105 protein-coding genes, 1 tRNA gene and 1 pseudogene (1 of these 107 only partly in view) are annotated in these 114,688 nt (G+C 61.0%); 61 read left to right on the top strand and 46 right to left on the bottom strand.

From position 1 onward, the window contains the following. The first annotated feature begins 80 nt into the window (after nt 1-80). Nucleotides 81-692 (top strand): peptidoglycan-binding protein, encoded by a 612-nt coding sequence (locus K3728_09730; protein UWQ94026.1) that lies wholly within the window; start codon nt 81-83, stop codon nt 690-692. Beyond that, complete coding sequence (locus tag K3728_09725) at nt 683-1,237, top strand: holin family protein (protein ID UWQ94025.1); 555 nt, start codon at nt 683-685, stop codon at nt 1,235-1,237. Before K3728_09730 ends, K3728_09725 begins: the two co-directional genes overlap by 10 nt. Here K3728_09725 and K3728_09720 read toward each other — a convergent pair. Beyond that, complete coding sequence (locus K3728_09720) at nt 1,234-2,613, bottom strand: M20/M25/M40 family metallo-hydrolase (GenBank protein ID UWQ94024.1); 1,380 nt, start codon at nt 2,611-2,613, stop codon at nt 1,234-1,236. The genes K3728_09725 and K3728_09720 overlap by 4 nt on opposite strands. Before the next feature lie 74 nt (nt 2,614-2,687). Then, nucleotides 2,688-3,590 carry a LysR family transcriptional regulator gene (locus K3728_09715; GenBank protein ID UWQ94023.1) on the bottom strand — a complete coding sequence of 301 codons (903 nt, stop codon included), beginning with the start codon at nt 3,588-3,590 and terminating at the stop codon, nt 2,688-2,690. A gap of 98 nt (nt 3,591-3,688) precedes the next feature. Here K3728_09715 and K3728_09710 point away from each other — a divergent pair, with 98 nt between their 5' ends. Next, a complete protein-coding gene (locus K3728_09710) occupies nt 3,689-4,714 on the top strand; it encodes an NAD(P)-dependent alcohol dehydrogenase (protein UWQ94022.1) in 1,026 nt (341 codons plus the stop codon). On the opposite strand, the gene K3728_09705 is transcribed toward K3728_09710, so the two are convergent. Continuing rightward, nucleotides 4,650-5,240 carry a hypothetical protein gene (locus tag K3728_09705; protein UWQ94021.1) on the bottom strand — a complete coding sequence of 197 codons (591 nt, stop codon included), beginning with the start codon at nt 5,238-5,240 and terminating at the stop codon, nt 4,650-4,652. The two genes, K3728_09710 and K3728_09705, sit on opposite strands and share 65 nt — an antisense overlap. Before the next feature lie 51 nt (nt 5,241-5,291). On the opposite strand from K3728_09705, the gene K3728_09700 reads away from it, so the two are divergent. After that, complete coding sequence (locus K3728_09700) at nt 5,292-5,864, top strand: Crp/Fnr family transcriptional regulator (protein ID UWQ94020.1); 573 nt, start codon at nt 5,292-5,294, stop codon at nt 5,862-5,864. Between the two features lie 3 nt (nt 5,865-5,867). Here K3728_09700 and K3728_09695 read toward each other — a convergent pair whose 3' ends face one another. Further along, on the bottom strand, nt 5,868-6,620 hold the full coding sequence (locus K3728_09695) for an SH3 domain-containing protein (GenBank protein ID UWQ94019.1): 753 nt from the start codon (nt 6,618-6,620) through the stop codon (nt 5,868-5,870). Between the two features lie 147 nt (nt 6,621-6,767). Next, nucleotides 6,768-6,857 (bottom strand) — tRNA-Ser (locus K3728_09690). Between the two features lie 212 nt (nt 6,858-7,069). Between K3728_09690 and K3728_09685 the strand changes: the two genes are divergently transcribed. The 15 genes from K3728_09685 to phoB all read left to right on the top strand — a co-directional run bounded on the left by K3728_09685 (nt 7,070) and on the right by phoB (nt 22,041). Then, nucleotides 7,070-7,948, top strand: coding sequence for a hypothetical protein (locus tag K3728_09685; GenBank protein ID UWQ94018.1), 879 nt, complete (start codon nt 7,070-7,072; stop codon nt 7,946-7,948). 189 nt (nt 7,949-8,137) lie between these two features. Beyond that, nucleotides 8,138-8,860 carry a 50S ribosomal protein L21 gene (locus tag K3728_09680; GenBank protein UWQ97508.1) on the top strand — a complete coding sequence of 241 codons (723 nt, stop codon included), beginning with the start codon at nt 8,138-8,140 and terminating at the stop codon, nt 8,858-8,860. Nucleotides 8,861-8,867: 7 nt separating this feature from the next. Further along, the gene (rpmA, locus tag K3728_09675; GenBank protein ID UWQ94017.1) at nt 8,868-9,137 is read left to right on the top strand and encodes a 50S ribosomal protein L27; all 270 of its coding nucleotides are present in this window, start codon (nt 8,868-8,870) and stop codon (nt 9,135-9,137) included. 153 nt (nt 9,138-9,290) lie between these two features. Beyond that, the gene (locus K3728_09670; GenBank protein ID UWQ94016.1) at nt 9,291-9,830 is read left to right on the top strand and encodes a GNAT family N-acetyltransferase; all 540 of its coding nucleotides are present in this window, start codon (nt 9,291-9,293) and stop codon (nt 9,828-9,830) included. 111 nt (nt 9,831-9,941) lie between these two features. Continuing rightward, entirely contained in the window at nt 9,942-10,976 is a 1,035-nt protein-coding gene (gene obgE / locus K3728_09665) for a GTPase ObgE (protein UWQ94015.1), read from the top strand. After that, nucleotides 10,964-12,070 carry a glutamate 5-kinase gene (proB, locus tag K3728_09660; GenBank protein UWQ94014.1) on the top strand — a complete coding sequence of 369 codons (1,107 nt, stop codon included), beginning with the start codon at nt 10,964-10,966 and terminating at the stop codon, nt 12,068-12,070. Before obgE ends, proB begins: the two co-directional genes overlap by 13 nt. 64 nt (nt 12,071-12,134) lie before the next feature. After that, the gene (locus tag K3728_09655) at nt 12,135-13,418 is read left to right on the top strand and encodes a glutamate-5-semialdehyde dehydrogenase (GenBank protein ID UWQ94013.1); all 1,284 of its coding nucleotides are present in this window, start codon (nt 12,135-12,137) and stop codon (nt 13,416-13,418) included. A gap of 85 nt (nt 13,419-13,503) precedes the next feature. Continuing rightward, a complete protein-coding gene (locus K3728_09650) occupies nt 13,504-14,694 on the top strand; it encodes an aminotransferase class I/II-fold pyridoxal phosphate-dependent enzyme (protein ID UWQ94012.1) in 1,191 nt (396 codons plus the stop codon). 108 nt (nt 14,695-14,802) lie between these two features. Then, nucleotides 14,803-15,867 (top strand): PAS domain-containing protein, encoded by a 1,065-nt coding sequence (locus tag K3728_09645; GenBank protein UWQ94011.1) that lies wholly within the window; start codon nt 14,803-14,805, stop codon nt 15,865-15,867. A gap of 108 nt (nt 15,868-15,975) precedes the next feature. Beyond that, the gene (locus tag K3728_09640; GenBank protein UWQ94010.1) at nt 15,976-17,019 is read left to right on the top strand and encodes a substrate-binding domain-containing protein; all 1,044 of its coding nucleotides are present in this window, start codon (nt 15,976-15,978) and stop codon (nt 17,017-17,019) included. Nucleotides 17,020-17,088: 69 nt separating this feature from the next. After that, a complete protein-coding gene (gene pstC / locus K3728_09635) occupies nt 17,089-18,465 on the top strand; it encodes a phosphate ABC transporter permease subunit PstC (GenBank protein ID UWQ94009.1) in 1,377 nt (458 codons plus the stop codon). 12 nt (nt 18,466-18,477) lie between these two features. Next, nucleotides 18,478-19,770: a phosphate ABC transporter permease PstA gene (gene pstA / locus K3728_09630; protein UWQ94008.1), complete on the top strand. Its 1,293-nt coding sequence runs from the start codon at nt 18,478-18,480 to the stop codon at nt 19,768-19,770. Between the two features lie 71 nt (nt 19,771-19,841). Next, nucleotides 19,842-20,636: a phosphate ABC transporter ATP-binding protein PstB gene (pstB, locus tag K3728_09625; protein ID UWQ97507.1), complete on the top strand. Its 795-nt coding sequence runs from the start codon at nt 19,842-19,844 to the stop codon at nt 20,634-20,636. Nucleotides 20,637-20,640: 4 nt separating this feature from the next. Then, nucleotides 20,641-21,351 carry a phosphate signaling complex protein PhoU gene (gene phoU / locus K3728_09620; protein ID UWQ94007.1) on the top strand — a complete coding sequence of 237 codons (711 nt, stop codon included), beginning with the start codon at nt 20,641-20,643 and terminating at the stop codon, nt 21,349-21,351. A gap of 3 nt (nt 21,352-21,354) precedes the next feature. Beyond that, nucleotides 21,355-22,041 carry a phosphate regulon transcriptional regulator PhoB gene (phoB, locus tag K3728_09615; protein ID UWQ94006.1) on the top strand — a complete coding sequence of 229 codons (687 nt, stop codon included), beginning with the start codon at nt 21,355-21,357 and terminating at the stop codon, nt 22,039-22,041. A gap of 301 nt (nt 22,042-22,342) precedes the next feature. Here phoB and K3728_09610 read toward each other — a convergent pair whose 3' ends face one another. Beyond that, nucleotides 22,343-22,684 carry a RidA family protein gene (locus K3728_09610; GenBank protein UWQ94005.1) on the bottom strand — a complete coding sequence of 114 codons (342 nt, stop codon included), beginning with the start codon at nt 22,682-22,684 and terminating at the stop codon, nt 22,343-22,345. Further along, nucleotides 22,681-24,582, bottom strand: a complete 1,902-nt coding sequence (locus K3728_09605) for a propionyl-CoA synthetase (protein UWQ94004.1) — start codon at nt 24,580-24,582, stop codon at nt 22,681-22,683. The genes K3728_09610 and K3728_09605 overlap by 4 nt, the downstream gene beginning before the upstream one ends. 125 nt (nt 24,583-24,707) lie before the next feature. Between K3728_09605 and K3728_09600 the strand changes: the two genes are divergently transcribed. From K3728_09600 to K3728_09580, 5 genes are all read left to right on the top strand, one after another. Next, entirely contained in the window at nt 24,708-25,106 is a 399-nt protein-coding gene (locus tag K3728_09600; GenBank protein UWQ94003.1) for a rhodanese-like domain-containing protein, read from the top strand. Nucleotides 25,107-25,193: 87 nt separating this feature from the next. Beyond that, nucleotides 25,194-25,631: a type II 3-dehydroquinate dehydratase gene (aroQ, locus tag K3728_09595; GenBank protein UWQ94002.1), complete on the top strand. Its 438-nt coding sequence runs from the start codon at nt 25,194-25,196 to the stop codon at nt 25,629-25,631. 6 nt (nt 25,632-25,637) lie between these two features. After that, nucleotides 25,638-26,441 (top strand): LuxR family transcriptional regulator, encoded by an 804-nt coding sequence (locus tag K3728_09590; GenBank protein ID UWQ94001.1) that lies wholly within the window; start codon nt 25,638-25,640, stop codon nt 26,439-26,441. A gap of 464 nt (nt 26,442-26,905) precedes the next feature. Further along, nucleotides 26,906-27,718: a class D beta-lactamase gene (blaOXA, locus tag K3728_09585; GenBank protein ID UWQ94000.1), complete on the top strand. Its 813-nt coding sequence runs from the start codon at nt 26,906-26,908 to the stop codon at nt 27,716-27,718. Further along, complete coding sequence (locus K3728_09580) at nt 27,715-28,053, top strand: hypothetical protein (GenBank protein UWQ93999.1); 339 nt, start codon at nt 27,715-27,717, stop codon at nt 28,051-28,053. Before blaOXA ends, K3728_09580 begins: the two co-directional genes overlap by 4 nt. A 91-nt stretch (nt 28,054-28,144) precedes the next feature. Here K3728_09580 and tsf read toward each other — a convergent pair whose 3' ends face one another. Both tsf and rpsB read right to left on the bottom strand, forming a co-directional pair. After that, a complete protein-coding gene (gene tsf, locus K3728_09575; GenBank protein ID UWQ93998.1) occupies nt 28,145-29,020 on the bottom strand; it encodes a translation elongation factor Ts in 876 nt (291 codons plus the stop codon). A gap of 78 nt (nt 29,021-29,098) precedes the next feature. Beyond that, nucleotides 29,099-29,890 (bottom strand): 30S ribosomal protein S2, encoded by a 792-nt coding sequence (gene rpsB / locus K3728_09570; protein UWQ93997.1) that lies wholly within the window; start codon nt 29,888-29,890, stop codon nt 29,099-29,101. Between the two features lie 252 nt (nt 29,891-30,142). On the opposite strand from rpsB, the gene K3728_09565 reads away from it, so the two are divergent. The 3 genes from K3728_09565 (at nt 30,143) to K3728_09555 (ending at nt 32,711) form a co-directional block, all read left to right on the top strand. Continuing rightward, nucleotides 30,143-31,033 carry a bifunctional hydroxymethylpyrimidine kinase/phosphomethylpyrimidine kinase gene (locus K3728_09565; GenBank protein ID UWQ93996.1) on the top strand — a complete coding sequence of 297 codons (891 nt, stop codon included), beginning with the start codon at nt 30,143-30,145 and terminating at the stop codon, nt 31,031-31,033. Beyond that, nucleotides 31,030-31,947: a pseudouridine-5'-phosphate glycosidase gene (locus tag K3728_09560; protein ID UWQ93995.1), complete on the top strand. Its 918-nt coding sequence runs from the start codon at nt 31,030-31,032 to the stop codon at nt 31,945-31,947. The genes K3728_09565 and K3728_09560 overlap by 4 nt, the downstream gene beginning before the upstream one ends. A gap of 68 nt (nt 31,948-32,015) precedes the next feature. Next, nucleotides 32,016-32,711 (top strand): DUF502 domain-containing protein, encoded by a 696-nt coding sequence (locus tag K3728_09555; GenBank protein ID UWQ93994.1) that lies wholly within the window; start codon nt 32,016-32,018, stop codon nt 32,709-32,711. Nucleotides 32,712-32,920: 209 nt separating this feature from the next. On the opposite strand, the gene K3728_09550 is transcribed toward K3728_09555, so the two are convergent. Next, nucleotides 32,921-34,729, bottom strand: coding sequence for an extracellular solute-binding protein (locus tag K3728_09550; protein ID UWQ93993.1), 1,809 nt, complete (start codon nt 34,727-34,729; stop codon nt 32,921-32,923). Nucleotides 34,730-35,072: 343 nt separating this feature from the next. On the opposite strand from K3728_09550, the gene K3728_09545 reads away from it, so the two are divergent. Together K3728_09545 and K3728_09540 are read left to right on the top strand one after the other, a co-directional pair. Continuing rightward, the gene (locus tag K3728_09545; GenBank protein ID UWQ93992.1) at nt 35,073-35,858 is read left to right on the top strand and encodes a 3-hydroxybutyrate dehydrogenase; all 786 of its coding nucleotides are present in this window, start codon (nt 35,073-35,075) and stop codon (nt 35,856-35,858) included. Between the two features lie 69 nt (nt 35,859-35,927). Next, entirely contained in the window at nt 35,928-36,275 is a 348-nt protein-coding gene (locus tag K3728_09540) for a pentapeptide repeat-containing protein (GenBank protein ID UWQ93991.1), read from the top strand. A 56-nt stretch (nt 36,276-36,331) separates the two neighbouring features. On the opposite strand, the gene K3728_09535 is transcribed toward K3728_09540, so the two are convergent. After that, nucleotides 36,332-36,616: a hypothetical protein gene (locus tag K3728_09535; GenBank protein ID UWQ93990.1), complete on the bottom strand. Its 285-nt coding sequence runs from the start codon at nt 36,614-36,616 to the stop codon at nt 36,332-36,334. Between the two features lie 200 nt (nt 36,617-36,816). On the opposite strand from K3728_09535, the gene K3728_09530 reads away from it, so the two are divergent. Then, nucleotides 36,817-37,845 (top strand): patatin-like phospholipase family protein, encoded by a 1,029-nt coding sequence (locus K3728_09530; GenBank protein UWQ93989.1) that lies wholly within the window; start codon nt 36,817-36,819, stop codon nt 37,843-37,845. A 13-nt stretch (nt 37,846-37,858) separates the two neighbouring features. On the opposite strand, the gene K3728_09525 is transcribed toward K3728_09530, so the two are convergent. After that, entirely contained in the window at nt 37,859-38,485 is a 627-nt protein-coding gene (locus tag K3728_09525; protein ID UWQ93988.1) for an XRE family transcriptional regulator, read from the bottom strand. A gap of 67 nt (nt 38,486-38,552) precedes the next feature. On the opposite strand from K3728_09525, the gene K3728_09520 reads away from it, so the two are divergent. The 3 genes from K3728_09520 (at nt 38,553) to K3728_09510 (ending at nt 41,954) form a co-directional block, all read left to right on the top strand. Continuing rightward, nucleotides 38,553-39,998: an acyl--CoA ligase gene (locus tag K3728_09520; GenBank protein ID UWQ93987.1), complete on the top strand. Its 1,446-nt coding sequence runs from the start codon at nt 38,553-38,555 to the stop codon at nt 39,996-39,998. After that, nucleotides 39,995-40,657, top strand: coding sequence for a DsbA family oxidoreductase (locus K3728_09515; GenBank protein UWQ93986.1), 663 nt, complete (start codon nt 39,995-39,997; stop codon nt 40,655-40,657). Before K3728_09520 ends, K3728_09515 begins: the two co-directional genes overlap by 4 nt. Nucleotides 40,658-40,790: 133 nt before the next feature. After that, nucleotides 40,791-41,954, top strand: a complete 1,164-nt coding sequence (locus tag K3728_09510; protein UWQ97506.1) for a multidrug effflux MFS transporter — start codon at nt 40,791-40,793, stop codon at nt 41,952-41,954. Between the two features lie 28 nt (nt 41,955-41,982). Here K3728_09510 and K3728_09505 read toward each other — a convergent pair whose 3' ends face one another. From K3728_09505 to K3728_09495, 3 genes are all read right to left on the bottom strand, one after another. Continuing rightward, nucleotides 41,983-42,708 (bottom strand): DUF2306 domain-containing protein, encoded by a 726-nt coding sequence (locus K3728_09505; GenBank protein ID UWQ93985.1) that lies wholly within the window; start codon nt 42,706-42,708, stop codon nt 41,983-41,985. 76 nt (nt 42,709-42,784) lie between these two features. Beyond that, nucleotides 42,785-46,252, bottom strand: a complete 3,468-nt coding sequence (mfd, locus tag K3728_09500; GenBank protein ID UWQ93984.1) for a transcription-repair coupling factor — start codon at nt 46,250-46,252, stop codon at nt 42,785-42,787. Nucleotides 46,253-46,294: 42 nt separating this feature from the next. Then, nucleotides 46,295-46,825, bottom strand: a complete 531-nt coding sequence (locus K3728_09495; GenBank protein UWQ93983.1) for a component of SufBCD complex — start codon at nt 46,823-46,825, stop codon at nt 46,295-46,297. 139 nt (nt 46,826-46,964) lie between these two features. Here K3728_09495 and hemB point away from each other — a divergent pair, with 139 nt between their 5' ends. The 4 genes from hemB (at nt 46,965) to K3728_09475 (ending at nt 51,798) form a co-directional block, all read left to right on the top strand. Next, nucleotides 46,965-47,963, top strand: a complete 999-nt coding sequence (hemB, locus tag K3728_09490) for a porphobilinogen synthase (GenBank protein ID UWQ93982.1) — start codon at nt 46,965-46,967, stop codon at nt 47,961-47,963. A 146-nt stretch (nt 47,964-48,109) separates the two neighbouring features. Beyond that, the gene (locus tag K3728_09485) at nt 48,110-48,685 is read left to right on the top strand and encodes a twin-arginine translocation pathway signal (protein ID UWQ93981.1); all 576 of its coding nucleotides are present in this window, start codon (nt 48,110-48,112) and stop codon (nt 48,683-48,685) included. Nucleotides 48,686-48,777: 92 nt separating this feature from the next. Next, nucleotides 48,778-49,266: a DUF302 domain-containing protein gene (locus K3728_09480; protein UWQ93980.1), complete on the top strand. Its 489-nt coding sequence runs from the start codon at nt 48,778-48,780 to the stop codon at nt 49,264-49,266. A 51-nt stretch (nt 49,267-49,317) separates the two neighbouring features. Continuing rightward, nucleotides 49,318-51,798 (top strand): penicillin acylase family protein, encoded by a 2,481-nt coding sequence (locus K3728_09475; GenBank protein ID UWQ93979.1) that lies wholly within the window; start codon nt 49,318-49,320, stop codon nt 51,796-51,798. 6 nt (nt 51,799-51,804) lie between these two features. On the opposite strand, the gene hflX is transcribed toward K3728_09475, so the two are convergent. From hflX to dusB, 9 genes are all read right to left on the bottom strand, one after another. Then, a complete protein-coding gene (gene hflX, locus K3728_09470; GenBank protein ID UWQ93978.1) occupies nt 51,805-53,055 on the bottom strand; it encodes a GTPase HflX in 1,251 nt (416 codons plus the stop codon). A 53-nt stretch (nt 53,056-53,108) separates the two neighbouring features. Continuing rightward, nucleotides 53,109-53,342 (bottom strand): RNA chaperone Hfq, encoded by a 234-nt coding sequence (gene hfq, locus K3728_09465; protein ID UWQ93977.1) that lies wholly within the window; start codon nt 53,340-53,342, stop codon nt 53,109-53,111. 115 nt (nt 53,343-53,457) lie between these two features. After that, on the bottom strand, nt 53,458-54,975 hold the full coding sequence (locus K3728_09460; GenBank protein ID UWQ93976.1) for a TrkH family potassium uptake protein: 1,518 nt from the start codon (nt 54,973-54,975) through the stop codon (nt 53,458-53,460). Nucleotides 54,976-54,987: 12 nt separating this feature from the next. Further along, entirely contained in the window at nt 54,988-56,364 is a 1,377-nt protein-coding gene (trkA, locus tag K3728_09455; GenBank protein ID UWQ93975.1) for a Trk system potassium transporter TrkA, read from the bottom strand. 284 nt (nt 56,365-56,648) lie between these two features. Beyond that, nucleotides 56,649-58,046 (bottom strand): sigma-54 dependent transcriptional regulator, encoded by a 1,398-nt coding sequence (locus tag K3728_09450; GenBank protein UWQ93974.1) that lies wholly within the window; start codon nt 58,044-58,046, stop codon nt 56,649-56,651. 2 nt (nt 58,047-58,048) lie between these two features. After that, the gene (locus K3728_09445) at nt 58,049-60,262 is read right to left on the bottom strand and encodes a PAS domain-containing sensor histidine kinase (protein UWQ93973.1); all 2,214 of its coding nucleotides are present in this window, start codon (nt 60,260-60,262) and stop codon (nt 58,049-58,051) included. Between the two features lie 135 nt (nt 60,263-60,397). After that, complete coding sequence (locus tag K3728_09440; protein UWQ93972.1) at nt 60,398-61,777, bottom strand: sigma-54 dependent transcriptional regulator; 1,380 nt, start codon at nt 61,775-61,777, stop codon at nt 60,398-60,400. 80 nt (nt 61,778-61,857) lie between these two features. Continuing rightward, nucleotides 61,858-62,925, bottom strand: a complete 1,068-nt coding sequence (locus K3728_09435; protein ID UWQ93971.1) for a PAS domain-containing sensor histidine kinase — start codon at nt 62,923-62,925, stop codon at nt 61,858-61,860. Then, complete coding sequence (dusB, locus tag K3728_09430) at nt 62,922-63,920, bottom strand: tRNA dihydrouridine synthase DusB (GenBank protein UWQ93970.1); 999 nt, start codon at nt 63,918-63,920, stop codon at nt 62,922-62,924. The genes K3728_09435 and dusB overlap by 4 nt, the downstream gene beginning before the upstream one ends. Nucleotides 63,921-64,088: 168 nt before the next feature. On the opposite strand from dusB, the gene K3728_09425 reads away from it, so the two are divergent. The 4 genes from K3728_09425 to K3728_09410 all read left to right on the top strand — a co-directional run bounded on the left by K3728_09425 (nt 64,089) and on the right by K3728_09410 (nt 67,536). After that, nucleotides 64,089-65,255, top strand: coding sequence for a bifunctional 2-C-methyl-D-erythritol 4-phosphate cytidylyltransferase/2-C-methyl-D-erythritol 2,4-cyclodiphosphate synthase (locus K3728_09425; GenBank protein UWQ93969.1), 1,167 nt, complete (start codon nt 64,089-64,091; stop codon nt 65,253-65,255). Further along, the gene (locus K3728_09420; protein UWQ93968.1) at nt 65,252-65,737 is read left to right on the top strand and encodes a phosphatidylglycerophosphatase A; all 486 of its coding nucleotides are present in this window, start codon (nt 65,252-65,254) and stop codon (nt 65,735-65,737) included. Before K3728_09425 ends, K3728_09420 begins: the two co-directional genes overlap by 4 nt. Further along, on the top strand, nt 65,734-66,216 hold the full coding sequence (locus K3728_09415; protein ID UWQ93967.1) for a CinA family protein: 483 nt from the start codon (nt 65,734-65,736) through the stop codon (nt 66,214-66,216). Before K3728_09420 ends, K3728_09415 begins: the two co-directional genes overlap by 4 nt. A gap of 135 nt (nt 66,217-66,351) precedes the next feature. Further along, nucleotides 66,352-67,536, top strand: a complete 1,185-nt coding sequence (locus tag K3728_09410) for an ammonium transporter (GenBank protein UWQ93966.1) — start codon at nt 66,352-66,354, stop codon at nt 67,534-67,536. A gap of 131 nt (nt 67,537-67,667) precedes the next feature. On the opposite strand, the gene K3728_09405 is transcribed toward K3728_09410, so the two are convergent. After that, the gene (locus tag K3728_09405; GenBank protein ID UWQ97505.1) at nt 67,668-68,111 is read right to left on the bottom strand and encodes a type II toxin-antitoxin system RatA family toxin; all 444 of its coding nucleotides are present in this window, start codon (nt 68,109-68,111) and stop codon (nt 67,668-67,670) included. Between the two features lie 85 nt (nt 68,112-68,196). Here K3728_09405 and hpt point away from each other — a divergent pair, with 85 nt between their 5' ends. From hpt to K3728_09385, 4 genes are all read left to right on the top strand, one after another. Continuing rightward, nucleotides 68,197-68,736, top strand: a complete 540-nt coding sequence (gene hpt, locus K3728_09400; GenBank protein ID UWQ93965.1) for a hypoxanthine phosphoribosyltransferase — start codon at nt 68,197-68,199, stop codon at nt 68,734-68,736. Nucleotides 68,737-68,879: 143 nt separating this feature from the next. Further along, nucleotides 68,880-69,359 carry a cytochrome c gene (locus K3728_09395; GenBank protein ID UWQ93964.1) on the top strand — a complete coding sequence of 160 codons (480 nt, stop codon included), beginning with the start codon at nt 68,880-68,882 and terminating at the stop codon, nt 69,357-69,359. A gap of 10 nt (nt 69,360-69,369) precedes the next feature. Continuing rightward, the gene (locus K3728_09390) at nt 69,370-70,275 is read left to right on the top strand and encodes a cytochrome c (GenBank protein ID UWQ93963.1); all 906 of its coding nucleotides are present in this window, start codon (nt 69,370-69,372) and stop codon (nt 70,273-70,275) included. Between the two features lie 54 nt (nt 70,276-70,329). Continuing rightward, entirely contained in the window at nt 70,330-71,763 is a 1,434-nt protein-coding gene (locus K3728_09385; protein UWQ93962.1) for a methyl-accepting chemotaxis protein, read from the top strand. 98 nt (nt 71,764-71,861) lie between these two features. Here K3728_09385 and lipA read toward each other — a convergent pair whose 3' ends face one another. The 4 genes from lipA to K3728_09365 form a co-directional block, all read right to left on the bottom strand. Further along, on the bottom strand, nt 71,862-72,809 hold the full coding sequence (lipA, locus tag K3728_09380; protein UWQ93961.1) for a lipoyl synthase: 948 nt from the start codon (nt 72,807-72,809) through the stop codon (nt 71,862-71,864). A gap of 117 nt (nt 72,810-72,926) precedes the next feature. Beyond that, nucleotides 72,927-73,187: a hypothetical protein gene (locus K3728_09375; GenBank protein ID UWQ93960.1), complete on the bottom strand. Its 261-nt coding sequence runs from the start codon at nt 73,185-73,187 to the stop codon at nt 72,927-72,929. Nucleotides 73,188-73,541: 354 nt separating this feature from the next. Beyond that, entirely contained in the window at nt 73,542-74,351 is an 810-nt protein-coding gene (locus K3728_09370; GenBank protein ID UWQ93959.1) for a hypothetical protein, read from the bottom strand. A 251-nt stretch (nt 74,352-74,602) separates the two neighbouring features. Next, the gene (locus K3728_09365; GenBank protein ID UWQ93958.1) at nt 74,603-75,742 is read right to left on the bottom strand and encodes a helix-turn-helix domain-containing protein; all 1,140 of its coding nucleotides are present in this window, start codon (nt 75,740-75,742) and stop codon (nt 74,603-74,605) included. 210 nt (nt 75,743-75,952) lie between these two features. Here K3728_09365 and K3728_09360 point away from each other — a divergent pair, with 210 nt between their 5' ends. After that, nucleotides 75,953-76,195, top strand: coding sequence for a hypothetical protein (locus tag K3728_09360; GenBank protein ID UWQ93957.1), 243 nt, complete (start codon nt 75,953-75,955; stop codon nt 76,193-76,195). Between the two features lie 131 nt (nt 76,196-76,326). Here K3728_09360 and K3728_09355 read toward each other — a convergent pair whose 3' ends face one another. Further along, nucleotides 76,327-77,880 (bottom strand): trimethylamine methyltransferase family protein, encoded by a 1,554-nt coding sequence (locus K3728_09355; protein UWQ97504.1) that lies wholly within the window; start codon nt 77,878-77,880, stop codon nt 76,327-76,329. Between the two features lie 139 nt (nt 77,881-78,019). On the opposite strand from K3728_09355, the gene guaA reads away from it, so the two are divergent. Both guaA and K3728_09345 read left to right on the top strand, forming a co-directional pair. Then, entirely contained in the window at nt 78,020-79,612 is a 1,593-nt protein-coding gene (guaA, locus tag K3728_09350; GenBank protein ID UWQ93956.1) for a glutamine-hydrolyzing GMP synthase, read from the top strand. 135 nt (nt 79,613-79,747) lie between these two features. Further along, entirely contained in the window at nt 79,748-80,497 is a 750-nt protein-coding gene (locus K3728_09345; GenBank protein ID UWQ93955.1) for a hypothetical protein, read from the top strand. Here K3728_09345 and K3728_09340 read toward each other — a convergent pair. Continuing rightward, nucleotides 80,494-81,837 (bottom strand): PQQ-like beta-propeller repeat protein, encoded by a 1,344-nt coding sequence (locus K3728_09340; GenBank protein ID UWQ93954.1) that lies wholly within the window; start codon nt 81,835-81,837, stop codon nt 80,494-80,496. The genes K3728_09345 and K3728_09340 overlap by 4 nt on opposite strands. Nucleotides 81,838-82,128: 291 nt before the next feature. Further along, nucleotides 82,129-82,755, bottom strand: a pseudogene (locus tag K3728_09335) (hypothetical protein). Nucleotides 82,756-83,050: 295 nt separating this feature from the next. On the opposite strand from K3728_09335, the gene K3728_09330 reads away from it, so the two are divergent. Continuing rightward, nucleotides 83,051-84,403 (top strand): efflux RND transporter periplasmic adaptor subunit, encoded by a 1,353-nt coding sequence (locus K3728_09330; protein UWQ93953.1) that lies wholly within the window; start codon nt 83,051-83,053, stop codon nt 84,401-84,403. After that, entirely contained in the window at nt 84,400-88,284 is a 3,885-nt protein-coding gene (locus K3728_09325) for an efflux RND transporter permease subunit (protein UWQ97392.1), read from the top strand. Before K3728_09330 ends, K3728_09325 begins: the two co-directional genes overlap by 4 nt. Before the next feature lie 225 nt (nt 88,285-88,509). Here the strand turns inward: K3728_09325 and K3728_09320 are convergent, their stop codons facing one another. Together K3728_09320 and K3728_09315 are read right to left on the bottom strand one after the other, a co-directional pair. Further along, a complete protein-coding gene (locus K3728_09320) occupies nt 88,510-90,387 on the bottom strand; it encodes an ABC transporter ATP-binding protein/permease (GenBank protein UWQ97391.1) in 1,878 nt (625 codons plus the stop codon). Between the two features lie 68 nt (nt 90,388-90,455). Further along, nucleotides 90,456-91,892, bottom strand: a complete 1,437-nt coding sequence (locus tag K3728_09315; protein UWQ97390.1) for a LysM peptidoglycan-binding domain-containing protein — start codon at nt 91,890-91,892, stop codon at nt 90,456-90,458. Nucleotides 91,893-92,026: 134 nt separating this feature from the next. Here K3728_09315 and K3728_09310 point away from each other — a divergent pair, with 134 nt between their 5' ends. The 3 genes from K3728_09310 (at nt 92,027) to K3728_09300 (ending at nt 93,832) form a co-directional block, all read left to right on the top strand. After that, nucleotides 92,027-92,575 carry a TIGR00730 family Rossman fold protein gene (locus K3728_09310; protein UWQ97389.1) on the top strand — a complete coding sequence of 183 codons (549 nt, stop codon included), beginning with the start codon at nt 92,027-92,029 and terminating at the stop codon, nt 92,573-92,575. Further along, the gene (locus K3728_09305; GenBank protein UWQ97388.1) at nt 92,572-93,465 is read left to right on the top strand and encodes an endonuclease; all 894 of its coding nucleotides are present in this window, start codon (nt 92,572-92,574) and stop codon (nt 93,463-93,465) included. Before K3728_09310 ends, K3728_09305 begins: the two co-directional genes overlap by 4 nt. A gap of 85 nt (nt 93,466-93,550) precedes the next feature. Continuing rightward, entirely contained in the window at nt 93,551-93,832 is a 282-nt protein-coding gene (locus tag K3728_09300) for a hypothetical protein (protein UWQ97387.1), read from the top strand. A 51-nt stretch (nt 93,833-93,883) separates the two neighbouring features. Here K3728_09300 and K3728_09295 read toward each other — a convergent pair whose 3' ends face one another. The 8 genes from K3728_09295 to K3728_09260 form a co-directional block, all read right to left on the bottom strand. After that, nucleotides 93,884-94,393, bottom strand: a complete 510-nt coding sequence (locus K3728_09295; GenBank protein ID UWQ97386.1) for a host attachment family protein — start codon at nt 94,391-94,393, stop codon at nt 93,884-93,886. Nucleotide 94,394: 1 nt separating this feature from the next. Beyond that, on the bottom strand, nt 94,395-94,625 hold the full coding sequence (locus tag K3728_09290) for a hypothetical protein (GenBank protein UWQ97385.1): 231 nt from the start codon (nt 94,623-94,625) through the stop codon (nt 94,395-94,397). Nucleotides 94,626-94,756: 131 nt separating this feature from the next. Next, the gene (locus K3728_09285) at nt 94,757-95,356 is read right to left on the bottom strand and encodes a superoxide dismutase (GenBank protein ID UWQ97384.1); all 600 of its coding nucleotides are present in this window, start codon (nt 95,354-95,356) and stop codon (nt 94,757-94,759) included. Nucleotides 95,357-95,559: 203 nt separating this feature from the next. Next, complete coding sequence (locus tag K3728_09280; GenBank protein UWQ97383.1) at nt 95,560-96,123, bottom strand: sarcosine oxidase subunit gamma; 564 nt, start codon at nt 96,121-96,123, stop codon at nt 95,560-95,562. After that, nucleotides 96,116-99,130, bottom strand: coding sequence for a sarcosine oxidase subunit alpha family protein (locus tag K3728_09275; protein ID UWQ97382.1), 3,015 nt, complete (start codon nt 99,128-99,130; stop codon nt 96,116-96,118). Before K3728_09275 ends, K3728_09280 begins: the two co-directional genes overlap by 8 nt. Further along, the gene (locus K3728_09270; protein UWQ97381.1) at nt 99,127-99,450 is read right to left on the bottom strand and encodes a sarcosine oxidase subunit delta; all 324 of its coding nucleotides are present in this window, start codon (nt 99,448-99,450) and stop codon (nt 99,127-99,129) included. Before K3728_09270 ends, K3728_09275 begins: the two co-directional genes overlap by 4 nt. A gap of 3 nt (nt 99,451-99,453) precedes the next feature. Continuing rightward, nucleotides 99,454-100,188 (bottom strand): hypothetical protein, encoded by a 735-nt coding sequence (locus tag K3728_09265; GenBank protein ID UWQ97380.1) that lies wholly within the window; start codon nt 100,186-100,188, stop codon nt 99,454-99,456. A gap of 43 nt (nt 100,189-100,231) precedes the next feature. Then, complete coding sequence (locus tag K3728_09260) at nt 100,232-101,476, bottom strand: sarcosine oxidase subunit beta family protein (protein ID UWQ97379.1); 1,245 nt, start codon at nt 101,474-101,476, stop codon at nt 100,232-100,234. Between the two features lie 219 nt (nt 101,477-101,695). Between K3728_09260 and ccmI the strand changes: the two genes are divergently transcribed. Genes ccmI through K3728_09245 form a run of 3 tightly spaced genes read left to right on the top strand, consistent with a single transcriptional unit; the run spans nt 101,696 to nt 103,658 of the window. Then, complete coding sequence (ccmI, locus tag K3728_09255; GenBank protein UWQ97378.1) at nt 101,696-102,934, top strand: c-type cytochrome biogenesis protein CcmI; 1,239 nt, start codon at nt 101,696-101,698, stop codon at nt 102,932-102,934. Continuing rightward, on the top strand, nt 102,931-103,416 hold the full coding sequence (gene ruvX, locus K3728_09250; GenBank protein UWQ97377.1) for a Holliday junction resolvase RuvX: 486 nt from the start codon (nt 102,931-102,933) through the stop codon (nt 103,414-103,416). Before ccmI ends, ruvX begins: the two co-directional genes overlap by 4 nt. Continuing rightward, complete coding sequence (locus K3728_09245; protein UWQ97376.1) at nt 103,413-103,658, top strand: DUF1289 domain-containing protein; 246 nt, start codon at nt 103,413-103,415, stop codon at nt 103,656-103,658. Before ruvX ends, K3728_09245 begins: the two co-directional genes overlap by 4 nt. Here K3728_09245 and K3728_09240 read toward each other — a convergent pair. Both K3728_09240 and K3728_09235 read right to left on the bottom strand, forming a co-directional pair. Continuing rightward, nucleotides 103,655-104,479 carry a sulfite exporter TauE/SafE family protein gene (locus K3728_09240; protein UWQ97375.1) on the bottom strand — a complete coding sequence of 275 codons (825 nt, stop codon included), beginning with the start codon at nt 104,477-104,479 and terminating at the stop codon, nt 103,655-103,657. The two genes, K3728_09245 and K3728_09240, sit on opposite strands and share 4 nt — an antisense overlap. 176 nt (nt 104,480-104,655) lie before the next feature. Continuing rightward, nucleotides 104,656-108,057: an indolepyruvate ferredoxin oxidoreductase family protein gene (locus K3728_09235; GenBank protein ID UWQ97374.1), complete on the bottom strand. Its 3,402-nt coding sequence runs from the start codon at nt 108,055-108,057 to the stop codon at nt 104,656-104,658. Between the two features lie 195 nt (nt 108,058-108,252). Between K3728_09235 and K3728_09230 the strand changes: the two genes are divergently transcribed. The 5 genes from K3728_09230 (at nt 108,253) to grxD (ending at nt 112,955) form a co-directional block, all read left to right on the top strand. Next, a complete protein-coding gene (locus K3728_09230; protein ID UWQ97373.1) occupies nt 108,253-109,167 on the top strand; it encodes a LysR family transcriptional regulator in 915 nt (304 codons plus the stop codon). A 233-nt stretch (nt 109,168-109,400) separates the two neighbouring features. Further along, on the top strand, nt 109,401-109,877 hold the full coding sequence (locus K3728_09225; protein ID UWQ97372.1) for a GNAT family N-acetyltransferase: 477 nt from the start codon (nt 109,401-109,403) through the stop codon (nt 109,875-109,877). Nucleotides 109,878-110,014: 137 nt separating this feature from the next. Further along, a complete protein-coding gene (gene purL / locus K3728_09220; protein UWQ97371.1) occupies nt 110,015-112,174 on the top strand; it encodes a phosphoribosylformylglycinamidine synthase subunit PurL in 2,160 nt (719 codons plus the stop codon). Nucleotides 112,175-112,234: 60 nt separating this feature from the next. After that, nucleotides 112,235-112,471 (top strand): BolA/IbaG family iron-sulfur metabolism protein, encoded by a 237-nt coding sequence (locus K3728_09215; GenBank protein UWQ97370.1) that lies wholly within the window; start codon nt 112,235-112,237, stop codon nt 112,469-112,471. Between the two features lie 124 nt (nt 112,472-112,595). Then, on the top strand, nt 112,596-112,955 hold the full coding sequence (gene grxD / locus K3728_09210; GenBank protein ID UWQ97369.1) for a Grx4 family monothiol glutaredoxin: 360 nt from the start codon (nt 112,596-112,598) through the stop codon (nt 112,953-112,955). Nucleotides 112,956-113,151: 196 nt separating this feature from the next. On the opposite strand, the gene der is transcribed toward grxD, so the two are convergent. Continuing rightward, a complete protein-coding gene (gene der / locus K3728_09205) occupies nt 113,152-114,594 on the bottom strand; it encodes a ribosome biogenesis GTPase Der (protein UWQ97368.1) in 1,443 nt (480 codons plus the stop codon). Nucleotides 114,595-114,675: 81 nt separating this feature from the next. After that, a protein-coding gene (locus K3728_09200) for a YaiI/YqxD family protein (GenBank protein UWQ97367.1) crosses the window boundary here: on the bottom strand, nt 114,676-114,688 show its 3' end. The gene runs 428 nt beyond the window's last position; 13 of the gene's 441 nt are visible here — the last part of the coding sequence; its start codon lies off the right edge, out of view; it ends in the stop codon at nt 114,676-114,678.

The raw sequence follows: 114,688 nt of genomic DNA, 5'->3' as shown, positions 1-114,688 counted from the left end.
TCTTTGACGACGTTAGGGTTTTGTTAACCCCGCCATGGTGGATTCAAGCCTCCAGAAACCAAGAGCATGGAGGGCGAGCCATGCAAACGGTTCGGTCTATCGCAGAACAGATTGTGGCCCGTGAAGGCGGGTTCGTGAACGACCCCGATGATCCGGGCGGCGCGACGAAACATGGTGTGACGATCCACACGATGCGGGCGTTGGGGCTGGATCTGGACGGGGACGGCAATGTCGACGAGAGCGACGTGCGCCGCGTCACGCCGGAATTGGCCACGGACCTGTTTCTAGAGCATTATTTCACCCGTCCCAACATCCATATGCTGCCCGAACCGCTGCAAGCCAGCGTCTTTGATATGCAGGTGAACGCGGGCTCCAACGCGGTGCGTATCCTGCAACGTCTGCTGCGGGATATGGGGTTGGATATTGCTGTGGATGGGGCCATTGGCCCTCAGACCGCGCGGGCGGCCCATGCGGCGATTGGCACCGCGCCCGATCATCTGGTGGACGCCTACGGAATCGCGCGACGGAACTACTATTATCGATTGGCCGACCGTCGGCCCGCCTCGCGCAAATACGCGCGGCGCCGCGATGGCGGCAAAGGCGGCTGGATCATCCGCGCCGAGGAATTCATTTCGCCGCGCTACCACCTGACAGCGACGCAACATCGGGATCGGACAGCATCATGGGATTAATTGATCGGGCCCTGGATGGCCTTGGAGCAGGCAGCACCGTGGAAGGCATCGGCGAGGCGGCAGAAGGATTGTCAGAGGTTTTCGTGCCAAACGCCACAAGGGCGATGGAATTGGCCGCCGAAATTCATCAAGCCACGCTGGAAACCGCCGCGTCAGAGTTTCAACACGCAGGCACCGGCTGGTTTGACCGAATGATTAACGGCCTTAACCGTTTGCCGCGCCCGTTTCTGGCCTTGGGAACCCTCGGCCTGTTTGTCTACGCGATGGCAGAGCCCGCAGGCTTCGCCACCCGCATGGTTGGCTTGCAAGAGGTGCCCGAACCGCTTTGGTGGCTGTTGGGCGCGATCGTTAGCTTCTACTTCGGTGCGCGGGAATTTCACTATACCCGCGACCCCTCCGCCACCCGTGAAGGGGCGCGACGGCGGAGCCTTCGCGAACGCCTTGGGGGTATTTTTCGCCGCCGCGCCCCCGCGCCTGATCCCGCCGTGCAGGCGCGTGAGCAGGCCACCGACAACCCCGCCCTAGAGGCGTGGAGGGACCGCTAAGCGGTTGAATAACGCAAGTTTTCGGGGGTCGTACCCGCCAATGCCCCCAACACAACGCTCATCACGCCTGTTGCATCTTGCAGCAGGCGTTTTGGCAGATGCTCATCAGGGGCGTGTTGCGAACAGCCGGGGAAGGAATGCGGCACCCAGACCGTCGGCAGGCCCAATCCATCGCAGAAAATGTCGTTCGGCAAGGAGCCGCCAAGCGAGGGAAGAACCACCGGCGCCGTGCCGGTCCCCACGGTGATCGCTTGGGTCACGAATTGCACCGCCGGGTGGTCCACCGGGGTTTGGCTTGCGGCGAAGAACGGGCCTTCTTGGGTGATCTTGATGTCTGTAAATCCGTGGGTATCCAGATGCTTCCGCAAGGCCTCTGCCAATCCGTCCGCCTTGGTACCCGGGGCAAAACGGAGCTGCACCCAAGCCGAGGCACGGGGCGGAATGGCATTGACCGGGGCAGGCGGGTCGCCCGCGTGCATCGCCAGAACCTCGGCCGAGGACCAGGCGTGGATACGCTCGGCCGGGGTCAGCCCTTCGGCGCCCCAATCCGCATCAATAGCGCCGCCCGCAGGGGTTAAGCCCGTTAACGCTTTGCGTGTCGCATCAGAGATCGTGCCGGGGGTCCATTCCGCAATTTGTAACGCGCCGTTGCGATCGGTGATGCTGGCCAGCGCGTGGGCCATTTCCAAGGCCGGGTTTCGCAGCGCCCCACCGAAGTTGCCAGAATGCCGCCCGGCGGCGCGGTGTTCCAGATCCAGCCTGAAGGTGGCCCCGCCTCGGGCGCCCAGAAAGACCGTCGGTCGGTCTGCATCCATGCGCGGCCCGTCCGAGGCCAACAACAGATCGGCCTTCAGCAACGCTTTGTTGCCGCTGCAAAATTCCGCCAATCCGGGGGAGCCTACTTCCTCCCCCATCTCAATCAACCACGTGACATTGGCCCCCAAGCTGCCGCGTTGCGCCAGCACGGTTTCAAGGGCGGTCAGGTTCACCAGAAACTGCCCCTTGTTGTCGGCAATCCCGCGCCCGAACCAATCATCCCCCACTTCGGTCAGCGCCCAGGGGTCGAGCCCGTCGCGCCATCGTCCCGCCATCCCCGGCACCACATCGCCGTGGGAATAGCTGAGGATTGTGGGAAGCCCGGCCCCCTCATGGCGCTTGGCGACCAGAAAGGAATGTCCCTCGTATTCATGCACATCGCTGGTAAACCCTAACGCCGTTAACCATCCCGTCACATGAGACAGGAACGCCGCAAGCTGCGGGGCAGACGAGGGATCAGTGGCGTCGGTTTGAAAAGCGATAAGCTCTTTCAAACGTTGACGAAACAGGGGAGAGCGGGCGGCATCGGCACCGGCGGAATAGAGGCTGGATCTGGTCATGGAACGTAGACTATGCGCCAACCCCATGAAGTGCACGGAGGAACTTTCAGAAGCGCGAAAAAGGCATCGACCGCCTATTTGCGCGACATTTCCTGCACCAGAAAATCATAGACCCGACGAATACGCCGTGAGGTCGTGACTTCGCGGTGGGTCACGAGCCAGATCGGAAAACTAAGAGGCTCCAAATCCGGCAGAACCCGCACTACTGCGGGATCGGCATCGCCAATAGCCGCGTCCAGTATGCCGATGGCGGCACCCTGCTTCACCAACTCCCACATCACCAGATAGCTCTCTGTGAACAGGGGGAAATTCGCCTCGGTCAACCCAAGCCCCAAAGAGTTAAGGCCCTTAATCATTCCGCCCCCGCGATCCATATTCACGAAGTTGGCGTGTCGCAGATCATAGGGCGTGGCAGGGTGGCCTAGCTCCTCCAGATAGCTCGGCGCGGCGTAAAGAACCGCGTCGGCCATGCCAATTTTGCGGGCAATCAAATCCGGCTCAGTCGGGCGAAAGTTCCGGATCGCGATATCGGCCTCCCGGCGCAGAAGATCGCTGGCGTGGTTGGCCACCACGACTTCCACCTGAATGCCCGGCTCGAGCCGGCGCAGCTTGGCGACGATGGCGGGCAGCAGAACCGTTGCATAGGTCTCACTCGCGGAGATGCTGATGCTGCCTTCAAGGGCCTGCGATTGCCCAAGGGCGGCCAGTGAAACGCGCCCCGCCGCGTCCCCCATGGCCCGGACATGTTCCAGCAATTCCATCCCGCTTGGGGTCAACGTCAGCCCGCGTCCGACCCTCTCGAACAGCACGATCCCCAGCTCTTGCTCCAGCCCATCGACCTGCCGACCCAACGTCGGTTGCGCCATGCCTAAGGCCCGCGCTGCCGCGGAAAGGGAGCCCTCCTCAGCCGTCACCAAAAACGCGCGCGCTTTGTTCCAATCAAATTTTACGGCCCGCCAATCCATACGGATATGCATACCAAACTTAGAACTTTGGTCAATTCGCATGACACCATGGGGCCGGTAAACAAGCCTCACAGCGCCCGCAAGGCCGCCCCCTCAATTGGATCAAAACGATGTTTGCTTATACCTACTCGCGCTACGGCGCCCCCGAAGTTCTTGAACTGACCCATGTACCCAAGCCGACCCCAAAACCGAAAGAGGTGCTGGTAAAGATTCACGCCACCACCGTCAGCGCTGGCGATTGGCGGGCGCGGAGTTTGACGATGCCCAAGGGCATGGCGCTTATGGGGCGGATGTTCTTCGGGGTAACCGGACCGCGAAAACCCATCCTTGGTACCGAGTTCTCGGGTGTGATTGAGGCTGTCGGAGCAGAGGTCACCGCCTATGCGCCCGGCGACGCAGTGATCGGATTTCCTGGCGCGAACTTTGGGGCCCATGCGGAATATATCGTGATGCCCGAGGCCGGGAAGTTGGTGCCTATGCCTGACAATCTTTCCTTCGCCGAGGCGGCATCCTTGCCGTTTGGCGGCACCACGGCCTTTGATTTTCTGGTTAACAAGGCCGGGATCAAAGCCGGGGAGGCGGTGCTAATTAACGGCGCGTCTGGGGCGGTCGGGTCCGCCTGTGTGCAGATTGCCAAGCACTTGGGCGCCCATGTCACGGCGGTATGCTCTGGCAAGAACGCCGGTCTGGTGCGCTCCCTTGGGGCAGATGAGGTCATCGATTATACGCAGCGGGATTTCATGGCCGAAGCCACGTTGTTTGACGCCGTCGTGGACACCGTCGCCACCGCACCGTTCAACCGAGTGCGGCATGTTCTGCGCCCTAAGGGGCGGTTGGTGATGGTCGCGGGCAGCAGCACGGACCTGCTGTTTGGCGCCGTGAAGGCCTTGTTCTATCGACGGAAAATCATCGGCGGGGTGGCAAGCGAGGCCCGAGAGATCTTGCAAGCCGTGGTGGACTTGGCAGCAGAGGGGCAGTTTCAGCCCGTGATCGACCGTTGCTATAGCTTCGACGCGATGCAAGCCGCCCACGCCCATATGGATACCGGGCGCAAGAAGGGCGCGGTTGTGGTCAGCCTTCTGCCCGAAGCCCTCGAAAACGGGCCCAAAGGCATCCTCCAGCAAGGAGCAGCGTAGCCGTTACTGCTCCCGTCGTCAGCAGTGCCTTGGCGACGGAGGCAGCGCTTGATGCGGCCACCAATGGGGCGGGCAGGTGAGGGGCGTGAAAGATCATCGCCACGATGCCTGCGTTCTCGCCATAGTCACAAAGTGCAGCCGCGATCGCGAGGGGGGAGGCAAGCCTTTGCCACCCAACCGGGCGGCCCGCTGTAAGGGATCGGTTGAGGCTGACCAAGGTCGCCGCCAGAAGGGCCGGGTAGGCGGTATCGAGGGGGATTTGGCGGGTAAGATAGTAGTGCCGCCCACTGGCCCCGAGCGCGTCCAAGAGTGTCGCCGCCTCGGCTCCGCTGTAGCCCATTGGGCGCATGTCAAAGGGCATCAACCCCGAAAGCGCCTGAAGGTGGGCGAGGGTTCCGGTGACCATCGTTATGTAGATCACCGCAGCGACACCGCCGTAGGCAAGGGCGGCGCGTGCATGTTGTTGGGGCAGAAAACGTGTCATCATCGGAAGACCTTTTGGGATGTCATGGGGTAGTTGGCTCATTTGCCCTGATCATGCCGTCCGCGCATTATCATTTGTTAAGGGATTTAACCTTTGGACCTGCTGAGTTTCCTGCGCCAATCGCCGGCGCTGAAAGACCCCGTCCAAGCCAAGCATTTCGCGACGCTCTGGGCCACGCGCAGGGTGCCGAAGGGCGCTCGGATCGCGACACAAGGCACGCCGGACAAGGCAGAGATCATCGTGCTCGACGGGGCGGCGGCCAGCTTGATCAGCGACGCCGAAGGGCGCACGGCCTGCGTCGGCTTGTATTACGGGCCGTGCATCGTGACTCCAAACATCGCCCGCACCCGCGACGGCGTATCCCTCGTCACGATCGAGGCGCAGACCGACACGCTGGTCGCTACCATGGACGCAGACGCCCTGAGCCGAGAGATGCTCTCTGCCCCCCATGTGCGCGATTGGGCCAATGGTGTCCTACGGGCCGCCTTGGCACAGAAAGCCGACAGGGAATGGTGTCTTGCAGCCCTAGGCGGCGCTCAGCGTTTGGCGTGGTTCCGAGAGAATTTTCCAACCCTGGAAGAGGTATTCCCTCACACGCTGATCGCCTCCCATCTGGGGATCACCCCGGTGACGCTTAGCCGGTTGCGCCAGGCTGCGAAGTCATAGGCATCACTGAAAAACATCACCCGTTTGCGCGTTTAAATACAGACGGTTCGCGACCGTCGCGCCGCCACAATAGGTGAAGTAGATCGGTTGATCCCGGTGGCTAGAGGACGCCACCCATCCCCCCATGTCGCGAAAATCCTGCGCGGTGCATCGGCCTTGCCCGATCAACGACTGTGCGGCCGCCGAAAAAACCGCGCGGTGGCGGGCAAAGTCATCGGACCCGGCGATCAGTTCCTCAACACCCGTGGCGTCCTGCGCCGGGTCATCGGGACGCGTCTGGGACAGATACGCCAAGGAAACCCATTCGGCGAAAGCCCCGTCAGTGATCCCGTTCGCGATCTCACACGCCCCATTGCCGCTATCCACATAGGAGCTTTGGCCGCCGACGCAGGCCGCATCATAGGGCTGCGTGATCCGCGCCCACCCCTCGTTTTGCTCCAGCACAACCACCCCTTCGCGAAAAAACAATTGCCCCACGACGCCACAATTTTGGGATGCGCAGGTCCGGCGGTTCAATCGGTCAGAGATGACCCAATACCGGCCCTCATCCTCGCCCTCAGCCACGGCCCATGGGCGCGCATTCTCATCGGGCAACGGGGGTTCCGGTCCCTCAGGAACGGGGTCGATCGTGCCGAGCGTAAAGAAGCAAACGAGAAAACTAACCAAGGCCACCCAACGCCTTTGGAAGGGCCGAAACGGGTAAATCACCCCCGCAAGCGACACGAGCGCCGCAAGCACCAAGAGAATTGTGGTCACAACAGGCCCCCTAAAGCTCTCATTTGTTAAGATAGTGGTTAAAAATCTCTTAATTTGATGATGCAGACTATCTGAGCCCGTTCAATCATGTCCGCATCAAGAAATGCCGTAGGGCACAACAACTCAAAGGAACGGTAAGGGGGTAAGTGGCGGAGAGACAGGGATTCGAACCCTGGGTAGGCTTGCACCCACAACGGTTTTCGAGACCGCCCCGTTCGACCACTCCGGCACCTCTCCGCGGTCTCGGCCAATTGGCCGTGGCGGGTCGATAACGGCAAGCGGCGGGGCACGCAAGGGGCTGTTGTGGGGATGAGGTTGGGTTTTTTGTGCTCGCATCCCCCAAGAGCTGCCCTAAATGCAGGCAAAGTTCGTTTTTTAGGGCAAGAGCACCATGGCCAAAGGGTTTAAACCGCGCCATGTTGCCCGCTGAGTGTGTGAAGGAGCTTTCTATGATCCGTGTCGTCTTGACGTCGTTGTCTATTGCCTGTGGGGCTTGGGTTTGCGCAACCGACGGGCTGCGGGCGCAAGAGGTTCAGGCCGTCGCCTCGCCGCATTTAGCCGCAGAGGCGCCAGAGTTGCACGCAATCCTTGATGGGTTGGGGATGTATGAAATTATTGCGCTGATGGGCACCGAGAACACCCAGGGCGGCATTGATGTGGAAGCACAGCTCTTTCCCGGCGAGGGCGGGCAGGCGTGGCAAGCGACTGTGATGCGCCTTCATGCGGGCAATCGTATGGCGGTGCTATTTGAAGATGCCTTGAGCCAAGACGCGCTGTCGCCCGAGCAGATGCAGGAGGTACAGGCCTTTATCGCGACCGAGGCCGGTCAACGTATGATTGCCGGTGAGATTGCCGCGCGGCGCCTGTTCCTTGACCCCGAAGCCGTGGCCACCGCAACCGAAGCATTTTTCACAGCGGTTCAGGAGGACGACCCTCGCATCGACCTGCTGCGCCAGTTCAATGACGTGAACGGGCTGGTGGAGCGCAACGTTATCGGAGCGCTCAACCTTCGGGTGGCCTTCTATCGCGGCCTGATCGACGGCGGCGCTTTTGATAATGACGTGCCCGAAGGCATGATGCTGTCCGAGGTCTGGTCCCACGAATCTGAGGTCCGCGAGATGACGATTGAATGGCTCTATGCCTATCAATTGGTGGCCTATGCCGACGCCAGCAACGACGATCTGGAAGCCTATATGGCGCTGGCTGCCTCGGACGCGGGCAGGGCGCTGAACTCGGCCTTGTTCAACGCCTTTGATTCCATGCTGACGACCTTGAGCTACGAGTTGGGAACATCAGCGGCGGCTTTCATCGCCGGGGAAGACACCTGAGGCGCAGAGCCTGTTGACAAAACCCGGCGCATGGCCGATACGGCGGCTTCCCATGCGCCTTGGCGTGTCGGAATTGGTATGTATGACGCCCGAAAAGGGCGCGCAGCCCGAGGTGGGGAAACCCAGAACATGGACGGCACCGCAAGGAACCGTTCGGACCACAGGGCGCGGGAAATGAAGGAAGATACTATGTTCGCTGTCATGAAGACAGGCGGCAAGCAATACAAAGTCCAAGCCGGCGACAAGCTGCGCGTGGAACTGCTTGCAGCAGAGGCCGGTGAAGCGGTCCAGTTCAACGAGATTTTGATGCTTGGTGGTGACAAGGTCACCGTAGGCGCGCCTTTGGTTGAAGGTGCCGCGGTTCAGGCCAACGTGATTGACATGGTGAAGGGCGAAAAGCTCATCCACTTCGTCAAGCGTCGCCGGAAGCACTCTTCCAAGCGCACCAAAGGCCACCGTCAGAAGCTGACCCTGATCGAGATCACCGAGATCCTCGCATCGGGTGGCGACAAGACAGGCGTGAAAGCGGCAATGGGCTCTGGCTCTGTCTCCGCAAGTGCAGCTGTAGCAGCCGCCGCAGCGCCTAAGGCCGAGAAGAAGAAAGCCGCGCCCAAGAAGGCAAAAGCTGCCGAAGCGCCTGCCGCTGACGCCGCCGCAGATGAGGGCACGCGCCCCGCAAACCTGCTGACCGAGGCCCGCAACGGACAAGCCGACGATCTGAAAAAGATCTCGGGCGTTGGTCCCAAGCTGGAAGGCCTACTGCACGAAAACGGCGTGTTCCACTTTGACCAGATCAAAGACTGGGGCCCCGCAGAGATTGCTTATATGGATGACAAGCTGTCGTTCAAAGGCCGCATTGAGCGTGACAACTGGATTGAGCAAGCGACCACGTTTGCCGCAGAACAGGAGTAATTGAGCTATGGCACATAAAAAAGCTGGTGGTTCCTCCCGCAACGGCCGCGACTCAGCTGGTCGCCGTCTTGGCATCAAGAAGTATGGCGGCGAGTCCGTTATCTCTGGCAACATCATCGCACGTCAACGTGGCAACAAGTGGTGGCCGGGTGAAGGTGTGGGCGAAGGCAAGGATCACACGATCTACGCCGTGACTGACGGTCATGTTTCGTTCCGTAAGGGCTTCAAGGGCCGTACCTTCATTTCCGTCCTTCCGGCAGCCGAGGCTGCAGAGTAAGCGCCACTTCCCGTGGGTATGACATTTCAGGGGGCCGGCGACATCGCCGGCCCTTTTCGCATTTCTACCGATGTTCTTGCGCGTGGAGGCTGCCATTCCCATTTAAACGGGACGGGAGAGCAAAAGAATAACGGGGTCGGAGGAGGCCCAAACATGAAACAGGAAACCATCTTGGCACAGGCCGTGATCGAGACGCCCCGGATGTTTTTACGTCCCATGCGCCCGTCCGACGCAGGATTGTTGGCGATGTATCACGCCGACAAACGCGTGGCGGAGATGACGACCTCGATCCCCCATCCGTTGCCCCCCGGCGCGGCTGAGAGCTTTATTGCCAACTATATCAAGCCTGACCGGGCGTCTTTCGCTTGGGTTATGGACGCGACAGAGTTCGGCGGGTCAGAGGTGATGGGCGTGATCTCTCTCGATCAGATGGACCGGGATCAGTCGGAGATCGGCTACTGGGTCGCGCCTGCCATGTGGAACACGGGCTTTGCTTCGGAAGCGGTGCAGGCGATGGTGGATGCCAACCCGTTGCGCAACAAGACTGTGTTTGGATCGGTGTTTCAGGACAACCCGGGATCAGCACGGGTGTTAACGAATGCGGGGTTTGACTACCTTGGCGATGCGGAAGCGTTTTCCGTGGCGAGGAATGCCAAGGTTGCGACGTGGACTTACCTCAAGCGTTTGGCGTAAGAGGCGGGGAAGCGGAAGGGGGCCAGCCCCCTTTGCGCATCTAAAGATGCGCTGACCCCCGCGATATTTTTGAAAAGATGAAGGGCGGACGCGAGAGTGTCCGGCAATGGTATGAAGTTTCTCGATCTGGCCAAAGTTTACATCCGCTCGGGCGGCGGCGGCGGCGGGTCGGTCTCGTTCCGGCGCGAGAAGTACATCGAGTATGGCGGCCCCGATGGGGGCGACGGCGGCTCGGGCGGGAATGTGTTTATCGAGGTGGTCGACGGGCTGAACACTTTGATTGATTTCCGCTACCAGCAGCATTTCTTTGCCAAGAACGGGCAACCCGGCATGGGGAAACAGCGCACGGGTCGCGATGGAGCGGATATCGTGTTACGCGTCCCCGCAGGGACGGAAGTTTTGGAAGAGGATCAGGAAACACTGATCGCTGACCTTGACGAAGTGGGCCAGCGCATCTGCATCGCCAAAGGCGGCAATGGCGGCTTCGGGAACCTGCACTTCAAGAGCGCCACAAACCAGGCGCCCCGTCGCGCAAACCCTGGACAAGAGGGCGTGGAGCGCACGATTTGGTTGCGCCTGAAGCTGATTGCCGATGTGGGCTTGTTGGGGTTGCCGAACGCCGGGAAATCGACGTTTCTGGCCGCGACGTCTAACGCAAGGCCAAAGATTGCGGATTATCCATTTACCACGCTAGTACCAAACCTCGGCGTTGTCGGCGTGGATGGTGCGGAATTCGTCGTCGCCGATATCCCCGGCCTCATTGAAGGCGCTAGCGAGGGCAGGGGGCTTGGAGATACGTTCCTCGGCCATGTGGAGCGCTGCGCGGCCCTGCTGCATCTGGTAGATGGTACTGCTGAGGATGTAGTTGTCGATTACCACACGATCATCACCGAGTTAGAGAATTACGGCGGAGAACTGGCGTTGAAGCCGCGGATTACCGTGCTCAACAAGGTGGACGCGATTGAGCCTGAAGAATTGGCCGAGAAGCGCGCAGCCCTTGGCGCGGTGGCTGGAAACCTGATGGAGATGTCCGGCGTAGCAGGCACCGGCGTGACCGAGGTGCTGCGCGTGTTGCGTGCGCGCGTTGATGCGAACCAAAAGGCCGCGAGAGAGGCGCTTGAGGAGCCCGAGCAATGGCGTCCCTAAGAGAGGCCAAGCGGGTCGTCGTCAAGATCGGCTCGGCCTTGTTGGTGGATCGCGGCACCGGTGATCTGCGCAGCGATTGGTTGCGTTCCCTAGCGCGAGATGTGGCCTCGTTGAAAAGAAATGGGACCGACGTGATCCTTGTGTCTTCCGGGGCCATCGCATTGGGGCGCGGCGCGTTGGACCTCGGCCACGGGGCATTGTCTCTGGACGAGGCTCAGGCCGCCGCAGCTGTCGGTCAAATCCGCCTCGCGCGCGCCTACGAGGAGGCCCTGGCCCCCCACGGCCTGACCTCGGCACAAATCCTTCTGACGCTGGACGACAGCGCCGATCGCCGGCGCTACCTGAACACGCGCGCAACCCTGGCGGCGCTTCTATCACGCGGCGCGGTGCCGATCGTGAATGAGAACGATACCATCGCGACGGACGAAATCCGCTATGGCGACAATGACCGCCTCGCCGCCAATGTGGCTGTCATGGCGGGCGCGGATGCCTGTGTCTTGCTGAGCGATGTGGACGGCCTCTACACCGCCAACCCCAACGACGATCCAGAAGCGCGCCACCTTCCGATGATCGACACAATCACCCCTGAGATTGAGGCGATGGCCGGAGATGCGGGATCGGGCCTGTCGAAGGGCGGGATGAAAACCAAAGTGATGGCGGCGCGCACAGCGACGGCGGCGGGCTGTGCCATGGCGATCACCCAAGGGGCGGTCTTCCACCCCCTTGATGCCCTGCAAAGCGGGGCCAAAGCCACTTGGTTCACCGCCACCCTTTCGCCACAACAGGCCCGCAAAGCATGGATCGGCGCGATGAAACCCAAAGGGGCGCTACGCCTTGATCCCGGCGCAGTCAAAGCCCTTGCCCATGGAAAGTCACTCCTCCCCGCTGGGGTCAGCGCCGTAGAGGGCGATTTCCAACGCGGCGATCCCGTGCGCTTGGAAGCCGCAAACGGCGACGCAATCGGCATCGGCCTCAGCCGCTACGCCGCCGACGAGGCGCGCGCGATCCAAGGCCACCATTCCGATGAGATCGAAGAAATCCTCGGCTATCCGGGCCGTGCGGCCTTGGTGCACCGCGATGATATGGTACTCTGACCCCACAATTTCACCTTTTTATAAATATCGATATTCTGCCGTTCCCCCCGCGATGAGGTTTCCAATGAAAGACCTACCTAAATCAAACCTGGAAAATGACGTTCCCGCCTTGATGGCCGAGATCGGCAGGCGGGCCAAAGCGGCCAGCGCAGAGCTGGCATTCGCATCGCCGGAAGCAAAGACCCAGGCGTTGAACGCCGCCGCCGATGCCGTTTGGAACAAGCGCGGGGCGATCATCGCGGCCAATGAAGAGGACATGGCGTTTGGGCGTGAAAAAGGCCTGTCGGATGCCATGTTGGATCGCTTGATGCTGGACGAGGCAAGGGTAGAGGGCATTGTTCAAGGTCTGCATGCTGTTGCCGCGCAAGACGACCCCGTTGGGCAAGTGATGACGGAATGGGACCAACCCTCGGGCCTGCATATCAAACGGGTGCGCACGCCTCTTGGGGTGATCGGGGTGATCTATGAAAGCCGCCCCAACGTGACGGCCGATGCGGGGGCTTTGTGCCTGAAATCCGGCAATGCCGTGATCCTGCGTGGCGGCTCGGAGAGCTTTCACTCCTCGGGCGCGCTGGCCGATTGCCTACAAGAGGGGCTACGTGCCGCCGGGTTGCCTACGGACGCTGTACAACGTGTGCCAACACGAGACCGCGCCGCAGTGTCTGAGATGTTGACGATGACCGACACGATCGACGTGATCGTGCCTCGGGGCGGCAAGGGCTTGGTGGGGCTGGTGCAGCGCGAAGCGCGGGTGCCGGTGTTTGCGCATCTGGAGGGGATTTGCCACATCTACCTTGATGCCTCCAGTGACCCAGAGAAGGCGTTGCGCGTAGTGTTGAACGCAAAGACCCGGCGCACGGGGATTTGTGGCTCGGCGGAATGCCTGCTGATCCACCGCGATGTGGTGGATACGATCGGGCAGGGCGTTGTGCGCGCCTTGCTGGATGCCGGCGTTGAAGTGCGCGGTGACGCGGGTTTGCAGAAAATCGACGGCGTGGTTGCGGCGCAAGAGAGCGATTGGGGGCAAGAGTTTCTAGACATGATTATCGCTGCGAAGGTGGTGGATGATATTGATGCGGCACTGACCCATATTCGGACTTTTGGCTCAAATCACACCGACGCGATTGTTGCCGAGGATGACGCCGCGGTGGCGCGCTTCTTTCAGCGGTTGGATTCGGCGATTTTGATGCACAATGCCTCGACCCAATTCGCCGATGGTGGCGAATTTGGGATGGGTGCAGAGATCGGGATTGCGACGGGCAAGATGCATGCACGTGGACCGGTCGGGGCGGAGCAATTGACCTCGTTCAAGTATCTCGTTACGGGCGATGGCACGATCCGGGGATAAGGTTACGCTTTTTCGGAGCGGTTAAGCGGGGGACCAGTCCCCCGCGCCCCCTGCGATATTTTTGAAAAGATGAAGGAGAGCCGTGATGGCGAATGGTCGGAATGAGAAACCCGGAACATTGGTGCGCCGCGCCGCTTTGCGAGAAGGTGTGAGCCGAGCCGTTGTGACGCCGATCCAGCCTTCTGTTGTATACGCTTCGCCGTCGATTTCTACCTTGCACGATCAATACGAGGGGCGGGCGCACGGCTATACCTACGCGCGGGAGGGGCACCCGAATGCGGAGCTTTTGGCGCGCAAGATCGACATGTTGGAAGAGGCAGAAGGCGGATTGGTTCTTGGCTCGGGCATGGCGGCGGTGTCGGCCACGATCATGGGTCTATTGGGGCAGGGCGACCATATCGTCGGGGGCAACCAGCTTTACGGGCGCTCTTTGCGGTTGATGCATCAGGACTTGGCACGGTTTGGGATTGCGACAACGGTTGCCGATCCGACGGACGTGGCGGCGATGCGGGCGGCGATCCGGCCGGAGACGAAGATGATCTTGGTTGAGGTCGTCTCCAACCCAACGTTGCGGGTCGCGGATATGGCGGGGATTGTGGCGCTTGCGAAGGAGGCGGGCGTGATCCTGGCGGTGGACAACACCTTTACCACGCCGATTGGGTACAAGCCGTTGACCGAGGGCGCGGATATCACGATCCAATCCGTGACCAAGTTGCTGGCCGGGCATTCGGACGTGACCCTTGGCTATGTGGCCGCCCGCAACCCAGAGCTGATGCGTAACATCTATGACTTTGCCGTCACCGTCGGCATGACCCCCGCCCCGAACGAATGCTGGTTGGCGGAACGCGGTCTCTACACCTTTCCGCTGCGTTTTGAGAAGGCGCAGGCCAATGCCGCGGCCCTGGCCGATTGGTTGGCCGATCACCCCAAGGTGGGCCGGGTCCTGTACCCCGGTCGCGCCGATCACCCCGACCACGAGGTTGCGGCCTCCATCGTGGGCCAAGCCTTTGGCAACATGGTGAGTTTCGAGCTGAAAGATAAGACCGAGGCCGCCGCGGACCGGATGGTACAAGCCGCCCCTGATCTGCCGTTCGCGCCGACTTTGGGTGATGTTGGCACCACGTTGAGCCACCCTGCTTCATCCAGCCACCGGGGTCTTGGGGCTGAGGGGCGGGCGGCGCTGGGGATCTCTGATGGGTTCTTTCGGGTTTCGGTCGGGATCGAGGAGATCGAGCTGTTGATCGCGGACTTCGAGGGCGGGCTGCGCGCGGTCTAATCCGGGCATTCCACGGCGCGGCCCTTTACCGAGGGGCCGCAAGCCCGTTGCAAGGCGGCGCAGAATCGCGCCACACCTCCGGGGCGTACTGGCAGGGGGACGCCGCCGATGACCCGAAATCTGATTAACACCGTCATGTTCACGGTGCCGGACCCGATGTTGTTTATCGACAGCAGTGGCGCCATTGAGGATGCAAACCCCGCGGCTGCAACGCTTTTTGGCGATTGGATCATCGGGCGCAACCATGCGGCCATCCTGCGCCAGCCAGCGTTGTTGAACCAAATTGACACGGTTCTTGCGGGGGCCGCCACGGCTGAGGCGCGCATTGAACGCTCGGACCAGACCGGGGTGTCACAGTACCGCGTGCGCATTTCGGCGGTCGAAACGCCGGAGGGCCGCGCCCTTTTGCTACATTTCAACGACATCACCCATCTTGGGGAGGCGCAGGAAATGCGGCGCGACTTCGTGGCCAATGTCTCCCATGAGCTCCGCACGCCGCTGACCTCGATGATCGGCTTTATCGAGACGTTGAAGGGCCCGGCCCGAAACGATCCCATCGCCCAAGACCGGTTTCTGTCGATCATGGAGGAAGAGGCCCTGCGCATGAACCGCCTGATCTCGGACCTGCTGTCGCTCAGCCGGGTGGAATCTGCCAAACGCCTGCGCCCCAATGATACGGTTGATCTGGCCGGTGTCTTGGCCAACGTCATCGCCACCCTGACGCCGAGGGCGCAGGACAACGGCAACGTGCTGCGCTTGGTCCATGACGGGACGCCCGCGATGATCCAGGGGGACCGAGATCAATTGATCCAGGTTTTTCTGAACCTGGCAGAGAACGCACTGAAGTACGGCGGGGCGGAAAAGCCTGTGACCATCACCATTTCGCGCGGGCAGGGGAGCGGGGCTACGAAGGGGGAAATCCTTGTCGTGGATGTCACTGACGAGGGAGAGGGAATCGCTTCGTTACATCTACCGCGTCTGACCGAGCGATTTTACCGGGTCGATTCGCACAGATCGCGGGAAATGGGCGGCACCGGGCTAGGGCTGGCGATTGTGAAGCATATCGTCAATCGGCACCTAGGGCGGCTAAAAATACATTCGAAACAAGGGCATGGAAGCACATTCTCGGTGCAGTTTCCGGCAATCTCCGAGACATCTGGGGCAGTGTCATAAAACTGATACGTACCTGTCACAAAAGCATAGCGATGCTGCCGTAGCAGGGGGCCAAGCGCGCAAAGAACAAGCGCGTGATGTCTGAAAACCAAATGGAGAGAGTCTTAAATGTCTTTCGCAAAAATCAGTGTTTCGGTTGTCGCACTTGCCGCCGTTTCTGCCACTTCCGCTCTGGCCCAGGGCCGGGAAGAAATCCGCGTTGTCGGGTCCTCCACCGTGTTCCCATACTCGCAAGCGGTTGCTGAGCAATTCGCAAACCTGACCGGCGCGCCTTCGCCCATCGTTGAATCCACCGGCACCGGTGGCGGCATGCAGATCTTCTGTGGCGGTATCGGCGAAGCCCACGCAGACGTCACCGGCGCGTCGCGCGCCATGCGTGCTTCCGAGTTTGAGCTTTGCCAAGAAAACGGCGTGACCGACATCACCGAAATCTACTTCGGCTCTGACGGTCTTTCCCTTGCAGTTTCCCGTGACAGCGAATTCGCTTGGGACCTGACACTGACACAAGTTTACCTTGCCCTGGGCGCACAGGTTCCAGTTGACGGCGAATGGGCCGACAACCCCTACACCCTGTGGAGCGAAATCGACGCTTCTCTGCCAGCCGTCGAAATCCTCGCCTACGGCCCTCCGCCCACATCCGGCACACGCGACGCCTTTGTTGAACTGGCCATGCACGCTGGTTGTGAAGAACTGGCCTATGTCCACGACGGCGGTTTTGACGGCGACTGGGTAGAAGAAAACTGCTCGCGCATGCGCACAGACGGACCTTTCGTCGAAGCTGGCGAGAACGACAACCTGATCGTTCAGCGCCTGCAAGCCGATGCGAACGCGCTGGGTATCTTCGGCTACTCCTTCCTCTACGAAAACCTCGACACCTTGCAGGCTGTGAACATCAACGGTGTTGCACCTGACGCGGCCACGATTGCTTCCGGCGATTACCCGATCTCGCGTCCTCTCTTTGTTTACGTGAAAAACGCCCACCGCGGTGTGATCGCGAACCTTGAAGAGTTCATCGAAGAGTTCGTTTCCGAAGAGGCCATGGGCCCCGGCGGCTACCTGTCCGAGCGTGGCCTTGTGCCGCTGGAAGACGACGTTCGCGCCGCCACCAACGAGGCGGCCATCACAGCCGTGACATACACAGGCGCCGAATAAGCGGCCCCTGAACTACTCTGGCTGCCCGGCGATTTGTCGGGCAGCTTCCTTCCCTTGCAGAGTTTTCCCATGACCCTGACCGCCTTTCTCATCCTGATTGCCTTCGCCATCGCGGGCTACATGTTGAACCGCCAAACGGCTGCGGCGATCCGGTCCGATGGGACACGGCTGCATTCGTTAATGCATTTCCACGGCCTCTACGCGATGCTGATGATCCTGGTCCCGGTCTTCGTGATCTTGGTCCTGTTCCTGATCCTAGAGACGCCGGTAATCGACACCATCGTCATGAGCGGCGTGCCTCAGTCCGAGCTAGAGGGGCTTGATAGCGGCGCCGTGCAGCTTATCCTCGCGGAAATCCGCTCCATCGCGAACGGGCAGGTGTTTGGCACCCCCGCCGATTGGAAGCTGGAGGCCGCCGAGCGCCTAAGCACCCTTTACCGCAACGCCGACATTCTGCTGATCGTACTGGTCCTGCTGCTGAGCGTCGGTATCTTGTTCTACACCCGCAACCGCGTTTCGGCCGAGTTCCGGGCCCGCCAAGCGGTGGAGGCCATTGTCAGCGGTCTGATGATCGCCTGTTCGCTTGTGGCGATTTTCACCACCGTGGGCATCGTCTTCGCGCTGGTCTTCGAGACCTGGAAATTCTTCCAGATGGTGCCGCTGCAAGACTTCCTCTTTGGTGTGAACTGGGAGCCTCAAATCCCGATCCGCGAAGACCAGATTGCGGCAGAAGGTGCCTTTGGCTGGCTTCCAGTGATCTTGGGTACGGTCGTGATCTCGGCGGTGGCCATGTTTATTGCCACGCCTGTGGGGTTGATGTCAGCCATCTACCTGAACGAATTTGCGCCGCGCCGGATGCGGGCAGTGGTGAAGCCGCTTCTGGAAATCCTTGCTGGTGTTCCCACGGTTGTTTACGGCTTCTTCGCGATCCTTGTGGTGGCGCCCGCCATGCGCGGGGTAGGGGCCGAGCTTGGTATTCCGGTCTCGCCCAACACCGCGCTGGCGGCAGGTGGCGTGATGGGGATCATGTTGATCCCGTTCATATCTTCCTTTGCCGATGATGCCCTCTCCGCTGTGCCACGCAGCCTGCGCGATGGATCGCTGGCGCTTGGCTCCACCCGAGCAGAGACAATGTTGAAGGTGCAATTTCCCGCCGCCATTCCCGGCATTGTAGGCGGCGTCCTGCTGGCCGTCAGCCGCGCCATTGGCGAGACGATGATCGTGGTGATGGCCGCGGGTCTGATGGCTCGGATGACAATTAACCCCCTCGATAGTGTGACCACGGTGACGGTACAGATTGTGACGCTGCTGATCGGCGACACCGCTTTCGACAACCCCAAAACGCTGGCGGCCTTCGCCCTAGGTCTGATGCTGTTCATCATCACCCTCGGCATCAACGTGTGGGCCCTGCGCATCGTGCGCAAATACCGCGAAATCTACGATTAAGGCGACGGATCAATGGCAAACATTCCAGATACCAACGGTACGACCCCAGCCCGGTCGCTGCGTCAGGCCTCGCCTCAAGTGCGTCGCCGCAAGCGTAAAGAAACACTGCTGCAAGCCTGCGGGCTTGGGGCGATCCTGCTGGCCTTCTCGGTCCTCTTCATCCTCGTGGCCTCGCTGGTGAAAACGGGTCACACGGCCTTTGTGCAGACCCATGTGACCCTTGATGTCTACGTGGACCCCGCCGAGATCGAGGTGGACCGTCTGCCACGCGGTGGTTTCCAGAACGTGCTGACGGCGGCAGTGCTGGCGAACCTGCCATCGGCGGACCCGGAAACCGACGCCCGCGCGGTGCGCGGCATCCTATCCAACGGGGCGCAGTTCGACCTGCGCGACCGGGTTGTGGCTGACAACGATCTGATCGGTCAGACCATCACCATGACGGTGCCCGTTGCCGACATTTTCGATCAGCTTAACAAGGGTGGCATCCGTCGCGACACGCCGGAAGAGCTGCGCCGCGTCAACGATCAAGAGATCCTCTGGTTCGACGAATTGGACGCCGCTGGCCTGATCTCTCGGCCCTTTAACGTCGCGCTCTTCACGAACGCCGATAGCCGCTTTCCTGAACTGGCGGGCCTGAAGGGCGCTTTGGTGGGCTCTTTCTGGGCGCTGCTGACCTGCTTCGTAATCGCTTTTCCCATCGGCATTGGCGCGGCCATCTACCTAGAGGAATTCGCCCCGAAGAACCGCTTGTCGGACTTCATCGAGGTGAACATCAACAACCTCGCGGCGGTGCCTTCGGTGGTATTTGGTCTGCTTGCCTTGGCGGTGTTCCTGAACTGGTTCGGGATGCCCCGGTCGGCCCCATTCGTGGGCGGCCTGACACTGGCACTGATGACCATGCCAACAATCATCATCGCGACCCGTGCGGCCCTGAAAGCGGTGCCACCGTCGATCCGAGAGGCCGCCTTGGGCCTTGGCGCATCGCGTCAGCAAGTGGTCTTCGGCCACGTCCTGCCGCTGGCCATGCCCGGTATCCTCACGGGCACAATCATCGGTCTCGCTCAAGCGCTTGGGGAAACTGCGCCGCTTCTTCTGATCGGGATGAACGCCTTCATCACCTCTGCCGCCAGCTCTCCGTTTGATGCCGCCACGGCGATGCCCACACAGATCTTCATCTGGGCCGACAGCCCCGAACGCGGCTTCGTCAGCCGGACATCCGCCGCGATCCTCGTGCTGCTTGGCTTCCTGGTCATCATGAACGGCGTCGCGATCTATCTAAGAAACAAATTCGAAAGACGGTGGTAGGCCTCATGGAGGATTTCAACGTGAACGACATGCGCACAATCGACCAAGAGGTAGCTTTGGAAACGCTCAAAATGAAAGCCCGCGGCGTAGATGTGTTCTACGGGGCAGGGAACGGCAAACGCTCTGTCGAGAGCATGCTGAACGACGCGTCCGTCACCCGTGCCATCAAGGGCGTGGATGTGGACATCGCCGACAAGACAGTGACGGCGTTTATCGGGCCTTCGGGGTGCGGTAAGTCCACCTTCCTGCGGTCGCTCAACCGGATGAACGACACGATCGAGGGCTGTAAGGTCACCGGTGAGATCACGCTGGAAGGCGAGAACATCTACGACCCGCGCATCGACCCGGTGCAATTGCGCGCCAAGGTGGGCATGGTGTTCCAAAAGCCAAACCCGTTCCCCAAGTCGATCTTCGACAATGTGGCCTATGGTCCGCGTATTCACGGGTTGGCCCACAAGAAGGCGGACCTTGAAGAGATCGTGGAAAAATCCCTGCGTCGCGCCGCCATTTGGGACGAGGTAAAAGACCGCCTCGATGCGCCCGGCACCGGCCTTTCTGGCGGCCAGCAGCAACGTCTGTGCATTGCCCGTGCGGTCGCCACATCGCCGGAAGTCCTGCTGATGGACGAGCCTTGCTCGGCACTGGACCCCATCGCTACTGCGCAAGTGGAGGAACTGATCGATGAGCTGCGAGAGCAGTACTCTGTTGTCATCGTGACCCACTCGATGCAGCAGGCGGCACGAGTCAGCCAGAAGACCGCGTTCTTCCACCTTGGGAACATCGTCGAATTTGACGACACCGACAAAATTTTCACCAACCCCAGCGATCCCCGCACGGAAAGCTACATCACGGGACGGATCGGATAGCGCCATGCCAAACCAAGAACACATCGTCAGCAGCTTTGACCGCGACCTCGAAGGTATTCAGACCCAGATCATGCGTATGGGCGGCATGGTGGAAGAGGCGATTGCCAATGCCTCTACCGCATTGACCACCCGCGACCTTGAACTGGCCCAGGCCGTTCGCAAGGCCGACCGCGCCATTGATGAGGCGGAAACCAACCTCAACGAAGAAGCCGCACGCATCATCGCATTGCGCCAACCCGCCGCATCGGACCTGCGAACCTTGCTGTCGGTCTTCCGCGTATCCGGCAACCTTGAACGGATCGCCGATTACGCCAAAAACATCGCCAAACGCAGTGAAGCAGTGATCGAGTTGCCCTCGGTTCCCGGTGACACAGCGGCGCTCAAGCGGATGGCGCACCAAGTTGAAATGATGCTGAAAGACGTGCTCGACGCCTATATTCAGCGCAACGCGGATCTTGCCGAAGACGTGCGCCAGCGCGACCTTGAAGTGGACCAGATGTATTCCGCGCTGTTCCGCGAATACCTGACCCACATGATGGAAGACCCACGCCACATCACCACCTGTATGCACCTGCATTTTATGGCAAAAAACATCGAACGGATGGGCGACCATGTCACCTCGATGGCCGAGCAGGTGATCTATCTTGTGACCGGCGAAATCCCGAGCGAAGATCGCCCGAAGGATGACGAAACGCCTTTCTTAGCCGGGGCCTAAGCAATGGCTGGTGAACCGATCGTACTTGTGGTGGAAGATGAGCCCGCTCAGCGAGAGGTGCTCGCCTATAACCTCCGTGCCGAGGGGTTCTCGGTTGTGACGGCGGCCTCAGGCGATGATGCGTTGATCGTGGTGCAAGAAACCTTGCCAGACCTCATCGTGTTGGACTGGATGCTGCCCGAAGTCAGCGGGATCGAGATCTGCCGCCAGTTGAAGTCGGGGGCGGCCACATCAAAGATTCCGATCATCATGCTCTCGGCCCGGTCCGAGGATACCGACAAGGTGCGCGGCCTTGAAACTGGCGCCGACGACTACATTACCAAGCCATATTCCGTGGCCGAACTTCTGGCCCGCGTCCGCACGCAGTTACGCAGGGTTAGGCCATCCTCGGTCGGGGAGCGGTTGGAATATGAAGACATCGTCATCGACCTGGCCGAGCACCGCGTCTATCGCGGTGGCGACGTGGTCAGCCTTGGCCCGACAGAGTTCCGCTTGCTGACCGCATTCATGGAACGGCCGGGCAGGGTGTGGGCGCGCGAACAGCTTCTGGATCGCGTCTGGGGCCGTGACATCTACGTCGATAGCCGTACCGTGGACGTCCACGTCGGACGCTTGCGCAAGGCGTTGAAGGTCGCCCAAGCCGGTGACCCGATCCGCACGGTGCGCGGCGCGGGCTATGCGCTAGGATAAAGTCGAGCGTGAGCGTTGCGGCGTAAGTGATTGCTCTGGCGAGACAATCATATCGACGGGCGTGTTGGCTTCTGAGAAACGGCGCTCAGCCGTCGCTGAGGGGCCGTTACACAGGCCATCGGCGCTCAGATCGACGAGAGCGCCAGTTTTGGCCGATGCGATCCGGGATTTCCAACACCGAACATACGAGAGGGCGGCAACAGGGCAGCGCCACATCCCTCAATACATTTCGCCAGTAATCATGATTATGTTAAATATGCAGATACCTAACAATGCCAAACACTTACAAAGCCCCCCCGGATCAAATCACCGCTGCCGTGACGATCATTTCCACCTTCAGCACGTCACGCGCCAGCCGCGCTTCGCCACAGGCCCGCGCCGGTGCGTGGCCCTCGGGCACCCAAGCGTTCCAGACCTCATTCATGGCGGCGAAGTCGGCCATGTCCGCCAGCCAGATCGTGACCTGCAACATATGTTCACGCGATGACCCGGCTTGCGCCAACAGCGCATCGACACGGCGCAGACATTCCTGTGTCTGTTCCGTGATATCGGCACCCTCGCCCACTTGGCCCGTCAGATACGCCACGCCATTGTGCTTCACGATTTTCGAGCTGCGAACGCTCGGCTCAATCCGTTCAATCATCCGATCAATCCTTTGTCGGTCAAAACTTGCGTGATCTCATCAAGGATCACGGGGTCATCAATGGCGGCCGGCATCTTGTAGGCCTCAGCGTCCGCGATCTTCTGCATGGTGCCACGCAGAACCTTGCCAGAGCGCGTCTTTGGCAAGCGTTTCACCGGCACCGCCAACTTGAACGCGGCAACAGCCCCGATGTCATGGCGGACCTTTTTGACCAGCTCGGCGGTGATTTCATCGGCGTCTTGTTCCACACCGGATTTCAGCACGAAGAAGCCTAAAGGAACTTGGCCCTTCAACGCATCCGCCTTGCCCACAACTGCACATTCGGCCACGGCGTCGTGGTTGGAAAGAACCTCTTCCATCGCGCCTGTGGACAGCCTGTGGCCCGCAACATTGATGATATCGTCGGTTCGCGCCATGATGTGCAGATAGCCGTCCTCATCCAGAATTCCGGCGTCAGAAGTGGCATAATATCCGGGAAATTCATTAAGATAGGACGAATGGAAGCGGTCTTCCGCGTTCCAAAGCGTCGGCAAACATGACGGCGGCAGCGGCAGCTTCACCACGATATTTCCAAGCGTCCCATTGGGCACGGGATGCCCTGCGTCATCCAAGACTTGCACGTCATATCCCGGCATCGGCACGCCTGGAGAGCCATGTTTTACGGCCAAAGCCTCGATCCCCATAGGGATTGCGGAAATCGCCCATCCGGTCTCGGTCTGCCACCAATGGTCGATCACGGGCACGCCAAGTTGCGCTTCCGCCCAAGCCAATGTCGCCGGGTCCGAGCGTTCGCCCGCAAGGAACAACGCGCGCAGGCTCGAGGTGTCGTATTTCTCCAGAAATTCACCCTCTGGATCTTGCCCCCGGATCGCGCGGAACGCGGTCGGCGCGGTGAACATTACGCTCACGTCATGATCCTCGATCACCCGCCAGAAAGTGCCAGCGTCCGGCGTGCCGATGGGCTTGCCTTCGAAAACCACGGTGGTGCAGCCGGCCAGCAAAGGCGCGTAGCAGATGTAGGAATGCCCCACGACCCACCCGACGTCTGAGGCGGCCCAAAACACCTCTCCTGCTTTCACGCCATAGATGTTTTTCATCGTCCAGTTGAGCGCCACCATATGGCCACCCGTGTCGCGCACCACGCCCTTGGGCTGGCCCGTGGTGCCGGAGGTATAGAGGATATAGGCCGGGTCCGTCGCCGCCACTTCGGCGCAAGGGGCGCTGCGGCCTTCGGCACGGGCGCGGGCCATTTCCTCGGCCCAATCCAGATCACGGCCCTCGGTCAGGTTAGCGGGCTGAATTTCACGCTGAAGCACCAAACAAGACGACACATTGTTTTGCGCAATATCAATAGCTTCTGACACAAGGCTCATGTAGTCAATGACCCGTCCCGGCTCGATCCCGCAAGAGGCGGTCAGGATAACCGTGGCATCCGCATCGTCGATCCGCGTGGCCAGCTCAGCCGGAGCGAAGCCGCCAAACACCACGGAATGAACCGCGCCAATTCGGGAACACGCCAACATCGCAATCACCGCCTCGGCCACCATCGGCATATAGATGATGACCCGGTCCCCCTGCCCCACGCCCATGCCTGTCAGCACCGCGCCCAGGGTGGCGACCTCGTCCAGCAGCTCTGTGTAGGAGATCGTGCGCTTGGTATCGGTCACGGGGCTGTCGTAGATGATCGCAGGCTGGTCGCCGCGTCCGGCCGCCACATGACGATCCACAGCGTTGTGGCAGGTGTTGCCAACAGCGCCCTCAAACCATCGCCCGTATACGCCAGAACCGGGCGTGAATGCCTGTGTCGGCGGAGTTACCCAATCAATCCCGCCTGCTGCCTCAAGCCAAAAGCCCTCCGGGTCCGTGCTGGCCCTTTCGAACGTCTCTTTATACGTCATGTGATCTTCCTCCCGCTGACGCAAATTAGTGCACCAGCCCCTCCAATTTCATCGCAGGTTGCGGCGCGGCGCGAGCGCGGTCAATGTGCGTTAACGCTATCTGCGACAGATTAGGAGCTTTCCCCATGGGCCTGAAAACCTCTGCCTCACAAATGGTTGCCACCGCTCGCGCCCGGATTGAGGAGATCGAGACCGCCGAGTTGATCGCCAAGGTCGATGATCCCGATGTGGTGATCGTGGACATCCGCGACATCCGAGAGCGTCAGCGCGGGTGCATCCCCGGCTCGGTCCATGCGCCGCGCGGCATGATCGAGTTCTGGGTCGACCCCGATAGCCCCTACTTCAAGCCGGTGTTCGGGCAGGAAGGAAAGAAGTACGTTTTTCACTGCGCATCGGGCTGGAGATCGGCCCTGACGGTGGCGACACTGCAAGACATGGGCTTTGACGCGGCCCACCTGCGCGAGGGATTTTCGACGTGGGAAGAACACGGCGGCCCGGTTGAGATACCAGAGCCCCGGAAATAGCCGCTAAGGGTGCCAAAACTTGGCCAATTCGACGACTCGACGCAAGCCGCCGGTTGCCTATAGAGTGCCGCTAAAGGGATAAGACGAATGAAGCTATTAGTCCTTAACGGGCCGAACCTAAACCTTCTGGGAGAGCGCGAGCCGGGCATCTATGGCGCCGCGTCTCTGGCAGATATCGAGGCCGAGTGTCAGGCCCTCGTCAGCACCTTTGGGGCCAGTGTTCGGTTCGAGCAATCTAACCACGAAGGCGGGCTTGTGGATGCGCTTCACGGGGCGCGTCACGACACCGATGGCGTCGTGTTGAACGCGGGCGCCTACACCCACACCTCCATCGCGCTGCGCGACGCGATCAGCGCCACGCGCTTGCCGGTGATAGAGCTTCACCTGTCCAACACCCATGCCCGCGAAGAATTTCGTCACACATCAATGATCGCTGCGGTGGTTGTCGGCATCATCCAAGGCTTTGGCGCAGACGGCTACCCCCTCGCCCTGCGTGCGTTGCATCAACACCTTTCAAAAAAGTAGCAGTCTATGAAACGTCTCCGCCCCTATATGGAAATGACCACTGTCGAAGACCTCTGGGCCCACCATACGAAAGTACTGGCAGGTTACGGCTTTGACCGCGTGTTCTACGGCTTCAACGCCTTTCGCGGCGCGGGTCTGTATGACAACCCCGAAGACGCGCTGCTGCTAACGAATATGCCCGCCGATTATGTAGAGGCCTATGTCGACGGCGGCATGTTCCGCGACGGCGTGATGATGCGGTGGGCGACCGAGAACGTAGGCGCCGCGTCTTGGCGCGATGTCTATACGGCGATGGCCCATGAAGAACCCTCCAAGGGCGAATTGGCCATGCGTGCAATGAATGAAAAGCACGGCATTACAGCAGGTTACACGGTGAGCTTCCCAATGGCGATCAAGAACGCCAACGCGGGCATCGGCATGGCCGTGAAGAAGGGCATGGACCAGGACGCCGCCGACGCGATCTGGGCCGAGCATGGCGAGGATATCGAGACGATCTGCCATGTGGCGCACCTGTGCATTCTGCAATTGCCCGCCACGGGTCAGCGCAAACTGCTGACCCCGCGCCAGTCCGAGGTGTTGGAACTGGTTGCTGACGGCAAGACCATGGCCGACATCGCGCTGCTTCTGGAACGCAACGTGGCGACCATCGAAAAGCACCTGCGCGGCGCGCGCGATGCGTTGGGGGTAGAGACGACGGCTCAGGCCGTGCGCAAAGCCTCAATCCTGAACCAGATCTTCCGCCTTGATGACCGCGAAGACACCACGCCCCGCCTGCCCCACATGGCCGGAACGGTCGGTGATCGCCGCTAACCTGTCCTAATCGACAGGTAGGGATTCCCCTATCTATCGCGATGACGTCCCATCCTGCATAACGTCCTTGTTCCGTGAGTGATGGCAATTAACGCCAGGAACACCGGGTTTCGGAGGTACGTATTTTCCCGCCTCCGGACCCACCCGGCGCCTGCTTGCACGCGGTTGGGTTCGGAGCGGTTGGTTCGTATTTTAAGGGCCAAACACCGCTTCGGGGAAACGGCGGCGGGGTCTTCTCCCTCCCCTCGCGCCGCATATTCTGATTGCGCCTCAGCTGTCCCTTGAGGTGTAAGATCCGGCGCTTCGTTCTTGTCCCTCGTGCGTCGGACAATCCAAGACGGCGCTGCCCCTGTCCCGGGCAGTGCCGTTTTTTTTGTGGCCTTTCCTATATCTCAGGTGCCCTTCTCTTGTCCTGAGCCCACGGTTATGAAGACCCTCAAGTCCACCCCATTCGGAGCCCCACGATGCCCAAGCACCTGATCGCTGGCGCCCTCGCAGGCCTGTGTCTCTCCGTTAGCGCCGCCCAAGCCGAGACGATCTGCACCCTGATCGCTTCCCCTTCAGCGCAGGACACGATTTACGAGGTCGGCGATTGCGACCGCCGGGTCACGCCCGCCTCTACCTTCAAGGTAGCCCTGTCGCTAATGGCGTTTCACGATGGTGTTCTACTGGATGCCCACACCCCAACCCTGCCCTACCAGAGCACCTATCCCGATTGGGGCGGCGAAAACTGGCGGCAGGCCACCGACCCGGACCGCTGGATGACCTACTCCGTCGTTTGGTTTTCCCGGCAAATCACGCCGCTTCTAGGGCTGGACCGGATGACAGAGCTGGCCCAAGGCATGGGCTATGGAAACGCGGATTTCAGCGGGGACTTTGGCCAGAACAATGCGTTGGAACGGGCTTGGATGACCTCCTCTTTGCTGATCTCTCCACGCGAACAGGTCGCGTTCTTATCGCGAATGATCCAAAATGACTTGCCGATCTCAGGCGAAGCCGTCGCGCAAACAATTGAGATTATGGATTATACCGACACACCCGGCGGTTGGCGGATCTATGGCAAGACGGGTTCAGCTTATCCGCGAATGGAATCCGGTGCGTTTGACTATGCCCAGGGCTGGGGCTGGTACGTGGGGTGGGCCACCAATGGCGACAGCACATTGGTTTTCGCCCACCTGACCCAAGATGAGACCCGCCACCAGACCTCGCCCGGTGTTCGGGCGCGCGAAGCATTCCTAGACGGGTTTGAGTCCCTCGCAAACGGGGCGCTGCAATGACCAGCCCTACACTGGCCTTCGTATGTGTCGCGGCATTGTGCGTGCCCCTGCTTCCGGCTCATGCTCAAACAGCGGACCTACAGGGGCTGACATGGGTCGAACAGAAGTGTGTGCTCTATCAAAGCGCGTGGGAATGGGCGGTTAACAGTGTCGGGGCAGAGCAGATCAGCGCAAACTTTATTGCCGACAACGACCGGTTCGTGGCCTCGGGCTGCCTGGCGGATATTCCCGTATGCCCCACAAATGATGTGGAATTTGAATTGGCGAATTTGCTGACTGTTATGACAATGAACGAAGGCATGGCCAGCACCTTCGTGCCTTTTGCCTGCCCCTGACGCGGCAAGCATCAGCGCAACAAAAAGGGGCAGAGAATTGCTCCCCTGCCCCTTCGTATGACGCGTAGACCGGGCATTTGCCCGGGGACGCTTAACCTTTGGCGGTTTTGGCCACTTCTTCTGCGAAGTTCTCGACCTTCTTCTCGATGCCTTCACCCACTTCGAGGCGAACGAAACCGGTGATCTCGGCGCCGGCCTCTTTGGCGGCGTCGCCAACGGTGAGGTCAGGGTTCACAACGAAGGCCTGGTTCACGAGCGTGATTTCCGAGAGGTACTTCTTCATACGACCCACGATCATCTTTTCGATGACCTGCTCGGGCTTGCCGGATTCGCGGGCGATGTCGATCTGAACCTGCTTTTCCTTCTCCAGCATGTCCGCGTCCACGGCACCCTCGTCCAGAGCGGCGGGGTTCACGGCGGCCACGTGCATGGCGACCTGCTTGGCGAAGGCTTCGTCGCCGCCTTTGGTGGCAACCAGAACGCCGATTTTGCCCATGCCCTCTGCGGCGGCATTGTGCACGTAGGAAACGACAACGTCGCCTTCCAGCGCAGCCATGCGGCGCACGGACATGTTTTCACCGATCACGGCAACCGCGTCAGTCACGGTCTGCTCGACGGACTTGCCGCCCATGTCAGCCGCTTTCAGCTCGTCCACATTGTTCACGCCTTTGGCGACGTCGGCAATGCCCGCAACCATCTGTTGGAAGTCGGCGTTCTTGCCCACGAAGTCGGTTTCAGAGTTCACTTCAACCGCAACGCCTTTGTTGCCTTCAACGGCAACAGCCACGAGGCCTTCAGCCGCCGTACGGCCGGATTTCTTGGCCGCTTTCGCAAGGCCCTTGGTGCGCAGCCAGTCAACGGCCGCTTCCATGTCGCCTGCGGTTTCGGTCAGCGCCTTCTTGGCGTCCATCATGCCGGCGCCAGTTGTGTCGCGCAGCTCTTTTACCATGCTTGCAGTGATTGCCATGTCATGGATCTCCTGAATGAAAATGGTGTCGGGCCCGGCAATACCGGGCCCTTGTATCAGTTCTGCAACGCTAAGGGCTTATGCCTCGGCGGCAGGGGCTTCTTCAGCTGCTGGCTCGGCGATGGCTTCCTCAACGGAGCCTTCTTCGAGGCCACCAAGGTCAACACCAGCTGTTTCCAGCTGCGTGGTCATACCGTCCAGCGCCGCGCGGGAAATCAGATCGCAGTAGAGTGCAATTGCACGGGCCGCGTCGTCGTTGCCGGGGATGATGTAATCAACACCATCGGGCGAGCAGTTGGTATCAACCACAGCCACAACTGGAATGCCCAGTTTCTTGGCTTCGGCGATGGCGAGGTCTTCTTTGTTGACGTCGATCACGAAGATCAGGTCAGGAAGGCCGCCCATTTCGCGGATGCCACCGAGGGAGGCTTGCAGTTTGATCTGGTCACGCTCCATGCCCAGACGCTCTTTCTTGGTCAGACCTTCGAGAGAGCCGTCGGCTGTCTTCTCGTCGATCTCTTTCAAGCGAGCGATGGAGTTGGAAACGGTTTTCCAGTTGGTGAGCGTGCCACCCAACCAACGGTGGTTCATGTAGTATTGCGCACAACGCTCTGCGGCGTCGGCCACAGGCTTTTGCGCCTGACGCTTGGTGCCCACGAAGAGGATCCGGCCGCCTTTGGCGACTGTCTCACGCACAACCTGAAGCGCTTGCTCCAGCATGGGGTGGGTTTGGGTCAGGTCGAGGATGTGGATGCCATTACGGTCGCCGTAGATGAACTCGCCCATACGGGGGTTCCAGCGTTGCGTCTGGTGGCCGAAGTGAACGCCAGCTTCAAGAAGCTGACGCATGGTGAAATCAGGAAGCGCCATGCCATATTCCTTTCCGGTTTGCGCGTAGGGCGAAGGATTAGAAACTGCTGTTTCAACCGGTGGACTGATCCATGGAATTTGCCACGGGGCCCGCCTTCGCCTGAGAAGTGAGGGTCCATTAGGGGGTTTGGGGAGAGGTTGCAACCTATGATTGAGCGTCAGCTGCGCGGAGAGGTGGGGATTGAGTTGTATTTGCCAAGATGAAGGAGGGAGCGTCTTGCGGGGCGGCGGATGTCAGGGCAAGAGGAGAGGATGGAACAGAGACCAGACATTTTGTGCATCGGCGCGGTTTTGTGGGACATCATTGGCCGCACGGACGACACCATGGTGCTTGGCAATGACAAGCCGGGGCGGATTAGCCGGGTGCCGGGGGGCGTGGCGTTGAACATTGCCATGACGCTTTCGGGGTTCGGGCTGCGGGCGGCTTTGTTGTCGGTCGTGGGAGAGGACACCGAGGGGCGCGAATTGCGCGCAGCGGTGGCCGAGATGGGGCTCGATGTGGGGCCAATGTTAGTGGATGCCACCCTGACGACCGATCGCTATATGGCAATTGAAGCGCAAGGCCAGTTGATTGCGGCGATTGCCCATGCCCATTCGCTGGAGCACGCGGGTGCCCGCATTCTGGCGCCTCTGGCCGACGGCACCTTGGGGTCCGAGGCTGCGCCTTGGGATGGGCCTGTTGCCTTGGATGGCAATCTGACGGAGGCGCTTTTGCAAGACATCGCGGTTAGCCCGCTGTTTGCGAAGGCGGATTTGCGGATTGCGCCTGCCTCGCCTGGCAAGGCATTGCGCCTGCGCCCATTGCTGTCGCATCCCCGTGCCACGATCTATGTAAACCGAGAGGAAGCGGGTCTGTTGACGGGAAGCCACCCCGCCAACGCCGCCGCCGCTGCCGAGGCCTTGATTGCCGCGGGCGCCCGCAGGGTGCTTGTTACCGAGGGCGCGCAAATGGCCGTGGACGCTTGCGCTGATCACAGCTTGTCCGCCGTACCGCCCGCTGTGGAAGCGCGGCGGATAACCGGCGCGGGCGATACGTTCATGGCGGCCCATATTGCTGCCGAAGTCGCGGGAAGATCCCGCGAGACCTCATTGGAAGCTGCGGTGAATGCAGCGGCCACCTACGTCTCAGGAGACACCCCATGACGCTCCCCCTCACCTTCTCGCCTGAGGTTGCCGAGGCCCGTGCCAACGGCACCCCCATCGTGGCGCTCGAATCCACGATCATCACCCACGGCATGCCTTATCCGCAAAACCTCGACACCGCGCGGCTGGTCGAGGCGGAAGTCCGCGACGCCGGAGCGGTTCCTGCAACGATCGCGATTATGGACGGGCGTATTCAGATCGGCCTGACAGAAACGGAGTTAGAGGTGCTGGCCCAGGCCCAAGACGTCTCGAAGCTCAGCCGCGCTGACTTGGCCGCTTGCCTGGCCATGGGCGGCGTCGGTGCCACGACCGTTGCCGCCACGATGATCTGTGCCGCCATGGCTGACATCAAAGTCTTTGCCACCGGGGGCATTGGCGGCGTCCATAAGGGGGCGGAAGACACCTTTGATATATCCGCCGACCTGCGCGAATTGGCCCATACCCCCGTTTCCGTCATCGCCGCAGGGCCCAAGGCCATCCTCGACCTGCCAAAGACACTTGAGGTGCTGGAAACCCTTGGGGTGCCGGTGTTTGCCTACGGCCAAGATGCCTTCCCCGCATTCTGGAGCCGGGACAGCGGGCTGACTGCGCCCCTGCGGGCAGATACGGCGGCGCAAATCGCTCAATCCCATCTGATGCGCACCCGACTTGGCCTGCCGGGCGGGCAACTGGTGACGAACCCGATCCCCTTGGCCGACGAAATCCCTGCGGCCACGCTGGCGCCAATCATCGCTCAGGCGCAGTCCGAGGCCGACGCTAAAGGCATCTCCGGAAAACAAGTCACCCCGTTCCTGCTGCAACGCCTGTTTGAGCTGACCGACGGCGCGACGCTGACCTCTAACATTGCCCTCGTACGCAACAACGCACGCCTTGCCGCAGAGGTCGCGCGCGAAATGATGGCCGAAACACCCTGATCCTTGTAGGCCCCGCCCCCGGCGCTTAGATAGACCCAAACCCCTCCCATTCGAGAGCCGCTCCGACGATGAAATTGTCTCCTACTCCAGATGTCCCACGGCGAGGGCTGTTTGCCTCTCTGCGGTCGAACTTCCTGACGGGATTAATCGTGATTGCCCCCATTGGGATCACGATATGGCTGATCTGGACGCTGACAGGCTGGATTGACAGCTGGGTGCTGCCCTTCATCCCGGACCGCTACAATCCGGCGATGCTGATCAACGAGTGGACCGGCATCCAAGTGAACATCCGTGGCATCGGCGTTGTGACGTTCCTGATCTTCACCATGATCGTGGGCTGGATCGCCAAGGGGCTCATCGGACGCTCGATGATCCGTTGGGCTGAAAGCCTCGTGCTGTCCATCCCGATGGTGCGTACGATCTACTCGGGCCTAAAGCAAATCGCCGAAACGATCCTTCAGCAAGGCCAACAGAATTTCGACAAGGCTTGCCTCGTGGAATACCCGCGCAAAGGCATCTGGGCGATCGCCTTCATCTCGACCACGGCCAAGGGGGAAATCGCCAAACGCGCGCCTGAAGATATGGTCTCTGTCTTCCTGCCAACGACACCTAACCCGACTTCGGGCTTCTTGCTGTTCGTCCCGGTCAAGGACACCATCGTCCTCGATATGTCGGTAGAGGATGCGGCGAAACTGATCATCTCCGCGGGCCTCGTTTATCCCAATGGCCAAGATCCCACGCAACCTCCTGCGCCTAAACCCTAGCCCCACAGTAAAAGGGCGCCCCATTCTCGGACCGCCCTCCTTCATCTTTTCAAAAATATCGCCGGGGGTCTGGGGGGCTGGCCCCCCAGTATTTTTAAGCATGGTCTGGGGGGCTGGCCCCCCAGTACTTCAAGGCTCGGTCTGGGGGGCTGGCCCCCCAGTTTGGTAGCTCGGTCTGAGGGCGTCCCTCGCCCAGTTCCATTCAGCCCCTATTCCGCCTCAACCCACCAAACGTCGGGCTGCCAACCAATCCAATCACCGTAGATTGGAATGTAATCCGGGAAGTGCAGCTCCGCGTTATAGGCGATGCGGCTGATCGGGTTGTGGTGGAACGGCACTACATAACGGTCCGATATCAAGATCCGGTCCAAGGCCCGTACGGCCGCACGATAGTTCTCTTGCGAGGACGCGCTCAACATCTCGTCGATCATCGCCTCGATCGCCGGGTTACAACCACCGTGAAGATTGCGGCCGCCATCGACCAAACCCGCGTCGCAGCCCCAGTAGTTGCGCTGCTCGTTTCCGGGGCTGAGCGACAGACCCCACCGGTAGTAGATCATGTCGTAATCATAGACATCTCGCCGTTCTCGGAACTGGGCGCTGTCTACACGGGTTACCGTGACCTCAATCCCCAGACGATCCAGCGCTTCGGTGTAGATGTTGGTGATCGCGTCGTTCTCGGAGCTGCCGGTCTGGAGCAGGATCTCAAACGTCACCGGGCCATTGGGGCCCGTCATCACGCCTTCCTCTACGGTGTATCCGGCCTCTTCCATCAGGGCGATAGCGTTACGAATGCCCGCGCGGTTGCGTTCCGTGCCGTCAGATACGGGCAGCGTGTAGCCTTCGATGGCTCCGGGAAGCAGCTCTTCTGTGAAAGGCTGCAAGATTTCCAGCACCCTGCCCTCTGCCGGCCCCTCGTGCATGGCCAAGGGAGAGTTCGCGAAAGGCGACGTGATACGGGGATCGACCCCGCCATTGACCGTCTCGTTAATGAACTCAAAGTTGAACGCTTGGATCATCGCCTCGCGCACGCGCCAGTCCGAAAAGATCGGGCGCCGTGTGTTCATCACAAATCCTGTCATGCCCGAAGGGCGTTGATGCGCCACCTCGGAGAGGTGAACCTCACCCGATTGCACCCGGGGGAAGTCGTAATCCGTGGCCCATGCCTGCGCCGAGGTTTCGCGCTGGGTCGTCACAAGACCGCTGGTGAACGCCTCGGTCATGGCGGTGCCATCGGCGAAGAACTCCATGCGGATCTCATCAATCACATTGGTGCCGCGCCGGAAGGGAATGTCCGCGCCCCAGTAATCAGGGTTCCGGGTCAGGGAAACGAAGCGTCCCGCCTCAAAATCAGTAACGACATAGGGCGCCGTGGCGATCGGGATGACATCAAGGCCGCTTTCGAGGAAGGGGTGCTCCTCCCACTGGGCGGCTTGCAGGATCGGGCGCAGGCCCATGATCATCGCCAACTCTCGGTCAGGCTCGGTCAAGGTAATGCGAACCGAGCGTTCGCCGGTCGCCTCGATCCCCTCCACCCGGCTCCATGCGCCCAGATAGCGGGGATGGCCTTCGGTGCCCAAGGTCTCAAACGACCAGATTACGTCTTCAACCGTAACCGGAGACCCATCAGAGAACCGCGCCTCTTCCCGGATCACAAATTCGACCGACAGGTTGTCCTCTGCAATGTCCACCGATTCGGCCAAGAGCCCGTACAGAGTGAACGGTTCGTCCCAGGACCGCCCCAGAAGCGATTCGTACGTCAAGAATCGCAGCTGCCAGGGGGTGGAGCCTTGACGGATATGCGGGTTCAGGCTGTCAAAACCGCCCACTTCCCCGGTCACAATCCGCCCGCCCGTGGGCGCATCGGGGTTGGCATAGGGCAAATGCGTGAAGTCCGGCGCCAGCGCAGGTTCGCCATACATGGCTACACCATGTTGTGGGTCAGCAAGGCTTGCAGTGCTAAGTCCGATGCTCAGCCCAATAGATAAGGCGCATTTCGTGAAACAATTCGTCGGCATTTGCGAACAATCCTCCAGCAGCTCGTTTTTGTTATGGTTAAAGGCTACCGGTCGGCGGGCGTGGGCGCAAACTTTTCAGTTGGACTCCGGCCAAGTCATTGCTTATAAAGAACTCACTGCTCGATAGGTTTCTTGCCTGTATGAAACCTGCCTCAATGACTTAGCCCTGGCCTTGTGCCAGGGTTTTTTTTGTCCCTCCCCTTGCCCGCCTGGCGCCGCCGAAAACTCTTGCAAGAGTTTTCCAAGGCTTTTGCAAAAGCCTTGCACCGTTGGCCATAACGCCCCCTGTTCATTTCGCACGTGCAGCATTAGCTTGCGGGAAACGACCGTAAGGAGCACGACAATGGCCATCATCACTGACATGTCCGGCAAGACCGCCGTCATCACCGGATCGAACTCTGGCATCGGATTGGGAATCGCCCAGGAACTGGCCCGTGCGGGGGCCGATGTTGTCCTCAATTCCTATACCGATGACGAGGCCGACCACACGCTCGCCGCTGAAATCGCCGCAGAGCATGGGGTGACAGCCCGCTACATTCAGGCCGACATGTCCAAGGGCGACCAAGCCCGCGCCCTGATCGAGAAGGCCGGCACCTGCGATATCCTGATTAACAACGCCGGCATCCAGCACGTCGCCCCGATTGATGAGTTTCCAACAGGCAAGTGGGACGCGATCATTGCGATCAACTTGTCCTCTGCCTTCCACACCACCGCCGCTGCGCTTCCGATGATGCGCAAAGCCGGTTGGGGCCGTGTGGTGAACATCGCCTCTGCCCACGGGCTGACGGCCTCTCCCTACAAATCCGCCTATATCGCGGCCAAGCACGGGATCGTTGGTATGACCAAGACCGTGGCCCTAGAGACCGCGCAAGAGCCGATCACCGCCAACGCCATTTGCCCCGGCTACGTGCTGACGCCTTTGGTGGAATCACAGATCCCCGACACGATGCGCGAATACGATATGTCGCGCGAGGACGTGATCAAGAACGTGATGCTCAAGCGTCAGCCCTCCAAGGAATTCGCCACGACCGAGCAGATGGGCGGCACCGTTGCGTTCTTGTGCTCCGCGGCGGCAGACCAGATCACGGGCACAACCATCAGCGTTGATGGCGGCTGGACCGCGTTGTGATATCATTGGCGCGGGGGGCAATACACTGCGTCCCGCGCCACCCACGACGTCCCAATCAGGAGAGCCCGAATGGCAGACCAACCCGAAGCTGGCCGCGATAGGCTGCAAATCAAGAATATGTATCTGTGCGGGTCAACCTTCACCTCGGTGAGCCTGAAGGATGCAGAGTTCCGCGAGACTCATCTGATGGGGGCCGTGATCGACGACGTGAACGCCACGGGTCTGAAGTTTCACAACGTGAACCTGACGTCGGCTTCATTCGAGGATGTGAACCTGTCGATGACGACAATCAATTCCGCAAATCTTGAAGGGGTGTCTATCACCAACGCCAATATCACCGACATGACGATCGAAGGCGTAAAAGTCAGCGATATGATCGCATTATGGGACAAAATCCACGGCGACGACACCGTGTGAGCTTTGTCTGGCGCGACCGCCCCGACGCCAGAAACATCAGGGCGGCGCAGGGGTGTTTAGCCCTCGGGCAGCGCGTTCAGGCAGTCGAATGCAGCGACACGGTGCTCGTCGTAGGTGGTGCGATCTTCCGTGGACAGGGCGTCCCGCTCATCGCTGCGCACGGCGCTGACTTGGTTGAACCAGACCGTATGCTGACGGGCCACATCACGGGTTTCAGCGGCACAGGACGCCTCACGCTCTGCCGCGGCCTCGGCCACCAAATTGGAACCACCGCCCAAGACAAAAAACCAAACCGCCCCACCAACGAGGGCAAGGGCCACAATCGCAATAACTGCGCGCATAAGAAAATTCCTTCTAAAATTGACAGGGGATCAGGCCATCAGCCCACCCCCGCCCATTGAGTGTGCGACCAGACATATAGCGGCCGTTAACCTCAACAATGCGGTGAAACCCTACCTTTCACGCCGCATTCCCCTTGCGCCCTGCCCCCGGACCATGGCCAAAGCCCCCTACACAAGACCCACGACTAAAGGACGTCCCCATGACCAAACGGATCAACCTTGCCCTTCAAGGCGGCGGTGCCCACGGGGCGTTTACCTGGGGCGTGCTAGAGACCTTGCTGAACGAACCCGGGATCGAGATCGCGGCCATGTCCGGCACCTCTGCCGGGGCATTGAACGGGGCTGCGGTGAAATCGGGGCTGTCGCAAGGCTCCAACGCGGCAGCGATTGAAACGCTGGCTTGGGTCTGGGAAAAAGTGGGTGCCATCACCGATCCGGCGTTTGCCCCCTGGCTCAACATGTTCTCGCCCCAAGCGGTTAGCGCGATGCTGGAAACTTCGGTGCCGTTTCTGGCCGGGGATGCCTATTCCCGTGCCGTCAGCCCCTATGCCTCGGGGCCATTCTACAAGAACCCGTTGCAGGACATTGTCTCTGAATTTCAGTACGATAACATCTGTAACACTGAAGGCCCCGCGTTCCATATCTGCGCCACCAACGTCCGGTCCGGCAAGATCCGCGTCTTCACCGGAGATGAGATCAGCCCCGAGGCAATCATGGCCTCGGCCTGCCTGCCCACAATGTTCCGCGCCGTGGAAATCGAGGACCCCGCCACTGGCAAGCAAGAGGCCTACTGGGACGGCGGCTACACCGGCAACCCGGCCCTTTTCCCCCTGTTCGCGCCCGACCTGCCCCGCGATATCGTCATCGTCAACATCAACCCTCTGCACCGCGATGAGGTGCCGACAACGGCCCGCGCGATCCAGAACCGGATCAACGAGATCAGCTTCAACACCTCCTTGTTCCGGGAATTGCGGGCGATTGATTTCGTGCAGCGCCTTTTGCACCGCGACATGATTGGCGGGGATGCCTTCAAGGACGTGCTGATCCACATGATTGCCGATGATGAGCTGATGCGCCAACTCTCGGTGGCGACCAAGGTCATTGCGACGCCGCAGGTGATGCACCAATTGCGCATGGCGGGGCAGCAAGCGGCGCAGAACTTCCTGCGCGATGCGATTGATCATATTGGCGAGGATAGCACTCTCGACCTGCGGGGTATGTTCGAATAACGCGGCAGCACGCTTACGCCAGTGACGTCACCCAAAGGATCGTCGCGTCATCGTCCGAGGTTGAAACGACGTTATGCCCCATCGCGGCATCGTAATAGGCGCTGTCCCCACGAGACATGTCAACCGGTTGATAAAATTCGGTAAATAGCCGCACGGTGCCGGTTAGCACATAGAGGAATTCTTCTCCCTCGTGACGCACCCAACCATCGAATTCGTCGAAGGCACGGGCGCGGATGCGGGCGCGGTAGGGCAGCATGGATTTCTGCACCAGTTGATCGGCCAGCAGCTCGTGCTCATAAGTTGTGGTGGCGTGGGCCGCCCCCTCGCCGCGCTTCGTGGTGACCATGCGCCCGCCGCCTTGGGGCGTGGCCGAGGGCGTGAACAGCTGCGGCACCGAAATGCCAAGCCCACCTGCCAGCTTCTTCAGCGCATCATAGGTGGGCGACATCTGACCGTTTTCGATCTTTGACAGGGTGGATCGTGCCAGCCCGGCTTCTCCGGCGGCCTGCTCCAACGTCCAGGCGCGTTCCTTGCGCAGTTCGCGCACCCGCGCGGCAAGGTCTACGGGCAGCGGCGCGGCCTCATCGCCGGTGGCGCGGGCGATGCGGATCAGGCTGGGGTTGTCAGGTAAATCACTCATGCATCGTGCGATAACGCACAGGGACTGTCCCTTGCAACCGTCCTGAGTGTCTCATACCCCATACAATATGCCCTGCCCGTCCCGCTTTAACCTTTCATCCTACGTGCTGTCCAAAGCGCAGGAGACGCCCGATAAGATTGCGCTGGCGATCCTTGGGCCCGCGCGGGCAGAGCGGTGGTCCTACGCGCGGCTAGAGGACGCCGTGGCGCGGGCAGCGGGCGGTTTGGTTGCAGCAGGGTTAACGCCCGGTGATCGGCTGATGCTGCGCCTTGGAAATTCGGCGCTGTTTCCCATCGCCTATCTGGGGGCGATCCGCGCCGGTATTGTGCCAATCCCAACCTCGGCTGCCTTTACGCAGCGCGAAATTACCGTTCTTTCCCAGACACTTCCGCCCGACGCCGTTCTGGCAGAGGAGGGCATTGCCCTGCCCGATACGCCCTGCCCCGTGCTATCGCCTGAGGTGCTGGATGGCCCGCCCCTTGCCCCCCATGACAGCGCCGCCGATGATCTGGCCTATATCGTGTTTACCTCGGGCTCATCGGGTAAACCCAAGGCCGTGGCCCACGCCCATCGGGCGGTTTGGGCCCGGCGGATTATGTGGGAGGGCTGGTACGGCCTGCGCCCCGACGATCGGTTAATGCACACGGGCGCGTTTAACTGGACCTATACCCTTGGCACCGGGTTGCTGGACCCCTGGGCGATGGGTGCCACGGCGCTGGTTCCCGCCCCCGGAACTGCGCCCGAAAGCCTTTCTTTATTAGCCAAACGCCATGATGCCACCATTCTGGCGGGTAGCCCCGGCATCTTCCGCAAGCTGTTACGCGGCCCCCTTCCACCCATGCCGAAACTCCGCCACGCGCTCTCCGCTGGAGAGGCTCTGCCCCCGTCGCTCCGCGCCCATTGGCAAGCCGCGACCGGCACCGACATTCATGAGGCTTTGGGGATGTCAGAGGTCTCGACCTTCCTGTCAGGCTCTCCCACGCGCCCTGCGCCAGACGGCAGCACCGGTTACCCCCAAAAGGGTCGCCGCGTTAAAGTTAACGCCATGGTTAATGACGGGTGCCTTGCGATCCACGGCAGCGACCCCGGCCTGATGCTGGGGTATATCAATGGTAGATCAATTGATCTGCCTCTGCGCGATGGATGGTTTCAGACCAGCGACCGGGTCGAGGAGGCAGAGGACGGCGCGTTCCGCTATCTGGGTCGCGCCGATGATGTGCTGACGGCGGGCGGCTTTCGGATTGCGCCGCTGGAAATCGAGCATGTGTTCACGGCCCACAAAGACGTGACCGATTGCGCCGCTTTGACGGTGCATCCGAACCCTGAGACTACCATTCTCGCCCTTGCCTATTGCGGTCCTGCAAGCGAGGATCAGTTGAAAGAGCACGCACGCCCTCTTCTTGCACACCACAAAACTCCCCGTGCCTATTTGCGCATGGATAGCCTGCCCCGTGGGGCCAACGGCAAACTGAACCGAGCCGCCTTGAGAGCGGCCGTTAAGGACTTGATATGATTAAGCTAGACATCCTCTCGGACCCGATTTGCCCTTGGTGCTACATCGGTTGGTCCAACCTTGCCCGCGCCATGGAGGCACGCCCCAACCACCCCTTCACGATCGAATGGCATCCGTTCCAGCTTAACCCCGATATGCCGGACGGCGGGATGGACCGCCGCGCCTATCTGGAAGGAAAATTCGGTGGCAAGGACGCCGCCGTGAAGGCTTATGCGCCCGTGGCCGAGAAGGCCAAGGAAGCGGGTCTTACGATGAACCTGGAGGGGATCAAGCGCACACCAAACACCCGCGACGCCCATCGGTTGATCCATTGGGCCGGGATTGAGGGGCGTCAGACGCCCACCGTTCTGGCGCTATTCCGCGCCTATTTTGTGGAAGGTCGCGATATTGGCGACCGGGAAACGCTGCTGGATATTGCCCAAAGCGTTGATCTGGACCGCGATATGATTGCCAAGCTCTTTGAAAGTGGTGCCGACGCCGATGATATCACCGCCCGCGACACCCATGCCCGCGAGCGGGGCGTTCAGGCCGTGCCGACGTTCATCGTCGCCAACCAACACGCCGTTCCCGGTGCGCAGCCGCCCGAACAATGGGAAGCGATTATCGACGACCTGAACGCGCAGCTTGAGAAAGCCGAACAGGCAGACGCCGCGGGATGACCCATTTCACGCCTATCCAATTGATCCCCCAACAAGACGCCCCGATCTGGAGCGCCCTGAAGATATTCTGGAGACGAAAACCTTGACCAAAGCGCCAATAGCTCGGCTTTCCACCGGCGAATTCATTGCCTTGATGGGGATGGTCTTCGCAACAATCGCCTTCTCCATGGACGCGATGTTGCCCGCCCTCCCCGAAATTGCAGAAGAACTTTCACCAGACGAGCCGACATTGGCGCAGCTTGTGTTGACCAGCTTTCTGGTCGGCATGGGATTTGGCACCATCTTTGCCGGCCCGCTGTCTGACCGTTTTGGCCGTAAGCCGGTGATTTTCGTCGGCTCCTGCATCTACGTGCTGGGCGCGTTTCTGGCCTATGTCGCCCCAACGTTGGAGTTGGTTCTAGCGGCCCGCGTGTTGCAGGGGTTGGGCGTTGCGGGGCCGCGGATTGTGGCCATGGCGATGATCCGAGACCTCTATTCCGGGCGAGAAATGGCGCGCATCACCTCGTTCGTGATGCTGGTCTTCACCATCTTCCCGGCCATCGCGCCCTTGATCGGAAACGGGATCATCACCCTTTTCGACTGGCGCGCCATCTTCCTTGCCTTCGTGGTATTCGCCATCATTTCGATCGGCTGGCTGACCCTGCGCCAGCCCGAAACCCTGATGGCACAGGACCGCCGCCCCCTGAACCTTGGCAAGTTGTGGGAGGGCACGAAAGAGGTCATGGCGGTGCGGCAAATGCAGATGTCGATTGCGGTGCAAACCCTGATCTTCGGGGCGCTTTTTGCCAATATATCCTCGATCCAGCAGATCTTCGATCTGACGTATGGGATGGGCCATTGGTTCCATTGGCTGTTCGCCGCCATCGCCCTGCTGACAGCACCCTGTGCGCCGATCAACGGGCGTTTCGTGGTGCGGATCGGGATGCGTCCGCTCATCTCTCGGGCGCTCGTGTTTCAAGTGATCTGCTCGGTGATTTTCATCGCTTCCCTGATGCTTGGCGCCGCCCCGGAGGTCGAGGTCTGGTTCTATTTCGTGTGGTCCGTGACGGTCTTCATGATGATGGGCTTCACCATCGGCAACCTGAACGCGCTGGCGTTAGAGCCACTGGGCCATGTGGCGGGGCTTGCGGCCTCGATCATGGCGGCGATTGGCACGATTGGCGGCGCGGTTCTGGGCGGTATCATTGGCCAGCTTTACAACGGCACGGCCCTGCCCTTGGCCATCTGCGTGGGCGGGCTGGCGTTGATCGGCGGGGTCATCATGCGGCGGATGCCGAGAGAGAAAACGGACGGATAAAGGCCCTTAGGCGGCGGAGGGCGAAACGCTACTCTGCCGCCTGAACCACGGGCCGCGCGGCGCGGTTCTGCCGATGCCACCACCAAGCGACGACCAGCACGTTGGGCACCCAACACGTCCAGCCGAGGTAGGGAAACACCACGTCCATATCCCAGAAAATCCGCAGGATCGGCAGTTGGATACGGAAAGACACGGCCCCAAAGCTGAGCGCGGCCATCATCACCATCCAGCGTTGGTGTAGCACCAAACGCTTGGTCTTGATCGCCCACATCCCCATCACGAGCGCCCCGAACCACGCGACTGAGCCAAGGGCAAACCCCAGTTCCGACCAAAACGGCAGGGTCATGTTGAAGCTGATCGGCGGTGTCGTCAGGGCCGCAATGGTCACGATGGGCACCAACGCCCACCCCAGATAAACATGTTTGCGGCGGTCCCCGCGCCGCCACATGCGGCTGACCTGCACCGGCACCAGAAGAACGGCCAAACCGCCAAAGACCATGTGAACGGCCAAAATAGAGCCCACGTTTTCAATATGATAGGCCACGTGGTCGGCCCCACGAGAGATCCCCTCCACCACGAAACCGGCCCATGTGGCATCGAAACCTTCGCCCCAATGGGCAAAGACGCCGTAGATCAGCCCCGGCGGCACAAACTTGAAAGCCGAGGCCGCGGAGAGGAAAGAAAACAGCAAAAACGCGATCCAGCCCCAGCGTGGAATTTGCCGTTTGGGCAGCTGCTTGGAAGGGTCTGACATTGGGCTTTGATCCTAAGGGGTGACGTCGCACTGAGCGCGTTTTAACGCGCCCATAGGGCCGCGGCAATGCAGAGGATCAACCCTTTGCAAACACCGCCAAATCGCGGGCGATGGCGAAGGCGCCTTTGATTTTGTCGGCGTCCTTGGGCCAATCGGCCATGACCACGATCTTGTTGTCCTTCACCTTCGCCCGGCCATTTTGGTCCTGCACGAACTGCACCAGCCCGCCGGGGTTGGGGAATTTGTCGTTGTGGAACTGGATCGTCACGCCTTTCGGCCCTGCATCCAGTTTGGCGATATGGGCGCGTTTGCACATGGCTTTGATGCGCACGACTAGCAGGAGGGTGTTCACCTCTTTCGGGAGCTTGCCGAAACGGTCGATCAACTCGGCGGCAAAGCCTTCGAGGTCCACCTTGGTTTCCAACTGCGACAAGCGACGGTAGAGGCCAAGGCGCACGTCCAGGTCGGGCACGTAGGCTTCCGGGATCAGGACCGGCACGCCAAGGTTGATGGTTGGCGACCATTGGCCATCGCTGTCGCCCAGTAGCCCTTCGCCCTCGCCGGAGCGGATCTTGGCAATCGCCTCTTCCAGCATGGATTGATAAAGCTCGAAGCCCACCTCTTTGACGTGGCCTGATTGTTCTTCGCCCACGATGTTGCCCGCCCCGCGAATGTCGAGGTCTTGGGACGCAATCGTGAAGCCCGCCCCAAGGCTGTCGAGGCTGCCCAGAACCCGCAGCCGCTTCTCGGCTGACGGTGTCAGCTTTCCGCGCGGCTTGGTGGTCAGATAGGCGTAAGCCCTTGTTTTCGCACGACCCACGCGGCCCCTGATCTGGTAGAGCTGCGCCAAGCCGAACATGTCGGCGCGGTGGATTACCATGGTGTTGGCGGTCGGAATGTCGATGCCGGATTCCACAATCGTCGTGGCCAGAAGCACGTCATATTTACCGTCGTAGAAGGCGACCATGCGGTCGTCCAACTCTCCCGCTGCCATTTGCCCGTGGGCGGTGATGAAGCTGACCTCAGGCACGTGATCGCGCAGAAACTCTTCGATCTGCGGCAGGTCTTCGATGCGGGGCACCACATAGAACGACTGCCCGCCCCGGTAATGCTCGCGCAACAGCGCCTCGCGGATGGTGACGGTGTCGAACTCAGAAACGTAGGTGCGAATGGCGAGGCGGTCCACCGGAGGCGTGCCGATCATCGACAGGTCACGCACGCCAGACAGGGACATTTGCAACGTGCGCGGGATCGGCGTGGCTGACAGCGTCAGCACGTGAACGTCCGAGCGCATTTCCTTCAGGCGCTCCTTGTGGGTGACGCCAAAGCGCTGTTCCTCGTCAATAATCATCAGGCCAAGGTTTTGAATCCGAACGGTTTTCGCCAAGATCGCATGGGTACCGATGACGATATCGACGGTGCCATCGGCAAGGCCCTTGCGGGTCTGCTCGGCCTCTTTATTGGGGACGAAACGGGACAATTGGCGCACCGTCAGGGGGAAGCCGCGGAAGCGGTCCTGGAAGGTCTTGGCGTGTTGGCGGGCCAGCAGTGTTGTGGGGGCCACGATGGCCACTTGCATGCCGGACGCCGCCGCCACAAAGGCCGCGCGCATGGCGACTTCGGTTTTGCCAAAGCCCACGTCGCCCACCACCAAACGGTCCATCGGGCGGCCCATGGTCAGGTCTTCCAACACGTCGGCGATGGCGGAAAGCTGGTCGTCGGTCTCCTCGTAGGGGAAGCGGGCGTTGAACGCCTCCCACATATCGCCGGGGGGCTCGAATATCGGGGCTTTACGCAGTTCCCGTTCCGCCGCGATGCGGATGAGCTTGTCCGCGATCAGGCGGATGCGTTCTTTCAGGCGGGCCTTCTTGGCCTGCCAAGCGCCGCCGCCGAGTTTATCCAGTAGCCCATCGTCATGGCCGTAGCGCGACAGCAGTTCGATATTCTCGACCGGCAGGAACAGACGGTCCCCGCCCGCATATTCCAAGGCGATACATTCGTGCGGCGCGCCGGCCGCCGTGACCGTTTCCAAGCCGTTGTAGCGGCCCACGCCATGATCCACGTGGACGACCAGATCGCCGGGCGACAGGCTTTGGGCCTCGGTCAGGTAATTGTCGGCGCGTTTCACCTTGCGCTTGGGGCGGATCAGCCGGTCCCCCAGAACATCCTGTTCCGAGATCACGGTGACATTGCTGCCCTTGGTGATCGGCCCGGTGAAGCCTTCTTCCAGCGGCCAGACGGTCAGGTTGACGGAGCCTTTGCCGCCAATTCCACGGGCATCGTTAACGCGGTTAACCTCTGTCAGACCTTCGTCTTCCAGAAGGCCCTCCAATCGTTCCCGCGCGCCTTCGGACCAAGAGGCGATGACAACGGCGCCATCTTTACGCATCGCTTTAACATGATCCGCCAAAGCCGCGAAAAGGCTGATGTTTTCTTGCTGCCGCTCCGGCGCGAAAGAACGCCCGACACGCCCGCCCGCATCAATGATACCGGGTCCGGGGGCCGCGGAATTGACCGAGAATTGCACCAGACGGTGCCCTTCCACGGCAGCGGTCCATGCGGCATCGTTCAGATACAGCAACTCCGGCGCGGCGGGCTTGTAGACGGTGTCCAAACGACCCTTCTGGGTCAGGGCGGTTTTGCGGGTGTCGTATTGGTCGGTGATGCTGTCCCACCGGGCCAAACGCTGGGGCGTGGATTGGTCATCGAGCGTGATCGTCGCGCCGGGGAGGTAATCAAACAGGGTTTCCAGCCGTTCATGATAGAACGGCAACCAATGCTCCATTCCCTGGGCCTTGCGCCCCGCCGAGACGGATTCGTAAAGCGGATCTTCCGAGCCGCCTGCCCCAAACTCTACCCGGTAATTCTGCCGGAACCGCGCGATGGCGGCATCGTCAAGGATAACCTCGGACACCGGCGCAAGCTCTACCCGCTCCAGTTTTTCGGTGGTGCGCTGGGTCCCCACATCAAATCGACGCGCCCCGTCGAGCGTATCGCCGAACAGGTCCAGCCGCACCGGGCTGTCTTCGCCCGGCGGCCACACGTCGATGATCCCGCCGCGCACGGCGTAGTCTCCGGGTTCGGACACGGTGGGCGATTGCACGTAGCCCATGCGCACAAGGAAGGTGCGAAGGGCCTCTTCATCAACGCGCCCCCCGACAACGGCTACGAAGGCCGAGGACGCCAGAAGATCACGGGGTGGCACATATTGGGTGGCCGCGTTAAGCGTTGTCAGAAGAATAAACGGCCCTGAAAGCCCCGCCGCCAAGGTGGCCAGCGTCGCCATGCGGGCGGCAGAAATCTCGGCCTGAGGGGACACACGGTCATAGGGCAGACAATCCCAACCGGGAAATTCCAGCACCGGCACCTTGGGATTGAAGAAGGCCAAAGCCGTGGCCATCGCACGCAGACGCTTGTCGTCACGGGCCACATGGACCACGGGCGCGCCTTTAGCGGCCTCGGCCAGCACAAGGGTGGCGTCAAAGCCTTCGGGCGCGCCGCCGCAAAGAATATGGGCGCTAGGGATATGAGTTTGATCAGCCATGGATCGCCTCACCTACGCCGAAGCGCGGTCAAGTCAAGCCTGTCACCCCAAGGGGCCGACGTTGACGTTTTGGTACATGCCCCAGAAAGCGGTGACAAAGATGAACACGACGCCCAACATCTGAACCATCGTGCGGTGCTGGCGCAGGATTTGCGGCACATGGCGATAGTCGTCCGCTTTCAGGCGGTAAGACGTCCAGACGCCAAGCCCGATTACGATCATGGAGGGGCACAGAAGCAGGAAAATCGCTTGGGAGAATTCAACCCCATATGCCCATCCCGTGACGGCAAGGCCCGATAGGATGAAGGTGGAAAAACCCATCGCAACGGTGCCAGAGGTCTGCGCGTAGGTCACGTTACGTTCCGCGTTCATGCGGGTAAGAACCAGCAAATCCTCGGCCGCTTGGGCATCGCCGCGTTTGGACCGGGTGACAAGGTAGTAAGGGACGCCGACGGTCCAATGGCTCATGGAAGACCACAGGATGGCAAGGACTATCCAATACCACAGGTTTGAGAACGACCGGAGGTCGATCACTTCGGTAAGAAGATCGAAGAAGTCCAAGGGGTATTCCAATTAGGCAGCCGTCAATTTCGCGCACCATATGCGGGGCGTTTGGCAGATGCTAGCCCCGTGTTGCCTTGCGGGCGGCCTTGCGTGGCAGGCGTTGCCGTGGCACCTCTGTCGCGCCTGAAATCAGCGAAAGTTCGTTCCCATGACCGCCAATCAAGCCTCGTTTCCGCAGACCCGCTTTCGGCGCAACCGGTCCTCTGGCGCGTTGCGCAATCTGGTGCGCGAAAGCCAGTTGTCGGTCCATGACCTGATCTGGCCCGTTTTCGTCTGCGCCGGCACCAATGAGCGGCAGGCGGTTGCTTCGATGCCCGGAGTGGAGCGTTTGTCGGTTGATCTTGTGGTAAAGGCCGCGCGGGACGCGGCCCGCCTTGGCATCCCGGCGATCTGCATCTTTCCCTACACCGATCCGGCCCTGAAGACAGAGCTTTGCGAGGAGGCCTGGAACCCCGACAACCTGTCAAACCGCGCCATTCGCGCGATCCGTGACGCAGGGATTGAGATCGCGATCATGACGGACATCGCGCTGGACCCCTATAACATCAACGGCCACGACGGCATCGTGCGCGATGATGTGATCGTCAATGACGAAACGGTCGAGGCGCTGGTAAAGATGGGGCTGGCACAGGCCGAGGCAGGAGCCGACATTTTGGGGCCGTCCGATATGATGGACGGGCGTATTGGCGCGATCCGCGCCGCGCTGGAGGCCGAGGGCCATACAAACGTGACGATCATGTCTTACGCCGCAAAGTTCGCCAGCGCCTTTTACGGGCCGTTCCGCGACGCGGTAGGTGCCTCGGGCGCGTTGAAAGGCGACAAGAAGACTTACCAGATCGACCCGCTAAACGCCCGAGAAGCCCTGCGCTGCGTCGAACGCGACCTGAGCGAGGGGGCGGATATGGTGATGGTCAAACCCGGAATGCCGTATCTGGACCTGTGCCGCCAGGTTAAAGACCGCTTTGGCGCGCCGACGTTTGCCTACCAAGTCAGCGGCGAATACGCGATGATCCAGGCGGCGGCGGGCAACGGCTGGATCGACGGAGAGAAGGTCATGCTAGAAAGCCTGATGGCATTTCGCCGGGCGGGCTGTGACGGGGTGTTGACGTATTTCGCACCGCGCGTGGCGAAGCTGTTGAACCCATAGCCCCCGGCCCGAGCCACTGATTTCGGCGAAAACCCGCAGATGTTGTGGTTTCACGGATGACATGCTGGGTTTTTCGGCGTATTCTTGCCGCTAAGGATCGGGGCGCAAAGTCCCGGCAAATGCAGTTATATAGGCAAGGTATTCCCATGGCAGATGGTCTTTCGACACCAGCGCTTTCCCGGCGTTCCGTTCTTCTCGGCGCGGGATCACTCCCGCTTCTCGCAGCTTGCGGCAACCCGCTTGGCAACGCCAATGCGCCGCGCATTGATAGCCGCGTAGACGCCGCGATCGAGTTCATGCAGCAAGAGGTGCCCGGCACCGCGGACCTGATCTCGCAAGCTTCGGGCATGTTGGTCATGCCGCTGATTTCCGAAGCCGGTTTCGGCTTTGGTGGCAGCTACGGACGCGGCGCGTTGCGCGTGGGCGGGGCGACGGTGGATTATTACTCGGCCGTGTCCGGCAGCTTTGGCTTGCAGATCGGCGCGCAACAATATGCGCACACATTGTTCTTCATGACCCCCTCTGCCTTGGCCGATTTCCGCGGCTCTGTCGGGTGGTCCGTGGGCGCGGATGTGCGCTATGCGGTAAACACCAACGCGGGCAATCTGGGCTTTGACACCGCCACATTGGCCGAGCCTGTGATTGCGGTGATCTACGGCCAAGCGGGCCTTATCATTGGGGCGACACTGGACGGCACGCGCTACACCCGGATCATTCCGTAACCGCTACACACGCCCCATCCTCGCGCATCTGTGACTGGCCGCCTGCCCGTGGCCAGTCCATTCTGACACCGCCACCCTGTCGGAGGTCTTTCATGTTGCGCGCGTCTCTTGCGATCTTGTTCCTATCCCTGCCCCTGTCCCTGCCCGTTTCGGCCCAAGAGGTTGCCGACATTACCCCGCAGCCCGGGTGGGAGGTCCATGCCACCGCCCATGATTTCGCGACCCTGACCGAACGCACCCGCGCCGCCGTCAGCGACAATGGCTTGGGCGTGGTGACCCGAGCAGGCCCCACGGGTGCCGCTGCGAACCGGGGCGTCACCATCCCCGGCAACATGGTCATCGGCGCGTTCAACAACGCCTTCGCCGTGCGCATCCTGCGCCTGTCCACGCCCGCAATGATCCACGCCCCGATCCGCCTTTACGTGACCGAGAACGGCGACGGCACTGCAACGCTCAGCTATATCCGCCCGTCGCACCTTTTCGCCCCCTATATCGACACCGCCGACCCCGATTTGGCCGTGGCCGCGCGGGAGCTGGATGTGATCTTTGCCGCCATTGCGGCACAGGCCGCTGCAAGGTAGAGACTTGCGATGCGCATGCGCGACTCTCTGAGGTGAAAGGCCACGCAACCGATGATGACTATCCTGCGATGGCTGACCCGTCTTGTCGGCGCTGGACTTGTGATCGTCGTGCTTGTCGGCGCGTTGTTTTACTGGATAGCCGGACGCTCGATCCCCGAATATGAAGCCGATTGGACGGTGCCCGGCCTGCAAGGCCAGGTGGAAATCGTGCGCAACACCGCCGCCGTGCCCCATGTCTTCGCGCTGACAGATCACGATGCCTACTATGGGCTCGGATTTAGCCACGCCCAAGATCGTCTGTGGCAAATGCTGCTGATGCGCCGACAGGGCCAGGGGCGTCTTTCCGAGATCTTCGGGCGGCGCACGCTGGAGATTGACGACCTGATGCGTAGGCTTGATCTCGATGGCCACGCGAGCCGGTCCCTGAATGCCTTGTCCGATGAAACCATGGGGATTTTGCAGGCCTATGCCGACGGCGTGAACGCATGGCTGCGCCTGATCGGCACGGAAGCCTTGGGGCGCGGCGCACCGGAGTTGTTCCTGTTCGAGCCTGAAATTGCCCCGTGGCGGCCCACGGATTCCGTCCTGATCTCGTCGCTGATGGCGCTGGAAATGGCGACGCACCACGAGAATGAAATCCTGCGGGCGCGCGCCTCGCTTGCGCTGCCCGATCCGGCGCGGATCACCGACCTGATGCCCGATGCGCCGGGGGCTGGCGCGGCGGAGTTAGGCGATTTCGCCAGCCTGATGCAGCTGCCGCGCCGGATGTTTGCCGAAGCCACGGGCGCAAACGCGCCGCGCGATCCGCTGCACCCCAACGCCCTAGGGCTGAATCGGGGCGGCGCGTCCAATGTGTGGGCCGCGACCCCTGCCCGCTCGGCTGCGGGCGGTGCCCTGATGGCCTCGGACCCGCATATGAACCTGACCGCGCCCTCCACCTTCTATCTTGCGCGGCTAGAGCTGGCCACGGGCGGCGTGATCGGGGCCACCATCCCCGGTATGCCCACCATCATCAACGGCCGCACGGACCGCCTCAGCTGGGGGCTGACCGCCGCCTATCTGGACGACATCGACCTTTATATCGAACAGATTAACCCTGAGAATTCTCAGCAATACCGCACGCCCGACGGTTGGGCCGACTTCGAGACCCGGCGCGAGATTATCGAGATCGCCGATGAAGCCCCCGTCACCATCACCCTACGCAACACGGTCAACGGCCCCGTCATCCCCGGCGCCCATTGGAACGCGGGCAGCGTGACCCCCGCGGGCCACGTCATGGCGATGCGCTGGACCGCGCTGACCGACGAAAACACAACAATCCAAGCCGGGCTGCGCCTGATGCGGGCCCGCACCATTGAAGAGGCGCTGGAGACCGGGGTGGATTACGTCGCGCCCTCGGCCAACCTGATGCTGGCCTCGGAAGATGGGCGCATTGCAATGCAGGTGATCGGCCATATGCCTTGGCGCTTGATCGAGCATGAAACCCAAGCCCGGATGCCATCGCGCGGCTGGGTGGAAGGCAACCTGTGGCAAGGCACAACGCAATATTTCGCCAACCCCACCTTTCTGGACCCCGAAAGCGGCGTTCTGGGCAATACCAACAACAAGATGGTGGAGCGTGATTTCCCCCTTCATGTCAGCTACTTCTGGGGCGACACGCAGCGCATTCAGCGCCTTGGCCTGCTGATGGAAGCGAGAGAGGTTCATACCCGCGACAGTTTCATCGGGGCGCAGCTTGATACCGTGTCCCCCGCCGCGCGCAACCTGCTGCCACTGGTCGCCCGCGATCTCTGGTTCACGGGCCAGCCCGCCGCCATCGGCACCACAGAACGCACGCGCCAACGGGCGCTGGAGCTGCTGGCCGATTGGAACGGCGAGATGAACGAACATCTGCCCGAGCCGCTGATTTTCGCCGCTTGGATGCGGGCGTTGCAGCACCGCCTGATCCGCGACGATATTGGCCCACTGGCGGAAGAGTTCTGGCATGTGGAGCCAGTGTTTCTGGAGCGTGTCTTCCGCAACGTCGACGGCGCATCAAGCTGGTGCGATGTGCGCCCGTCCAACGCCATAGAGACCTGCACCGACATGGCGGAACTGGCGCTGGACGAGGCGTTGCAGGAGCTATCGGAAAGCTACGGCAGCGACATTGAAAGCTGGCGTTGGGGCGCGGCCCATGAGGCGGTGCATGTGCATCCGGTTCTGGGCCAATCGCGGCTGTTTTCGTGGATCGTGAACATCCGCCAAGCAACATCGGGCGGCGATTTCACCCTGAACCGGGCCGCCACCCCCGGCAACGGGCCGGAGCCCTACATCAACATCCATGGCGCGGGCTATCGCGGGGTTTACGACTTCGCCGACCCCGACAGTTCGGTGTTCATCATCTCTACCGGGCAATCGGGCCACCCCTTCAGCCGTCACTACGACGATATGGGCGAGCTTTGGCGGCGCGGGGAATATGTGCCGATGACGCTCGACCCAGAGCTGGCACGCGCTGCCAACCTCGGCATCACGGTGCTGTCGCCGCCCCAGTAAGGCGCCCTACAAAGAGCGAAACGCCTTTTGCTGCCGCGCGGTCCAGAGAACGGTCAATTCAGTGCCGTCCTGGCCCGGCAGTTCGCTTTCCACCACGCCCTGTTCAAAGAGCCAAGCGCGCTTGCGTCCGTCGCTGTGGGGGAGCGTCACCACATCTTCAAAACGCGGCGGCGACAGGGTTTCCGACACAGCCGACAACATTTCGGCCATGCCCGTACCCGTAAGGGCAGAAGTGGCAAAGATTGCCTCGTTCCGGTCAGCCTCGGTCTGCCGGGCCTCTTGCGCCTCTGCATCCAGAAGGTCGAGCTTGTTCCACACCTCTAGTTGCGCGGATTGGTCCGATACGCCCAGATCGGCCAGAATGGTATGCACGTCCTTGGCCTGTTCAGCCGATTGCGGGTGGCTGATGTCGCGCACATGAACAATCAGATCAGCGTCCAGAACTTCTTCCAAGGTGGCGCGGAAGGCGGCCACAAGCTGCGTTGGCAGATCACTGATGAAGCCCACCGTATCGGACAGGATCACATCGGTGCCATCGGGCAGTGTTACGGCCCGCATGGTAGGGTCGAGCGTGGCGAACAGCATGTCTTTCGCCATCACGTCAGCGCCCGTCAAGCGGTTGAAAAGCGTAGACTTCCCGGCGTTGGTATAGCCTACGAGGGCGACAATCGGATAGGGAACCTTGGCCCGCGCAGATCGGTGCAGGGCGCGGGTTTTCACCACCTTGGCCAATTGCCGCTTGATACGGGTCACGGCCTCATCAATGGCGCGGCGGTCGGCCTCGATCTGAGTCTCGCCGGGGCCGCCCACAAAGCCAAGCCCGCCCCGCTGGCGTTCCAGGTGGGTCCAGGCCCGCACCAGCCGCGTGCGTTGGTAGGACAAAGCCGCCAGTTCAACCTGCAACACGCCCTCACGGGTGGCGGCACGGTCGGCAAAAATCTCCAGGATCAGCCCGGTGCGGTCCAGAACCTTGCAGCCCCATTCCTTTTCCAGATTGCGCTGCTGCACTGGCGTCACAGGACCGTCGATCAGCACAAGGCCGATATCCAGCGCCTCCACCAGATCGTGCAATTCCTTGATCTTGCCAGTGCCAAACAACAGGCCGGGCTGCGCACGCGGAAGACGCACGACTTGGGCGTCGACGACCTCTAGATCCGGCAGCGCGGCGGCAAGGGCCACGGCTTCATCCAGCGCAAATTCAGGCGCACGGCGGGCACGGTCGGATTTAATATCAGGGTGTAGGACAAGCGCCCGCATTGGGCCTTTTTCAAGGTCCCCGTCCCCGAGCTCAGTGGCGCGGCTATCGGCGCTCACTCTTCCCCGTCATAAAGGCTAATGGGTTGCGCAGGCATTACGGTAGAAATCGCATGCTTGTAGACAAGTTGCGACTGACCATCGCGGCGCAGGAGCACACAAAAGTTATCAAACCAAGTGATGACACCTTGCAGTTTCACGCCGTTGATTAAGAAAATCGTCACCGGAACCTTTGTCTTGCGGACGTGATTCAGGAACGCATCCTGCAAGTTTTGTTTATTTTCGGCCATTTTTTATACGCCCTGTTGGTGTTTTTGGCCCGAGGTTTTCCTCGGTTACGTTTCGTGCTTGCCCACTATGTCTGCGATTCCATAGGATTTCCACCCCCCGCTGGTTGACACCCAATCAATCGCGCCAGAACGCGGGGTTTAGTAGCGCAATCATCACAAGGGTTTCGATCCGGCCCACGATCATCGCGCCTGCGCAGATCAACTTCGCGATATCGGACAAAACGAAGTAGTCAATCGGCTTGGCCCCGGCCACCGAGGCCAGCGGCCCGGTCGTTGTCAGACTGGAAATCGCAAGGATGGTAGAGGCCTCAAAATCAAGGCCCGTGGACGACAGCCCCACCATGACCACCGCAATACTCAGCACCAGCAACATGAATACGACCCATGCGATATAGGCCCCCTCGCGGCGAATGCGCCGCCCCAAGCGGCCCGCCCCGGCGACCGAGTTGGGGTAGATCAATTTCCCCATCTCGCGCACCCCATGTTTATAGAGCGCATAGACCCGCAGCAGTTTCACCCCACCCGCCGTTGTCGCCACGCCGCCGCCCATCAACACCAACCCGACAAGCAACAGCCCCGGCGTTTGCAGCCCCGACCACGCCCGTGCGTCGCCCCAAGCCTCGCTGACAAAACCCGTTGTGGTGAGGAACGATATAACGGTGAACACAGCCCCCCACAGGGCCGAAACGGCGGCTTGGCCATCTGCCAGCTCTTGCACCTCGAAGGCGCCAAACCAGTGGCGGACGAACAGAAGCGTCGGCAACACGATGCCAGCAAAGAGGGCCAAGCGGATTTCGCGGTCTTTGGTCAAGCGTTCGCGCAATTCCCGGCCCGCGCCGCTGGAATAGGTGCGCCGCGACAGGGCGAAGAGGAAGAACACGAAAATCAGTACCTCGCCAAACATCCCCACGGGCCGCTCTGCCAGCCCGCTTACGGGGCTGATCCCCGATGTGGCCAGCGTGGACATGGCGTGGATGGCCGCCACCAATGGGTCCTCTCCGCCAGCGGTCAGGCCCACGGCCAGCACGACCGTCAGACCCGCATAAATCGGCGTCAGGCGCACGGCGTGTTTGCGCAACCTCTCGGACGCGCCGGCGGCCCGCATTTGGCCGCGGGCGTTCACGATCTTGCCCTGAACTGTCGCCTCCGATGTCACCTCGTAGCCGCCAAGGTTTAACGGCGCGAGAACTGCAAAGGCCGTGATCCAGATCAACAGGCCGCCAAACCACCCCACAAGGCCCCGCCAAAGGTGTACGGCAGGGGCAAGGCGTTCGGGGTCAAAGACCTCGGCCCCGGTGGTGGTCAGGGCCGAGACCATATCGAGGTAGACGTTGATGAAATAGGTGTTGCGCACCGCCTGATCCATCGGCAGCGCCAAGACCAGAGGTAGCCACAGATACGCCAGAAAAAGCGAGGCCAAATGGCTGCGCTCAGACGGCGGGCGACGCGGCGTTTGGCAAGCAAACCCCAGAAGGATCGCCACCATGCCCACCATCATTGCCGTATAGAAAAACACCCGCCCGGTCGCGAAATCCTGCATCCCCGTGGCCACGGCGGCCGGGATGAACATCGCCCCGGAGGCCACGAAGATCAGGATCGCGAAGAACGGCAGATTGCGGAAATAGGCGGTCATCGCGCGCGGCTGTCAGAAAAAGTCGATGGAGACTTGCAGCAGCGTTTCAACCGCTGGCACGTCCGAGGTCAGCGCGAAGATCACCACGGCGTCGCCCTCCTCGATCCGTGTGGCGCCGGTGGGGCGGAACACCTTTTTGCCGCGCTGCACCGCGCCCAGAAGCGCCCCTTCGGGGAAGTCGATATCGCGGATGGTCTTGCCCGCCATCGGCGAGGTGGACAGCACCTGAGCCTCGATCACCTCGGCCTCGGCATCACCGATGGAGTAGACGCCGCGCACCCGCCCGTGGCGGATATGGCGCAGGATGGAGCTGACGGTGGTCGAGCGCGGGTTCACATAAGCATCAATCCCAAGGGGCGACATCAGGGGCACCAAGGTCGGGTCATTCACAAGGCTGATCGCCACCTTCGCCCCGGCGGATTTGGCCCGCACAGAGGCTAGCATGTTGGTCTTGTCATCATCGGTCAGGGAAAGGACCACATCGGCCCGTTCCACCCCGGCTTCCCGCAACAGATCAATGTCGAGCCCGTCGCCGTGCAAGACGATTGTGCGCTCCAAGGCATCGGCGGCCCGCTCGGCGCGGGCGCGGTTCGCCTCGATCACCCGGGTGCGCATCCTTGTGGCGGATTTCTCCAACCGTGACGCAACGCTCAGGCCCACATTGCCGCCGCCGATAATCACGATGCGCTCCGGCAAGGCACGGGTTTTGCCGAAGATCTCGAGCGCACGGGCGACGTCATCAATGTGGCTGAACACGTAGATCTGGTCGCCTGCAAACATCTGATCGCCAGGCTCGGGAGCAAACAAAGTGCCCTCGCGCCGGATGCCCACGACGATGGCACGCAGGGTCGAGAACAATTCGGACAACTGTTTCAACGGGGTGCTGAGGACAGGGCAGTCTTCGTCCAGTTCGATCCCCATCAACTGCGTGCTGCCACCCAGGAAGCTTTCGGTATCGAAGGTGGAGGGCGACGCGATCCGGTTCAGCACCGCTTCGGCCACCTCCTTTTCCGGGGAGATCACCACATCAATAGGCAAGTGATCGCGCCGGTAGAGGTCGCTGTAGATCGTATCGAGATAGCTTTGCGCCCGCAGGCGGGCAATCTTGCGCGGCACGCCAAAGACCGAATGGGCCACTTGGCAGGTGACCATGTTGACCTCGTCCGAGAAGGTGGCCGCGATCACCATATCGGCGTCACGCGCGCCTGCGCGGTCCAACACATTGGGGTGGCTGGCAAAACCCGTCAGGCCCTGCACGTCCAATGTATCCGTCGCCCGCCGTACAAGATCGGCGTTGTTGTCGACCACGGTGACATCGTTGTTTTCCGAGGAGAGGTGCCGCGCGATTTGCCAGCCAACCTGACCCGCGCCACAAATAATGACCTTCATGTGGGGGCTTTCCCGTGACGATCCGAATGGCCGTCTTGTTCGCAGTTTGCGGAGGCCGCGTCAATGTCGGGCGTGGCGTGGGGAGGCAAGGGCGGGATTGAGTTGTATTTGCCAAGATGAAGGAGGGAGCGCGGCGCGAAATATTTGCGTCAGCGATGCTTGCGAGCGGGGGGCGGAAAAGTCGGGGCAATGGCTGGCCGAGGCTTGCACGCCTGATGGCCGCGCGGGGGAAACGCGGCGAGGACAACCTTGGGCTGGAGGAGCCGTTGGGAGGGGCGTGTGCCCTACCCTTCGCTGACCTGCGCCACCCGTGTGCCCGCCTTCGAGGTTGTCACCACGCCAAGCGATTTGAGTTTCCGGTGCAGCGCAGAGCGTTCCATGCCCACAAAGCTGGCGGTGCGGGAGATATTGCCGCCGAACCGGTTGATTTGAGCCATCAGGTATTGCCGTTCAAACAGTTCTCGCGCCTCGCGCAGCGGGAGCGTCGTCAGCGAGGCCGATAGGGCCAGATCATCCTCGGAGGTGGGCGCTTCTTCCTGCCCCGGCAGATCCCGCGCCTCGATCGGGCCCGAGCCATCGCCAAGGATCATCACCCGCTCGATCACATTCTTGAGCTGGCGTACATTGCCCGGCCAGGCCATCGTTTGCAGCATCGCGCTGGCGTCTTCGCCCAACTCGCGGGCCGCCATGCCTTGTTCCTTGTTGAACAGGTCAATGAAGTAGCGCGCCAGTTCCGGCACGTCCTCGCGCCGATCTTCCAAAGACGGCACCTCAACCGGGACCACGTTGAGGCGGTGGTACAATTCTTCACGGAACCGCCCTTCGGCGATTTCCACGTTCAGATCCTTGGTCGTGGAGGAGATCACCCGCAGATCCACCCGCACTTTCGCGGTGCCGCCCACACGGGTAAAGCTTTGGTCCACCAACACCCGCAGGATTTTTCCTTGCGTCGCCAAGGGCATATCAGCGACCTCATCAAAGTAGATCACCCCGCCGTGGGCCTGTTCCAAAAGGCCTTGTTCCACGCCGCGTTGTTGGCTTTCGCGGCCAAATAGCACTTCTTCCATATGATCGGGCTGGATCGAGGCGCTGGAGACCGTCACGAAGGGCGCATCGGCGCGGTTGCTTTCGGCGTGGATGTAGCGCGCGGCCACTTCCTTGCCGGTTCCGGCGCCGCCCGTCAGCATCACGCGGCCGTTGGATTTGGTCACTTTATCCAGTTGGCTCTTCATCGTGCGGAAGGCGGAGGAACTGCCGATCATCTCGGCCGAGCGTGTGTCCTGGCGACGCAGTGACACATTTTCACGGCGCAGGCGGCTGGTTTCCATCGCCCGTTTAATAACGACCATTAACTGATCAATATTAAAGGGTTTTTCAATGAAGTCATAGGCGCCTTGCTTGATCGCCGCGACGGCAATTTCCACATTCCCGTGGCCCGAGATGATCACCACCGGCACCTCGGGGTTATCGCGCTTCACATGGCCTAGGATGTCGATCCCGTCCATGTTACTATCCTTGAGCCAGATATCGAGGATCATCAGCCCCGGCTCGGCCTTGTTCAACTCGGCCATGGCTTCGTCCGAATTACCCGCCATGCGGGTGCTGAAACCCTCATCCTGCAAAATATCGCAGATCAATTCCCGGATATCGCGTTCGTCATCGACGACAAGAATATCACTCATACTCAATCTCCACTGTTGTCGGGAATGCGTGGCAGAATAATACGCGCTGTGGCCCCGCGATGAGCGCCGTCGGTAAACGGCTCCGCATCGCGCAGCTCTAGCGTTCCGCCATGCTCCTCAATAATTTTCTTAACGATTGGCAGGCCAAGACCCGTGCCGCTATCGCGTGTTGTGACGTAAGGTTCGAACAGTTTCGCGCGGTCCGGCGGCAGGCCGATCCCGTTGTCGGAAATGTCGATGCAGATCGTATCCGGGGTCAGTGACACATCCACGTTAAGCTGTGGTTCGTGACCTTCAGGCGCACCCTTTTCATGAAGGCTTTCAATGGCTTCCCCGCCGTTCTTCAACAGATTGGTGAGCGCTTGACCGATCATGGTTGAATCGACCTCTGCCATGACTTCCCGATCAGGAATATCGGTCTTGAACCGCGTGCCCGGCTGTCCCGCCCGTTGCAACAAAATCGAATTGTTCAACAGTTGAACTATATCTTCTGTGCGTGTTTCAGGCTCGGGCATGCGGGCGAACTTGGAGAATTCATCAACGATCCGGCGCAGGTCGTTGGTTTGACGCACAATCACACCGGTCATCTGCTCAAGCGATGCTTGATCTTCGCCCTCCAACAGCTTGGAGAACTTACGCTTAATGCGTTCGGCCGAAAGTTGAATCGGGGTCAGTGGGTTCTTGATTTCATGGGCGATCCGCCGCGCCACGTCACCCCAGGCGGCCATGCGTTGGGCGCTGACCAATTGGGTCACGTCATCGAAGGCCACAACGTAACCTTCCAACTCTCCGGCGTCGTTGCGGCGGGTGGCCATGCGCACCAGCAGGCTTTCCTGCTTACCGCCACGGGTCAGCTTGATTTCTTCTTGCACTGTTTCCGCCGCAGTACCCGTCAACTTATTGAACAGCACGGCAAATTCAGGGATCGCCGCCTCTAGCGTTAGGCCACTATCGCGTTGTTCAACCAAGGCCAACAAGCGCCGGGCCGAGCGGTTCATGAAGTCCACGCGCCCGCCTTCTTCCAGCCCCACTACGCCCGCAGTAACCGAGGACAAAACGCTATCGAACAACCGCCGGGATTCCTCGGTCGCGGCGTTTTGCTCGACCAGCGTTTCGCGCTGGCCCTTCAACTGCCGGGTCATCTGATTGAACAAGCGCCCCAGCATGGCGATTTCGTCGTCCGATGTCGCCTCGGGCACGCGCACATCAAGGTCACCTTGACCCACCCGTTGCGCGGCCCCCGCAAGCTGCCCCACGGGGCGCGACAAACGCTCCCCAAACGACAGGCCCGCCCAAATCGCCGCGAGGATCATCAGCGTCGCAAACCCTAGGTACAACAGCGCGAAGTCAAAAAGCAGCCGCCCCCGGTCTTCTTCAACCTGACGATATAAAAGCACCGTCTGTTCTGTCTCATCGAGCAGAGCAATAATCTGACCATCAACCTCTCGGGAGATATAGAGGTAGCGGTCGGGGAAGGCCGCCAAGCGGTAGAGGGCGCGGAATTCGTTTTGGGCGCGGTCCTCGGACAACACCACTTCACCGCCGGAGGCTAGCGCGAGGTCTTCGGCGCTCGGGGCGTCGTAGTCAAAAAGGTAGGACCGTGCGCCGCGCGCCCGAATTTCTCCGGCGCTGTCAATCACAAAAGCCTCGCGAAGGCCGCGCTGAATTTGGCTTTGCCCGGTGTTTAGAACCTGCCGCAGGTCGCCATCGGAGAGGAAGGGTGTCGCACGGCGATTGATGTTCAGATAGGCCCCCAATGCGCGGGCATCCTGTTCCAGATCATCGCGGTGTTCTTGTTGGTAAGCCACTGCCGCGTCTACGGAATTTCCAAGCGCGGTCGAAACGCGGTCCGAGAACCAGCCCTCTAGGCCCATGTTCACACTAAGAACGGCAAGGACGGCCACAACCACCGTCGGCACCAAGGCCACGACACCGAAAATCGCCGTCAGCCGCAGGTGAAGACGCGACCCCGCCGATTGCGCCCGGCGCGAGGCGATGATCTGCGCCACCTCGCGCAGAACCAGCGTAATGATGACCAGAATATAGACAAAATCGGCCAGCAGAACGAGCGTGCGCACCGTGCTGTCCGGGGTTTGATTGAGCGGGCTGAAGGCAAAAAACGTCGCCAGCGCGAGGACCGGCGCCAGAACGACAAGGCCCACGGCGCCAATGCTCCGCAAACGCTTGTTGCGGCGCAACAAACTTAGACGGTCCATCAAACTCTGCTGATCGCCCAAACTTCGGGCGGGCTCATCCACCACTCGAATCCCCCACAATCACGCATTTGAACGGCCTGACAGGACCGTTGCGCACCGAAAGCCTGTTTCCGATGCGCCACGCGTGTTGCGATATTACACCAGTTTGCGGCGGCGTGTCACGCGAATATCGAGATCGGTGATCTTTTTGCGCAAGGTATTGCGGTTGATGCCCAGAAGATCGGCACATTTAGCCTGATTTCCCGCAGTCGCATCCAACGCGATTTCGATCAAAGGGGCCTCTACCTCCCTTAAAATACGGGCGTACAGCCCCGGAGCAGGCAGCACCCCCCCGTGCAAATCGAAGTAACGACGCAGGTGTTTAGCGACCGACGCGCTCAGTTTATCGCCCTCGCTGGCGCCCGAAATCAGCGGCTCGATCGCCGGTTGAGAGCCCAAGACGGCCTCCACCTCGGCGCGGGTAATTTCCTCGACCTGGGCCGTCACAGTCAGGCGGCGGATCGTATTCTCTAGCTGGCGCACGTTGCCGGGCCAGGTGTATGCGCGCACAAGCTCCAGCGCCTCGGTCGAGAAACGCCGGGTTGCGGCGCCGTCGCGCTCGGCACGGGCCAGAAAATGGGTGGCCAGAAGGGGGATGTCATCGACCCGTTCGCGCAAGGCCGGCACGTTAACGCTGACGCCGCCCAAGCGGTAGAACAGATCTTGGCGAAAGCTGCCCTCTTCCATCCGGTCGGCAAGGTCTTTTTGCGACGTTGCCATGATGCGTGGGTTGGCTTGTGGCATGGCATCCAACATCCGCACGATCTTGGCCTGCGCATCGTCGTCCAGATCGCCCACCTCATCAAACAAGATGGAGCCGCCCTTGGCGCGGTTCAGGATGGTCGAGGGGCCGTCCGCTCCCTCTAGATCAGCGGCGGAGGCCACGACAAACGGCAAGGTACGCCTGTCCGAGAAGTCGTGAATAGCCCGTGCTATCAGGGACTTGCCGGTGCCGCTTTCGCCGGTGACAAGCACCGTCAGATCGCTGTTCATCACCCGCGCGACCAGCCGGTAGAGCGCCTGCATTGCCGGGGTCCGGCCGACCAGTGGCAGGTCTTCCCCCATCGCCGGAAGCGCCGTTTCCGTCGTCCGTGGTGTGGGGTTTGCGTGGCGCTTGACCTCCAGCGCACGGGCGGCGCGCTTCATGAGGTCAGGCAGGTCGAACGGTTTGGGCAGGTAGTCATAGGCGTCTTTTTCGGTCGCCTGGATCGCCGTCATAATCGTATTCTGAGCCGAGATGATGATGACCGGCAGACCGGGGCGACGCTCGGTTATCTGCGGCAGGGTATCAAGGCCATTCCCATCGGGCATGACCACGTCCGAGATCACCAGATCACCCTTCCCCTCATCCACCCACCGCATCAACGTCACGAGGCTAGAGGTCGCGTGAACCTTGCACCCTGCCCGCGTCAGAGCCTGGGTCAAAACGGTGCGGATTGTGCGGTCGTCGTCAGCAACTAGAACGGTTCCGTCCATGGGTCAGGTGCCTTTTAGGTTGTTATTTTTCAGATGGGTACGGGGCATTCCCCGCAGAGGGCTAGGGGTGGTGTTCTGCATCACACGCTCCCTTTAGGAACGATGGGTAGTGACACGCGGAACGCCGTGCGTCCGGGTCTACTTTCCACGGCGATCCAGCCGTCGTGGTCGGCCACGATTTTTGAAATCAGCGCCAGCCCCAGACCGGTGCCGTTTTCACGGCCCGATACGAACGGCTCAAACACGTCTTGTTGCAGCTCTCCCGGAATACCGGGGCCGTCATCGATAACCTCAATCTGCAATGGCGCGGCGGTGCCCTGCCCATCGGCGCGGCGCACCTTGAGAGAGGCCTCGTAGAAAGTGCGCAAGCGGATCGTGCCGCCCGATTGACCGGCCTCGGCGGCATTTTTCATTAGGTTTACAATCACTTGCTGCAACTGATCCGGGTCCGCCCATGTCGGCGGCAGTGACGGATCGTAGTCTTCCACTAGGGTCATATGCGCTGCGAAACTGACCGAGGCCGACTTGCGCGCACGGTCCAACACATCGTGAATATTGACCGGGCGCCTTTCTGGCGGACGCACATTGCCGAAGTCTTCGACCTGTTCCAAAAGCTTCAACACACGGCGGGTCTCGGCAACGATTAAGTCCGTTAACTCTCGGTCCTCGGCATTGGCGTTCATCGAGATCAATTGCGCCGCCCCGGTGATCCCCGCCAGCGGGTTCTTGATTTCATGGGCCAGCATCTCGGCCATGCCGATGGCAGATTTCGCCGCGGTTTTAGAGGACATTGCCCGGTTCATCCGGCCCACAAGCTCTCGGTTTTCCAACAACACCAGAACGTGGTCAGGGCGGTCGGCCAGTGGCCCGATTTGAATGTTGCAAGACACCGGACGCCGACTGCTGGTGCCTACGTCGACACTATTCACAAACATCGGCGACTGCGCCACGCGGACCCGCGCCACACTGTCGCTAAGGTCAGGCTCCACATATATTTTTTCCCAAGCGGGCTTGCCGACAAGGGACTTGCAAGACGCGTTAAGGAATGTCTCGGCCACGGGGTTCACGTCGCAGATGCAATCGTCGGCATCAAGGATAAGCGCTGGCGTCGGCAGGGACGCCCAAAGCGCCGTGGTGATATCGGTCATGCAACTGCCCTTTCTGCGTCGCCCAACAAAGCGTCAGGCAACATCCGAAACACTTCATCGGTCACTTTTTCAGTTAAGATTTTCTTGCGCAGCGCCGGGGCCGTGGCGACCCTGTCCATATACCAGCCAAGGTGTTTGCGGGCCACGCGAGCGCCCAATTCGGCGCCATAGAACGACAGCATGTCCAGATAATGAGTGGCGACCATGCTCAAGAATTCCGCGCCCTCAGGCACCTTTGCTGGCTTGGCTCCGAACAAGGAAGCGCCGATCTGCGATAGCAGCCAAGGCTGTCCCTGAATGCCGCGCCCGATCATGACACCATCGGCCCCCGAAAGCTCCATCGCCTGCCGTGCGGCACTGGCGTTCACGATATCCCCGTTGGCAATGACCGGCACGTTAACCGCGTCTTTCACAGCGCGGATCGCCGCCCAATTGGCCCGCCCCTTGTAGAACTGGCACCTGGTCCGGCCATGGATCGTAATCATTTGGATGCCAGCGTTTTCCGCCCGCCGCGCCAATTCAGGAGCGTTCAGCAAATCGTCATCCCACCCCAAGCGCGTCTTCAGCGTGACGGGAACGTTAACGGCGTTAACCACTGCGTCGATCAGATGCAGCGCATGGTCCAGATCGCGCATCAGGGCCGAGCCCGAAAGCCCCCCCACAACCTTCTTCGCGGGGCAGCCCATGTTGATGTCGATGATCCGTGCGCCTTTGGATTCCGCGATACGCGCGGCCTCGGCCATCCAATAGGCATCGCGACCCGCCAATTGCACAGCGCTGGCTTGCTCCGTTAACCCTAATTCCGCCCGAGCCCGAACCGAGGTTTTGGCCTCAACCATCTCTTGGCTGGCGACCATCTCGCTCACCACAAGGCCCGCGCCAAAGCTGGACACGAGGCGGCGGAACGGCAAATCCGTGATTCCGGCCATCGGCGCGAGCAGGACCGGCGGAGATAGGGGGATGGAGCCAAGGGTGATCGACAAGGTATTTTCCATGTGTAACTGCTAATTTTGGTAGTCCCCGCCCGAGGCGATGACAAATGAGGCATCGGGTCATTTTGCATGCAAACGTGCATTTGCACAAATATTAGGCAATGCCGGTGAAAAAATGGGCAGATCATCAAGAGATTGTGCCAGAAAGGCTTTGGGCCTAGACCCTTAGGCATGAGCCATACGCCCACCACAACGCCCCCTCAACCCGCCACTGCCCTGCTCGTGGCCGCCGGACGCGGCACCCGCATGGGCGGAGAATTACCCAAACAATACAGAGAGTTATGCGGCGCCCCTGTGATTTCCCGCACGATCCGCGCCTTCGATACTCATCCAGAGGTTGCGGAGATCATCGTGGTGATCCACCCCGATGATGAAGCCCTCTTCGCGCGCTGCTGCCCAAACACGCAAACACCCCTGCACCGGGTGTTCGGCGGGGCCACCCGTGAAGCCTCGGTCCGGGCGGGGCTGGAGGCGATTCAACACGGCGAGATTGTTCTGATCCATGATGCCGCCCGCCCCTTGGTGAGCCGCGCGGTGATCGACGGGGTGTTGAAGGCGCTCGGCTCACACCCCGGAGCCGCCCCTGCCCTTGCGGTGACCGACGCGCTTTGGCACGGCGCGCAAACTGTTAACGCCATTAAGGATCGTGCAAACCTGTGGCGGGCGCAGACCCCGCAAGGGTTCCACCTGAGAGCAATTCGCGCCGCGCACGCCGCGCAGACCACCCCCGCCGCCGATGACGTCGCCGTGGCCCGTGCCTTTGGGCTTGATGTGGCGATCACGCCGGGCGACGAGGCAAACCTGAAACTCACCGCGCCCGGCGACTTTGAACGGGCCGCGAAACTATTGGAGAGCGCCATGGATATCCGTGTCGGCAATGGGTTTGACGTGCATCGGTTTGGGCCGGGTGATCAGGTGTGGCTTTGCGGCGTTTCCGTTCCGCACACGCGCGGATTGCAAGGCCACTCCGATGCGGACGTGGGCCTGCATACGGTGACCGACGCGATCTATGGCGCCTTGGCCGAAGGCGATATAGGCACCCATTTCCCGCCCACGGACCCACAATGGAAAGGCGCGGAGAGCCATATTTTCTTGACCCACGCCGTAGATCTAGCCGCCGCTCGGGGCTTCAACATCTCAAACGCCGATCTTACATTGATGTGTGAGAGGCCAAAAATCGGCCCCGTCGCAGGCGCGATGCGCGCGCGGTTGGCAGAGCTATTGCGCATCGACGTGGGCCGCGTCTCGGTCAAGGCGACAACGACGGAAAGGCTCGGGTTTACGGGCCGGGAAGAAGGGATTGCGGCGATGGCGACAGTAACCTTGGTGGCCCCATGATGCGGGCGATCACAACCGTGGGCGGCGTCGGCCTGTTGCGGCCCGCGCCGGGCACTTGGGGCAGCCTTGCGGGGCTGATTGCCGGGGTGTTGCTACACATGATTGGCGGCTTCTGGCTGCTTTTCGTGGCCAGTTTCGTGGTGACCGGACTGGGTTGGTGGGCGGTGCTGCAAGAGGTGGGAGATAGCGCCGATGACCCGTCAGAAATCGTGATAGATGAGGTCGCAGGCCAATGGGTCGCGCTGTGGCCGGTGTCGTTTGGCGCATGGATGATGGGGGCCGACATCCTGGCGCTCTACCCTGGATTGATCGCCGCATTCCTGGCGTTTCGCGCCTTTGACATCTTGAAACCCGGCCCCGTGGGGTGGGCAGATCGCCAGCATGGGGCCTTCGGGATCATGGCTGATGACGTGATCGCAGGCTGGTTGGCGTCGATGGTGGTGGCGCTGCTTGCCGTCTTCGCGCATCTGGTGCTGATGTGAGTGTTAACGCCGTTAACGCTTTGCGTGCTTGCGGCTGGATGTTGGCCACTGCGGAAAGCTGCACCGGCGGGCTGATCGCCGGGGCTGTCACAGATATCGCGGGATCATCCGCCTTGTTTGACCGCGGATTTGTTACCTACTCCAACGCCGCCAAAGTTCAGATGTTGGGTGTTTCCATGGCCTTGATCGAGGCCCACGGCGCTGTGAGCGAAGCGGTGGCAGAGGCCATGGCCCAAGGGGCGCTCGCCCGATCCGAGGCGCACATCGCTGTCTCTGTCACCGGCATCGCCGGACCCGGAGGGTCCGAGCACAAGCCCGAAGGGCGCGTGTGTTTCGGGGTCGCGACAGCGACCAAGGTGCATGTGGAAACGGTCGAATTTGGCGCTTTGGGGCGCGCAGAGGTCCGCTCCCGGACCGTTGCGCACGCGCTATCACTGGTGGAGCAAGCCGCGCACAACGCGCCCAATGAACAGGCATAGCCCGCCGATTTACGCCCAATTGTTAAGCACTTCACAAAACGCCCGCAGATTCATCGCTGAATCCCTCCCTTGCCTCTTTTTCCCGCGCCGATAACCCGCTTTCTCGCTTCAAACCGATGAGAGAGGGACATCGAAATGAACGGAGCGGACACCGCATGGATCATCGTCGCCACGGCGCTGGTTCTCTTTATGTCATTGCCGGGATTGGCACTTTTCTACGGCGGCCTCGTGCGCGCCCGCAACGTATTGAGCGTGTTCATGCACGTTTATTCAATCGCCTGCGTGATGAGCGTGCTTTGGCTGGCCGTTGGCTACTCCATCGCCTTTGGCCCCGGTGAAAGCGGCTTCTGGGGCGGGCTGGATCGCGCATTCCTTAACGGCGTTAACCCAGACACATTGTTCGGCACCCTGCCCGAAGTGTTATTCTTCGCCTTCCAAATGACCTTCGCCATCATCACCCCCGCCCTGATCGTTGGCGCCTATGTGGAACGGATCGGGTTTGGCTTCGTGCTGCTTTTCTCGGGCCTCTGGATGCTGGCGGTCTACGCGCCCGTGGTCCACTGGATCTGGGGCGGCGGCATGTTGTCGGACGGGGGCATCCTTGGGGACATCGGCGTGCGCGATTTCGCGGGCGGCATCGTGGTACACGAGACGGCGGGCCTTGCCGCCTTGATCCTTGCCGTCATGTTGGGCGCTCGGAAGAACAAGACCACCCCGCCCCATAATCCCGGCATGGTCATGATCGGCGCGGGGATGCTGTGGGTTGGCTGGTTCGGCTTCAACGGCGGCTCTCAACTGGCGGCCGACGGCGGCGCGGCGATGGCAATCACCGTCACCCATATTTCGGCGGCAGCGGCGTCGCTGACATGGGGCCTGTGGGAAAAGATCAAGTACGGTAAAGCCTCGCTCGTGGGTATCGTGACCGGCACAATCGCGGGCCTTGCCTCGATCACACCAGCCTCGGGCTTTGTGGGCCCGGTTGCGGCGCTGATCATCGGCTCTGTCGCGGGTATCCTGTGCCAAGAAGCGGTTAACCTGATCCGCAACAAGGCCCGCATTGATGACACGCTGGATGTCTTCGCGGTTCACGGCGTGGGCGGCATCTTCGGCACCATCATGATCATCTTTTTCGGCAGCGATGTCAGCGCCTTGGCACAGTTTGGCGGCCTTGCGGTTGTGGGGATCTACACCTGCGTTTTGACCGTGGTGATCGCCAAACTGGTGGGCCTTGTGACCCCCCTGCGCGTCGATGCGGAAACCGAGGTGACGGGGCTCGACATCACGGTTCATGGGGAACGGGCCTACGACATCACGTCCTAAGGGTTAACCCCGTTAAGAATCCAATGCGCCCGGGCCGTGAAGGTTCGGGCGTTTTTCGTTTCAAATAGTGTGTAGGTATAGCGCGAAAGCCGTTCGAACCCGGGCCGAGCGGACCCGGGCCGAGGCCCGGTCTACCCGTAAAGGGCCAAGGCGCGGGTCTCAAAGGCACGCACGATCCGTTGCATCGCCTCCATAAAGAAAAGGCCCGCGGCGCCCTGTAATAGACGGTTCTTGAACTCAAAATCCACCTTGAACCGGACTTCACAGCCCGCATCCACATCCACAAATTCCCAATTGGATATCAGGTACTTGAACGGGCCATCGACGTATTCCGTGTCGATCTTGCCTTGGGACTCCCACAGGGTGACCCGGCTTTGAAAACGCTCTCGGAACATCTTGAATCCCACGACCATATCCGCATGCATCACGTCACATCCCTCGCCACGTTCGACCGAACGGACACGGGTGGCGATCGTCCAGGGAATGAACTCAGGATACTTGGCCACATCGGCCACAAGGTCATACATCTGCCGGGCAGTATAAGGCAGCACACGGGTTTCAGAATGGCTTGGCACGGGCACCCTTTCGGCTTTTACCTTTGCAGCCCATGTCATAAAACAGGCGCAAGAATTCAAGGCATGACAAAGATTTGGGGGCGAAATGGCGCAGCAGGGCTACACGGTCGAGCAGATGATCTCGGCCAAATCCATCGCCGCACGCATTGAAGAATTGTGCCGCGAGATTGAGACAGACTACGCCGACACCAGCAAGCTGGTGGTGGTGGGATTGTTGCGCGGATCCTTCGTGTTCATCGCCGATCTGGTGCGCGAGTTGGACCTGCCGGTCGAGGTCGATTTCCTCGAGGCCTCCAGCTACGGCAACGCCATGGAAAGCTCACGCGAAGTGCGCATCCTCAAGGATATCCGAGGAGAGATTCAGGGCCGCGATGTTCTGGTTGTGGAAGATATCGTCGATACCGGACACACCTTGACCCATGTCGTGGCGCTGCTGAAGCAACGCCAGCCGAACCGACTGAAAACCATCGCGCTTTTGAATAAGAAAATCCGCCGCGAGGTGGAGATTGAGGCCGATTGGGTCGGGTTCGAGATCCCCGATGAATTTGTCGTGGGCTACGGGATCGACTATGCGCAACGCAACCGGAACTTGCCGTTTATTGGCCGGGTTCAGCAGGAAGACTGAGGCGAACGCAACCCGCCCCTTTATCGTGCAGCCGCAGGGGGACCGTTCATCAACGCACCGAAGCGTGAGTTGACATGATTGTGTGCCTCTCTACGCTGATCCGTACTCTGTCACCCTTGTCCGCAATCTATCGGAGCCTCGCCATGAACTCAGTGAAAACTGCCGCCACAGCCGCCCTCACCATCGCCCTCACTGTCAGCACCGTCGCGTTCACCGCGCATGCAGACGGCCATAGCGTCGACCCCGCCGTCAGCGCCCGTCAGGGACAGTTTCAAATCATGGCGTTGAACATCGGCGTGCTGGGACAAATGGCCCGAGGCAACACCGATTACGACCCCGAGACAGCACAGGCGGCGGCCAATAACCTGCTGGCCATGAGCCAGATTGACCAGCGTTTCCATTGGGTTCCCGGCACCGATAGCGACAGCATCGAAGGCACCCGCGCCCTGCCCGCAATCTGGGCCGATGACAGTCGCGTGCTCGAAATTTGGGGCCAGTTTGGCACCGCAGCGGAAGGCTTGGCCGGGGTCGCCGGTGACGGGTTAGATGCCATGCGCGCCGGTATGGGCCCCGTGGGCGCGGCTTGCGGCGCCTGCCACGATGACTACCGCCAGGCGCAGTAGGTAGGTCACTATGGGTCGTGTTCTGCGCATATCCGCCGCCTTGGTGGTGCTTGGATTAGGCGTCGCCTGGGCGCTGACACGGCCCACCTATATCACCCAGACCGACGTGGCCGGGCTCGCCCCCGGCGATCCGGTTGCCGGAGAGGCCGTTTTTTGGGCCGCCGGTTGCGCTTCATGCCACAGCCGCGAGGACGCTTCAGCGGAGGAGCGGTTGGTGCTGGCCGGAGGCCAGGAATTCCCCAGCGATTTCGGCACCTTCCGGGCGCCCAATATCTCTACCGATGCCACCCACGGCATTGGCGGGTGGAGCTTGCCGCAGTTCCTGACCGCCCTGCAAAACGGGATCAGCCCCGATGGGCAGCACTATTACCCCGCCTTCCCCTACACCGCCTACCGCCTTGCCGATCAGCAGGATTTGGCGGATCTCTTTGCCTTCATGCAGACGCTGCCCGCTTCCGATACCCCGTCCCTGCCCCATGACGTGGGCTTTCCGTTCAATATTCGCCGCGCTGTGGGTCTTTGGAACGTGCTGAACCTGCACGACACCTATGCCGTCACCGCCGATTTGCCCGCGACCGCCGCCCGTGGCCGCTATCTGGCGGAGGCGTTGGCCCACTGCGGCGAATGCCACACACCGCGCAATGGCATCGGGGCGCTGGACCGGTCCGCCTGGCTGACGGGGGCGCCCGATCCCAGTGGACGCGGCACAATTCCGGCCCTCACGCCCGCTGAGCTGAGCTGGTCCGCTGATGAGATCGCCGCCTATCTTGCCGACGGCTTTACCCCCGAATTTGACAGCGCCGGGGGCCATATGCGCTCTGTCATTTTGAACCTCGCCCAGATCAGCGCCGAGGATCGGGCCGCGATCGCCGCCTATCTTTTGGCCCTGCCCGAGGCTGACCAACCCACGCCTTAACCAAGCAGAAAGGTCCGGGTGCTAGGGCTGAACCGTCTCAACAAAGGCGGTTCGATGGCGGTTCCAGTTTCTAGCGATCCCAATGCTCCATTCGTGGAACGGCGGCGCGCGTCCAGCGAAGGTCTGCACAGGCTTGGCATTTTGGCTGAACGGACCGGGTTTAATATCATTACGCTGGCCGCGCATCTCCAACAGATTGATGAAGATGCGGCAGCCCAGTTGAATGTCGTGAAGGACGTGGCCAATCAGGCTGCATCGCTGGCCACCAATATCGGCACGATGTCGGATGTGCTGGAGAAAGTTGCCGCCGCTAATTTTCGCGCCAAGGACACCCTTGATGGGTCGATGGATACGCTCAAACACTCCGCTGAGCGAAGCAAAGAGGTGGCCACATGGGTGGGTGATCTTGAAGGCGTCCTATCCGCCGTCGAAAACACTCTGGCCACGGTAAATCAGGCGAATTTCAAGATTGCTGCCATTGCCAAACAGGTAAACATCCTTGCCGTGAATGCCCGGATCGAAGCCGCGCGTGCTGGTGACACGGGCCGTGGCTTTGCCGTTGTGGCCGAGGCGATCAATGCCCTGTCCAAAGAAACCGCCGGCGCCGCGGCAGAGGTGACAGGCTCCACCCGGTCCCTGCAAAGCGCCATCGGCGATCTGCGGAGCGATGCCCAACGAACCGCCGAAAGCGCGCATTTCGTGCTGGAAGGGTCCTCCCTCGTTGATAAGGCGTTGACCCAGATTAACCTTGATGTGTCCGCTGCTACCCAAGGCACGAAAGAGCTTACGGAAAATGCCGTGGGGGTGACCTATGCCGTGGACCAGTTCGGCCCCGCTTTCTCGGGCCTAATCGCCGCCTTGAAGGGCACCGCGCAAGGGGTGCACAACGCCAATACCCGAGCCGAGGAAATCATCGACATCTCGGAACGTGCGGTGCAGGTCGCGGTTGAGCTTGGCGCTGGCAACGCCGATGCCGCCATTATCGAGCTGGTTCAAGATCGCGCCGCCGAAGTTGGTAGCCTGTTCGAGCGGGGGATCGCCCAAGGCGACATCACAGCCGAGGCGCTTTTTGACATGACCTACACCCCAATCAAGGGTTCGCGGCCCGAGCAATTTATGGCCCCTTTCACCCGATTCACCGACGCTGTGCTTCCCTCGGTTCAAGAATCGGTGCTCTCCGCCGATCCTCGGGTCATTTTCTGTGTTGCTATCGACCGCAATGGCTATTTGCCGACCCACAATACCATTTTCTCGTCCCCCCAAGGTGATGATGAGGTGTGGAACGCGGCCCATTGCCGGAACCGTCGCATGTTCAACGACCGCGTTGGCCTGAAGGCAGGGCGCAATACGGCACCGTTTCTGATGCAGACCAACAGACGCGACATGGGGGGTGGGCATTATGTGATGATGAAGGACATTTCCGCCCCCATCATGGTCAATGGTCGCCATTGGGGCGGGCTGCGCATTGGACTAGAAATTCAACGCTGACTTCGTGCTTCCATTGGCATCGCACTCGCCCCTAGACGGGTCAAACATCACATACGCCGCGCCCCGGCGGGGCGCGTCAATACAGCAACCGCGGCAGCTTAGGCCAGCTTGGCCATGCGGTTAGCCCGCAACCGCGCGAAATCATCGCCCGCATGATAGGATGAGCGGGTCAGTGGCGTAGCAGAGACCATCAAAAACCCCTTACCCCAAGCCGCTTTCTCATAGCCTTCGAATTCTTCCGGAGTCACAAAACGGTCCACCGCATGGTGCTTTGGGGTCGGCTGCAAATATTGCCCGACCGTCATGAAATCAATGTCAGCGGCCCGCATGTCATCCATGACCTGCATCACCGATTGGCGATCTTCGCCCAAGCCCACCATGATCCCGGACTTGGTGAAAATGCTCGGGTCCAGCTCTTTCACGCGCTGCAACAGACGCAGGGAATGGAAATAACGCGCGCCGGGACGAACCTCGGGGTAGAGGCCGGGCACGGTCTCGAGATTATGGTTAAAGACGTCGGGCCGGGCCTCGACGACGATTTCCAAGACCTCTGGGGCCGCCTTGATGAAATCCGGCGTTAGAATTTCGATTGTGGTGTCGGGCGCACGGTTGCGGATAGCGCGGATGGTTTGGGCAAAATGCTCGGCCCCGCCATCTTCCACATCATCGCGATCGACCGAGGTGATCACCACATGGTTCAGGCCAAGTTTCGCCACGGCATCGGCGACACGGCCCGGCTCAAACACGTCCAACGCCTCGGGCGGCTTGCCCGTCGCGATATTGCAGAAGGTGCAGGCGCGGGTACACACCTCGCCCATAATCATCATCGTGGCGTGGCCTTGGGACCAGCATTCGCCCACGTTCGGACAGCTGGCCTCTTCACAAACCGTGGTTAGCTTGTGCTCGCGCATGATCGAGGCGGTGGCCTTATACCCCTCCCCGACCGGCGCTTTCACCCGGATCCAAGATGGCTTTTTGGGCTGAGGATTGTCTGGACGCCGCGCCTTTTCGGGATGGCGTTGTTCAGGAATCTTCAGATCGCGCATAGGAGCCTCCGGTTCGGTAACGCCTTTGATTACCTTGTTTTACCGGGAATGTAATTCCCCTAATTCGACACAGCCGCCATGCCCGGATCACAAGCCTGCGTCCGGGCGCGGCGGCCCTTATCCCCCGGCACCCGAGGTTGAAACACTCACCGTCACCCCTTGCGGGATCACGGTCGCGAAAGTGCCCGGCGCTGTGGCGTTACGGGCCAAGGCCTGAAAGTACGGCGTGCAGCCCGCGACGGCCGATGCCGCATAGTTCTGAGTGCCGGCCATCATCATGGCCTCACATTGGGCGGGCGTCATCGCCGTTTGAGCCGCCAGTGGCGTAGCGGCAAGCGTGAGCGCGATGGAGGTGGCGGTAAACATGGTGCGTTTCATTGGGTTTCCTAGGGCTGAGATCGGCACCCCTTGGCGCGGATCGTGGAATGTAAATAGATTGACCCGCCCATTCGCCCGAATTGGCCCCGCTAGAGTAAACCAATTAAACCTAACCATCTTAATAAAACTGGCAATGCGTTCGTGATAAACAAAAAAATTTTTGATTAATGATTTATTACCAAGACAAGTTCCACCTAGGGAAACGTGAAATTCACACTTCTGCCGCATTTTGATTCCGATAGCAGAGACATTTGACGCGCCAGATACTGACTCTCTCACACGAAAAAGGCGGCGCAAATTGCGCCGCCCTCATCCCAATCTCAATGGGCATCTTTGTCGTTGAAGCCCTTGAGCTTAGTTTAGAAGCCCGATGCCACCGACGCTGACCGACAGGCCAGAATCTCCGCCAACGCTTACTTCTGCAACCGAGTGGCCGCCGACGTCTGCTCCTACAGACAAGCCGCCACCGGAACCGGAACCGACGGAAACATCGGCCAAATCATGCCCGCCCAGATCGGCATCAACGTTCAAACCGCCGCCGTGGCTGCCACCATTGCCGTTACCGCCGTTGAGGCCAACGCTGGCAAGGTCATGGCCGGCCAAATCTGCATCCACCGCCAAGCCAGATTGGTTAGCGGCAACAGTCAAGTCAAGGAAATCACGCCCATTGATGTCGACATTCGCGTTCAGTACCACGCCACCATCGCCCAAAAGCATGTGACGCGCGCCCTGTGCTGTTTGCAGAAGCACCAGCGAGCATGTTTGCGTGCTGCCGCCGGTCATGCCTAGACACACGTTGGGGGCAAGCCGACCATTGCGAAATGCGCTAGCCGTGATGGTCAACGGGGCTGTCCCGGTGCCGCCACCACCACCCGAGGCAGTATCACCGCCGTCGGAACCACCGGGGTTCGCATCTGGGTTCGGGTTCATCACGGCAGACGTTCCGCGCGTTACGGCAGTATCATTCTCAGAAAGCGCGGCCAATGCGCTGCCACAGGCTTGACGCACCGCACGGCGAACAAACGCCGGATTCATTTCCATAACTTCGCGACATTCTTCCATGGAAAGGGATTGTTGGGCATTTGCCGCTGTTCCCGCAAAGAGCGTTCCCGCGGCCATCGAAATAACGCCCAGAGTTTTAATCGTTTTTCTGCTCAGTTTCATTTTGGCACCATCTCATCAATTTCGCCCCCACCAATTAAGCTAGCAGAACTTTTCCCTCTTCCAAGGAAAAAATGTAATTTTCTTTCTTATGGTGCATTTTTTGCGCAACTTTTCGCCAGCAGTCAGATTGCCTATTTAAAGTCAGATAGTTACCAGCGAAACGACGCCGTTAACCTCTTGTTAACCAATATGACAAGAAATGGAATCTCCTTAAATGGAGCACAATTCTTGCCACATTGCCTTAGTTTGTTTCAATTACGCGTTGCTGGCCGAAAATCTGAAACAGATTCGTAGTGCTGCAATAGTCGTTGCAACCCGATCTTCAGAACCACCTTCCCCGACCGAGCAGACCAACCAAGCCTTTTTTCGGCGGTCTCAAGCCCATCAAGGAAGCAACAGACCCGCATCACCACGTCCCCAAGGCCGGGTCCAAGGGCATCGAGGGCGTCTGAAACACGGGCGCGCGCGGCTCGGGGGCCCTCACCAACCCCGCCATCGGCCATGAACCCGCCCCGGTCCGATCCAGAAAGGAAGCGATCCCAGTTCTGCCCGACGCGGGGGCCCATCTGGGCGCGTTCAAACTCTTCGCGCAACCGCTCTCCGGCCTGCACCAGCTCCGGTCCCAAGAAGGGTTTGCCATCGGGGCCCTTCCGCCGCGCCAACCCTGCCAGAGGCGATTCCGACAGGTTCACCCGCATCGTTTCGCGTTTCCCCCCCTTGCCCGAGACGTCGCGCGTGCCCCAAGTGGCGTGTTGTCCCTGGAAGGCAGTTGGCCCCTCGGCGAAACCAGCAGTGCCCATGCGGCGCTTACGGTCTTCTTCCAACAGACGCTTCAAGGCAGTCTTGCCGACCGAGGTGATGGCGTAGCGGGCCAGTTTGCCGCCCTGTTTCACGCAAGAGATCCAGTCTTTCACCGCAAAGGCCTGCGCCACGCGGCGGTCCACCACGGCGGTTCGGGTCTGGTTGCCATCGGCACCTTGGCGCAGCACCACGGCTTTATCCATGTCCTGGGCCACCGCCAGAACCGCGCCAGTTTCGCACAGGCGGCGTAAAATGCGCCTTGCCTCTCGGGTGACCAAAGCCTCGTCATCAATCGGCGTCCGTATTGGGGCAGTCATGCGCCTCGTCTCCTTATTCATTGTCGGGTGGCATTGAGTGCCGACCCCTTCGGCCAGCGAACTCAACGCTTCATCGATAAGTGGGTCGTCACGCCGAGCTTCCATTTGGCGAATACGACGAGAGATCGTCGAAGGCGCCTGCCCGGTCCGTTGTGCAATCTTCCGCAAGGATTGCCCCTCGGCCACATGTGCAAGGTATTGGCATGCCGCCTCTGGCACCCATCCCGGCATCAACTTGGTGTTTTGGTGTTCGCTGCGAGCGTCTGGGGTCATGGCCGTCGGGCCCTTTGAAGTTGCGGAAGTACCCCAGCAGGATTCCGCCGTATTGATTACTGAATCGTTAAAAACTGTGGATAAGTGCAAAATTGTTTCCAAAACGTAAACAATTGAGACGGCTCCGAACGCAAGGTCGTGCGATGGCGCAACACACCCCGTTCCGGGGGCATTCTTGGGATCAGATTAACTTCCCAAGGAGCGTTAGATATGACCGACCTGACCACTCACCTGACACAGATGCACCGCCCTGGCCTTCTGGTAAAAGCAGCCACTTTGGCTTGTGTTACAGGGGATGCGCACCGCAGAGCCAAGCGCCGCCCGGTCGGAAAGCTGTTGGCAGAGGAAGAAATGTTGAACGCCGCACGGATGGGCGGAGGCATGGGATATTCGCCCACCCGCCACGTCCAAGTGATGAGCGCGCTACTGGCCGCCGCAAGGGGTGATTCCTAGACAATTTTAGTAAAAGTCGCGCGGGCCAAGATTCGGTGGCCACATCGCGAAATCAGGCCAGAGATCCGCGAAAATGGGCGACTCACCCCGGCGCAAAGTCGGAAAAAGTCGCCCGGAACTTAGGGAACTGCTTAGATGAACGCGTCGGGCATAGAGGCCTTCTTCTCGGCCACGTAGGCCCGCAGCGCCTCATCGGTGATTGGGTCCAGATGCGGCTGCTGATAGTCGCTAAGCATCCGCTCAACCTTGGCGGCGGCCAGTTCATAGGTGGTGCGGCTGCCCTCTTCTGCCCATGTCTCATAGGGCTTGTAGTCCAGCACATTGGTCCGCCAGAACGCGTCCTTGTAATTGGCTTGGGTATGGGCGCAGCCAAGGAAGTGGCCCCCGGGGCCAACCTCACGCAGGGCGTCCATGGCCTGGGCATTCTCATCGACCGCCACGCCTTCGGCCATCCGGTGCAAAATCCCCAATTGATCGGCATCCAGCACGAATTTCTCGGGGCTGGCAGACAAGCCACCCTCAAGCCATCCGCAAGAATGCAGCATGAAATTCACCCCGGACAACAGCCCCATGTTCAGGGAATTCGCTGTCTCATATCCCGCCTGCGCATCGGGAATTTTCGCGCCGGTGAACGCCCCGGCCGAGCGGTATGGCAGCCCCAAGCGGCGGGCCAATTGGCCCATGCCATAGGTGATCTGCGACGCTTCGGGCGTGCCAAAGGTCGGCGCGCCGGAGTTCATGTCGATGGAGGTCACCATCGCCCCCATGATCGCAGGCGACCCCGCCCGCACCAGTTGCGAATAGGCCACCCCCGCCAGCCCTTCGGCCAGACATTGGGTCAGCGTCCCGGCCACAGAGACCGGCGCCATCGCCCCGCCCACAATAAACGGAGAGATGATCGAGGCCTGGCCCGCGGCGGCATAATGCTCCAACGCGCCCATCATCACCCCGTCAAATGTCAGCGGAGAGTTGATGTTAATCAGCGAGGTCATGACGCAGTTGTTTTCAACCACATCGGCGCCGAACAGGATTTTCGACATCGCAATGGAATCTTCCGCCCGCGACGGCTCTGTGACCGAACCCATATAGGGCTTATCGGACAGCGACATATGGGCATAGAGCATATCCAGATGGCGCTTGTTCACCGGCACATCGGTCGGCTCGCAAACAGTGCCGCCAGAATGGTGCAGCCACTTGGACATGTAGCCGAGCTTCACGAACTTCTCAAAATCGGCCATGGTGGCATAACGCCGTCCGCCCGCCTGATCGTGGACGAAGGGCGGGCCGTAGACCGGGGCAAGCACCATCGTGTTGCCCCCGATTTCCACGTCACGGGCCCGGTTGCGGGCGATTTGCGTGAACTTGGACGGCGCGGTTTTCACCAACTCCCGCGCAAGGCCGCGGGGGATATGGACCCGTTCGCCACGCACATCCGCGCCCGCCTCGCGCCAACGCGCAAGCGCGGCGGGGTTTTCCACGAACATGACGCCGATTTCTTCCAGAACCGTTTCGGCGTTCGCCTCGATGATCTCCAGCGCTTCATCGTGAAGGATATCGAGGGTGGGGATTTTGCGCTCGATGAACCGCGCGGTCTCGAAGCTGACGGCCGAACGCGACGCGCGCCGCGCTGCGCCACCGCCGCCCCGTGCCCGTCGCTTGCCTGTTGTTTGTTCTGCGTCGCCCATGACATCCTCCACCGGCGTTAATTCCATGTCCCTCCCTAGCCCGTGTTTGGGCGTTTCCATCGCCGGAGTGCGACATGTGGGACGCGGATGCGACATGCGATGTCTTGCGCCCCGCCCCCGCGCGCCTTAATCCGTGGCCATGAACAACGCCGCTGTCCCAGACCCCGCCAATCATGAACGCCTGCTGATCATCGACTTCGGATCGCAGGTCACGCAACTGATCGCCCGCCGCCTGCGCGAGTTGAGCGTTTATTGCGAGATTCACCCCTATCAAAACGTCGATGATGCCTTCATCGCGGAATTCGCCCCCAAGGCGATCATCTTTTCCGGCGGACCGGATTCGGTCACGCGCGAAGGCTCTCCTCGGCCCCCCAAAGCGGCCTATGACGCGGGCGTGCCGATCCTTGGCATTTGCTACGGCCAACAGGTCATGATGCAGGACTTGGGCGGCGAAGTGCATGGCGGCAAGATTTCCGGCGGCGGCGGCACGGCCGAGTTCGGGCGAGCCTTCGTGGAACCCACCGGTGCCTTGGCGCTGTTGCAGGGCTGGTTCGCCGATGGGTCTGAACAGGTCTGGATGTCCCACGGAGACCACGTGGCCAAGCTGGCACCGGGGTTTGAGGTTTACGGCACCTCTCCCAACGCGCCCTACGCGATCACGGCGGACGTATCGCGCAATTTCTTTGCGGTCCAGTTCCATCCCGAAGTCCACCACACCCCACGCGGCGCAATGCTGTACGAAAACTTCGTGCGCCTTGCAGGTTTCAGCGGCGATTGGACCATGGGTGCCTACCGCGAACAGGCGATCGAGGCGATCCGCGCCCAGGTGGGCGACGCCAAGGTGATCTGCGCCCTGTCTGGCGGCGTTGACAGCTCGGTCACCGCGGCGCTCTTGCACGAGGCGATTGGCGATCAGCTGACCTGTGTGTTCGTGGACCACGGATTGTTGCGCCTGAATGAAGGTGTGGACGTGGTCGAAATGTTCCGCGACCACATGAACCTCCACGTCATCCACGCCGAAGAACAAGACCTGTTCCTTGGCGAATTGGAAGGCGTCAGCGATCCCGAGACCAAGCGCAAGATCATCGGCAAGCTGTTCATCGACGTGTTCCAGAAATACGCCGACCAGATCGAAGGCGCGGCCTTCCTTGCCCAAGGCACGCTTTACCCCGATGTGATCGAAAGCGTCTCGTTCAGCGGCGGCCCTTCGGTGACGATCAAGTCGCACCACAACGTCGGCGGCCTGCCCGAGAAGATGGGCCTGAAGCTGGTGGAACCCCTGCGAGAGCTGTTCAAGGATGAGGTCCGCGCCTTGGGTCACGAATTGGGCCTTCCGGCGCATTTCATCGCCCGCCACCCCTTCCCCGGTCCTGGCCTCGCCATACGTTGCCCCGGAGAGATCACCCGCGCCAAGCTCGATATCTTGCGCCAAGCCGATGCGGTCTATATCGACCAGATCCGCAAGCACGGACTCTATGATGAGATCTGGCAGGCCTTCGTTGCGATCCTGCCGGTGCGCACCGTTGGCGTCATGGGCGATGGCCGCACCTATGATTACGCCTGCGCCTTGCGGGCCGTGACTTCGGTGGATGGGATGACTGCGGATTACTATCCTTTCACCCATGAGTTCCTGGGCGAAACGGCCACCCGCATCATCAACGAGGTCGCAGGCATCAACCGGGTGACCTACGACATCACCTCCAAGCCTCCGGGCACGATTGAGTGGGAATGATCCGCGCAGGGAAGGTGCCTAAGGCGGGCGCATTCCAAGCAGAGAAATTCGCCTTTTGGCTTTGGCTTCAAACTAGTATTTATGTCAGCGGCGTTTTTCGACGTCCTAGTGCGTAAGGAATGTAGGGCCGTGAGCATGCGTTTTCGTCGCTGGAAGTTCAAAACAATCAAGGGCGCCAGGCGCGAAGTCCTTGCCGAGGTCCGACGAATTCATGGGAATCGAATTTCCCACGGGCCGTTCTCAGGAATGCTCTTGGGGGAAGGGCAATCTTGGGGAAACCTTGATTTAACAGGAAAAATTCTAGGAACATATGAAAGCGGAATCGTCAAATGGACGATCACAGCGCTTGCGGAGCGGTCGAAGATCATCAACATCGGCGCAGGCGACGGATATTATGGAATTGGGTGTCTGGTCGCTGATGCCGCTGAATATAGCATCTGTTTCGAAGCATCATCCGAGGGACGCGCAAATCTTGGCAAGATAGCCGAAATCAACGGAGTCGCAAATCGGATGGAGTTGAAGGGGACCGCCGATGCTACATCGGTCTTGGACACGTTCACTAAGCACGCATCTGACGCCGTTGTTGTATGTGACATCGAAGGAGCGGAATTCGACCTTTGGAATGGAGACGCCATCGAATTGTGTAGACACACACCGATAGCAATTGAATTGCACGACACGATCATGCCCGTGGATCAGAACTCGCGGGAGGATCTACTAGCGCGGTTTGCCCACACACATGAGCTAACAATCGTACATAATGAGCCTATCGACGCCCACGCCTTTGATGAACTGGCGAAATTCGATGATCAGATGCGCCTTCTGGCATTCGCCGAGGATCGGCCATGCCGAATGGATTGGCTGCTGGCCATGCCACGCGCTTAACGAAACGCGGTCAGGCGGCCATCTTCGGTTACCACCAAAAGCGTATCGCCCACGACGATGGGATGCGCCGCAGCGCCTTGGCGAAGCTCCAGCGCGCCGGTCAAGGCACCGGATTCGGGGCTGAAGAAGCGCACATTGCCATCGCCCGAGGCCATCACCAGACGCCCGCCCGCAAGGATCGGGCCGAAGTGCGTATAGACGGCACGGCGGCGACGCTCGCGGTCATTGACGTAGAGCGGAAGCTCCGTGCCCCAAACCCGCGCGCCCGAGCCCGCATCAAGGCGGATCAGCTCGTTGCGGTCCGAGATGAAGAACAAATCGCCCCCGGTGTGCAAGACCGGCGAATAGGCGCCCTCGTCCGCCTGCCACAACTGCGAACCGCGTGTGGTGTCAAAGGCCACGACACGGCCCGATTGGTTGCCGATGTAGACACGGTTGCCCACAACGACCGGATCACTGGTGACATCGTTGATGTTGGCATAGGCCACGCCATTGCGACCCGCCGCAACGGAGGTATTCCACAAGAAAGCGCTGGAGCGGCGCAACACGCCGCCAATCTCGCCCGAGCCAAAGGGCATGATGACAAGACGGCCTGAAACCGCGGGCGCAGCCCCTCCGGCCAGCACCGCGCCCGTGGCCGTGCCCGGCACGTTCCATTCCAAACGGCCCGTGTTGGCGTCAATCGCCCATCCTTGGTTATTGCGGCTCACCACATAAACGGTGCCATCAGCAACGGTCGGCGCGCCGATGCCTGCATCAAGGCGCTGCCGCCAAGCAACTGCGCCCGAAGCCGCGTCGAGCGCGATAAGCTCTCCGAACCCTGTGGTGACGAACAAGCGCCCGCCCGAGACGGCCAAGCCACCGCCCGAGATATTGCCGCCCCGGTCAAAGCCCGGCTGCAAATCTGCGGCCCAAAGGGGCGTGCCAGAAGTGAGCGATGTGGCCACAACACCGGCCCGAGAATCCATCGTGAAGACACGGCCATCGGCGGCAACGGGATCGGCGGAAATCCGGTGACGGCGAGAGTTCCCCTGCCCGATCTCAGCCGTCCAAACAGCCGTCGGGTTGGCGCTAAGCGTGGCGTGGGGGGTGCGGTTCAACGCGTTGTAGCCGCGCTGTTCCCAAGCACTCAGCCGCGCCGCAGAGGGCAGGCTAATGGCGCGGGGGCCGTCGGTTGTGACTTCGACACCGGCGCCGCCGTCCAGCACCGCATCCACCGAGAAGCGTTCCCCCGGCAAGATCGTTTCGCGTTCACAGCCGACAAGAACCAGCGACGTGACCAAAGCCACCCCCGCTTTCAGAAGCGTTTTCGAAGAGATCATCGTGCTTACAAGGCTCATGCCGCGTCCACCACTCGTTCCGGGACCAGAGGAATTTGGCATCGGCCAAAGACGGTCCTCACGTTTTTCGTCCTTCGGGCTTTGGGCGCAAATGCGCGGGCCCTATTCTTCCTCGACCGCGCCTTCGGCGGGCTCTTGTTCCGCTTCCGCTGCCGCTTCCACGTCGCTGCCTTCGGCTGCTTCCGCTTCCGCGTCTACAGGCGCCGCCTCCTCAGTTGGCGCTTCCTCGGCGGGGCTCGCTTCTTCTTCCACGGGCTCTACCGGCGCGTCTTCCAAGACAGCACCACTTTCCAGCGCCACAATCAACTGCGCTGCGCGTTGTTGCAAGCCTGCCGTTGCCGCCGCACTGCGTTCAATGGCCCGCAAACGATCCAACGCGGCATCCAGATCGCCGGCGCGCACTTCCATCAGGGCCAATTGTTCCTCGGCCAGCGCCGAATAGGGCGCGCCGGGGGCGGCAAGCGCCTCAAGGACGATACGCGCTTCGGCCTCAGGCGCGGGGTCGAGCATTTCGGCCTTCAACAGCGCCAAATCCACATAGCGACGCGCTACGCCGGGGGCGTCGGCAGCGGCCCGCAGGCGGGCGGCAGCGTCAACGCGATCTTCGCCGTTGGCGGCCTCTCCCGCGGTCAAAAGCGCCAGAATGATGCTTGCCTCGGCAGAGGGCGTTTCCACGGCTTCAAGCGCCGCAATGCGGGCCTCGGTGTCTTCGGCATCCAACGCTTGCAAAAGGGCATCGCCAAATGCTTCGGATTGGGCGCGATCTTGGGCGCTTTTCCATTCCAGATAAGCTGCACCGCCAACGATGGCGAGCACCAGCAAAACAGGGATCCAACCCCAGCGGCGCATCAACGCATAAAGGCGGTCGCGGCGGACCTCTTCGCTGACCTCATCAATAAAACTGTCGGTATTGGCCATGGACGCCGCTCCACCCCGGATCATTCATTGTTGGCACCGACTTACCCCGCCTTGGCCCATGGGGGCAAGGCCTCGTGATTGCGGGTTCAATCTGCACGCGCGATAGGGTCGCATTGGCACCCGGACGCACCTTGTAATACTGGTGGGATTGATCCGTTCTGAACCGTTCGGTTCATTCTTGCGCAGGCTGTACACAGCTCCTAAACTGAACCGGTCGGTTTAGCACTATGAGCCTGCATAACGCGATATTCGCCCCTCCGACGGTATTTAAGGGTCGGGCCAGAGAGGTTCTTGAATGAAGTTATTCCCGATGCTGACTGCGGCGATTGTGTGCGTGGTCTTGTATTTCGCCATTCTGGACCGCCAAACACTGGTCGATTTTGCCGATGGCTTTGCCGCGACGGCGGGCGACATTATCCCAGAGCCCAACAATGTGCCTACAGATATTACGCCGCTTGAGGCCGATGCGGCGGAAACCTCGGTCACCGACGATGGTCTGATCAGCGTGGTTGTGCGCCGGTCCGAGGCGCAGATCACCGAGAACGCCGTGGTATTGCGGGGCCGGACCGAAGCCTTGCGTATGGTTGATGTAGCGTCGGAAACGTCGGGGCGCATCATCTCCACCCCCATCCGGGCGGGGGCTTTCGTGGAAGAGGGCCAAGTGATGTGCGAGATTGATCCCGGCACATCCGGCACCGCATTGGAAGAAGCGCAAGCCCGCCTTGGCGAAGCGCAGGCCCGCGTCCCAGAAGCCGAGGCACGCATCCCCGAGGCAGAGGCCCGCCTGCCCGAAGCGCGCGCCATGCTGGCACAGGCGCAGGCACAACTGACATCGGCCCAGATCGACGGCAACGCCGCCACGCGACTGGCCGAATCCGGCTTCGGCTCGGACACCCGCGCTGCCTCGGCCACCGCAGGCGTCGCTGCCGCAGAGGCTGGTGTTGAAAGCGCCATGGCACAGGTACAAGGGGCGCAAGCGGGCGTTCAAGCGGCACAGGCCAGCGTGCAATCCGCCCTTGCAGGGGTTCGCGCCGCAGAGGCCGCCGTGACCCGCGCCGAAGAGGCGATCACCATGCTGACGATCCACGCCCCATTCTCGGGCCTGTTGGAAACCGACACGGCAGAGCTTGGGGCGCTGATGCAGCCCGGCACGATCTGCGCCACAATCATTCAGTTGGACCCGATCAAGTTGGTGGGTTTTGTGCCCGAAGCGCAAGTGGACCGTATCCAGGTGGGGGCAACCGCAGGCGCGGAACTGGCCAGCGGCCAACAGGTGCAGGGCGAAGTGACGTTCCTGTCACGCTCTGCCGATGAACGTACACGCACCTTCCGGGTTGAGATCACGGTGCCAAACTCGGCCCTGACAATCCGCGACGGCCAGACTGCGAACATCCTGATCCAGACCGAAGGCGCGCCCTCGCATCTGTTGCCCGCCTCTAGCCTGACCCTGAATGACGAGGGCCTTCTAGGCGTTCGCACCGTAGAAGATGGGATCGTGCAATTCGTGGAGGTGCAACTGATCCGTGATACCGCCCGTGGGGTGCTGTTGTCGGGCCTGCCCGACACCGCCGATGTGATCGTTGTGGGACAAGAGTTCGTGACAGCCGGCGTCGAAGTCGCCACCACGTTTGAGGAGTTGAGCCAATGACGGGCGTGATCGACTGGGCCGCTCAACGCGCGCGCATGGTCATCGCCTTTGTGGTTCTGTCTCTAACCGCTGGCACCGCCGCCTATGTGGGCCTGCCCAAAGAGGGTGAGCCGGATATCGATATTCCCGGCCTCTTCGTGTCAGTGCCCTTCCCCGGCATCTCTGCCCTTGATAGCGAACGCCTTCTGGTGCGCCCGATGGAGGCCGAGTTCCAAGACCTCGATGGCTTGCTGACGATCAACGCCACTGCCGCCGAAGGCTACGCGGGCATCTTCCTTGAGTTCGAGTTCGGCTGGGACAAGGGCGAAACCATCGCCGATGTGCGCGACGCCATGGGCCGCGCCGAGGTGCAGTTCCCCGAAGGCGCGGAAAGCTATTCAATTAACGAGATTAACTTCTCCGAATTCCCGATCATGGTCGTGGCCCTGTCCGGCTCCGCGCCCGAGCGCACGTTGATCCGGCTTGCCAATGAGATGCAGACCGAGTTGGAAGCGCTATCTCCGATCCTCTCCGCCGGGATCGCCGGGGCCCGTGATGAGATGCTAGAGGTGATCGTCGATCCCCTTGCGCTTGAAGCCTATGACGTGACCGCCGCCGACCTGATCAACGCGGTCCAAGGCAATAACCAACTGATCGCTGCGGGCGAAGTGACGACGGAAAGCGGCTCCATCTCGGTGACGATCCCCGCCAGCTTCGACAACGCCCAAGATGTCTACAACCTCGCCATCTCGGTTAACGGCGACAGGGTGGTGACCCTGGGCGAGTTGGCCGACATCCGCCTGACCTACCAAGACCGCGACGGCACCGCCCGGTTCAACGGCGAAACCACCATCGCTTTGCAGGTGGTCAAACGCCAAGGTTTCAACATCATCGACACCGTCGCCCTGATCCGCGAAACCGTCGCCGCCGTAGAGGCCACCTGGCCGGAGGAGCTTCGCGCCTCGGTCAACGTAGAAACCACACTGGACCAATCGGTACAGGTAGACGGCATGGTGCGCCAGCTTGAAGGCTCGGTCCTGACGGCGATTGCATTGGTCATGATCGTGGTGCTGGCCGCCCTCGGCACCCGCTCTGCGCTGCTGGTGGGCTTTGCGATCCCCACATCGTTCCTGTTGTGCTTCATCCTTCTTGGGATCATGGGCATCACCATTTCCAATATCGTGATGTTCGGCCTGATCCTTGCCGTAGGCATGTTGGTGGATGGCGCGATTGTCGTGGTGGAATACGCCGACAGACGCTTGGCCGAAGGTGCTCGGCCAATGCAGGCCTACGCCGATGCGGCCAAGCGCATGTTCTGGCCCATCGTGTCTTCGACCGCGACGACACTATGCGCCTTCCTGCCGATGCTGTTCTGGCCCGGCGTGCCCGGTGAATTCATGGGCATGTTGCCTGTGACGCTGATCTTCGTGCTCTCGGCGTCCCTAATTGTGGCGCTGATCTACCTGCCGGTTCTGGGCGGTGTCGCGGCCCGTTTCAGCCGGTTGATTGACACGGCAGCGCTGGCCGTCAAAGGCGCGTTGCCTTGGTATCTTCTGCGCCTGATCGTCACCATCGGCATGGCCTATGTGATGTTCCTGTCAGCCCTGCAAGTGGTGCGCAACGGGGTGTTGTTCACCCTGCCCGCTGGGCTTTCGCCCTTGATGCAAATGGCGATCAGCGGCGCGGTCTTCGTCGGCATCTGCGTGGTTATGTCGGTGCTCGTGTCTTCGATCCAAATCCCGCGCCGCGAAAAGAAAGTCACCTCGGGCTACCGCCGTAGCTGGTTCGGTTGGGTCATCCACTTCCTGACCGGCAACCCGGTCATGCCTCTGGTCTCTATCGCCGCCGTCAGCGTCTTTGTCGTCAGCGTGTTCACCTACTTCGGCGCCAACAGCCGTGGGGTCGAGTTCTTCGTCACCACCGAGCCTGAAACCGCCATTGTCTATGTCCGCGCCCGGGGCAATCTGAGCGTTGATGAACAAGACGCCATGGTCCGCCAAGTCGAAGAAATCGTGCTGAGCCAGGAGGGCGTCCGCGATGTCTTTGCCTTCTCCGGTTCGGGCGGGTTGAACAACAACACCGGCGGTGCGGCCGCGCCCGCCGATACCGTGGGTCAGGTCCAGATCGACCTTGAACCCTGGGGCACCCGCCCCGGCGGCGATCTGATCCTGGAGCAATTGCAAACCCGTCTGGACCGTCTTCCCGGGTTCCAGACCGAGATCTTCTCGGTCGCCAACGGCCCGGCGGCAGGCAAGCCGATCTCTCTGCGCTTGTCCGGCGACAATTGGGAAGAACTTCAGGAAGCCACCCGCATCGTGCGCGCCTTCTATGAAAACCTCGACGGGCTGACCCTAGTGGAAGACACCCTGCCCCTTCCCGGCATCGACTGGCAGATCAACGTCGACGTCGAAGCCGCTGGCCGCTTCGGTGCCGATGTTCAAACCGTGGGCGCCATGGTGCAGCTGGTCACCCGTGGCATCTTGCTGGATACGATGCGCGTCCCCACCTCGGACGAGGAAATCGACATCCGCGTGCGTTTCCCAGAAGAGGCCCGGGTGCTTTCCACCCTCGACAGCCTGCGCGTGCGTACCCCCGATGGGCTGATCCCGCTGTCCAACTTTGTCTCCTACGCGCCTGCGCCGCAACTGGCCACGATTGAACGCATCGACCAGTCGCGGTTCTTCATGGTGAAGGCCGATGTCCTCTCGGGGCTTGTCAGCGTCACGGATACCGAGGACGAGACAATCGCCATCCTGCGTGACGTGGCCGAGATTGCCACCGGCGGCAGTGCCGATCTCACCATCGATGATACCGCGTATCAGATCTTCGCCGCCTATGACGGCGCCACCGCCGCCGACATCGACGCGGGGCTGGCCGATGCAAGCCTGACGACCACACCGGTCAACGCCAATGAACGTATTCAAGCGATCACCACTTGGTTGGAGGCCGAAAATCCCCTGCCCGCCTCTGTGTCTTGGGAATGGGCAGGCGACCAAGAGGAGCAGGAAGAATCCCAAGCCTTCCTTTCGTCCGCCTTTGCCGCCGCCTTGGGCCTGATGTTCATCATCCTGCTGGCGCAGTTCAACTCCATCTACAATTCCGTGCTGGTTCTTCTGGCGGTGGTCCTGTCCACCACGGGCGTGCTGATCGGAATGCTGGTGATGGATCAGACTTTCTCGATCATCATGACCGGCACGGGGATTGTGGCGCTGGCGGGCATCGTGGTGAACAACAACATCGTTCTGATCGATACCTATCAGGAATACGCCCGCTATATGCCAAAGCTCGAAGCCATCGTGCGCACGGCCGAAGCCCGCATCCGCCCGGTCTTGCTTACCACGATCACCACGATGGCTGGCCTCGCCCCAATGATGTACGGTATCTCGCTGGACTTCGGCGCGGGGGGATACACCGTCGATAGCCCTACGGCCCTTTGGTGGAAGCAACTGGCCACGGCGGTCGTCTTCGGCCTTGGTATCGCGACCGTGCTCACCCTTGTATTCACCCCGTCACTTCTGGCCCTGCGTGTGTGGTTCTGGACCATCCTTGGCGGTAGCTTCCGGGGCCTCGCCCTCGTGGGCGCGCGCAAACTCAGCACCCGCGCCCAGGATTGGAGCTTGCAACGCAATGCCCGCCGCACCCGTGATCCGGTGATCTACTGGGATGATGCCCCTGCCGAGGAAATCCTCCCCGATGAGCTTGCTCCAGCGGAAACCGAGCCAACGGAACCGGCCCCAGAGCCCAAACCTCAGACCACCCCGGCCAACGACGCGCCGCGGACACCGCCGGAGGCCCCCGTCCCGCCGCCCCCCGAAGACGTCCCCGAGGTCCCAAATCCGTTTGAGGACACCGAACTCGACAGCGACATCGGCCCCCAGCCGCCCGTGCGTGCCGCCGAGTAACGCAGCCAGAAACCGCCGCCAAGCAGAACAACGCCCTTGACGGCGCGACCACGCCCTCCTTCCTCGTTCTTCAAATATCCAAAAAAACGGCCCGCAGGGCCGACCTGCCAGCCCCTCCCACAGCGCCCACCAAACGTGGCCCCCCTCACCATGTCACAACGCCGAGGAGCGCGCGAAGCGCCGCGAGGAGGCCGCCGCTGAGCGCCGAAGGCGCGCCCTCAGGGCCTAGTCCAGATCCTCATCCGCCGCCTGTCGGCTCCACAATTGCGCGTAGCGCCCTTCTTGCAGCAACAACGCCTCGTGGGTGCCTTCCTCGACGACTTCGCCCTTCTCCAGCACCACAATCCGATCCGCTTCCACGATCGTCGAAAGCCGGTGCGCAATGGTCAACACCGTGCGGCCCTCTCCCATGGCCTTCAACTCGGCCTGAATTTCCATCTCCGTGTCGGTGTCCAACGCGCTCGTGGCCTCATCCAACACAAGGATCGGCGGGTCTTTCAGCAAGGTCCGCGCAATCCCCACGCGCTGTTTCTCTCCGCCCGACAGCTTCAAGCCGCGCTCCCCTACGGGCGTGTCATATCCCTCTGGCAGGGACAGAATAAACTCGTGGATCGCCGCCGCTTTCGCCGCTTGCTCCACCTCGGCCCGGCTGGCCCCGTCGCGGCCATAGGCGATGTTGTAATAGATCGTGTCGTTGAACAGCACCGTGTCTTGCGGCACCACGCCGATCTGCCCATGGACCGAGGCTTGGGTGACGTCCCGCAAATCCTGCCCATCAATGGTGATCCGACCCGCACCAACGTCATAGAAGCGGAACATCAGCCGCCCGATGGTGGACTTGCCCGACCCGCTGGACCCAACAACCGCCACCGTCTGCCCCGCCGGGATATCGATATCGACCCCCTTCAGGATTGGCCGCGCGGCGTCATAGCCGAACTTCACGCCTTCCAGCCGTACGTTGCCGCCAGATACTTTCAACGGGCCTGCCCCCGGGGCATCGCGTACTTCTTGCGGCTGCTCCAAAAGGTTGAACATCTCGCCCATATCCACCAGCGCTTGGCGGATTTCCCGATAGACCGTGCCCAGAAAGTTCAGTGGCATGGTAATCTGGATCATATAGGCGTTGACCATCACGAAATCGCCCACGGTCAAGGACCCATCCTGCACCCCAAGGGCCGCCATCACCATGACGATCACCAGCCCCGCCGTGATCAACAACGACTGCCCGAAGTTCAAAAACGCCAAGGAATATGAGGTCTTTAGCGCCGCCGCCTCATAGCCCGCCATGGCGGCGTCATAGCGCTCTGCCTCGCGGGTCTCTGCGCCGAAATACTTCACAGTCTCGAAGTTCAGCAGGCTGTCGATGGCCTTCTGGTTGGCGTCGGTATCCTGGTCGTTCATCTCCTTGCGGATACGCACACGCCATTCCGTCACTTTAAAGGTGAACCAGATATAAAGCCCTATCGTGACCGCCAGAACGATCAGGTAATTGATATCGAACACCACTGCCAGAATGATCCCGGTCAGGGCCAGCTCCAACACCAGTGGCCCGATAGAGAACAACAGGAAGCGCAAAAGGAACTCGACCCCTTTCACGCCGCGCTCGATAATCCGACTTAACCCGCCGGTCTTGCGCTGGATGTGGTAGCGCATAGACAGGGCATGGATGTGCTGAAAAGTCTCCAGCGCCAATTGCCGAAGCGCCCGTTGCGCGACCTTGGCAAAGACCGCATCGCGCAGCTGATTGAACCCCACCGTCAGCGCCCTTGCCATACCGTAGGCAATGGTCAGGCCCACGGCCCCCGCGCCCAATACCCATGCGGGGCTAACCGGGCTGTCTCCGGCCAACAGATCTACCGCGGCCTTGTATAGAAACGGCGTGCCGACCGCGATGACCTTGGCTACCGCCAACATGATTAACGAGATGACGACACGCTGCTTTACCCAAGGCTTATCCTCAGGCCAAAGGTAGGGCGCGACCTTGCGGATCGTGCGCCAACCCGAGCGCCGCTCGGCCTCTTCCATTTCGGCAGTGGCTACCGCTTGGGGCCCCTCTGTCGTATTGTCGGAGGTATCGGGTGGCGTGGTCGTGTCAGCTGGCATTGTGCGGGCATCCCTTGGCGTGCCCTTCTACCTAGTGTGCGATCAGGTCCGAGACCAGAGCCAGCGGCTCAGTTCCCGTCATTCTCTGCGCCGAGGCTGGGAAGCCGGAAAATCTGGCCGGGAAAAATCCAGTTAGGATCGCGGATTTGGTCCTGATTTTCTTCGAAAATTTGCACATAGAGGATGCCGTCACCAAAGGTGTTTTCAGCCATGCCCCAAAGGGTGAAACCGGGCTGCACAGTGATGAGGTCGATGCCATCGGCCCCGGCCACCGGCGCCTCGGCGACCCGTTCCGGGTCTTCTCGCAGAAACGGCGTCTCCACCCGACTGACGGTCGTGCCATCATTGGCCAGTTCGGCCACTGCCAACGTATAGGTGCCGGGGTCCACATCGGGCAATTGCAACGACCATGCGCCGCCGGGCCCGACCTCTCCCAGATGGATCGGTTGGTTGTTGAGATAGACCTGAATATCCGCCGCCACAGAGCCGCGCCCCGCAAGGATCACCGCGCCGTCGGCATTGTAGGAAATCGCGTCCAGCCGCACCGATGTTTGCACCGCAGGCTCGGCGATTGTGTTTTGCGCCACGCGCAGGCCCTCAGGCCCGGCGATCACCACGGCGGGAGCCGCCGCGCGGGTGGGTTGGGTTGCCACGGGGCGCGGGTCGGCGGCTGTGTCTTCCGGTGACACGGCCTGCGCAATGGCAGGTGCTGTGGGCACCACGGGGGCCGATGGGCTACCGGGCGCGGTGGCCAATGCGCCGGGGGCTGCGGGTGTTGGGGTTGGTTCCGGCTCACGCGCTGCGATGGCTGCGGGTTCTTGCGACTCAGCGAGGGGTTGCGGCTCTGCTGGGAGAGGATCAGCCACCGGCCCAACCACAGGATCAACGACCGGGTCAGCCACCGCCGCAACCACCGGTTCGGTGACCGCCTCAACGTCAGGATCAGCCTCTGGAACAGAGGCCACTTCCCCGCTTGCCCCGGCAAAGGGCGCGACAAGGACCGTTTCAACACCCGCGATAGGCTCTTCCCCGTCAGGGCGTGCTTCGACCCCCAACATGCGCGGCGCTTCAGAAGGAGCGAGCGTCAGCAGCGCGACGAAATCCCCCGCGCCATCAGACGTCGTTTCCGCGACGTCTTCTCCGTCCAGAAGGATGGCAACGTTCAGGTTAGGCGCCGTGCGTCCAGCGATGACCGTGGTGCCATCAGCATCTACGCGCACCAGATCAAGGCGCGGCGCCGCCACCGTCACTACGTGTGCAGGATCGGTGGGTGCAGGATCGGTGGCGGGTTCCGGGCTTTGCGCCCCGGCGGTTTCTTCAACAGGTTCTGGTGTTGCTGGTGTCGTCACATCGGGTTCTGCGACAGCAACGGGCGGCGTTTCTTCCACCTCCGGTTCCGCGTTGAACACGGTGAACCCAACAGCGCCCGCAACCACGATCACAGCCCCAACGGCCGTGGCCCCAATGGCACCGGAACTGCTTCCGAACATCGCCGCGAGTTTCATTGCATGTCCTCTGGCACGGTTTCCCCCTTTAAACCCTGCAACACGCCCTGCGCCTGCTGCGGATTACCCCGCTTGAGGCCCAAGCCAATGCGCAGTATTAGGGCCTAAGGGTTAACAAAGCGCAAGGTGTTGGGATGAGACGGCTATCTTTGTGTGTCTATTGTGGCTCTCGTATGGGGGTGGATCCGGCTTATGAGGCCGTCGCCACGACCTTGGGCGCAGAGATGGCGCGCCAGAACATGCGCTTGGTCTATGGCGCGGGCGACGTGGGCCTGATGGGCGCTGTGGCGCGCGCAGCGCAGGCCGGCGGGGCCGAAACCTTTGGCGTTATTCCCACTCATTTGATGAACATGGAGGTCGGCAAGACCGACCTGACCACCTTTGTCGTCACTGAAACCATGCACGAGCGCAAAAAGGTGATGTTCATGAATGCCGATGCGGTCGTGGTGCTGCCCGGCGGCGCGGGGTCGCTGGACGAGTTCTTTGAGGTGCTCACCTGGCGGCAATTGGGTCTGCACGCCAAACCGATATTCTTGATGAATACCAAGGGCTACTGGGACCCGCTGCGCGCATTGATGGATCACGTGGTGGATCAGGGCTTTGCCGACGCCAGCCTGTTGCAATTTGTGGAAACGGTAGATGACGTGCCCGCGCTGATGTCAGCGCTTCAGCAGGCCAAATGACACGCATCTTCACCAGATTGCTCTGCCTTCTGGTCTGCTTGTTTCCCTTGGCCTGTGCGCCTGCCATCGCCCCAACCGCCGATCCTGCGCCGCCGCCTGACGCGCTGCGCATGGCCACTTTGAACGTCCACTACATCCGCCCGTCCAACCCGCGCGGCATCGCCTCCCTTTCCGATTGGGCGCGCCGTCAAGCTCCGCTCAATGCCGCGTTTCAGGCAATCAACGCCGATATCTTTGCGCTGCAAGAGGTGGGCACCTTCCCCTGTTGCAGCCAGAACGGGGCCAACCCTTCCCTTGATTGGCTGCTATCCCAGAACCCCGCCTACAGTGTCGCGGCCCATGGTCCGGGTGAGGTCTTTCCCCAAATTCAACCCATCCTCTATCGCCATGACCGGGTGTCTTTGCTGGATCAGGGGTATTTCTTCTTCTCTCGCACACCCGGCACCCTTGGCTCGCCCGGGTATCGGGCGGGGTCATATCCGACCTTTGCCAGTTGGGCGTCGTTCCGCCACGGTGGCGCGGTAGTGCATGTGGTGAACGTGCATCTTGATGTGACGAGTTGGGCCAACCGCCGCGCCTCTGCCGCGCTGATCGGCCATGCCATCGCGCCTTGGTTGGACGCCGGAGAACGGGTGATGGTCATCGGCGACATGAATTCCTTTACCCAAACCCGCCCCGTGCAGACCTTGGCCCGCACCCTGTCCGTGGCTCCGGTGCGCGGTGCGACCTTCCACTTCTACCGAGGCCTGCACCTTTATGGCGCGATTGACCATCTGGCCTATTCCGAGGGTGTGACGCCCATAAGCCCACCTCAGGTGGTGCGCGGGCGGTTCGCGGGCGGCTTTCCGTCGGACCATTATCCGGTGTTTATGGATGTCGTGTTGGATTGAGAGACAAGGCTCGATCTCCTTAACGATCTGTTAACCCTGCGTGGCCAAAACCTCCCCGTGAAATTGAGTTTTAGGGAGGGAAACCATGACCGATGAAGAAATGCTTCGGGCACTACACTCGGTAGGTTTTGCGGCATTTGTTGCGCATTTCGACATTTTCGACGGGCCGTTATCGAACGCCGACGCGACTGCGCGCTTGCAGGAACGTACCGCTTGGACCGCTGCCGGGTGCCGGACCCGCGTCAACCGCGCGCGCGCCGTGTTAGACGCCGGACGAAAGGCCGATGCCTATGATCTGATCGCGCGGTCGGAAAGAACCACCGATGCGGCACGCTCAAGGGCGCGGGCCTTGCTGGCCACCATATGAAAAGGCCCGCCGTTGAACGGGCGGGCCATTAATTCGGTTTAAATAGCACCGTTAGACTTTCGGCATCGTGGCGTCGGCGACGCGCTTGGTGATTTCATCCACGGGGTGGTTTGTCAGCGTCAAATCCGCCTCGGCCACAACCCGGTCGCTCACTTCTTTATGAAGCTCTTTGCGCAGCTCGCCCAGAATTTTGGGCGATGCACAGATGATCAGCCGTTCGAACCTGTTGCGATGCGCTTTGAGGTAAAGAATATCTGCCAAGTCACTGGCAAAGCGTTCCTTTTCCAGCCAGTGCCAATCCGTATCAGCCACGGCGGACCTGTGAACCGAGGGACCGTCGTTGAAACGCCCCGGATGGTCTGTGCCCTGCTCTCGAGTAGGCGGATTGTCTTGCTCTTCCTCGCGGAAGACCACCAAATTCGGGTCCTCGGCATCTGTAATATTGTGCAGGAACAGCGCCTTTTCACCATCCGCCACCAGAACCCAAGTTCCATGGGTGAGCGGCGAACGATTGTGCGTGACCTGATCAACGTCAGTCTGTTTCAGTGAAGCCTGTGCCATGTCACTTGTTCCTTTCACCCAGATTATCGGTTCCGGGCCGGTCCTCGTCGGATTTGGTAACGCGTGTCGCCCCGGCGGAGGCATTGGTGAAATGACGCAACTCGTCCTTGGTGCCCGTTTTCCGGGCCAGGTTGCCGCCATTGCGGCCTGCAAATGCGGGGGCGTCTGGGGTATCCCCCAACAGCTCCTTCGTTTCGCTTCTGCCGTCTTTCGATCTGTGACGCTCAGCCATGGAATCTCCTCCTCGGTTTAGTTTCACTCAAGGATTCAACGCCTGACCCGCGATTCAGTTCCAGCAACGGCCATAGCAAAAGGCCCGCCGTTTGACGGGCGGGCCTTCAAAAAAGATGCTTTCGCCGCAATTTACATGCGCGAGGCGACGTTTTCCCAGTTGACCAGGTTGTCGAGGAAGTTGGTCAGGTAGGCAGGGCGTTTGTTGCGGAAGTCGATATAGTAGGAATGTTCCCACACGTCGCAACCAAGCAGAGCCGTTTGGCCGAAGCACAATGGGTTAACGCCGTTTTCCGTCTTGGTCACAGCCAAGGAGCCGTCCGCGTTCTTTACCAGCCAGCACCAGCCGGAGCCGAACTGACCCGCACCCGCAGCGGAGAACCGGGACTTGAACTCATCAACCGAGCCAAAGCTCTCGTTCAGCGCGCTTTCCAGCTCGGAAGGCATGGAAGAAGCGCCCGGCCCCATCATTTCCCAGAACTGGTTGTGGTTCCACAACTGGCTGATGTTGTTGAAGATTCCGCTCTGCGCCACAGCGTTGGCGTCGTAGGTGCCGGTGATGATCTCTTCGAGGGATTTGCCCTCCCACTCGGTGCCCGCAATCGCCGCGTTGCCGTTGGTGACATAGGCGTTGTGGTGCAGGTCGTGGTGGTATTCCAGCGTTTCAGCCGACATGCCGTGGGCAGCAAGCGCGTCGTGGGCGTAGGGAAGGTCTGGAAGTTGAAAGGCCATGGTTGGTCCCCCTGTTAGGTTGCAATTCACTACGGCACAGATGGAGGGAGCAGCCCCCCGCCGTCAAGGGGCGCTGCCGTATCGATCGACAAAATCACCCCCGCGCCTTGAGCAAAACCTCAAAGCTCTTGCAGGTCTACGCGCGGGTTGGGCCATAGTTCCATCGCCCTTGGCTCGCGACACGGGAAAGTAACGAGCGCGGCTCAGTAATAGCCCACTTCGCTGCCTTCCGCCGACGCGTTGGACAGCAAATCAAAGGCATATTGCGCGACCGAGCGGAAGCAGATCACGGAAGCATGGGTTTGATCGTTCATCCAGAACGCCGCCGGAACCTGTGCCAGCCGCGACCTGCGCATTTCGCCGTATTTCAGTATGCCGAGGTCTGCGGGCGTCAGCTTTCCCAACACTTCGCGCACTTCGGCTGCTTCAACGGTGAAAACTGCCCGCGCGTCTGAAACGTTGACGGCAAGATGATGGGCGCCCCCCATGTCTTTCGCCAAGCTGGCCACGACCTTGTCCGCGTCTTCATGTTTGCACATGATCAACACCTCATCCGGGGCCATCCACGCCACGCTTACTGGATCGCGCCCCGTATTGATCGCGCGTTGCGTCGGCAGGTCCAGCCCGACAGCCGCCTTCACCGCCGCCGCAGTTTTGGGCGCGGACAGATCGGCCCGCAGGGTGACCATGCCCAAAAGGCCCATTTCCCGGATATGGGCAAAACCGGTATGTGCGGCTCCTTGCAACGCGCTGACAGAGTTAGACATTTTGCTTGCTCCCCTCGGGATCAAAGAACACCGGGCTGACGATCCTTGCCGCCACGGTCGAGCCGTCCACCTTGTTGAAATTCACCACCTCGCCCATGCGTTCCGGCCCTTTCAGAACCAGCCCCATGGCGATGCCTCGGTCCAAGGTTGGCGAATAATAGGTGGAGGTCACGCGCCCCTCTACATTGGCCTGCCCGTTGGCGTTCTTGCCCTCGGCCACCGCATAAGCACCATCGGGCAGGACGGATTTATCCAGCGTTTCCAAGCCCACCAATTTCCAACGGTTGGGATCGGTCATATAGGTCCGCTGTTGGCCACGCTTCCCAAGGAAATCCTCTTTCTTCTTGGAGATCGCCCAGTTGAGGCCCAGATCCTGCGGGATCACGGTGCCGTCGGTCTCGTCCCCGATCATGATGAAGCCCTTCTCGGCCCGCATCACGTGAAGCGCCTCGGTGCCGTAGGGGGTGGCGTTGAACTCTGCGCCCGCGGCGTGAAGCGCCTTCCAGAAGGCGGCGCCTTGGCTGGCGGGAACGGCAATTTCATAGGAAAGCTCGCCCGAGAACGAGATGCGGAAAACGCGCACGGTGAAGCCGCCAATCTGCCCCTCGGCCATGCCCATGAACGGCAATGCCTCGGCCGAAAGGTCAAAATCCGCACCCATCTTCTGCAACAGCTTGCGCGCGTTCGGACCTACCACAGCCACCTGCGCCCATTGCTCGGTCACATTGGCGGTGTAGACGTTCCAGTCCCACCACTCGCATTGCAGCCAATCCTCCATATGGGCGTGGACGTGATCGGCCCCGCCCGAGGTTGTGTGACACAGGAACGTATCCTCATCCAGCCGCACGACCACGCCGTCATCCATCAGGAAGCCGTTTTCAGAACACATCAGCCCATAGCGGCACTTACCCGGTTTCAGATTGCTCATCATATTGGTGTAGAGCATGTCCATCAGCTTACCCGCGTCCGGCCCCTTCACGATGATCTTGCCAAGGGTGGAGGCATCCAGCAGGCCGAGCGAGGTGCGGGTAGCGGTGATTTCACGGTTCACCGCAGCGGCGTGGTCTTCGCCGTTACGCGGGAAACAATAGGGTCTGCGCCAACCACCGACGGGCTCCATGTAGGCGCCCTGCTCTTCGTGCCAATCATGCATGGGGGTGCGGCGCAGGGGTTGGAAGATCTCGCCACGCGCTTCGCCCGCAATAGCGCCCATGGAAATGGGGGTGTAGGGCGGACGGAAGGTCGTGGTGCCGACGCGGGGGATTTCTTCGTTCAACGCATCAGCAAGCACGGCGAGACCATTGATATTGCTGAGTTTCCCCTGGTCCGTGGCCATGCCGAGGGTGGTGTAGCGCTTGGTATGTTCGACGCTCTCGTAGCCTTCGCGGGCGGCCAGTTGCACGTCCGAGACCTTCACATCATTCTGGAAATCGAGCCACATCTTAGAGCGTTTCTTGTAGCCCGCGCCGTGGGGCATGACCCATACCGGGGCCAACGGCTCCTCGCTGACGCTCCTCGCCGCGCTGCCCCCTTGGGAGGATTTTCCAAATGTTTGCAGCACGTTGCCAGTGTTAGTTAACGCATTCTCCAGCGTCGCATCCGCCCTTAACGCGCCATCGGCGCTGCCGACGCAGGTCACGAAACCTTCGCCGTTTTGGTTCAACGGGGGCCGCGCGGGATCGGGGCGGAAGAAGGCGTTCTCGGCGTCCCACGTCAGCTTGCCGCCGCAGTGGGACCAAAGGTGCACCACCGGAGACCAGCCTCCCGACATCGCCACAGCATCGCAAGAAATTTCCTCTGTCACCAAGCCGTCGCCGTCCTGAGCGCACAAAGCGACAGAGACCACGCCGCGCAGGCCTTTGACCTTGGCAATACCCGTGTTGACTTTAACATTAACCCCTAAAGCGCGGACTTTATTGGGCAAATCCCCACCCACAACGGCGCGTGCATCGACCACACAGGCAACGGACAACCCGGCCTCTACCTGCGCAATCGCCGTGCGATAGCCATCGTCGTTATTGGTCACCACCACGATCCGCTGCCCCACGGCCACGCCGTAGTTCACTAGATAATCGCGCACACTGGACGCCAGCATGACGCCCGGCTTGTCGTTACCCGCAAAGCTAAGGGGCCGCTCCAACGCGCCGGTAGCCGAGATGATCTGATCCGCCCGAATGCGCCATAGACGATGGCGCGGGCCACCTTCGCCGGGGGTGTGATCTCGCAATCGCTCATAGCCCAGAACATATCCGTGGTCGTAGACGCCCGAGACCATGGAGCGCAGGCGCAGCGTTACATTTTCAAGGGTTTCAAGCTCTTGCACCGTGTTCTTCACCCACTCCTCGGCAGGCAAGCCATCCACTTCAACCCCATCCACCGGCGCACGGCCGCCCCAATGGGCGGTTTGCTCCATCAACAGCACCTTCACCCCGGCGCGGCCCGCCAGAAGCGCGGCTTGCAGCCCGGCGATGCCGCCGCCGGCGATCACCAGATCGCTGTGGGCATAGAAATGTTCATAGGTATCGGGGTCGCGGGTTTCCGGGTCCGGCGCTTTGCCGAGGCCTGCGGATTGGCGGATGAACGGCTCAAACACATGTTTCCACGCGGCGCGGGGGAACAAGAACGTTTTGTAGTAAAAACCGGCTGGAAGGAAGCGAGAGACGAGGCCGTTCAGCTCCCCCACGTCGAATTCCAGCGAAGGCCAGTGGTTCTGCGACGTGGCGCTAAGATCGTCAAACAACTCGGTCGTGGTGGCGCGTTGGTTCGGCTCGTGGCGGTGGCCTTGGCCCAGATTAACCAGTGCGTTAGGTTCCTCTGCGCCGCTGGTCATGATGCCGCGCGGGCGGTGGTATTTGAACGAACGGCCCACCAGTCTCTGCCCATTGGCCAGCAGCGCCGAGGCCAGCGTATCGCCCTTATGGCCGCGCATTTTCTTTCCGTTAAAGGTGAACGTGACCTCAGCGCTGCGGTCGATCAGGCGGCCTTGGGTTTCTAGACGGTTGCTCATTGGGGGAAGCTCCAACCGGGGCGTTTGCTTTGAATTTTGGCGATCAGATCAGCAGGCGGCGCAAGAGTCTGGGCGGCATAGGTGCCGAAGACCTCCAGCGTGGCGGTATCACGGGCGGCAAGGAACCACTTGCCGCAACCCGCCGCATGGCGCCACCGTTCAAAATGCACGCCCTTGGTGTTGGGGCGCATGAACATATATTCCTCGAACTGGTCATCGGAGGAACCGGGCCCGAAGCGCTTCAGATGCGCTTCACCGCCCGGGGTAAGCTCGGTTTCGCAGGCGGCCACGCCGCAGACAGGACAGGTGAGGGTCAGCATCGGCTACGGCTCCTCTGAAGGGTGAGAGGTCAGGGGCAAGGGCTCGATCGCGTCGAGCACAAAGGCCACGTCGTCAAAGAGTTGCGGGTCGGGCGTGCCCTCGTATTTATCAAGGGTCGTGCCCCAATGGTGCTCGGCATAGACCGGCCCCGGCCCGTCATAGCGCGGGCCCTTCTTGTGCTGCGGCACAAAGAAATAGGCGGGCCAGATACGCAGGTCTTTGATCTCTGCACGGTACTTCTCAAGGAAATTGCGCAGGAACAGATTACCGACGCTGATCCACGGCTGCCGCGCGGTTTGCGGCGCATCGGCGTAGGTTGCGTGGATCTCATCCACGGTCAGGGCCAGCGTCGTGGTGCCGGGGGCCGAGGCCAAATAGGGCGTCAGTTTGGAGCGTCGTTTGGGGTGGGTCTCGTAGCAGGTGTAGGTGCAAGGCTCGGTGAACAATTCATCACAGGGGCGCAGGGCTTCGAAATCCGAACCGGGCAGAAAGCCGCCTTGCTCAAACAGAATCTCGTAACGCATCAGATCAGCGACGCCTTCAAAATGGCGCTTGCGGAAGTAATGGGCCATCAGGCGCTGGTTTCGCCAGCGGCGGCCAGTCAGATAGACATTGTCGTACAGGGTGTAGGCCCAATCGGGGTGCAGATCGCGCCACGATTGCATCCAGCGCTTGGGCGCCGGACGGTCCCCGATCCAGATATGGCCGAGGCGCTTGGGGATGGCGACCGCGCTCATCGGCGCGCCCTACCCTTCGCAAATGATATGTGCATCAGTGCGATCAATGGGCCACGCCCGCCGCAACGCTTTCGTCGATAAAACGCCCCTCGCGGAAACGTTCCATCCCGAATTCAGCGGTCAGGGGCGAATGGCCCTTGGCGATCAACTCTGCAAAGCCCCAGCCAGAACCGGGGATAGCCTTGAAGCCGCCCGTGCCCCAGCCGCAGTTCATGAACATCCCCTCCACCGGCGTCTTCGACAGGATAGGAGAGCGGTCGCCCGTCACATCCACGATCCCGCCCCACTGCCGCAGCATCTTCAGGCGCGACAACATCGGGAAGGTTTCAATCAGTGACCGCACGGTTTCCTCCACATGGTGGAACGACCCGCGTTGGGTGTAATTGTTGTGCCCGTCGGTGCCGCCGCCGATCACCATCTCGCCCTTGTCGGACTGGGACAGGTAGCCGTGCACCGTGTTGGCCATCACGACCACATCCATGCAAGGCTTGATCGGCTCGGACACCAGCGCCTGAAGCGCCACGGATTCCATCGGCAACCGGAACCCCGCCATTTCGGCCAGCACGCTTGAGTGCCCCGCCACAACGCCGCCGAGCTTCTTGCAGCCAATAAACCCTTGAGAGGTCTCCACCCCCGCAACCGCGCCGCCCTCAACCCGGACGCCTGTCACCTCCGTCTGCTGGATGATGTCCATCCCCATGTCCGAGCACGCCCGCGCATAGCCCCAAGCCACCGCATCGTGGCGTGCCGTACCGCCGCGCGGCTGCCAGAGGCCGCCCAACACGGGGTAACGAGGTCCGTCGATGTTCATGATCGGCACGAGCTTCTTCACTTCATGCTTGTCGATGAAGCGCGTCTCTACCCCCTGCAGGGCATTGGCCTGCGCCGTGCGCAGATAACCGCGCACCTCATGGTGGGTCTGGGCCAGCATAATCACGCCACGGGGGCTGAACATAACGTTGTAGTTCAGGTCCTGGCTCAATGTTTCATAGAGCGACCGGGCCTTTTCGTAAATCGCGGCAGACGGATCTTGCAGGTAGTTGGACCGGATAATCGTTGTATTGCGCCCGGTGTTGCCGCCGCCAAGCCAGCCTTTCTCGATCACCGCGACATTGGTGATGCCGAAGTTCTTGCCAAGGTAATAGGCCGTCGCCAAGCCGTGGCCGCCCGCGCCCACGATCACCACATCATAAGCGGCCTTGGGCTTGGGCGAACGCCAGGCACGCTCCCACCCGGCGTGGTGGCGAAAGGCTTCTTTGGCGATGGCAAAGGCGGAATATTTACGCATGGACGGGCTCCGGGTCTGATACTTTGCTTTTGGGCTGCCTTGGAAAAAAGAGGATACTCAGCGCGACATGAAAGGATCAATTTGCGACCCCCTGCCATGTTGTCGCGGCTTCCATGGCGTTTGGCCAAGGGTCTTATCGCGATTGTGACAGTTCGGCGTCTTTCGCTCCTGCCGGATGCGGCCTATGTCGGGGGTAAGTCACGAAAAGGGACCGCGGACATGGCGTTTTGGATTGCAGCGGGCTTCATCAGCTTGGGGGTGGCGGCCATCGTCTTTTTGGCCGCGCGACGCCCTGCGCAGGTGCAATCCCCCACCGCCGCCTATGACCTGAAGATCTACCGCGACCAGTTGACCGAATTGGACCGTGATCTGGCCCGTGGCACCCTGTCCGAGGATGAAGCCACCCGCGCCCGCACCGAAGTCAGCCGTCGCATTCTGGACGCGGACCGCGCGTTGCAGGACGCAGGCGCCGGGACACGCGAAGGCGGGCTTGGCACCGTCCCAATTGTCGGCGGCTTAGTCGCCGTGGTCGCAGGCGCCGGGCTGCTCTACGCGGAAATCGGCGCGCCGGGCTACCCTGACATGCCCCTGCAACCGCGCATCGCGATGATCGAACAGGCCCGCGAGAACCGCCCCTCCCAGACCGCTGCCGAACAACAGGCCCCCACAGCGCCGCTCCCCGACGCAGACCCCGACCGCGTGGCGCTGGTCACTCAATTGCGCCAGGTCATGGCCGAGCGCCCCGATGACGCCCAAGGCATGACCCTTCTGGCCGCGAACGAGGCGATGTTGGGCAATTTCACCGCCGCCCATACCGCCCAAACTCAATTGATCGCGCTTCTGGGCGACGAGGCCACGGGCCGTCACTACATTGATCTGGCCGAGATGATGATCTTCGCCGCCGGCGGCTATGTTTCCCCCGAGGCCGAGCAAGCCCTGCGCCAAGGGCTGGCGCTGGAACCCAGTGACGGCACCGGCCGCTACTACGCCGGAGAGATGTACGCCCAACAAGGTCGCCCCGATCTGGCCCTGCCGATCTGGTCCTCTCTTCTGGCCAATTCACGGCCTCAGGCCCCCTGGGTGCGCCCGATCCGGCAACAGATAGAGGCCGTGGCCTTTGCCGCTGGCGTCGATCTGGACCCTGCCCTTTTGGCCCCTGCTCCGGCCTCTAGCGGCCCGACTGCCAATGACATCGCCGCCATGGAAGACCTCTCGCCCGAGGATCAGCAAGCGATGATCGCCTCGATGGTTGAAAGCCTTGCGACGCGCTTGGGAACCGAGGGCGGCCCGCCAGAAGATTGGGCCCGCCTTATCACTGCCTACGGCGTCTTGGGCCGGGTGAACGCGGCGCAAATCGTCCATGACGACGCGCAAGTGACCTTCGCCGACGCGCCCGAGGCGCTGGCAATGATCGACGCCGCGTTCCGCGCAGCCATGGCCCGGATCGGTTCCGAATGATTTACCCCGAGCTTGCTGACCTCGCCCCGCTCTTGCCGCCGATGCGCGGGCTCATGGGCCTTGATCTGGGAACCAAGACCATCGGCGTCGCGCTTTCCGATCGCCTGCTAACCTCCGCCAGCGCCCTGGAAACCGTGAAACGCAAAAAGTTCGGCGTGGATGCCGATGCCTTGGCAGTGCTGATCGCCAAGCACGAGGTGTGCGGCATCGTTCTGGGCCTGCCCCGCAACATGGACGGATCTGAAGGCCCAAGGGCGCAGGCCACCCGCGCGTTTGCCCTCAACCTGTCTCGCCGCCCCGATTTTGCCGATCTGCCAATCACCTTCTGGGATGAACGCCTGAGCACAGTGGCCGCTGAACGCGCCTTGATCGAGGCGGATACGACCCGCAAGCGTCGCTCTGAGGTGATCGACGCCGTGGCTGCCAGCTATATCCTGCAAGGGGCGCTGGATCGCATGCGTCACCTGAGGGCCGGGATATGAGCGACAAGGTATGGAAACGCGACGAGGTGCAATCGCCCTGCGTCAATATCTGCGTGATCCACCGCGAGGCGCGGCTTTGCACCGGCTGCCTGCGCACCATCGACGAAATCACCCAATGGAGCCGCCTTACCGATGAGGCTCGCGCCGAAGTAATCGCCGCCCTACCCGCGCGTCAGTCCAAACTCTCGGTGCGCCGGGGCGGCCGTGCCGCCCGACTGGCCAGAGACGCCGGGACGTCCTAGAACCCAAGCGCCTTGCGCAGCATGTTCAAGGCCATCACCATGATGAAAACCGCAAACACCCGCTTAAGGGGCTTGGGGTCCATCGCATGGGCCAGCTTTACGCCCAAAGGCGCGGTGATCAGCGTCATAGCCACGACCGCCACGAAGGCCACGATGTTGACCTGCCCAACGGTGAACGGTGGACGCCCCGCTGCCTCTCCGGGTGTCAGCAGAAAGCCAATAACCGCAGGCACCGCGATAATCACCCCAAAGCCCGCCGCCGTGGCCACCGCCCGGTGGATTGGCACACCGTAAAGCGTCATCATCGGCACCCCGAACGACCCGCCACCGATCCCCATCAGCACAGACAAAAACCCAATGATCGGCGATGTCGCAATCGTCCCCGCCCGGCCCGGCATCTGCGCGCCCAAGCGCCACTCGGCCCGGCCAAACGCCATATACAGCCCGACCGCCAACCCAAGCACACCGAAGATCGCCATCAGAACCTCGTTGCGCAGCCCGCTGGCCGCCACAACGCCCAATGCGGCCCCCACAACAATGCCGGGGCCCCATGCTTTCAGAATGTCCCAATCCACCGCGCCGCGCTTGTGATGGCCCATGACCGAACGCACCGATGTCACCACGATTGTCGCCAATGACGTCGCCAAACAAATCTGCATCAACCCATCGGGACCATAGCCAAGCCCCTCAAACGCGAAGAAGAACGCTGGCACCAGCACGATGCCGCCGCCAACCCCCAAAAGGCCCGCGATCACACCGGCCAAAGCACCAATCGCCAGGATCAGCGCCAACATTGGCAAAAATTCAGCAAGTTCCGGCATGGGCCCTCCAGATTCTCTTCCAACCGCGCCTACCCCACAGGGCTGAGGGAGAAAACCCCCTCTTGCCCTTCACCTTTTCAAAAATATCGCTGCACAACACTTGCCCCGCGGACCACCCCCTCGACCAAAACGCCCGCAAAACAGCTGCGAGGAGGCCTTGGCCGAGGAGTAGCCGCCTATTCCGCCGCGCGCGCGTGACCGCCCGTGCCTGAGAGCACCATCAGCAACTCTTCTCGCCGCTTCCCGGCCTTCTCGGCGTTCTTTTCTTTCACCGGACCAAATCCGCGAATTGACAAAGGCAACTCTGCCAAGGCCACCAGCGCATCCATCTTGGCCGCGCTCGCCTTGGGCAACCACTCCGCCATATCCGCCTGATATTGCTTGATAAGCTGCCGCTCCATCCGGCGCTCCGCGGCATAGCCGAACACATCCAACGGCGTGCCGCGCAGACCCTTCATCTTCGCCAACACCTTGTAGACGCCGCCGACCCAAGGGCCGAAGTTGCGCTTCTTTGGCCTGCCAGTGCTATCGCGCCCCGGCAACATCGGCGGGGCCAGATGATAGGTGATCTTGAAATTCCCCGTCAGGGTTTCGCGGGCCTTGGCTTCTGTTTCCAGATGCAGACGGGCCACCTCGTATTCATCCTTATAGGCCAATAGCTTATGGTAGCCCTTCGCCACGGCCTCCTTCAGGCGACGGTCCTCTACGGTATCCACCAATTTGCGGAACCGCTTGGCCAGGCGCTTATTCTGATAGGCCACCAGATGGGTCTCACGGTAGCTGATCTTTTCTTCCAGCGTCTTCGGCAAAGCCACCACATTGGGCGCAATCAGCCCCTGCACTTGATTGGGGTTCACAGCCGCCCAACGGCCCATCTCGAAGGCTTGTTTATTGGCCTCCACCGCCGCGCCATTCATGGTAATCGCGGTCATGATCGCATCATGGCTCAACGGAACAATCCCCGCCTGCCACGCCGCGCCGAAGGTCATCATGTTCGAGAAGATCGAATCCCCCAACAAAACCCGTGCCAGTTCCGTGGCATCAAACAACACCAGCTTTTCGCGCAGGCGTGCCTGAAGGGCGACCTCCAGGTCTTTGCCGGGAATGGTGAATTCGGTGTTCAGGGTGAAGTCTCCGGTGGTGATCTCGTGGCTGTTTACCACCGCCCCCGTCCGGCCCGTTTTCATCTGAGCCAATGTCTTGGCCCCGCCCGTTACCACCAGATCGCCGCCAATCACGGCATCGGCTTCTCCGGCCCCGACGCGAATGGCCGAGATATCCTCGGGCCGATTGGCCAGCCGCAGGTGGATCGCCACAGCGCCGCCCTTCTGGGCCAGCCCCGCCATCTCGATCATGCCCACGCCTTTACCGTCCAGTTGCGCGGCCTGCGCCATCACAGCCCCGATGGTCACAACGCCCGTTCCCCCCACGCCGGTCACCAGCATATTGTGAGTGCCGTCGATCTCGGGCAGCACCGGATCAGGCAGCCCAGTCAAATCGACCGAGGCCGAGGCCTCCTTGCGGATCGCCGCCCCTTCCAGGGTCACAAACGACGGGCAGAAGCCATTCACACAGGAGAAGTCCTTGTTGCAGGTCGATTGGTCAATCGCCCGTTTCCGGCCCAGTTCCGTTTCCACCGGCACGATAGAGACGCAGTTCGATTGCACTCCGCAATCGCCGCAGCCCTCGCAAACATCGGTATTGATGAACACGCGCTTGTCGATATCGGGGAAGGTGCCCCGCTTGCGGCGGCGGCGTTTTTCGGCGGCGCAGGTCTGCACATAGATGATCGCCGACACGCCCTTGTGGTGGCGGAAGTCCTCCTGCACCTTCATCAGATCGGCCCGCTCGAACCGGGCCAAGCCCTTGGGGAACGCCGCGAAGTCAATCTCTTCCTTGGCGTCGTAGACCAGCGCGATGTTTTCCACGCCCATGGCCTTGATCTCATGGGCGATGCGGGCCGGGTCCAGATCGCCCTCATTATCCTGCCCACCGGTCATGGCGACGGCGTCGTTGAACAGGATCTTGTAGGTGATGTTGGTGCCCGCCGCCAAAGCCGCCCGGATCGCCAATACGCCCGAGTGGTTGTAGGTGCCTTCACCGAGGTTCTGGAACATATGTTCACGGGTCGAGAACAGGCTTTCGCCCAACCAATTCACCCCTTCGCCGCCCATATGGGTATAGGCTTCGGTCTCTCGGTCCATCCACTTGGCCATGAAGTGGCAGCCAATCCCTGCCCCCGCACGGGAGCCTTCTGGCACTCTGGTCGAGGAGTTGTGCGGACAACCCGAGCAGAACCAAGGCGTCCGCTTCGCCAAATCCGGCGCGTTGGACGCGCGTCGCGCGTCCTCTACCGTCGCCATGCCGGCCCGCACGCGGTCCGTGGCGCAGCCTTCGTCGATCAGGATTTCGCCCAGTTTCACAGCGATATCTGCCGGGTCCAGCGCGAAATGGGTGGGGAACAGCGTGTTGCCCTTGCCATCCTTGTAGCCATAAACGCGGCGACCCCGGCGGTCGTCGAAAATCGCCTCTTTCACCTGCACTTCGATCAGCTTGCGCTTTTCCTCGATCACCACAATCAGGTCGAGCCCATCGGCCCAATCATGGAACCCGCGCATATCAAGCGGCCAGACTTGGCCGACCTTATAGGTGGTGATCCCCATCGCCTCGGCAGCTTCCTCGTCGATCCCCAACGCCTCCATCGAGGATATCAGATCGAGCCAGTTTTTACCGGCGGCCACAAAGCCAATCTTGGCCCCCGCGCGTCCGTGGACCCGCTTGTCGATCTTGTTGGCATGGGCAAAGGCCTCGGCCGCGTGGCGTTTGTGCTCCAGAAGCCGTTCTTCTTGCGGAATCCAATGGTCCCCAAGGCGAATGTTCAACCCACCCTCGGGCATATCGAAGTCAGGCTCTACAAACTGCATCCGCTCGGGCCGGCCATCGACCACGGCTGTGGCCTCGACATTGTCTTTAACGCACTTCAGTCCCACCCAGACGCCCGCATAGCGGCTAAGAGCGTAAGCATAGATGCCGTAGTCCAGAATTTCCTGCACGCCCGCAGGGTTCAGGACGGGCATATGCACGTCCACCATCGCCCAATCGGATTGGTGACACACGGTCGAACTTTCGCCGATATGGTCATCGCCCATCGCCATGATGACGCCGCCATGCTTCGAGGTGCCCGCCATATTGGCGTGGCGCATCACGTCGCCGGTACGGTCCACGCCGGGGCCTTTGCCGTACCACAGGCCAAAGACACCGTCGAACTTACCTTCGCCGCGCAGCTCTGCGGTTTGCGCGCCCCAATGGGCGGTGGCGGCAAGGTCTTCGTTCAGGCCGGGCTTGAAGGTAACATCGTTGGCGGTCAGCACCTTTTCCGACCGCGTCATTTGCAGGTCCACCCCGCCCACGGGGGAGCCGCGATAGCCGCTGACGAAACCCGCCGTGTTCAACCCGGCGGCCCGGTCGCGTTCCTTCTGCATCAGCATCAGGCGCACCATCGCCTGGGTGCCGTTCAGCAATACCTGAGACTTCGACAGATCAAATTTGTCGTTAAGCGAGACTTGTTGCACTCCCATAGGGACCTCCCGTGCGCCAAACGAGCGTTTTTTAGGCTCGATATAATGTCTGGGTCCCTTATAGGTCATAAAGACTGACCTGTCCACTGTTGTGAATCCGCCATTAACTCAAGTTCAACTATGTTTCTCTAGAATTTTCGTTGCGCCTGAAGCATAGCGACCTACGTTAGCGCAAACCAAAAAAGGCCGGGAAATATGGACTGGGATAAACTACGCATCTTTCATGCGGTTGCTTCTGCGGGGTCGCTGACCCATGCGGGCGATACGTTGCACCTGTCTCAATCCGCCGTATCGCGCCAGATCCGCGCCTTGGAAGAAGGGTTGGACACGACCCTGTTTCACCGCCACGCCCGCGGCCTGATCCTGACCGAACAGGGGGAGCTTCTTTATGATGCGACCCGGCACATGACCAAGCGCCTCGATGCGGCCTCGGCCCGCATTCGTGACAGTGAAGAGGAAGTGTTTGGCGAATTGCGCGTCACAACCACGATCGGTTTCGGCTCTTTGTGGCTGGCCCCGCGCCTGCCCGCCTTGTACGAGAAATATCCCGATCTGAAGATCGACCTGATGCTGGAAGAACGTCTGCTCGACCTGCCCATGCGCGAGGCGGACGTTGCCATTCGGATGAAGGAACCCTCGCAAGCGGATTTGATCCGCCGCCGTTTGATGACGATCAATATGCGCCTTTATGCGACACCTTCTTATATCGAGACCCATGGAATGCCGGCCAGCATTCGGGATTTGGGAACGCACCGTCTGATTTCTCAAAACGCCTCTGCGGCTCAGGTGAGTGCTGGTGCAATTTTGGTGCGCGAATTGATGAGCTATGATGTAGGATCAACGCTGTCTGTGAATAACTACTTCGGGGTTTTGCAGGCGGTGATCCACAACTTGGGCATCGGCGTTCTGCCCGACTATCTGACCCAGGATTTCCCCGACCTCGTGCGCGTCCTGCCCGAGGTAGAATCAGCCGAAGTTCCAGTGTTTCTCGCGTATCCCGAAGAATTGCGCCAATCGCGCCGGATCGAGGTGTTCCGTGACTTCGTCAGTGAAGAGGTCATCGCCTACCGTCGCCGCCAGAGAGAGGCCGAAGCTTCGCCAGTTGCGTAAAATCTATGCAAAGGGTCGCATTTGGATGTGTGCTATGCGCCACAGGCATAGCGGGTTTGCGCCCAAAATCCTCAGTTTGCCTTGATTGCAGGCACTTTGATTAATAAAACATTATTTATTGGAGACGCCGCCTAGCGGTCCTCCAATACCTCCCTGTTGGACTTCGGCCGAGATTCGTCTCGGCCTTTTTTTTGGCCTATACTCAATGGCTAAAATCCCGAGGTGACACGTCCATGACAAGACCATCAATTCAGCTCAATTCCCACGACAGTCCCGCGTCCGAGGCGGTGTATGATCTTTTGAACGCCTGCTTCGCGCCCATGGCCGCCCGGATTGATCCGCCCTCCTCTCTCACCTCGATGAGCTTGGCAGATGTGGCGCAGAAAATGGCGGATGAGGATTTCTTCTGCATCTGTAATGAGGCGCAGCCCGTAGCATGCCTGTTTGGCCATGCCGAGGGGGCCGCCTACGAGGTGGGCAAGATCGCCGTGGACCCGAGCCAGCGCAAACAGGGGCTGGCGCGCGCCTTGGTTGATGCCGCCGCCGCCCATGCCCACGCCAAGGGCTTTGCCACGCTGCAACTTTATGCGCGTGTGCAACTGGTGGAAAACCACGCCGTCTACACCGCCATGGGCTTCACCCAATCGGGCACCTTTACCCACCCCGGTTTTGACGCGCCCACCGCATTGATCTTCCAGCGCGCCCTTTGATGCGCCCCTCCCAGTGCGTCAAAGGCACAACCGCCCGTGCGACATGGTGTGAGGCTTCCCCCCCGCGCCTAGGGCGCTTATAGAACCCTCAGAATATGGGCCTTGGGGCCTGAACTGCGCAAATCTGGGGAATATGCATGACCGATCCTGCCATCACACCCGATGTGATCGCCGCCCACGGCTTTACCGACGACGAATACGCCGAGGTAAACAACATTCTCGGACGCGCGCCGAATTATACCGAGATGGGCATTTTCTCGGCCATGTGGAACGAGCATTGTTCCTATAAGTCTTCGAAGAAATGGTTGCGCACCCTGCCGACCGAGGGCCCGCAAGTTGTTTGCGGCCCCGGCGAAAACGCGGGCATCGTGGACATTGGCGACGGTCAATGTGTTGTTTTCAAGATGGAAAGCCACAACCACCCCTCTTATATTGAACCCTACCAAGGCGCGGCGACGGGTGTGGGCGGTATCCTGCGCGATGTCTTCACCATGGGCGCGCGCCCCATTGCGGCGATGAACGCGCTGTCGTTTGGCGAGACGTCACATCCTAAGACGCGGCAGTTGGTGCACGGCGTGGTGGAAGGCGTGGGCGGCTACGGCAATTGCTTTGGCGTGCCAACGGTCGGCGGCGAGGTGCGTTTCCACGCGGCCTATAACGGCAACTGCCTTGTGAACGCCTTCGCGGCGGGCTTGGCGGACACCGACAAGATTTTCTACTCCGCCGCTTCTGGCGTGGGGATGCCCGTTGTCTATCTGGGCGCGAAGACGGGCCGCGACGGCGTGGGCGGGGCGACGATGGCCTCGGCCGAGTTCGATGACACCATCGAAGAAAAGCGCCCCACCGTCCAAGTGGGTGATCCCTTCACCGAGAAACGCCTGATGGAAGCCACGCTGGAGCTGATGGCGACCGGCGCCGTGATCTCGATTCAGGACATGGGTGCGGCGGGCCTGACCTGTTCCGCCGTGGAAATGGGTGACAAGGGCGGCCTTGGGGTGCGCCTGAACCTTGAGAATGTGCCGCAGCGCGAAGAAGCGATGACGGCCTATGAAATGATGCTGTCGGAATCCCAGGAGCGGATGCTGATGGTGCTGAAGCCCGAGTTGGAAGCCGAGGCCCGCGCGGTGTTCGAGAAATGGGACCTCGACTTCGCCATCGTCGGAGAGACGATTGCAGAGGACCGCTTCCTAATCATGCACAACGGCGAAGTCAAAGCCGATCTGCCGCTGTCCAAGCTGGCCTCCACCGCGCCGGAATACGACCGCCCCTGGGTGCCGACAGAGCCCGCGCCCGAGATGGACCCCGTGCCCGAAGTGGACCCCATCGACGCGCTGCGCGCGTTGTTGTCCTCGCCCAACTATTGCTCGCGCCAATGGGTGTATCAGCAGTATGACCATCAGGTGATGGGCGACACGGTCTTGTCTCCGGGCTTGGGAGCTGGCGTTGTGCGGGTTCACGGGACCGACAAGGCGTTGGCCTTCACCTCGGACGTGACACCGCGCTATGTGAAGGCCAACCCTGTTGAGGGCGGCAAACAGGCGGTGGCGGAAGCCTATCGGAACCTGACTGCCGTTGGGGCCAAGCCCTTGGCCACGACCGATAACATGAACTTCGGCAACCCCGAGAAGCCCGAGATCATGGGCCAGTTTGTGGGGGCCATTCAGGGTATCGGCGCGGCCTGCTTGGCGCTGGATACGCCGATCGTGTCGGGCAACGTGTCTTTGTATAATGAGACCGACGGCACGGGCATTCTGCCCACACCCACGATCGGGGCCGTGGGCCTCCTCGATCATATTCATGATCTCATCGCAGGTGTCGCCCGCGAAGGGCATTTGCTGATGCTGGTGGGGGAAACCGAAGGGCATCTGGGGCAATCCGCCCTGCTGGCCGAAGTGTTCAACCGCGAAGATGGCGACGCCCCGCACGTTGATCTGGAGGCCGAAAAGCGTAACGGCGATTTCATCCGCGACAACCGGGAATGGATCGGCGCATGCACCGACCTGTCCGATGGCGGTCTGGCTGTGGCAGCCTTTGAGATTGCCCATGCGGCAGAATGTGGCGTGACGCTGGATGTGGCCGACACGGCGACATTGTTTGGCGAAGATCAGGCCCGCTATCTAATCTCCACCTCCTTCGACAAGGCGGAGGCGCTGATGGTGGCAGCAGGTCAGGCGGGCGTGCCGCTGTCTACTGTGGGCAAAGTCGGCGGAGATTTGGTGCGGATCAGCACTTCGGAAGCGCCTTTGGCCGAATTGTCCGAGGCCTATATGGGCACCTTTGCCCAAACCTTTGCGTGACATGGTTGCGGCGGGGCCAGCCCCGCCCTACATTTTATTCCGACAACCAAGGATTTGATCATGCCGATGCAAGCCCCTGAAATCGAAGCGCTCCTGCGTGAGACTTTTCCCGATGCCAAGATTGAAGTCTCGGGCAATGACGGCGTTCATATGGCCGCAATGGTCGTGGACGAGAGCTTTCGCGGCAAGAACCGCGTCCAGCAACAACGCGCTGTTTATGCAGCACTAAAGGGCAAAATGGACGGTGCGGCGGGCGAATTGCACGCGCTGGCCCTGACGACCAAGGCGCCGGAGTGATGCGCCGCCTGAACACGGCGATTGCGATTGCTGCGTTCGGACCGTTTGCCCTGTTTCTCCGCTCTGTGCGGACCCATCTTTTTCGCGCACGGCCCCGTGCCGATGACCAAAGGACTAGAATGCTATGACCGCAGAAACTCAGATCAAAGAGACGATCACCACGAACGATGTGGTTTTGTTCATGAAAGGCACCAAAGAGATGCCGCAATGCGGGTTCTCGTCCCGCGTGGCTGGCGTGCTGAATTACATGGGCGTGGATTTTGCCGACGTGAACGTGCTGGCCGATGAGGGGCTGCGCCAAGGGATCAAGGATTTCTCGGACTGGCCTACGATCCCTCAGCTCTACGTGAAGGGTGAGTTCGTGGGGGGCTGCGATATCATCACCGAGATGACGCTGTCGGGCGAGTTGGACACGTTGTTTGCCGAGAACGGCGTTGGCTACGACAAGGATGCGGCGGATAAGATCCGCGAAGCGAACGCCTGATTTGGGTCGCCCGTGCGATGTGCGGGCGAAACCATTTTGGGGCGCGGCCCAAGTGGCACTGTCCGGGGACTCTGCCCGTTGGAAAATAGTTCGGGGGCTCTGCCCGAGTGACGTTGTTCGGGGGCTCTGCCCCCGGGACCCCCGGAGTTGTATGGCCAAGATGAAGGAGGGAGCGCCCCGAGTGGGGGGGCGGGGGTTAATCCTTCTTCTTTGTCAGGCCTTTTTTGACGTGTTTGTTAAGCCGCGAGGGGATGGACTTCTTGCGGTTTTTGTACGGGTTATCATCCGCTTGGCTCCGCATGTAGAGGCGGATCGGCGTGCCGGGCATGTTGAAGTCTTCGCGCAGGCCGTTGACCAGGTAGCGTGAGTAGGCCTCGGGCAGCAGTTGCGGGTGAGAGCACATGACCACGAAGCCCGGGGGCCGGGTTTTCACTTGGGTCATGTAGCGCAGTTTGATCCGGCGACCGCCCGGTGCGGGCGGCGGATGCGCCTCGATCATGGCGGAGAGCCATTGGTTCAGGCGCGCGGTGGAGATGCGGGTGTTCCACGTCTCGTGAATTTCCATGATCGCGGCGTGGAGTTTATCGAGGCCCTTGCCGGTTTTGGCAGAGACCGTCACCAGAGGGGCACCGCGCAGTTGCGGTAGCAGTTTTTCGAACCCGACCCGCAGGTCTTTGAGCTTTTGCTGCTTCTCAGGCTCCAGGTCCCATTTGTTCACGGCCACGACCACGGCGCGGCCTTCGCGTTCTGCCAAGTCGGCGATGCGCAGGTCCTGGCTTTCGAACGGGATCGCGGCATCGAGGAGGACCACGACGACCTCGGCGAATTTGACCGCACGAAGCCCGTCGGAGACCGAGAGTTTCTCCAGTTTTTCCTGAACCTTGGCGCGTTTTCGCATACCGGCCGTGTCGAAGATCCGCATGGGCACGTTGTCCCATTCGAATGGCAGGCCGATGGCATCGCGGGTGATCCCGGCCTCGGGTCCGGTCAGGAGGCGATCTTCGCCAATGATCTGGTTGATCAGCGTGGACTTGCCCGCATTGGGGCGGCCGACGACCGCGATTTGTAGCGGTTTGGTGGCGGTGATAACGCGGTCTTCGCCTTCCACATCCACATCGGTTTCGGCTTCTTCCGTTTCCTCCATCCCCTCGATCAGGGGGCGCAGGACGGCGGCGAGGTCGGCCATGCCTTCGCCGTGTTCGGCGGAAAGCGCCAGAGGTTCGCCAAGACCCAGAGAGAACGCGTCCAGAAGGCCCGACTGGCCGGCGTTGCCTTCTGCTTTGTTGGCGGCCAGCACCACGGGGCGGCCGGATTTGCGCAGGATATCGGCAAAGACCAGATCGTTGGCGGTCACGCCCGCGCGCGCGTCCATCACAAACAGCGTCGCGTCGGCCATGGCCACAGCACGTTCCGTCAGGCGGCGCATGCGCCCTTCAAGGCTGTCGTCGTTGGCGTCTTCAAGTCCCGCCGTGTCGATGATCGTGAACCGCAAGTCCGCCAGACGCGCCGCACCTTCGCGCAGGTCACGGGTCACGCCGGGTTGGTCATCGACCAGCGCCAGCTTCCGGCCCACGAGCCGGTTGAACAGCGTGGATTTGCCGACATTGGGTCGGCCAACAATGGCGAGAGTGAAGGACATGAGAGCCACCTTAAACAGAAGAGGCGCACCTACGCTTCTTTTGCAGCTATTTCAAGCGGTCTCCGGCACCGCAACGCGGGGTTACAGCTTGCGC

The organism is Rhodobacteraceae bacterium M385, from assembly GCA_025141835.1.
GTDB lineage: Bacteria > Pseudomonadota > Alphaproteobacteria > Rhodobacterales > Rhodobacteraceae > Gymnodinialimonas.
The sequence above is the reverse complement of the archived record's forward strand: the minus strand, read 5'-3'. Positions and strand labels throughout refer to the sequence as shown.

Excerpts from the sequence above, each read along its gene's own strand:
- aroQ (UWQ94002.1), top strand. The coding sequence starts at position 25,194 with ATGAAGCTATTAGTCCTTAACGGGCCGAACCTAAACCTTCTGGGAGAG.
- lipA (UWQ93961.1), bottom strand. The coding sequence starts at position 72,809 with ATGCGCGATCTGAAGATTCCTGAACAACGCCATCCCGAAAAGGCGCGG.
- K3728_09365 (UWQ93958.1), bottom strand. The coding sequence starts at position 75,742 with ATGACCCCAGACGCTCGCAGCGAACACCAAAACACCAAGTTGATGCCG.
- tsf (UWQ93998.1), bottom strand. The coding sequence starts at position 29,020 with ATGGCAATCACTGCAAGCATGGTAAAAGAGCTGCGCGACACAACTGGC.
- K3728_09550 (UWQ93993.1), bottom strand. The coding sequence starts at position 34,729 with ATGCCGACGAATTGTTTCACGAAATGCGCCTTATCTATTGGGCTGAGC.
- K3728_09520 (UWQ93987.1), top strand. The coding sequence starts at position 38,553 with ATGCCCTGCCCGTCCCGCTTTAACCTTTCATCCTACGTGCTGTCCAAA.
- K3728_09715 (UWQ94023.1), bottom strand. The coding sequence starts at position 3,590 with ATGCATATCCGTATGGATTGGCGGGCCGTAAAATTTGATTGGAACAAA.
- K3728_09680 (UWQ97508.1), top strand. The coding sequence starts at position 8,138 with ATGTTCGCTGTCATGAAGACAGGCGGCAAGCAATACAAAGTCCAAGCC.
- K3728_09240 (UWQ97375.1), bottom strand. The coding sequence starts at position 104,479 with ATGCCGGAACTTGCTGAATTTTTGCCAATGTTGGCGCTGATCCTGGCG.
- K3728_09445 (UWQ93973.1), bottom strand. The coding sequence starts at position 60,262 with ATGGACCGTCTAAGTTTGTTGCGCCGCAACAAGCGTTTGCGGAGCATT.
- K3728_09460 (UWQ93976.1), bottom strand. The coding sequence starts at position 54,975 with ATGACCGCCTATTTCCGCAATCTGCCGTTCTTCGCGATCCTGATCTTC.
- K3728_09650 (UWQ94012.1), top strand. The coding sequence starts at position 13,504 with ATGGCGAATGGTCGGAATGAGAAACCCGGAACATTGGTGCGCCGCGCC.
- K3728_09645 (UWQ94011.1), top strand. The coding sequence starts at position 14,803 with ATGACCCGAAATCTGATTAACACCGTCATGTTCACGGTGCCGGACCCG.
- K3728_09510 (UWQ97506.1), top strand. The coding sequence starts at position 40,791 with ATGGGGATGGTCTTCGCAACAATCGCCTTCTCCATGGACGCGATGTTG.
- proB (UWQ94014.1), top strand. The coding sequence starts at position 10,964 with ATGGCGTCCCTAAGAGAGGCCAAGCGGGTCGTCGTCAAGATCGGCTCG.
- K3728_09320 (UWQ97391.1), bottom strand. The coding sequence starts at position 90,387 with ATGCCAGCTGACACGACCACGCCACCCGATACCTCCGACAATACGACA.
- K3728_09315 (UWQ97390.1), bottom strand. The coding sequence starts at position 91,892 with ATGAAACTCGCGGCGATGTTCGGAAGCAGTTCCGGTGCCATTGGGGCC.
- hpt (UWQ93965.1), top strand. The coding sequence starts at position 68,197 with ATGGCGCAGCAGGGCTACACGGTCGAGCAGATGATCTCGGCCAAATCC.
- K3728_09705 (UWQ94021.1), bottom strand. The coding sequence starts at position 5,240 with ATGAGCCAACTACCCCATGACATCCCAAAAGGTCTTCCGATGATGACA.
- K3728_09330 (UWQ93953.1), top strand. The coding sequence starts at position 83,051 with ATGAAGTTATTCCCGATGCTGACTGCGGCGATTGTGTGCGTGGTCTTG.
- K3728_09345 (UWQ93955.1), top strand. The coding sequence starts at position 79,748 with ATGCGTTTTCGTCGCTGGAAGTTCAAAACAATCAAGGGCGCCAGGCGC.
- K3728_09475 (UWQ93979.1), top strand. The coding sequence starts at position 49,318 with ATGATGACTATCCTGCGATGGCTGACCCGTCTTGTCGGCGCTGGACTT.
- K3728_09480 (UWQ93980.1), top strand. The coding sequence starts at position 48,778 with ATGTTGCGCGCGTCTCTTGCGATCTTGTTCCTATCCCTGCCCCTGTCC.
- K3728_09230 (UWQ97373.1), top strand. The coding sequence starts at position 108,253 with ATGGACTGGGATAAACTACGCATCTTTCATGCGGTTGCTTCTGCGGGG.
- K3728_09730 (UWQ94026.1), top strand. The coding sequence starts at position 81 with ATGCAAACGGTTCGGTCTATCGCAGAACAGATTGTGGCCCGTGAAGGC.
- ruvX (UWQ97377.1), top strand. The coding sequence starts at position 102,931 with ATGATTTACCCCGAGCTTGCTGACCTCGCCCCGCTCTTGCCGCCGATG.
- K3728_09450 (UWQ93974.1), bottom strand. The coding sequence starts at position 58,046 with ATGAGTGATATTCTTGTCGTCGATGACGAACGCGATATCCGGGAATTG.
- K3728_09275 (UWQ97382.1), bottom strand. The coding sequence starts at position 99,130 with ATGAGCAACCGTCTAGAAACCCAAGGCCGCCTGATCGACCGCAGCGCT.
- K3728_09640 (UWQ94010.1), top strand. The coding sequence starts at position 15,976 with ATGTCTTTCGCAAAAATCAGTGTTTCGGTTGTCGCACTTGCCGCCGTT.
- K3728_09565 (UWQ93996.1), top strand. The coding sequence starts at position 30,143 with ATGGAACAGAGACCAGACATTTTGTGCATCGGCGCGGTTTTGTGGGAC.
- K3728_09310 (UWQ97389.1), top strand. The coding sequence starts at position 92,027 with ATGAGACGGCTATCTTTGTGTGTCTATTGTGGCTCTCGTATGGGGGTG.
- grxD (UWQ97369.1), top strand. The coding sequence starts at position 112,596 with ATGACCGCAGAAACTCAGATCAAAGAGACGATCACCACGAACGATGTG.
- K3728_09225 (UWQ97372.1), top strand. The coding sequence starts at position 109,401 with ATGACAAGACCATCAATTCAGCTCAATTCCCACGACAGTCCCGCGTCC.
- K3728_09355 (UWQ97504.1), bottom strand. The coding sequence starts at position 77,880 with ATGGGCGACGCAGAACAAACAACAGGCAAGCGACGGGCACGGGGCGGC.
- K3728_09410 (UWQ93966.1), top strand. The coding sequence starts at position 66,352 with ATGAACGGAGCGGACACCGCATGGATCATCGTCGCCACGGCGCTGGTT.
- K3728_09280 (UWQ97383.1), bottom strand. The coding sequence starts at position 96,123 with ATGTCTAACTCTGTCAGCGCGTTGCAAGGAGCCGCACATACCGGTTTT.
- purL (UWQ97371.1), top strand. The coding sequence starts at position 110,015 with ATGACCGATCCTGCCATCACACCCGATGTGATCGCCGCCCACGGCTTT.
- guaA (UWQ93956.1), top strand. The coding sequence starts at position 78,020 with ATGAACAACGCCGCTGTCCCAGACCCCGCCAATCATGAACGCCTGCTG.
- K3728_09390 (UWQ93963.1), top strand. The coding sequence starts at position 69,370 with ATGGGTCGTGTTCTGCGCATATCCGCCGCCTTGGTGGTGCTTGGATTA.
- K3728_09270 (UWQ97381.1), bottom strand. The coding sequence starts at position 99,450 with ATGCTGACCCTCACCTGTCCTGTCTGCGGCGTGGCCGCCTGCGAAACC.
- rpsB (UWQ93997.1), bottom strand. The coding sequence starts at position 29,890 with ATGGCGCTTCCTGATTTCACCATGCGTCAGCTTCTTGAAGCTGGCGTT.
- K3728_09560 (UWQ93995.1), top strand. The coding sequence starts at position 31,030 with ATGACGCTCCCCCTCACCTTCTCGCCTGAGGTTGCCGAGGCCCGTGCC.
- K3728_09265 (UWQ97380.1), bottom strand. The coding sequence starts at position 100,188 with ATGAGCGCGGTCGCCATCCCCAAGCGCCTCGGCCATATCTGGATCGGG.
- pstB (UWQ97507.1), top strand. The coding sequence starts at position 19,842 with ATGAAAGCCCGCGGCGTAGATGTGTTCTACGGGGCAGGGAACGGCAAA.
- K3728_09555 (UWQ93994.1), top strand. The coding sequence starts at position 32,016 with ATGAAATTGTCTCCTACTCCAGATGTCCCACGGCGAGGGCTGTTTGCC.
- K3728_09590 (UWQ94001.1), top strand. The coding sequence starts at position 25,638 with ATGAAACGTCTCCGCCCCTATATGGAAATGACCACTGTCGAAGACCTC.
- K3728_09720 (UWQ94024.1), bottom strand. The coding sequence starts at position 2,613 with ATGACCAGATCCAGCCTCTATTCCGCCGGTGCCGATGCCGCCCGCTCT.
- K3728_09375 (UWQ93960.1), bottom strand. The coding sequence starts at position 73,187 with ATGAAACGCACCATGTTTACCGCCACCTCCATCGCGCTCACGCTTGCC.
- K3728_09670 (UWQ94016.1), top strand. The coding sequence starts at position 9,291 with ATGAAACAGGAAACCATCTTGGCACAGGCCGTGATCGAGACGCCCCGG.
- K3728_09535 (UWQ93990.1), bottom strand. The coding sequence starts at position 36,616 with ATGCGCGCAGTTATTGCGATTGTGGCCCTTGCCCTCGTTGGTGGGGCG.
- K3728_09580 (UWQ93999.1), top strand. The coding sequence starts at position 27,715 with ATGACCAGCCCTACACTGGCCTTCGTATGTGTCGCGGCATTGTGCGTG.
- K3728_09385 (UWQ93962.1), top strand. The coding sequence starts at position 70,330 with ATGGCGGTTCCAGTTTCTAGCGATCCCAATGCTCCATTCGTGGAACGG.
- K3728_09505 (UWQ93985.1), bottom strand. The coding sequence starts at position 42,708 with ATGTCAGACCCTTCCAAGCAGCTGCCCAAACGGCAAATTCCACGCTGG.
- K3728_09655 (UWQ94013.1), top strand. The coding sequence starts at position 12,135 with ATGAAAGACCTACCTAAATCAAACCTGGAAAATGACGTTCCCGCCTTG.
- K3728_09360 (UWQ93957.1), top strand. The coding sequence starts at position 75,953 with ATGACCGACCTGACCACTCACCTGACACAGATGCACCGCCCTGGCCTT.
- K3728_09215 (UWQ97370.1), top strand. The coding sequence starts at position 112,235 with ATGCCGATGCAAGCCCCTGAAATCGAAGCGCTCCTGCGTGAGACTTTT.
- K3728_09545 (UWQ93992.1), top strand. The coding sequence starts at position 35,073 with ATGGCCATCATCACTGACATGTCCGGCAAGACCGCCGTCATCACCGGA.
- K3728_09685 (UWQ94018.1), top strand. The coding sequence starts at position 7,070 with ATGATCCGTGTCGTCTTGACGTCGTTGTCTATTGCCTGTGGGGCTTGG.
- K3728_09305 (UWQ97388.1), top strand. The coding sequence starts at position 92,572 with ATGACACGCATCTTCACCAGATTGCTCTGCCTTCTGGTCTGCTTGTTT.
- pstA (UWQ94008.1), top strand. The coding sequence starts at position 18,478 with ATGGCAAACATTCCAGATACCAACGGTACGACCCCAGCCCGGTCGCTG.
- der (UWQ97368.1), bottom strand. The coding sequence starts at position 114,594 with ATGTCCTTCACTCTCGCCATTGTTGGCCGACCCAATGTCGGCAAATCC.
- obgE (UWQ94015.1), top strand. The coding sequence starts at position 9,942 with ATGAAGTTTCTCGATCTGGCCAAAGTTTACATCCGCTCGGGCGGCGGC.
- ccmI (UWQ97378.1), top strand. The coding sequence starts at position 101,696 with ATGGCGTTTTGGATTGCAGCGGGCTTCATCAGCTTGGGGGTGGCGGCC.
- K3728_09610 (UWQ94005.1), bottom strand. The coding sequence starts at position 22,684 with ATGATTGAACGGATTGAGCCGAGCGTTCGCAGCTCGAAAATCGTGAAG.
- hflX (UWQ93978.1), bottom strand. The coding sequence starts at position 53,055 with ATGCGGGCGCTTGTCCTACACCCTGATATTAAATCCGACCGTGCCCGC.
- hfq (UWQ93977.1), bottom strand. The coding sequence starts at position 53,342 with ATGGCCGAAAATAAACAAAACTTGCAGGATGCGTTCCTGAATCACGTC.
- K3728_09540 (UWQ93991.1), top strand. The coding sequence starts at position 35,928 with ATGGCAGACCAACCCGAAGCTGGCCGCGATAGGCTGCAAATCAAGAAT.
- K3728_09235 (UWQ97374.1), bottom strand. The coding sequence starts at position 108,057 with ATGGGAGTGCAACAAGTCTCGCTTAACGACAAATTTGATCTGTCGAAG.
- blaOXA (UWQ94000.1), top strand. The coding sequence starts at position 26,906 with ATGCCCAAGCACCTGATCGCTGGCGCCCTCGCAGGCCTGTGTCTCTCC.
- rpmA (UWQ94017.1), top strand. The coding sequence starts at position 8,868 with ATGGCACATAAAAAAGCTGGTGGTTCCTCCCGCAACGGCCGCGACTCA.
- K3728_09325 (UWQ97392.1), top strand. The coding sequence starts at position 84,400 with ATGACGGGCGTGATCGACTGGGCCGCTCAACGCGCGCGCATGGTCATC.
- hemB (UWQ93982.1), top strand. The coding sequence starts at position 46,965 with ATGACCGCCAATCAAGCCTCGTTTCCGCAGACCCGCTTTCGGCGCAAC.
- trkA (UWQ93975.1), bottom strand. The coding sequence starts at position 56,364 with ATGAAGGTCATTATTTGTGGCGCGGGTCAGGTTGGCTGGCAAATCGCG.
- phoU (UWQ94007.1), top strand. The coding sequence starts at position 20,641 with ATGCCAAACCAAGAACACATCGTCAGCAGCTTTGACCGCGACCTCGAA.
- K3728_09395 (UWQ93964.1), top strand. The coding sequence starts at position 68,880 with ATGAACTCAGTGAAAACTGCCGCCACAGCCGCCCTCACCATCGCCCTC.
- K3728_09340 (UWQ93954.1), bottom strand. The coding sequence starts at position 81,837 with ATGAGCCTTGTAAGCACGATGATCTCTTCGAAAACGCTTCTGAAAGCG.
- K3728_09295 (UWQ97386.1), bottom strand. The coding sequence starts at position 94,393 with ATGGCACAGGCTTCACTGAAACAGACTGACGTTGATCAGGTCACGCAC.
- mfd (UWQ93984.1), bottom strand. The coding sequence starts at position 46,252 with ATGGCTGATCAAACTCATATCCCTAGCGCCCATATTCTTTGCGGCGGC.
- K3728_09515 (UWQ93986.1), top strand. The coding sequence starts at position 39,995 with ATGATTAAGCTAGACATCCTCTCGGACCCGATTTGCCCTTGGTGCTAC.
- K3728_09605 (UWQ94004.1), bottom strand. The coding sequence starts at position 24,582 with ATGACGTATAAAGAGACGTTCGAAAGGGCCAGCACGGACCCGGAGGGC.
- K3728_09440 (UWQ93972.1), bottom strand. The coding sequence starts at position 61,777 with ATGGACGGAACCGTTCTAGTTGCTGACGACGACCGCACAATCCGCACC.
- K3728_09290 (UWQ97385.1), bottom strand. The coding sequence starts at position 94,625 with ATGGCTGAGCGTCACAGATCGAAAGACGGCAGAAGCGAAACGAAGGAG.
- K3728_09425 (UWQ93969.1), top strand. The coding sequence starts at position 64,089 with ATGAGCCATACGCCCACCACAACGCCCCCTCAACCCGCCACTGCCCTG.
- K3728_09285 (UWQ97384.1), bottom strand. The coding sequence starts at position 95,356 with ATGGCCTTTCAACTTCCAGACCTTCCCTACGCCCACGACGCGCTTGCT.
- K3728_09725 (UWQ94025.1), top strand. The coding sequence starts at position 683 with ATGGGATTAATTGATCGGGCCCTGGATGGCCTTGGAGCAGGCAGCACC.
- K3728_09420 (UWQ93968.1), top strand. The coding sequence starts at position 65,252 with ATGATGCGGGCGATCACAACCGTGGGCGGCGTCGGCCTGTTGCGGCCC.
- K3728_09710 (UWQ94022.1), top strand. The coding sequence starts at position 3,689 with ATGTTTGCTTATACCTACTCGCGCTACGGCGCCCCCGAAGTTCTTGAA.
- K3728_09245 (UWQ97376.1), top strand. The coding sequence starts at position 103,413 with ATGAGCGACAAGGTATGGAAACGCGACGAGGTGCAATCGCCCTGCGTC.
- K3728_09485 (UWQ93981.1), top strand. The coding sequence starts at position 48,110 with ATGGCAGATGGTCTTTCGACACCAGCGCTTTCCCGGCGTTCCGTTCTT.
- K3728_09435 (UWQ93971.1), bottom strand. The coding sequence starts at position 62,925 with ATGACCGATATCACCACGGCGCTTTGGGCGTCCCTGCCGACGCCAGCG.
- pstC (UWQ94009.1), top strand. The coding sequence starts at position 17,089 with ATGACCCTGACCGCCTTTCTCATCCTGATTGCCTTCGCCATCGCGGGC.
- dusB (UWQ93970.1), bottom strand. The coding sequence starts at position 63,920 with ATGGAAAATACCTTGTCGATCACCCTTGGCTCCATCCCCCTATCTCCG.
- K3728_09525 (UWQ93988.1), bottom strand. The coding sequence starts at position 38,485 with ATGAGTGATTTACCTGACAACCCCAGCCTGATCCGCATCGCCCGCGCC.
- K3728_09370 (UWQ93959.1), bottom strand. The coding sequence starts at position 74,351 with ATGAAACTGAGCAGAAAAACGATTAAAACTCTGGGCGTTATTTCGATG.
- K3728_09600 (UWQ94003.1), top strand. The coding sequence starts at position 24,708 with ATGGGCCTGAAAACCTCTGCCTCACAAATGGTTGCCACCGCTCGCGCC.
- phoB (UWQ94006.1), top strand. The coding sequence starts at position 21,355 with ATGGCTGGTGAACCGATCGTACTTGTGGTGGAAGATGAGCCCGCTCAG.
- K3728_09300 (UWQ97387.1), top strand. The coding sequence starts at position 93,551 with ATGACCGATGAAGAAATGCTTCGGGCACTACACTCGGTAGGTTTTGCG.
- K3728_09530 (UWQ93989.1), top strand. The coding sequence starts at position 36,817 with ATGACCAAACGGATCAACCTTGCCCTTCAAGGCGGCGGTGCCCACGGG.
- K3728_09260 (UWQ97379.1), bottom strand. The coding sequence starts at position 101,476 with ATGCGTAAATATTCCGCCTTTGCCATCGCCAAAGAAGCCTTTCGCCAC.